Origin of the sequence: Ferrovibrio sp. (assembly GCF_964218355.1) — a bacterium.
Taxonomy (GTDB): Bacteria; Pseudomonadota; Alphaproteobacteria; order Ferrovibrionales; family Ferrovibrionaceae; genus Ferrovibrio.
Map to the genome: position 1 here is coordinate 1 of NZ_CAXPMC010000007.1, position 112840 is coordinate 112840.

Sequence of the window (112840 nt, forward strand, 5' to 3'; positions counted from 1 at the left end):
CCCGCGGCAATCGCCGCGGGCGTTTCTGATTCCGTATCCCGGGCCCGCGGCAATCGCCGCGGGCGTTTCTGATTCCGCATCCCGCGCGGCCCGTTTTGCGCCGCAAGAGAAAGGTCAGCAGGGTTGACGTAACGTCAATTCCCGCATGCAGCCCCGCGGTATCCGCGCTAGTGTTGCCCTGTAAAACAAAACAAACGGGGAGGTTCGCATGCGTAGGGTATCCGTAATCACGGCTGCTGCGGCGGCCGGGCTGGCCGTCACCGCCGGCAGCGTCCAGGCACAGAGCGTGCGCGGCGTCAGCAAGGACGAGATCGTCATCGGCATGCACACCGATCTCAGCGGTGTGGCGGCGTCGTATGGCGTGCATTCGTCCAACGCCATGCGCATGCGCATCGACGAGGTGAACGCCGCCGGCGGCGTACATGGCCGCAAGCTGCGGTTGATCGTCGAGGACAACCAGTACCAGGTGCCGCGTGCGGTGCAGGCCGCCAACAAGCTGATCAACCGCGACCGCATCTTCCTGATGGCCGGATCGCTCGGCACGCCGATGAACAATGCCGTGCTGCCTGACCAGCTGAAGGCCGGGGTGCCGAATTTCTTCCCGCTGACCGCGGCCCGGCAGATGTACCAGCCGTTCCACCGCCTGAAATTTGCCGGCGGTGCCAGCTATTACGACCAGATGCGGGCCGGGCTGAAATGGATGGTGGCCAACAAGGGCAAGAAGAAGATTTGCTCGCTGTACCAGGACACTGATTTCGGCAAGGAGATCTACGACGCCGCGGTCGACCAGACCAAGGCGATGAACATGCCGCTGATCGAGACCGCCACCAACAAGCCGGCGGATACCGATTTCACGGCGCAGATCACCAAGCTGCGCGGGGCCGGCTGCGACCTGATCGCCTCGGGCTCGATCGTCCGCGACGCCATCCTGCCCTATGCCACCGCACGCAAGATGGGCTGGAACGACGTCGATTTCATCGGCCAGTCGGCCAGCTATGACCAGATCGTCGCCGGTGCCAAGGGCAATGTGACGGAAGGCTTCTACACCATGGCCGGCACCATCCTGCCCTACCGCGACACCGCCGCGCCGCATCTGGCCGCCTGGATGGACCGCTACAAGGAGAAGTACAATACCGAGGTGAATATCGGCGCCATCTACGGCTATGCGCTGATGGACCAGGTGGTGATCGGTCTCGATCGCGCCGGCAAGAACCTGACCCTCGACAGCTTCATCAAGGGGATGGAATCGATCCAGGGCTATCGCGACATCTTCGGCGGTCCGGTGGTTTCCTACGGGCCGGACAAGCGGCAGGGCACCGACGAGAGTTTCCTGTTCGTGGTGAAGAACGGCCGCTTCGAGATGGTGGCCGGTCCGGTCAATTACGGCAGCTGACGGCCGCTGGCCGTCCGGCACGAATCCGGGCATGATCCGGAGGCCCGGCTGGCCCTGCCAGCCGGGCCTTTCCGTTTGCGCCGCCCCCGGAAGAAACACAACCATGTCCGCCGCCGTCCCGTACCGTCCCACCGCCAGCATTCCGCTCGGCATCACCTCCATGCTGATGGCTGTGGCCCTGTTCGGCGCCATGGATGCCCTGGTCAAATGGCTCACCGCCGGCTATCCCACCATCCAGATCATGTTTTTCCGCAGCGTCTTCGCGCTGCCGCCGGTGCTGCTGATGGTGGCGCGCGGCCCGCATGGCTTCGGCGCCCTGCGCACCCGCCAGCCGGTCGCCCATGCCACCCGGTCGCTGTTCGGGCTGGGCGCCATGCTGTGCTTCTTCTATTCCTACAGCTTCATGCCGCTGGCCGATGTCACCGCCATCGCCTTCTCGGCGCCGATCTTCATCGCCTTCCTGTCGGTCTGGCTGCTGGGCGAGACGGTCGGGCTGCATCGCTGGTCGGCCATCGTGGTCGGCTTCATCGGCATGCTGGTGATCGTGCGGCCAGGCATGGGCATGCTGCAGAGCGGCGCGCTGGTGGTGGTGGCCGCCACCGCGCTTTACGCACTGGCGATGATCCAGATCCGCAAGCTCGGCCGCACCGAGCCCTCGACCACCATCGCCTTTTATTTCACGCTGTTCTGCCTGGTCTTCACCGGGCTGGTCCTGCCCTGGTTCTGGGTGACGCCGACCCTGGCCGACCTGCCGCTGCTGGCGGGGGTCGGCCTGCTGGGTGGCTGCGCCCAGCTGCTGATGACCCGCGCCTATACCCTGGCGCCGGCCGCCGTGGTGGCGCCGTTCGACTACACCCACATGCTGTGGGCGGTGCTGCTGGGCTGGTATCTGTGGGGCGATTTCCCCGGCCTGCAGGTCTGGATCGGCTGCGCCATCGTGGTCGCCTCCGGCCTCTACATCCTGTACCGCGAGACGGTGCGCGGCGCCGCGGTGCCGAAGATCGCGACGGAATAGGGATCGCGACGGAATAGGGATCGCGGGGGCAGCGCCGCGACGGGGCATGGCCACGACGGGGCAGGGTGCAGATTGTCGGGAAGGGGATTTGGCGCTGGTCGGAGTGAGAGGATTCGAACCTCCGGCCCCTAGCTCCCGAAGCTAGTGCTCTACCAGGCTGAGCTACACTCCGAACCGGCGCGGGCGACTGTATACCCCCTGCAGGTCCGCCCCGCAAGGGCGGCCGGGGGGCGAAAATGGGCCCGGCGCGGGCCGGGCCAAAGGCAGGCCGATCAGGGAGTTACAGCGCGCGGTCGATGGCGAAATCGACCGCCTCGGCCAGCGCCGTGCGGGCCTCGCCGGCGGGGAAGACGGCCAGCGCCTGATGCGCCTTCTGGCCATAGGCCCGGGCCCGGGCCAGGGTCTCGGCGATGGTGCCGTGGCGCTCGATATGGCGCAGGGCCTGCGGCCAGTCGCTGTCGCTCTGGCTGGCCGGGTCCTCGATCACCCGGCGCCAGAACTGGCGCTCGGTCTCGCTGCCCTTGTTGAAGGCCAGCACCACCGGCAGGGTGACCTTGCCTTCGCGGAAATCGTCGCCGGTATTCTTGCCCAGCGTGCCGCCATCCGACGCATAGTCGAGCGCGTCGTCGACCAGCTGGAAGGCGATGCCGAGGAAGCGGCCGTAATCGTCCAGCGCCTGCACCTCCGCCTGCGGGCGGTCGGCGATCACCGCGCCGACCCGGCAGGCGGCGGCGAACAGCGCCGCCGTCTTCGATTCGATCACCTTCAGGTAATCCGCCTCGGTGGAATCCATGTCGTTGGCGGTCATCAGCTGCAGCACCTCGCCCTCGGCGATGATCGCCGAAGCCTCGGCCAGGATGCGCAGCACCTCCAGCGAGCGGGTTTCCACCATCAGCTGGAAGGCGCGGCTGAACAGGAAGTCGCCCACCAGCACCGAGGGCTGGTTGCCCCAGACCATGTTGGCGGTGGCGTTGCCGCGGCGGCGCTCGCTCTCGTCGACCACATCGTCATGCAGCAGGGTGGCGGTATGGATGAATTCGACGCAGGCGGCCAGCAGCACATGGCGGTCGCCGCCATAGCCGCACAGGCTGGCGGCGCCCAGCGTCAGCAGCGGCCGGATGCGCTTGCCGCCGGCGGCGATCAGGTGGCTGGCCAGTTCCGGGATCAGGGTCACGTCGCTGGCCATGCGGCGCAGGATTTCCTGGTTCACGGCCGCCATGTCGTCGGCGACCATGCGGCGCAGGCGTTCGATGCCCGGCTGGCGGCGGTCGGGACCGGCACCATCCCGTTCGTCGGTGGCCGGCTGCTGTTTCGGGGCGGTCTGCACCACGCGGTAAGCCCATCATTGTGTTCGCGGTTACGGCTGGAGCATAGTGGGATGACTAGGCCGGTCAAGCGCCGCCCCGGTTCGCCTGACCATCCTGTGACATGCAAACACCTGTAATTGCGTCCTGATCTCCATATCCCGATGACCGCCGCCGAACATACCCGCGACGCCCTGCTGGGCGGCCGCATCCGGATCGAACAGCCCCGCCGCGGCCAGCGGGCCTCGGCCGATGCGGTGATGCTGGCGGCTGCGGTGCCGGCCCGGCGCGGCCAGCGCGCGCTCGATCTCGGCTGCGGCAGCGGGGTCGGCATGCTCTGCCTGGCGGCGCGGGTGCCGGGCGTCGCCGTCGACGGCGCCGAGATCCAGCCCGACCTGGCCGCGCTCTGCGCCCGCAACATCGCGCTGAACGACATGGCCGACCGCCTGCAGGTGGTTGCGGGCGACATCCGCCGCCGCATCGCCGGCCTGACGCCGAACGGCTATGACCATGTTTTCGCCAACCCGCCCTATTTCGACAGCGCCCGCCACCGGGCCTCGCCCCATGTCGGCCGCGCCACCGCGCGCAGCGAAAGCGGCGCGGCCGACCTGGCCGAGTGGATCGCCGCCATGCTGCGCCATGCGAAGCCGGGCGGCCGGCTGACCCTGATCCACAAGGCCGAACGGCTGGGCGACATCCTGCAGGTGCTGGGAAAGAAGGCGGGCGGGGTGCGCGTCGTGCCGCTGTATTCGAAGGCCGGCCAGCCGGCCAAGCGGATGATCCTGTCGGCCGTGAAGGACAGCCGGGCGCCGCTGCAGCTGGATGCCGGCCTGGTGCTGCACCGGGAGGATGGCAGCTATTTCCCCGACGTGGACGCCATGCTGCGCGAGGGGGCGGCCTTCCCGCGCTGAGGGACCCGGGTCTTGCAGCGGGGACCCCGATCCGTCACCCTGCTGTCATCCACGGATACCCCACCAGCCAGCCCAGCCTGTCACGCCCCGGAATGCTCAAGTTTCTCCTGCTGATTCTCGCGATTCTCGCCGTCTGGTACGGCTATCGCTACGTCAATCGCCCGAAACCGCCGCCGCCGCCGGTGCCGCCGGCCGGAACGAAGCCGGGAACGCCGCCGGAGGCCGCCGCCGCGCCGCGGGCCGAGGACATGGCGGCCTGTGCCGTCTGCGGCACCTATGTGGCGGAATCGACGGCAAAATCCTGCGGCCGAAGCGACTGCCCGTATCCGCCGGCCTGATCCGCCGGCGCGCCGCCCGCCCGCCGCCCGCCAGGCCCCGCAACGGCCCGGAATACGCCGGCCACATGCCTTGACCCCATGGCGGGGGGTGGTTAAGGTCCGGCCCGGTTTTCGACCACCCAACCAACGCAAAGGCGAGAGCGCAGAGGACCTTACGATGGCGCCCACCGGAATCGCCGCGGCTTCGTCGTTTCAGGACCTGATCCTCACGCTTCAGTCCTACTGGTCGCGGCAGGGTTGCATCCTGCTGCAGCCCTATGACATGGAAGTCGGGGCCGGCACCTTCCACCCGGCCACCACGCTGCGCGCGCTGGGTCCGGAGCCGTGGAATGCGGCTTATGTGCAGCCCTCGCGCCGGCCGAAGGACGGCCGCTATGGCGACAACCCGAACCGGCTGCAGCATTACTACCAGTTCCAGGTGATCCTGAAGCCGAGCCCGGAAAACGTGCTCGACCTCTATCTCGGCTCGCTGGCCGCCATCGGCATCGATTCGAAGCGCCACGACATCCGCTTCGTCGAGGATGACTGGGAAAGCCCGACGCTGGGCGCCTGGGGGCTGGGCTGGGAAGTCTGGTGCGACGGCATGGAAGTGACGCAGTTCACGTACTTTCAGCAGGTCGGTGGCTTCGACTGCGATCCGGTCGCCGCCGAGATCACCTACGGCCTCGAACGCCTGGCCATGTATATCCAGGGCAGGAACAGCGTCTACGACCTCGATTTCAACGGCCGCGGCGTGAAATACGGCGAGGTGTTCCACCAGGCCGAACGCGAATTCTCCGCCTACAATTTCGAGCATGCGGATACCGAGCAGCTGTTCCGCCGTTTCGCCGATGTCGAGCGCGAATGCCAGCAGCTGGTTGCCGCCGGGCTGGCGCTGCCGGCCTATGACCAGTGCATGAAGGCCAGCCATACCTTCAACCTGCTGGATGCCCGCGGCGTCATCTCGGTCACCGAGCGCGCCGCCTATATCGGCCGCGTGCGCGCCATGGCCAAGGCCTGCTGCGCCCAGTGGCTGAAGGCGCGCGGCCATAACAGCATCGTCGAAGCGGCCGGGGGCGCCTGAGATGCTGGGCGAACTGCTGCTGGAACTGCATTCCGAAGAGATTCCCGCGCGCATGCAGCAGCGTGCGGCGGAAGACCTCGCGCGCCTGGTCGGCGAGGGGCTGAAGAAGGCCGGCCTGGCTTTCGAGGCCGCCGAGACCTATGTGACGCCGCGCCGGCTGGCGCTGGTGGTGAAGGGGCTGCCGCGCAGCCAGCCCGACCTGCGCGAGGAAAAGAAGGGACCGCGCGTCGGCGCGCCCGATGCCGCCGTGCAGGGCTTCCTGCGCGGTGCCGGCCTCTCCTCGCTCGAACAATGCGAGAAGCGCGATACCGGCAAGGGCGAATTCTGGTTCGCCGTGGTCGAGAAGCAGGGCGCCGCCACGGCCGCCGTGCTGCAGCAGATCCTGCCGGAAGCCCTGGCGGCGCTGCCCTGGCCGAAATCCATGCGCTGGGGCGGCAACGCCCTGCGCTGGGTGCGGCCGCTGCATGCGATCCTCTGCCTGTTCGAGGGGCAGACCGTGCCGTTCCGCTTCGGCCATCTCATCGCCGGCGACAGCACCTGCGGCCACCGCTTCATGGCGCCCGAGCGCTTTGCCGTGCGCGATGCCGCCGATTATCTGCGCCGCCTGCGCGCGGCTTATGTCGAGCCGGATTTCGCCGCCCGCCGCGCCACCGTGCTCAAGGATGCCGCCCATGCCGCCGCCAACGAGGGGCTGGCGCTGGTCGACGATCCCGGCCTGGCCGACGAGGTGACCGGCCTGGTGGAACAGCCGGTGGTGCTGCTGGGCGCGATCCCGCAGGAATACATGGCGGTGCCGCGCGAGGTGCTGACCACCACCATGCGCGCGCACCAGAAGTATTTCGCCCTGAACACGAAGGACGGTGCGCTGGCGCCGCGTTTCGTGATCGTCGCCAACACCCTGACCAACGACGGCGGCAAACAGGTGGTCGCCGGCAACGAGCGCGTGCTGAATGCCCGCCTGTCGGATGCCAAGTTCTTCTGGGACCAGGATCGCCGGGCGACGCTGGAAAGCCGCCTGCCGGCGCTGAAGGACATCGTCTTCCACGCGAAGCTGGGCACCGTGGCGCAGAAGGTGGAGCGCGTCGAGCGGCTGGCCTACGAGATCGCCACTGCCACCGGCGCCGATGCCAAACAGGCGCGCCGCGCCGCCCGGCTGGCCAAGGCCGACCTCGTCACCGGGCTGGTCGGCGAATTCCCGGAGCTGCAGGGCATCATGGGCCGCTATTACGCGCTGCATGACGGCGAGCCCGAGGCGGTCGCCGGCGCCATCGCCCAGCATTATGCGCCGCAGGGCCCGAACGAGGCCTGCCCGTCGGACCCGGTCGCCGTCGCCGTGGCGCTGGCCGACAAGATCGACACGCTGGCCGGCTTCTTCGCCATCGACGAGAAGCCGACCGGCTCGAAGGACCCCTATGCGCTGCGCCGCGCGGCTCTGGGCGTGATCCGGCTGGTGATCGAGAACCGGCTGACCCTGCCGCTGCGCGGGCTGTTCCGCTCGGCCCTGTCGCTGCAGATCGTGCAGGCGGCGGCGGAGCGCAGCCCGGTCGAGGAGCTGATGCAGTTCTTCGTCGACCGCCTGAAGGTGCATCTGCGCGAGCAGGGCGTGCGCCACGACCTGATCGCCGCCGTCTTCGCCAAGGGCGGCGACGACGATCTGGTGCGGGTGCTGGCCAAGGTGGATGCGCTGGCGCGTTTCCTGACCGAGGCCGATGGCGGCAACCTGCTGGTCGCCTACCGCCGCGCCAACAACATCGTGCGCGCCGAGATGAAAAAGACGCCGGACCTGACGCTCGGCGAGGTGGATGGCCACCTGATCGCCGCCGAGGAAGAGAAGGCGCTGGTCGCTGCCCTGGCCGAATTCGGCCGCGAGGCCACGGCCAAGATTCACGACGAGGCGGCCTTCCGTCATTATCTCGCCACGCTGGCGCGGCTGCGGCAGCCGGTTGACGCGTTCTTCGAACGTGTCACCGTGAATGCCGAGGATGCCGCCATCCGCCGCAACCGTCTCAGCCTGCTGTCGGCCGTCGCCGGCAGCATGGACCGCATCGCCGAATTTTCCCAGATCGAGGGGTAAGAAAGCCATGGCCAAGCCGAAGACGAAAGCCGCCAGGACCAAAAAGGCCGCGAAGGCCGCGAAGACGGCTGTCGCCAGGAAGGCCAAAGCCGTGAAGAAGACGGCGAAGGCGGCTGTGAAGAAGGTCGCGAAGAAGGCCGCGAAAAGGGTCGTGAAGAAAGCCGTGAAGGCGGCGGCCGCGAAGCTGCAGAAGGGCAAGCTGGTCTACACCTTCGGCGACGGCCGCGCGGAAGGCCGCGCCGGCATGCGCGAACTGCTGGGTGGCAAGGGTGCCAACCTCGCCGAGATGTCCAATCTCGGCCTGCCGGTGCCGCCGGGTTTCACCATCACCACCGAGGTCTGCACCGCCTATTACGACAACGGCCGCAAATATCCGAAGGATCTTGCCGGCCAGGTCGATGCGGCGCTGGCGAAGGTCGAGAAGCTGGTCGGTGCGAAATTCGGCGATGCGAAGATGCCGCTGCTGGTCTCGGTGCGCTCGGGCGCGCGTGCCTCGATGCCGGGCATGATGGATACCGTGCTCAATCTCGGCCTCAACGATGTCACCGTCGAGGCGCTGGCGCGGCAGTCGGGCAACGAGCGTTTCGCCTGGGACAGCTACCGCCGCTTCATCCAGATGTATTCCGATGTCGTGCTCGGCGTCGGCCACGAGCATTTCGAGGAACTGCTCGAGATGCACAAGGAAGAGCATGGCCTGGTGCTGGATACCGAGCTGAAGGCCGCCGACTGGAAGCACCTGGTTGCCGCCTACAAGAAGAAGGTGGCCGAGGAGCTGGGCCGGCCCTTCCCGCAGGATGTGCGCGACCAGCTGTGGGGCGCCATCGGCGCCGTCTTTTCCAGCTGGATGAACCAGCGCGCCATCACCTACCGCGCCCTGCATCACATCCCGGCCTCGTGGGGCACGGCGGTGAACGTGCAGGCGATGGTGTTCGGCAATATGGGCGAGACGTCGTGCACCGGCGTCGCCTTCACCCGCGATCCGTCCACCGGCGAGAAGACCTATTACGGCGAATACCTGATCAACGCCCAGGGCGAGGATGTCGTTGCCGGCATCCGCACCCCGCAGCAGCTGACCAAGGCCGCGCGGCTGGCGGTCGGCAACCAGCTGCCGTCGATGGAAGAATCGATGCCGCCGACATTCAGGCAGCTAGTCGCGGTGTTCCAGAAGCTGGAAAAGCATTACCGCGACATGCAGGACATCGAATTCACGGTCCAGCAGGGCAAGCTGTGGATGCTGCAGACCCGCTCGGGCAAGCGCACCGCCAAGGCGGCGATCAAGATCGCCGTCGACATGGTGAAGGAGAAGCTGATCGGCCAGGCCGAGGCCGTCTCGCGCATCGATCCGTCCTCACTGGACCAGCTGCTGCATCCGACGCCCGATCCGAAGGCGGAGCGCAAGGTGGTGGCCAAGGGCCTCGCCGCCTCGCCGGGTGCGGCATCCGGCAAGGTGGTGTTCCAGGCCGACGAGGCCGAGAAGATGGCGCAGAAGGGCGAGGCGGTGATTCTCTGCCGCGTCGAGACCTCGCCGGAAGACATCCACGGCATGCATGCCGCGAAAGGCATCCTCACCGCCCGCGGCGGCACCACCAGCCATGCGGCGGTGGTCGCCCGCGGCATGGGCCGGCCCTGCGTGTCCGGCGCCGGCAGCATCCGCATCGACTATGCCGCCAACCGCATGACCTCGGGCGATGTCGTCATCAGCAAGGGTGACGTGATCACCATCGACGGCTCCACCGGCGAGGTGATCCTCGGCCTGATGCCGATGATCGAGCCGCAGCTGTCGGGCGATTTCGGCCTGCTGATGGGCTGGGCCGACAAGCTGCGCAAGCTGAAGGTGCGCACCAATGCCGAAACCCCGGCCGATGCCGAGACGGCGGTGCGCTTCGGCTGCGAAGGCATCGGCCTGTGCCGCACCGAGCACATGTTCTTCGATGCCGACCGCATCACCGCGGTGCGCGAGATGATCCTGTCGCCGGCGGTCGAGGGCCGCCGCAAGGCACTGGCGAAGATCCTGCCGATGCAGCGCGACGACTTCGTCCAGCTGTTCAGGATCATGGCCGGCCGCCCGGTCACCATCCGCCTGCTCGACCCGCCGCTGCACGAATTCCTGCCCAAGACCGATGCCGATTTCGAGGCGGTCGCCCGCGGCACCGGCCTCAGCGTCGATGCCCTGCGCGAGCGCAAGAAGGCGCTGGAGGAGACCAACCCGATGCTGGGGCATCGCGGCTGCCGTCTCGGCATCAGCTATCCGGAAATCTACGAGATGCAGGCGCGCGCCATCTTCGAGGCGGCGGTGCTGGTCTCGAAGTCCGGCGGCAAGCCGGTCGAGCCGGAGGTGATGATCCCGCTGGTCGCCACCAAGGCCGAGATCGACATCCTGAAGGGCAAGGTCGATGCGGTTGCCGCCGCCGTGTTCAAGGAACAGGGCCGCAAGGTGAAATACCTGGTCGGCACCATGATCGAACTGCCGCGCGCCGCCCTGCGCGCCGCCGAGATCGCGCAGACCGCCGAGTTCTTCTCGTTCGGCACCAACGACCTGACCCAGACCACGCTGGGCATCAGCCGCGACGATTCGGCCCTGTTCATGGAAGACTATCTGAAGGCCGGCATCTTCGAGCGCGATCCCTTCGTCAGCATCGACCAGGCCGGCGTCGGCGAGCTGGTGCAGCTGGCCGCCCAGCGCGGCCGCGATGCCCGCAAGGGGATCAAGCTGGGCATCTGCGGCGAGCATGGCGGCGACCCGTCGTCGGTGCGCTTCTGCCACAATGCCGGCCTCGATTATGTCTCCTGCTCGCCCTACCGGGTGCCGATCGCCCGACTGGCCGCCGCGCAGGCGGCGATCAGCGAGGAGCAGGCCAGCGAGGCCTGAGCCCCGCCCGCGGTTCACGCAACAGTGAAGCGGCGCCGGATCATCCCGGCGCCGCTTTCGTTTTTGTTATTTGTCCGGCCGGGCCGGATCGGGCAGGGTGCCGCCATGCTGTCTCCCGCCATCCTGCCCTGGACCGAACGCAACGGCGCGGTCTCGCCGCTGCGGCTGCTCGGTTTCCTGCTGCTCTGCCTGCCCGCCGCCGGGATCGCCTGGCAGGCGGGTGCCGGCATGCTGGGGCCGCGCCCCTATGACGAGGCCCTGCACCAGGCCGGCCTGTGGGCGGTGCGGCTGCTGCTGGTGGTGCTGGCGGTCACGCCGCTGCGCCGGCTGCTGCGCTGGCCGCGGCTGCTGGTGCTGCGCCGGCAGATCGGCGTCGCCGTGATGGGCTATGCCCTGCTGCATCTGGCGCTCTATGCCGGCGATCAGGCCTGGAACCTGGCCAGGGTGGCCACCGAGATCGCCACCCGGATCTACCTGGTGATCGGTTTCGTCGCGCTCTGCGGCCTGGTCGCGCTCGGCGTCACCTCCGCCGATGGCATGATCCGCCGCCTCGGCGCCCGCCGCTGGCAGGCCCTGCACCGGATCGTCTATGTCATCGGCGTGCTGGCGCTGGTGCATTTCCTGCTGCAGAGCAAGCGCGACATGGCCACGCCGATTCTCTATCTCGGTCTGCTGGCCTGGCTGCTGGGCTATCGTGCCGCCCATGCGCTGAAGATGATGGAGCGGCCGTGGCAGCTGCTGCCGCTGGCCCTGCTGGCCGGGCTGGCGACGGCCGGGATCGAATATGGCTGGTATGCGCTGTTCACCCAGATTCCGGCCGGCCGGGTGCTGGCCGCCAATCTCGATTTCGCCTTCCGCATCGCGCCGGCCTGGTGGGTGGCCGCTGCCGGCCTTGTCATGGCGCTGCTGGCCTGGCTGCGCGGGCAGCGGGATGCACGCCGCCGGCTGGTGCCGGCCTGACGGCGGCCATTCCCTATTCGACGACGATGCGCGGTCCGGCCTGGGCCGGTGCCGCCGCCAGCTTTGCCGCCACCTTTTCCGCGATGGCCAGGTAGGCCTTCGCCTCGTCGCTGCCGGGCTGGCTGGCGACGATCGGCGTGCCGCCGTCGGAGGTTTCGCGGATCGCCATGTTCAGCGGCAGTTCGCCGAGGAAATCGACGCCCAGTTCGCCGGCAGTGCGCCGGGCGCCGCCATGGGAGAAGATGTCGCTGCGGTGGCCGCAATTCGGGCAGCAGAAATAGCTCATGTTCTCGATGATGCCGAAGACCGGCACATCGACGCGGCGGAACATGTTCAGGCCCTTGCGGGCATCCAGCAGGGCGATGTCCTGCGGCGTCGAGACGATCACCGCACCGGCCAGCGGCACGCGCTGGGCCATGGTCAGCTGGGCATCGCCGGTGCCCGGCGGCAGGTCGACCACCAGCACGTCCAGCTCGCCCCAGGCGACATCGCGCAGCATCTGTTCCAGCGCGCTCATCACCATCGGCCCGCGCCAGATCATCGGCGTGTCCTCGGCCACCATGTAGCCCATCGACATGGTGGGAATGCCCCAGCCGCGCATCGGCAGCAGCCGCTTGCCGTCGGGCGATTCAGGTTTGCCGCTGATCCCCATCATGCGCGGCACCGAGGGGCCGTAGATGTCGGCATCCAGCAGGCCGGCCTTCAGGCCCAGCGTCTGCAGGGCGAGGGCGAGGTTGACCGCCGTGGTCGACTTGCCGACGCCGCCCTTGCCCGAGGCGACCGCGATCACCGAGCGGATGCCCGGAATGGCCGGCTTCTGGCCGACCTGTGGCGGGCCCCCGGGCGTGCTGTCGGCAGCATTTCCGGCCGGCCGGCCATGGCCATGCCCGCCATGGCTGTGGGTATGCGCCGGAGACGGAGCATTCCGGGTGCCAGGTGCCCGCTCGGCGGTCATCACCACCGTGGCCGAGGTCACCCCGGGCAGGGCCGCCGCCGCCTGTTCGCAGGCCTTGCGCAGGGGTTCCAGGGCGGTGCCGGCCGCGGGATCGACCTCCAGAACGAAGCCGACATTGCTGCCTTTCACCACCAGACCGCTGATCATGCCCAGTTCGACCACATTCCGGCCATGATCTGTGGCCACAACTTTGCGCAATGCGTCGAGAACTTGCGCCTCAGTTACCCCGGTCATGCTTGAAATCCCTGTAAACGTTCCAATATTGTCGGCTGTTATCTGTTGAGAGGCAGGATCGGCCAGCTGCTGATATATCGCGGCGGGCCGGACCGGGCAATTCGCCGGACCGGCGGCAGGCATCCCGGGAACGGAATATCGGGGCGGCCAGGCGGCGCATCCCGGCAGCACACAAGCCCGTCAGAAAACGGGCGCCAGCGAAAGAGGACGGAAAAGGATGCCCTGGAGCAATCAAGGTGGGGGTTGGCAAGGCGGTGGCGGTGGCCGCGGTCCCTGGGGTCAGGGCCCGCGCGGCAACGGCCCGCAGGGCCCGGGCGGCGGCGGCTTCGGCGGCCCCAATCCCCCCAACCTGGAGGAACTCCTGCGCAAGAGCCAGGACCGCTTCCGTCAGATGATGCCCGGCGGCAGCGTTTCCGGCCGCGGCATCCTGCTGCTGGTCCTGGTTGCCATCGCCGTCTGGCTGGGCACCGGCGTCTACCGTGTCGATACCGACGAACAGGGCGTGGTGCTGCGTTTCGGCAAGGTGCATGCCGTCACCGAGCCGGGCCTGCGCTATCGCCTGCCCTGGCCGATCGAGGCGGTGCTGACGCCCAAGGTGACCACGGTGAACCGCGAGGAGATCGGCTTCCGCTCGATCGGCGAGCTGCCCGGCCGCGGCGGCCAGCAGCGCGACGTGCCCGAGGAAAGCCTGATGCTGACCGGCGACGAGAACATCGTCGACATCGACTTCACCGTGCTGTGGCAGGTGAAGGATGCCGGCCAGTACCTGTTCAACGTGGTCGACCCGTCGCGCACCATCAAGCAGGTCGCCGAAAGCGCCATGCGCGAGGTGGTCGGCAAGAACAACATCCAGTTCATCCTGACCGACGGCCGCACCAAGGTCGCCAATGACACCCGCGACCTGATCCAGCAGATCCTCGACGGCTACCGGGCCGGCGTGGTGGTGACCCAGGTGGCGCTGCAGCGCACCGAGCCGCCGTCGTCGGTGATCGACGCCTTCCGCGACGTGCAGGCCGCCCAGGCTGACCGCGAGCGCGCCCAGAACGAGGCCGAGGCCTACCGCAACGACATCGTGCCGCGCGCCCGCGGCGAGGCGCAGCGCATCCTGCAGCAGGCGGAAGCCTACAAGCAGGAGACCGTCGCCAATGCCCAGGGTGACGCCAGCCGCTTCACCCAGATCTACGAGCAGTACCGCCAGGCCAGGGAAGTGACCGCGAAGCGCATGTATCTCGAAACCATGGAACAGCTGCTGCAGGGCGCCAACAAGGTGATCATCGACCGCAACGGCGGCAGCGGCGTCGTGCCATACCTGCCGCTGCCCGAGCTGCAGAAGCAGCAGCAGAAGCGCTGAGGGAGGAGACCGCCATGAACCGTTCGCTCGTCATCCTCGCCGTCATCGTCGTGGCCGCCGCTTTCCTCGTGAAGAGCGCGCTGTTCACCGTGCAGCAGGCCCAGCAGGCCCTGGTCGTGCAGTTCGGCGATCCCCGCAAGGTGATCACCGAGCCGGGCCTGAACTTCAAGATCCCGTTCATCCAGGATGTCGTGATGTTCGACAAGCGTATCCTGGGCCTCGATGCGCAGCCCGAGGAAATCCTGACCACCGACCAGCGCCGCCTGCTGGTGGACAGCTTCGTGCGGTACCGCATCGTCAATCCGCTGCTGTTCTACCAGACCGTCCGCAACGAGTTCGGCCTGCGCGGCCGGCTTGCGCCGTCCGTCGCCAACGCCCTGCGCGGCGCCTTCGGCAAGCTGGACGCGGTGACCATCATCTCGGGCGACCGGCCGCGGGCGATGGAACAGGTCTACAACTCGCTGCAGGACGATGCCCGCCGGCTCGGCATCGAGGTGGTCGACGTGCGCATCAAGCGTGCCGACTTCCCCGAGACGATCAGTCAGGCGATCTTCCGCCGCATGCAGACCGAACGCCAGCGCGAGGCCAACGAGCAGCGTGCCACCGGCGCCGAGCTTGGCGAGAAGATCCGGGCCGAGGCCGAGCGCCAGCGCACCATCCTGCTGGCCGAGGCACGCCGCAAGTCGGAAATCCTGCGCGGCGAGGGCGATGCCGAACGCACCAAGATTTTTGCCGATGCCGCCGGCAAGGACCCGGAATTCTACGCTTTCTACCGCTCGCTGCAGGCTTACTCCAAGGCGCTGCAGCCGGGCGACACCACCATGGTGCTGTCGCCGGATTCGGAGTTCTTCCGCTATTTCGAGACGCCGCCGGGCGTGGCGCGTCCGCAGAAGTGAAGCCCGTTTGGTCCGCCGCCGGCAGGGCGGCGGGGAGGTAGGTGAGATGACGACCATCCTGCAGCGCGGAGCCATCCGCAAGTCCGGGCGCCTGCCGGCCATGGCGGTTGCCCTCGTGCTGGCGCTGGGCATCGGCTTCGGCCCGGCCGCCCAGGCGCGGCCGCCGGAAGGCGATTTCGCCGACCTGGCCGAAAAGCTGCTGCCGGCGGTGGTCAACATTTCGACCACCCAGACGGTGAAGGCCGGCAGCGTGCCCGACGGCATGCCGCAATTCCCGCCCGGCTCGCCCTTCGAGGAATTCTTCAAGGATTTCTTCGAGCGCCAGCAGCGCGAGGGCGGCGGCAAGGGCCCGCCGCGCCAGGTCTCGTCGCTGGGTTCGGGCTTCATCGTCGATGCCCGCGGCTATGTGGTGACCAACAACCACGTGATCGCCGAGGCCGACCAGGTGCGGGTCATCCTGCATGACAATACCGAGCTGGAGGCCAAGATCGTCGGCCGCGACCCGGAGATCGACCTTGCCGTGCTCAAGGTCGAACCGAAGAAGCCGCTGACCGCGGTTTCCTGGGGCGATTCCGACAAGCTGCGCGTCGGCGAATGGACGCTGGCGATCGGCAATCCCTTCGGGCTGGGCGGCACGGTCACCGCCGGCATCGTCTCGGCCCGCGGCCGCGACATCAATGCCGGCCGCTACGACGACTTCATCCAGACCGATGCCTCGATCAACAAGGGCAATTCCGGCGGCCCGCTGTTCAGCAAGGCCGGCGACGTGATCGGCATCAACACCGCGATCTTCTCGCAGTCGGGCGGCTCGATCGGCATCGGCTTCGCCGTGCCGGCCAACCTGGCGCGGCCGGTGGTGCAGCAGCTGATCGAGTTCGGCCGCACCCGGCGCGGCTGGCTCGGCGTGCAGATCCAGTCGGTCACCGACGAGATGGTCGAGGCGCTGGGCCTGAAGGAAGCCCGCGGTGCCCTGGTCGCCAAGGTGATCCCCGGCGGCCCGGCAGAGAAGGCCGGCATCGAATCCGGCGACGTGATCGTCGGCGTCGACGGCCGCCCGGTGCCCAGCACCAATGCGCTGACCCGCGCGGTGGCAGAAATCGCGGTCGGCCGCACCGTTGCCATCGAGATCATCCGCAAGGGCAAGCGCAACAGCGTGCGCGCCACCCTCGGCGAGCTGGAGGCGGCGCTGGCGACGGCGCGGGCCGAGACCCGCGGCAAGGACGACACCGCCCGCAGCAAGGCCGGCAAGAACGAGACCGATCTGGCCGATCTCGGCCTGCGGGTGGCGCCGCTGAGCAAGGAGCTGCGCAGGCAGTACGACATCAAGGACGACGTCAAGGGCGTGGTGATCACCGATGTCGACCCGGAAGGGCCGGCGGCCAAGCGCGATGTGCGCGCCGGCGACGTGATCATCGAGGTGTCGCAGTCGGAGGTGCGCAATCCCGACGATGTGGCCGAGATGCTGAAGGCCCTGAAGGACGCCAAGCGCAAGGTCGCCCTGCTGCAGATCCAGCGCTCGGGCGAGCCGCGCTTCGTGCCGGTTCCGCTGAAGTCGTAAGGGCCCCTGAAGTCATAGGTCCGCCGAAGTCGTAAGGGTTCTGTTGTCGCCCCCGGACTTGATCCCAGGGCCCCGTTTCAAAACGGGATGCCCGGGTCGGGCCCGGGCATGACAAGAAGAGAAGCAAAAAAGGCCGGCTTTGCAGCCGGCCTTTTTCATTTGATGTCCGGACGGTGCCGGTTATTCCAGTTCGGCGGCCGAGCTGACGATCCTGCCGACCAGGCCGTATTCCACGGCGGCCTCGGCGCTCATCCAGTGGTCGCGGTCGGTATCCTTCTCGATCCGCTCCACCGGCTGGCCGGTCTCGCGGGCGAAGATCTCGTTCAGCCGCTTGCGCATGCGGATGATTTCCTTGGCCTGGATCGCCACGTCCGACGCGGTGCCGCCGGCGCCGCCGGACGGCTGGTGCAGCAGGAAGCGGGTGTTCGGCAGGCTGAAGCGGTTTTCTTTCTTGGCCGCGGCATAGATCAGTGCGCCGGCGGAGGCGACCCAGCCGGTGCCGACCACCCGCACCGCCGGCTTCACGAACTTGATCATGTCGTAGATCGTGTCGCCGGATTCGACATGGCCGCCCTGGCTGTTGATGAAGATGGTGACCGGCTCGTCGCCGGCCGCCTGCAGGGCCAGCAGCTGGGCGGAGACCTTCTCGGCCAGCTTCTGGTCGATGCCGCCATAGATCAGGATGGTGCGGGCCTTGAACAGGCGCTCGCCGAGGACCGGGAACTTCTCCTTGTCCTTGGTCTCGCCGTTCTTTTCCGGCTCGTCGTCGTTCAGGATGATACGGTTCAGCATGTGGTGGAAAACTCCCTGAAGGCGGTCAAATCTGGGTATCCCATGGGGCCGGGGCTGGCAAGGCTCAGGCCCCGGGGGGGAGGCCCGGGGGCGGGCGGGAGACTGTCATATGGGGCCGGGCCAGCCCCTTTCCTAGATGGCCCGGTGCTAGGCAGGGGGGCGGATTTTCCGCTAGGCTCCGGCCGCTTCCCCATCTCGCGCCAGGAAAGGCCGTCTCATGCTGAAAGGCAAATCCGCCATCGTCACCGGCTCCACCAGCGGCATCGGGCTCGGCATCGCCACGGCGCTGGCCGGGCAGGGGGTCAGCGTGATGCTCAGCGGCTTCGGCGACCAGGCCGAGATCGAGAAGACCCGCGGCCGGCTCGCCGCCGAGGCCGGCGTGAAGGTGCTCTACGACAATGCCGACATGGCCGACGGCGCTGCGGTGGCTGCCCATGTGAAGAAGGCCGAGGATGCCTTCGGCGGCGTCGACATCCTGGTCAACAATGCCGGCATCCAGTTCGTCTCGGCGGTCGACGAATTCCCCGAGGCCAAGTGGCATGCGATCCAGAACATCATTCTGAATTCCAGCTTCCATGCCATCAAGGCGGCCCTGCCGGGCATGAAGCGGAAGAACTGGGGCCGCATCATCAACCTGGTTTCGGCCCATGGCCTCGTCGCCTCGCCGTTCAAGTCGGCTTACGTCTCGGCCAAGCACGGCCAGATCGGCCTGACCAAGAGCGTGGCGCTGGAAGTGGCCGAAACCGAGATCACCGTGAACGCGATCTGCCCGGGCTATGTGCGCACGCCGCTGGTGGAGGGCCAGATCGACGACCAGGCCAAGGCGCATAATCTGCCGCGCGACAGGGTGATCCGCGAGGTGATCCTCGCCTCGCAGCCGAACAAGCGCTTCATCGAGGTCGAGGAAGTCGCCGCGCTGGCGCTGTTCCTGTGCGGCGAGATGGCCAAGTCGATCACCGGCACGGCGATCGCCATCGATGGCGGCTGGACCGCCCGCTGAGGCGGCATTTCTCTTTTCGTCATGCCCGCGGAAGCGGGCGTCAGGATGGCGCCACGGCTGGGTTCCCGCTTTCGCGGGAACGACGGGCCGGAGGGCGTAACTTACCGTCCGACGATCTCGTCGCGGCGGTAGCCCTGCGCATAGAGCAAAGCCGTCAGGTCGCCGTGGCGGATGTTGAACTTCGCCGCTTCCTGCACCTTTGGCTTGGCGTGGAAGGCGACGCCCAGGCCCGCCTCGCCCAGCATGGCGAGGTCGTTGGCGCCGTCGCCCACCGCCAGGCAGTCGGCCGGCGTGATGCCCTTCTGCGTTGCCACGCGGCGCAGCGCTTCCAGCTTGGCCTCGCGGCCCAGGACCGGCTCGCGCACCGTGCCGGCAATGGTGCCATCGGCAATGTCGAGATGGTTGGCCTGGTGCTCGTCGAAGCCGAGCTGCTCGGCGATGCGGGCGGTGTAGATGTCGAAGCCGCCCGAGACCAGCGCGCAGTAGACGCCGGCTTCCTTCAGGCTGCGCACCAGCGAGGCGGCGCCCGGCATCAGCCGGATCTTCTCGGCCACCTTTTCCAGCAGGCTGGCCGGCTGGCCCTTCAGCAGGCCGACCCGCTCGCGGATCGCGTCGTGGAAATCGAGTTCGCCGTTCATGGCGCGGCGGGTGATTTCGGCCACCTGCTCGCCGATCTCCGCCTCGAAGGCCAGTTCGTCCAGCATCTCGTTGCGGATGATGGTCGATTCCATGTCGGCGACCAGCACCTGCTTGCGCCGGTTCTCCGGGTTCAGCACCAGGATGTCGACCGGCATGCCGCGCAGCGCCCCGGCGGCGGCCTTGACCGCTTCGGCGGGGGCCACATTGTCGAACGGGATGTCGCAGGCGATGCCCGGATCGAGCCAGTCGGCCGGGCCGACCTTGCCGCGGGCCAGCGCCAGCGCATCGCGCACGGCATTGGTCACGCGCGGCGTCAGCAGGGCGTTGCGGGGGTCGGTGATCAGGGTGAGAATGTTCTGCATCATTCTGTTCTAGGGCCGTAGCGGGGGCAGCGCAACAGCCGTTACCCTGCCGCCCATGTCTGCCGCCGCCATACCGGGCCTGCCCCCGGCTGCCCCGATCCTCGTCGTCGCCGGCCCCACCGCCAGCGGCAAGTCGGCGCTGGGCATCGCGCTGGCCGAGAGATTCAACGGCACGGTGATCAATGCCGACAGCATGCAGGTCTACCGCGACCTGCGCATCCTGACCGCCCGGCCGACCGCGGAGGAAGAGGGGCGGGTGCCGCATCGCCTGTATGGCGTGCTGGACGGCGCCGTGCACGGCACAGCCGCCCTGTGGCGGCAGCTGGCGCTGGCGGCGCTGGCGGAAACCGTGGCCGAAGGCCGGCTGCCGATCCTGCTGGGCGGCACCGGCATGTATCTGCGCGGCCTGTTCGAGGGGCTGGCCGACATCCCGCCGATCCCGGCGGCGGTCCGCGACGAGGCGCGGGCGAAACTCGCCCAGCTCGGCCCGGAGGGGCTGCATCTCGCCCTGTCGGCCATCGACCCGGAAACCGCCGCCCGCCTGATGCCGGGGGACAGCCAGCGGCTGGTGCGGGCGTATGAGGTGGTGCTGGGCACCGGCCGGGGACTGGCCGCCTGGCAGGCGGACAGCCCCAGCCCGCCTTTGCCCAATCCGGTCTTCCGCCTGCTGCTGCGGCCGCCGCGGGCCGCGCTCTATGCCCGGATCGACCGCCGCTTCGAGGCGATGATGGCCGCCGGGGCGCTGGACGAGGCCCGCGCGGTCATCGCCCGCGGCGACCTGCCGGCCGATGCCCCGATGCGCAAGGCGCATGGATTACCTGAGCTTGTTCAGTATCTTAACGGGGAAATCGGCCGCGACGAGGCGGTCCGCCGGGGCCAGCTCAACACCCGCCACTACGCGAAACGCCAGACCACCTGGTTCCGCCACCAGTTCGCGGCCGACCTGGTTGTGGAAAATGACCTTTCGGGGCAAGAAAATTTCAACCCTGAGGCAGAAATCTTTCCATTCATTGTGAGATACCTATTGACCGCCCCTTGACCGCCCGATTAGGTTGGCGCGCTTTTCGCGGCCGGGGACCCGTTTCCCGGCCGCTTGAGTCCCAGTCCGTCCCCGGAGCGCCTGTCTGCGGGGTCCGTCTCTTGCGCATATGAAGGTGGGTTATGTCCGCGAAACAGCCCGCACCGGCCCAGATGCCAAACCAGCAGATGAGCGGTGCCGAAATCATGATCAAGGCCCTTGTCGATCAGGGCGTCGAGGTCGTCTTCGGCTATCCGGGCGGCGCCGTGCTGCCGATCTACGATGCGCTGTTCAAGCAGAATGCCATCCGCCATGTGCTGGTGCGCCACGAGCAGGGGGCGGTTCACGCTGCGGAAGGCTATGCCCGCTCGACCGGCAAGCCCGGCGTGGTGCTGGTCACCTCCGGTCCCGGCGCGACCAATGCCGTCACCGGCCTGACCGACGCGCTGCTGGATTCGATCCCGATCGTCTGCCTGACCGGCCAGGTCGCCACCCACCTGATCGGCAGCGATGCCTTCCAGGAATGCGACACCACCGGCATCACCCGGCCCTGCACCAAGCATAATTACCTGGTGAAGTCGGCCGACGACCTCGCCCGCGTGGTGCACGAGGCCTTCTATGTCGCCACCAGCGGCCGGCCCGGCCCGGTGGTGATCGACCTGCCCAAGGACGTGCAGGTGGCGCAGGGCGCCTACACGCCGAAGGACAATGTGCGCCACAAGACCTACCGGCCGCGCCTCGAGGGCGATCCGGACAGCATCCGCGACGCCGTCGCGCTGATGGCGAAGGCGAAGCGGCCGATCTTCTATACCGGCGGCGGCATCATCAATGCCGGCCCGAAGGCGGCCGAGCTGCTGCAGGCGCTGGTCAGGCTGACCGGCTTTCCGGTCACCAACACGCTGATGGGGCTGGGCGGCTATCCCGCCACCGACCGGCAGTTCCTCGGCATGCTGGGCATGCACGGCACCTGGGAAGCCAACCACGCGATGCACGACTGCGACGTGATGATCGCAATCGGCGCCCGCTTCGACGACCGCATCACCGGCCGCCTGAATGCCTTCTCGCCGGATTCGATCAAGATCCATGTCGATATCGACCCGTCCTCGCACAACAAGACGGTGCATTGCGACCTCGCCATCGTCGGCGATGCCGGCCGCGTGCTGGAACAGCTGATCGAGGCGTGGAAGCAGGGCGGCCACAAGCCGCAGAAGAAGGCGCTGGATGCCTGGTGGGCGCAGATCGACCAGTGGCGCGCCCGCGACTGCCTGAAATACGTCCAGGGCGACAAGATCATCAAGCCGCAGCACGCCATCCAGCGGCTGTACGAGCTGACCCGGGACCAGGACACCTTCATCACCACCGAGGTGGGCCAGCACCAGATGTGGGCGGCGCAGTTCTACAAGTTCGACAAGCCGAACCGCTGGATGACCTCGGGCGGGCTGGGCACCATGGGCTACGGCCTGCCGGCCGCGGTCGGCGTGCAGCTCGGCCATCCCGGCAAGCTGGTGGTCGACATCGCCGGCGAGGCCTCGATCCTGATGAACATCCAGGAGCTGGGCACCGCGGCGCAGTACCGCCTGCCGGTCAAGGTGTTCATCCTCAACAACGAATATATGGGCATGGTGCGCCAGTGGCAGGAAATCCTGCATGGCGGCCGCTATTCGCAGAGCTATTCGGAATCGCTGCCCGATTTCGTCAAGCTGGCCGAGGCCTTCCACTGCAAGGGCCTGCGTGTCACCGATCCGGCCGATCTCGACGGCACCATCCGCGAGATGATTGCCCATGACGGGCCCGTCGTCGTCGATGTCGCCGTCGACAAGACCGAGAACTGCTTCCCGATGGTGCCCTCGGGTGCCGCCCATAACGAGATGATCCTGGCCGGCGACAAGCCCAAGGATGCGGGCAGCGCCAGTGTCAGCGAAGAGGGCATGGCCCTCGTCTGAGGCCGGTCCGCAAGATAGAAGAACCACATCCATGTCCGCGCCGCAGCAGCCGATCCAGTCCCATATCCTGTCCGTGCTCGTCGACAACGAGCCCGGCATCCTCGCCCGCGTGGTCGGCCTGTTTTCCGGCCGCGGCTACAATATCGAGAGCCTGACCGTCGCCGAGGTCTCGGATGCCGCGCATCTGTCGCGCATCACCGTGGTCACCTCCGGGCCGGCGGCCGTGATCGAGCAGATCAAGGCCCAGCTCGGCCGCCTGGTGCCGGTGCACGGGGTGCACGACCTCACGGTCGAGGGCCCGCATATCGCGAGGGAGCTGGCGCTGATCAAGGTGGCCGGCACCGGCGAGAAGCGTGTCGAAAGCCTGCGCATCGCCGACATCTTCCGCGCCCGCGCCGTCGACAGCACCATCCAGTCCTTCGTTTTCGAGCTGACCGGGGCGCCGGAGAAGATCAACGCCTTCGTCGAGCTGATGAAGCCGCTCGGCCTGGTCGATGTCTCGCGCACCGGCGTGGTGGCAATCAGCCGCGGCCCGAGCGCCCTCTGACCTTTTCTTCTATCCGATCACAACGACGCAGTTCCTGAGGAGATACGACAATGCGCGTTTACTACGACCGCGATGCGGACCTGAACCTGATCAAGGGCAAGAAGGTTGTCATCGTCGGCTATGGCAGCCAGGGCCATGCCCATGCGATGAACCTGAAGGACAGCGGCGTGAAGAACGTCGCCGTCGCGCTCCGCAAGGGTTCGGCCGGCGTGAAGAAGGCCGAAGAGGCCGGCTTCAAGGTGATGACCCCGGCCGAGGCCGCCAAATGGGCCGATGTCGTCATGGTGCTGACCCCCGACGAGGGCCAGTCCGACCTGTGGAACAACGACCTGCGCGACAACATGAAGGAAGGCGCCGCGCTGGCCTTCGCCCATGGCCTGAACATCCATTTCAACCTGATCGAGCCGCGCAAGGACCTCGACGTGTTCATGATCGCGCCGAAGGGCCCGGGCCATACCGTGCGCTCGGAATACCTGAAGGGCGGCGGCGTGCCGTCGCTGGTCGCGGTGCACCAGAACGCCTCGGGCAACGCGCTCGAGATCGCGCTCTCGTATGCCTCGGCCAATGGCGGCGGCAAGGCCGGCATCATCGAGACCACCTTCCAGGAGGAATGCGAGACCGACCTGTTCGGCGAACAGGTGGTGCTCTGCGGCGGCCTGGTCGAGCTGATCAAGGCCGGTTACGAGACCCTGGTCGAGGCCGGCTATGCGCCGGAAATGGCCTATTTCGAGTGCCTGCATGAAGTGAAGCTGATCGTCGACCTCATCTACGAGGGCGGCATCGCCAACATGAACTACTCGATCTCGAATACCGCCGAATACGGCGAATACGTCACCGGCCCGCGCATCGTGACGGCGGAAACCAAGGCCGAGATGAAGCGGGTGCTGGAAGACATCCAGTCCGGCCGCTTCACCCGCAACTGGATGCTGGAAAACAAGGTCAACCAGACCTCGTTCAAGGCGACCCGCGCCAAGCTGGCCCAGCACCCGATCGAGGAAGTGGGCGCCAAGCTGCGTGCCATGATGCCCTGGATCGCCAAGAACAAGCTGGTCGACAAGGGCCGCAGCAACTGAGCCTGCGCATACCGTAACGGCAGGCGGCCGCCGGAGCGATCCGGCGGCCGTTTCCGTTTGTGCTGCGGCGGTTTCGGGCTAGGATTTGCGCAAACCGGAGGAAACCGCATGGCCAAGGTCTTTGTCGCCGGCGTCGGCATGATCCCGTTCGCCAAGCCGGGCAGCAGCCAGTCCTATGACGCGATGGGCGCGGCGGCGGGCGCGCTCGCCCTGAAGGATGCGGGGCTCGGCTACGAGGCCGTGCAGCAGGCCTATGCCGGCTATGTCTACGGCGACAGCACCTGCGGCCAGAAGGCGCTGTACCGGCTGGGCATGACCGGCATCCCGGTGGTCAACGTCAACAACAACTGCTCGACCGGTTCGACCGCCCTGTTCCTTGCCCGCCAGGCGGTTCGCAGCGGCGCCGCCGACTGCGTGCTGGCGCTGGGCTTCGAGCAGATGAAGCCCGGTGCGCTCGGATCGGTCTATGCCGACCGGCCGAGCCCGTTCGAGGATTTCGACGCGGTCTGCGACGACATCGTCGGCATGCCCGACGTGCCGCTGGCCCTGCGCTATTTCGGCGGTGCCGGCCTCAGTCACATGCAGAAATACGGCACCCGGCTCGACACCTTCGCCCGCATCCGCGCCAAGGCCAGCCGGCATGCGAAGAACAATCCGCTGGCGCTGTTCCGCCAGGAGGTCAGCGTCGACGACGTGATGCAGGCGCCGGCGATCTGGCCCGGGGTGATGACCCGCCTGATGGCCTGCCCGCCCACCTGCGGCGCGGCCGCCGCTCTGCTGGTTTCGGAGGCCTTCGCGGCCCGGCACGGCCTGCGCCGCGATGTCGAGATCGCCGCCCAGGCGATGACCACGGATTATCCTTCCACCTTTGCGGCGCGCGACATGATGCAGCTGGTCGGTGCCGACATGAGCCGGGCGGCGGCCGACCAGGCCTACGAACAGGCCGGCATCGGTGCGCGGGACGTGGATGTGGTCGAGCTGCATGACTGCTTCGCCCATAACGAGCTGATCACCTACGAGGCGCTCGGGCTGTGCCCCGAGGGCGGCGCCGAGGCCTTCGTCGTCGATGGCGACAACACCTATGGCGGTCGCGTGGTGACCAATCCCTCCGGCGGGCTGCTCTCCAAGGGCCATCCGCTCGGCGCCACCGGCCTTGCCCAGTGCTACGAGCTGACCCACCAGCTGCGCGGCACCGCCGAGGCCCGCCAGGTCGATGGCGCCCGCGTCGCACTGCAGCATAATCTCGGCCTCGGCGGCGCCTGCGTGGTGACGCTGTATCGCCAGGCATGAGCGGCCCGGTGCCGCGGCAGAAGCCACTGGCCGGTGGCTGTCGGCTGGCGTAGGCTTGGCCGGATTTCCTGACTGCACTGCCCATGACCGAGACCGCCCTCCCGTCAGCCGGCCGCCCGGCGCCGGACCTCGCCCGCAATCTGGCGCGCGAGGATTTCTGGCGCGGGATGTTTCCGGAGCTCACCATCCGCGGCCGCCTGGCCGGCACCTTCCGGGTGCGGGCGCTGCGCAACGAGCCGGCGATGCGGGCGGCGCAGCGGATGCGGCTGGAAGGCTATTTCCAGGAGCATGACGAGGAGCTGGCCGACCTGGCGGGCCGCCTGTCGCGCGCCATCGAACGCTGCGTGGCGCGGAAGATTCCGCCGGTCTTCGTCTTCCTGTTCGACGAGGCCTGGGCCGTCTTCTACCGCCAGCATCCTTTGCTGGAGATGTTCCTGGGCGCTGGCTATCAGGTGCTGCCGGATTTCTGGGCCTGGCATGTCGATCCCGGCGCCGGCGAGGCCGGCTGGCGGCCGCACCGGGACAAGGGCCGCCGGGCCCTGGCGGCGGACGGTTCGCCGCTGTCGCTGACCATGTGGGTGCCGCTGACCGAGGCCTCGCCGCTCAATGGCTGCATGTATATCCTGCCGGCCAACCGCGACCCGGTCTACGGGACGGCGGACGAGGCGGTCCAGCGGATCGATTTCCCGGCAGTGCGCGCCCTGCCGGGCCTGCCCGGCGATTTCTTCATCTGGAACCAGGCGGTGCTGCACTGGGGGGCGCAGTCCAGCCCGTTTGCCGAGCGGCCGCGCATGAGCATGGCGCTGGAATTCCAGCGCGGCGACATCGCGCCGTTCAACGAGCCGCTGCTGGGCACCATGCCGCTGCTGAGCTTCGAGAACCGCCTCAGGCTGGTCGCCAAGCAGATCCTGCAATATGCCCATATGTACCCGCTGTCGCCGGAAATGCAGGCCCTGGCCGGGCAGGTGCTGGGCGGGGAGCCGCCGGCGGTCGGGGCGGATGCTGCGCCGGCCTGACCGGGCCGCCCGGATATTGCCGTTTTTTCAACCTATTGGACATATTCCCCCGGATTGGCGGGGAATTCACCGACTGTTAAGCATGACGGCGCAAAGTGACGGCGTAAGTCCATGTCCCGGCGAAGCTTTTCGCCCTTTGATCGAATTGGGCCGAAGCGTGTACACTATGGTTAAAGCACGGAAACTGCGGCAGAATCGGCCGGCCCGGCGGACCCTTCCGGCGGGCGGGCCGGGAAAGGGCGTGTGACATGGCCAGCACCAACCAGCCGGCGCGCGAGCGCGTGATCATTTTCGATACCACCCTGCGCGACGGCGAACAGTCGCCGGGTGCCTCGATGAATCTGGAAGAAAAACTGAAAATCGCCGCCGTGCTCGAAGGCATGGGCGTCGATGTGATCGAGGCCGGTTTTCCGATCGCGTCGAACGGCGATTTCGAGGCGGTCAACGAGATCGCCAAGCGCGTGAAGAATTCCACCGTCTGCGGCCTCAGCCGCGCCGGCAGGAAAGATATCGACCGCGCCTGGGAAGCGCTGAAGCCGGCGAAGCGCGCGCGCATCCACACCTTCATCTCGACCTCGCCGCTGCACATGAAGTTCAAGCTGCAGATGGAGCCCGACGCGGTGCACCAGGCGGTGATCGACAGCGTCACCCATGCCCGCAACCTGTGCGACGATGTCGAATGGAGCTGCGAGGACGGCACCCGCTCGGATGTCGATTTCCTCTGCCGCCTGATCGAGAGCGCGATCAAGGCCGGCGCCACCACCATCAACGTGCCCGATACCGTCGGCTACACGGTGCCGGAGGAATACACGGCGCTGATGCGTACCCTGATCGAGCGCATCCCGAACAGCGATAAAGCCAGGTTTTCCGCGCATTGCCACAACGATCTCGGCCTGGCGGTCGCCAATTCGCTGGCCGCCGTGCAGGGCGGCGCGCGGCAGGTGGAATGCACCATCAACGGCCTTGGCGAGCGTGCCGGCAATGCCGCGCTGGAAGAGATCGTGATGGCCCTGCGCACGCGGCCCGATGCGATGGCCTTCGAGACCGGGATCAAGACCACCGACATCATGAAGGCCTCGCGGCTGGTTTCCGCCGTCACCGGCTTCGTCGTGCAGCCGAACAAGGCGATCGTCGGCGCCAATGCCTTCGCCCATGAAAGCGGCATCCACCAGGACGGCATGCTGAAACATGCCGGCACCTACGAGATCATGACGCCGGAATCGGTCGGCCTGAACCGCTCGACCCTGGTGATGGGCAAGCATTCCGGCCGCCATGCCTTCCGCAAGAAGCTGGAGGAACTCGGCTTCCAGCTTGCCGACAACCAGGTCAACGATGCCTTCGTGCGCTTCAAGGACCTGGCCGACCGCAAGAAGGAGGTCTTCGACGAGGACCTCGTCGCCCTGGTCGACGACACCGTGGCCCAGGGCAACGACCGCATCCGCTTCGTCAGCCTGCAGGTGATCGCCGGCTCGAAGGGGCCGCAATCGGCCGAACTGGAGCTGGAGATCGACGGCACGGCGAAATCGGTCAAGGCCACCGGCAACGGCCCGGTGGATGCCACCTTCAACGCCATCAAGGCCCTGGTGCCGCACCAGGCCGGGCTGCAGCTCTACCAGGTCCATGCCGTCACCCAGGGCACCGATGCCCAGGCCGAGGTCACCGTCCGGCTGGAGGAGGCCGGCAAGACCGTCAACGGCCAGGCCGCCGATGCCGATACCCTGGTGGCCAGCGCCCGGGCCTATATCCACGCGCTGAACAAGCTGCTGGTGAAGCGGGAAAAGACCGCGCCGGCGGCGCTGAGTGCCTGAATGGGGCGGACAGCAGGAAACATGCGGAAAATATGGGGTCCGGGCCTTGCGCTGGTCCGGGGCCGAGGCGATAACGGCGCGATATCCCGGTTGGTGAGGTGACTGTTCGATGTTCTCGCGTTTGATGGGTTTCATGTCGGCCGATATGGCCATCGACCTCGGCACGGCCAATACCCTGGTCTACGTGAAGGGCCGCGGCATCGTGCTCAACGAGCCGTCCGTCGTCGCCATCACCAATAACCGCGGAAAAAAGCAGGTTCTGGCCGTCGGCGACGAGGCCAAGCAGATGCTGGGCCGCACCCCGGGCAACATCGAGGCCATCCGGCCGCTGCGCGACGGCGTCATCGCCGATTTCGAGGTGGCGGAGGAGATGATCAAGCACTTCATCCGCAAGGTGCATAACCGCCGCAGCTTCGCCTCGCCGCAGGTGATCATCTGTGTGCCCTCGGGTTCCACCGCGGTCGAGCGCCGCGCCATCATGGATTCGGCCGAATCGGCCGGCGCCCGCCGGGTCTTCCTGATCGAGGAACCGATGGCCGCCGCGATCGGCGCCGGCCTGCCGGTGACCGAGCCGACCGGCTCGATGGTGGTCGATATCGGCGGCGGCACCACCGAGGTGGCCGTCCTCTCGCTCGGCGGCATCGTCTATTCGCGCAGCGTGCGCGTCGGCGGCGACAAGATGGACGAGGCGATCATCGCCTATATCCGCCGCAACCATAACCTGCTGGTGGGCGAGGCCTCGGCCGAGCGCATCAAGAAGCAGATCGGCTCGGCGGCGCCGCCGGAAGACGGCAACGGCCTGTCGATGGAGATCAAGGGCCGCGACCTGATGAACGGCGTGCCGAAGGAGCTGGTGATCAACCAGCGCCAGATCGCCGAAAGCCTGGCTGAACCGGTCGGCGCCATCGTCGAGGCGGTGAAGGTCGCACTGGAACACACGGCGCCGGAACTGGCCGCCGACATCGTCGACAAGGGCATCGTGCTCACCGGCGGCGGCGCACTGCTGGGCAATCTCGATCTCGTGCTGCGGCACGCCACCGGCCTGCCGGTGTCGATCGCCGACGAGCCGCTCTCCTGTGTGGCGCTGGGCACCGGCCGCGCGCTCGAGGAGATGAAGACGCTCAAGCACGTTCTGTACAACCCGCCGTACTGATCCGGAGGGATACCGGGCGGCACGGCATCACGGAGTAGCCTAGGCGAGGGGCGGAATGCGGGGACGGACAGGCAGAAGCGCGTGGGTCGCGGCACCGTTGCGGGCGCTGCTGCAGCGCTTCGCGTTCCTGCTGCTGCTCGGCGCTGCCATCGGCCTGGTGGTGATCACCCGCACCGACCGGCCGCTGGTCGAGCGCACCCGCGCCGTGCTGGCCGACATCGTCGAGCCGGTGCTCAGCGTCATCGCCCAGCCGGTGGCCGCGGTCAATGCCGTGATCGGCTGGGTCGACGACATCCTCTATGTCCATGACGAGAATTTCCGCCTGCGCACCGAGAATGCCCGGCTGCTGCAGTGGCAGGATGTCGCCCGCCGGCTGGAGCAGGACAATGCCGCCCTGCGCCGCCTGCTGGCCGCCGGCCCCGATGTCAGCCAGACCTATGTCACCGGCCGGGTGATCGCCGATGGCGGCGGCGGCTTCGTGCGCACCGCGCTGATCAATGTCGGCGCCCGCGACGGCCTGAAGAAGGGCCAGGCGGCGCTCGGCGAGGGCGGCTATGTCGGCCGCGTTACCGAGGTCGGCCAGCGCGCCGCCCGCATCCTGCTGCTGACCGACCTGAATTCGCGCCTGCCGGTGATGCTGCAGGAGGGCGGCCACCGCGCCGTCCTGACCGGCGACAATTCCGCCGAGCCGCGGCTGGAATACCTGTCCGGCGCCGCCAAGCCGGCGGTCGGCCAGCGCGTGGTGACGTCCGGCGACGGCGGCCAGTTCCCGGCCGGGATTCCGGTCGGCGAGGTTGTCGCCGTCAGCGATGCCGGCGTGCGGGTGCGGCCCTTCGTCGACCTGGCGCGGCTGGAATTCCTGCGCGTCATGCAGTTCGACGAGACCCGGCTGGAGGCGACCGAGACCTACAGCTTCCCCGCGGGCCAGCCGCGGCTGCCGTGAGCGGGCGGCGCCATGCATAACCTGCTCGCCCAGATCAACCGCCGCCTGCGCGCCTTCCTGCCGCTGCTGTCCAGCCTGGCACTCGGCCTGATCGGCCTCACCCCGCTCGGCATGCCCTATCTCGAACTGGCGGCACCGTCGCTGGCCCTGATGGCGGTGTTCTACTGGAGCATCTTCCGCGCCGACCTGATGACCATGCTGGGCGCCTTCCTGATCGGCCTCGCCATCGACCTGCTGAGCGGCGGTCCGGTCGGGCTGAATGCCATGATGCTGCTGCTGGCCCATGAACTCGGCGTGTCGCAGCGCCGGGTCTTCCTCGGCTCGTCCTTCCTGGTCAACTGGTCGGCCTTCGCGCTGGTCGCCTCGGCGGCGATCCTTGCCGGCTGGCTGCTGATCAGCCTGCTGTACTGGACCCTGCTGCCGGTGGCGCCGCGCATCGCGCAATGGGCGCTGTCGCTGGCGGTCTACCCGGCGGTCTACTGGCTGCTCAGCCGCATCGAGCGGCGCTGGCTGCGCCGCATGCAGCCGGCCTGACGATGGCGGCCTGACCATGGCGATCAACCGCCGCGACAACGACCTGCAGCGCGTTTTCACCCGGCGCGCGCTGCTGCTGGGCACCGCGCAGCTCGGGCTGTTCGGCCTGCTGGCCGGCCGGCTGTATTACCTGCAGGTGCTGGAATCCGACAAATACGCGCTGCTGGCCGAGGAAAACCGCATCAACATGCGGCTGCTGTCGCCGCGCCGGGGCCGCATCCTCGACCGCTTCGGCACCGAGCTGGCCAGCAACCGCCGCAATTACCGGGTGATGATCGTCGCCGAGCAGAGCCGCAACGTCGATGCCACGCTGGATGCGCTCGGCAACCTGATCCAGATCGACGAGGGCCAGCGCAGCCGCGTCAAGCGCGAGATCGAGCGGCACCGCAAATTCGTGCCGGTGGTGGTGGCCGAGAACCTGTCCTGGGAGGATTTCGCCAAGATCAACCTGCACAGTCCGGACCTGCCCGGCGTGCAGCTGGATGTCGGCGAGACCCGCGACTATCCCTACGGCGCCGCCTTCAGCCATGTGGTCGGCTATGTCGGCGCGGTTTCCGAGGCCGAGATCGGCAACGACCCGCTGCTGGAACTGCCGGGCTTCCGGGTCGGCAAGAGCGGCGTGGAGAAGGTGTTCGACGAACGCCTGCGCGGCCGTGCCGGCCACAGCCAGCTTGAGGTCAATGCCTATGGCCGCGCCATCCGCGAGCTGGAACGCACCGACGGCCAGCCCGGCGACGACGTGGTGCTGACCATCGATGCCGAACTGCAGCGCTTTGCCGTCGACCGCCTGGCCGGCGAGAGCGCCGCGGCGGCGGTGATGGACATCCATACCGGCGAGGTGCTCTGCCTGGTGTCCAATCCCGGCTTCGATCCGAACTGGTTCAATGTCGGCATCACCCAGGCGCAGTGGAAATCGCTGTCCACCGACAAGTACAAGCCGCTGATCAACAAGACGATCCAGGGGCAGTATCCGCCCGGTTCCACCTTCAAGATGCTGGTCGGCCTGGCGGCACTGGAAGCCGGCGCCATCGATGCCAACACCCATGTCTTCTGCCCCGGCCACATGGAATTCGGCAATGCCACCTTCCATTGCTGGAAGAAGGGCGGCCACGGCACCATGAACATGATCTCGGCGCTGGAAGAGAGCTGCGACGTCTTCTTCTACGAGGCGGCGCGGCGGATCGGCGTCGACAAGATCGCCGAGATCGCGCAGAAGCTCGGCCTCGGCACCGCCACCGGAATCAGCCTGACCGCCGAGCGCAAGGGCCTGATCCCCACCCGGGCCTGGAAGCGCGGCGCGCTGGGCCAGCCCTGGCATCCGGGCGAAAACCTGATCACCGGCATCGGCCAGGGCTATGTGCTGACCACGCCGCTGCAGCTGGCGGTGATGACGGCGCGCATCGCCAATGGCGGCTATGCCGTCGAACCGCATATCATCCGGCCCGGCGACGGCCTCGGCCCGCTGGAGGACCAGCGGCCGGCCAGCCAGCGCTATCCGTCGCTGAACATCAAGCGCGAATTCATGGACATGGTGCGCGAAGGCATGGTGCGGGTGACCAGCCCGCCGCGCGGGACCGCGGCGCGGGCGCGCATCATGGAGGCGCAGTATGCCATGGCCGGCAAGACCGGCTCGGCCCAGGTGCGCCGCATCACCAAGCTGGAACGCGAAACCCGCGTGCGCAAGAACGAGGAGAAGCCGTGGGAGGAGCGCGACCACGCGCTGTTCGTCGCCTATGCGCCGATCCAGTCGCCGCGCTATGCCTGCGCGGTGATCATCGAGCATGGCGGCGGCGGCTCGACGGCCGCCGCGCCGGTGGCCCGCGACCTGCTGCTGGAAACCCAGCGGCTGGACCCGTCGCGCCGCAACCGCGCCGCGCCGGGGCCGACCACGGCACGGAATCCGCAGCCGCCGCGTGGCACCGGCGCCGTGTCGGGCGCCGTGTCGGGCGCCGCGGCGGGGCCCGGGTCCGGCCCGGAACAGGGAGGCTGAGGCGATGCCGCACTGGTCCGCCCGTGGCAACGACCTCACCTTCGGCAGGAAGCTGCGCGAGGTGAACTGGGGTCTGGTGCTGCTGATCACGGCAATTGCCGGGATCGGCTTCGCCACGCTGTATTCGGCCGGCGGCGGCAGCATCGATCCCTGGGCCGACCGCCAGATGCTGCGCTTCGCCGTCGGCGCCTGCATCATGGTCGCCATCGCGGTGACCGACATCCGGCTGTGGATGCGGCTGTCCTACCTGGTCTATGCCGTCGGCCTGGTCATGCTGGTGGCGGTGGAGCTGTTCGGCCGCATCGGCATGGGCGCGCAGCGCTGGCTGGATCTCGGCCTCTTCCACGTGCAGCCCTCCGAGATCATGAAGATCGCCCTGATCCTGTCGCTGGCCCGCTATTTCCACGGCCTCAGCTACGACGAGGTCGGCCGCATCCGCTGGCTGGTGGTGCCGCTGCTGATGGCCCTGCTGCCGGTCGGGCTGGTGATCAAGCAGCCCGATCTCGGCACGGCGATGCTGCTGCTGGCCGGGGCCGGGGCGGTGTTCTTCTTCGCCGGGGTGCGCTGGTGGAAATTCGCGCTGGTGATCCTGGGCGGGCTGGCCGTGCTGCCGGTGGCGTGGAATTTCCTGCACGATTACCAGAAGAAGCGGGTGCTGACCTTCATGAACCCGGAGGCCGACCCGCTCGGCTCGGGCTACCATATCCTGCAGTCGAAGATCGCGCTGGGCTCCGGCGGCTTCACCGGCAAGGGCTTCCTGCAGGGCAGCCAGAGCCACCTGAGCTTCCTGCCCGAGAAGCAGACCGACTTCATCTTCACCATGCTGGCCGAGGAACACGGCCTGATCGGCGCCCTGGTGCTGCTGGCGCTGTATATCCTGCTGATCGCCTATGGCTACATGATCGCGCTGCGCGCCCGCAGCCAGTTCGGCCGCCTGGTGGCCGGCGGGGTGACGACGCTGATGTTCCTCTATGTCTTCATCAATGTCGCCATGGTGTCCGGGCTGGTGCCGGTGGTGGGCGTGCCGCTGCCGCTGGTCTCTTACGGCGGCACCGCGATGATGACGCTGCTGGTGGGCATGGGGCTGCTGATCGGCGTCTATGTGCACCGGGATGTCGAAATCCCCCGCCATATGTCGGGCCTCTGACCGCCCGCGCCGCGCCTGCCTAAGCCGCTGGCGCGAAAAAGCAATTTCCCGGCACCGAAGGGCTTGCATTTCCGGCGAATCCGGATATTTTCACGCGGCTTTCGGCGGCCCCCGGCCGCCCGGGCGACACCTGCGGCAGCCATGGCCGCCGCAAGGGAAAAATGGGCGCATAGCTCAGTTGGTAGAGCAGCTGACTCTTAATCAGCGGGTCCCAGGTTCGAGCCCTGGTGCGCCCACCATTTTTCCAAAATACTGCAATGACTTCCGCCGCCCCGTAGAAATGCGATGGGCGGCGCAGTCGTTTCTGGAAGCACTATGGAAGCAGCGACTGTCGGCGCCGGTCTGGCTGGACAGCGCTTTACTCGCCGAAAAGTAGTGTCAAGCAGCGAGGGCCAGTTCTCGCTAACAGAAGAATTTGCGCTTGCCTACATTGGTGCAGGCTCAAGCTTATTCGTTTGACTCAAATCTTGTCAGCTTGTCGCTTGCTCTAGTCGCCTTGTAAATCGAGTCGCGGAAGCGATCTCACGATTTTCATTGTTTCGAGGCTTACCGTAATAACCCGCTGGAACAGCTTTAGCGGATAGGTTGGATCACCCATGGTTTCGTTGGCATATGCATTTGCATCCCACGTGATGCCACTGTCCTTGTCCGTCTTTACGCTTTGGCGCTCCATGACCCACTCTAAGGCTGGCTTGCCATTTACAATATACTCGTAGGCGTCTAACGGAATTCCTGTGAGCGTTATATTGGCGTTGTACATCACCGTTGATTTGTCGAGATTTGGGCGCTTACCACCAAACCGCATCTTCTCGACTCGGAAATAGCTTGCCGGATTGGGGATGTTCGCCAGTCTCAGGTCCCCTTGTGCGATCGTGACGGGGTAGAGTTCGGCGTCGTCATAATCACAGTGAAGGTCTCCCAACCGCTGTCCGGCGTCGACAAAGGCGCGGAAATCGTCATAGCGCTTCACAGCAGGAATGCGGGGAAGCTGCTTTGAGAGGTTGTCGGCATAGCGGATGCGATATTCTGACGAATGCATTAGGCCATAAACATAGTAGAACAAATCGTCCTTGGTAATCTCTTCTCCGGGGTAGGCCGCCCGAAAGTGTGCGATTCCGACGTCAGTAATCGCGTCGCGGCGTACCGGGCTATCTCCCGATAATTGGTCTTCCAAGGCTAGATCGTCACCAGCCAATACCGCGCGCTCATCATAAACCCATCGAGGGAAGCATTGAGTCCCGCCATCCGTTTGCAGTTCCGGTATGACGTTTGTCATTAATGCGAACTGGCTTCCGGCAGGAGGCCTTTGCTTAAGCATAATGACTCTGTTTTCCAACTTGGCATGGCCCATTGGGAAAAGGCGCGGCATCTGATAGATGCTGTTGTTGAGCTGCCTGTCAAAATACAGCCATTGCCGTGTGAATGGGCGATAGAGACTCGGGGCTATTGCTTCAGCCCGGAATCGAGCCTTTTTCCCCTTTACCAACTCGTCCTTAAGGTCGCCGGACCAACTAATCTTGGCGGGATCGCTTTCAACAAAGTCATCCACCGCCGCCATTCGTGCCTTACGGTCGACACTGCCATATATGGTGCCAAATCGCTTAACCTCGGCGTTATAAGTGTCAATCATCCGGCGCATATTGGCCTCCAAGTCATTGCGGCTCGGATTGAAGGCCCAGTTATCTCGATTTGTTTTAACGCCCCCGGAATACAGGGAGAATACCGTCTTTAATCCTTTTACTTTGTTTTCCCCGATCAGAATAAAACGATCAAATCCTTTGTCTCTTTGGCCAAGCCAGTCCCCATGCTTGTCGGGAGTGATAGGCTTCCATCCCTGCGCCTTGGAGACGCCATTGAGGCTCTTGAATTGATGAACAATCGCTAGCTTCTCGTCCTTGGTCTTGTAGTTTCCAATATCATGAAAAAGAATTTTTCCATGCTCATGGGCATTTGGATTTTTCACCAGAAACGTTATCGCAATGGGTGCTCGGCTACCCGATCCAAAAACTTTGCCTCCTTCTTGTCTTGAGCGTTCTCCCGAGGTCCTTTGATTTCCCCGCAGATGGAATACGTAGATATTGGAGAATTCTGTGATAAGTGACTTCCGGAGTCCGTCTGCAGCCTTGCCGTCTACCCACCCAGCATTAGTGACAAAGCCGATCACGCCGGCTTCGCCGATTCTGTCGCTTGCCCAACGAATGGCACGGATGTAGCTGTTGTAGAGAGCAGTCCTGAGCTTTGCGGATGACCTTGCTTCATAGGTCTGTGCAATTCGATCATCCAGCTTTGGGTAGTCTATGTTCTTTGCATTATCATTCTCGCTCTCCTGACCATCGGAGTAGGGGGGGTTTCCGACAATCACGCGGACAGGCAAGCGTCTTTGGCGCTCGCGCCGATTGGAGTTGTCTACCATAAGGTCGGCGATGAGGTCCCGTTCTTGCTCATACAGTTGAAAGGTGTCTGTTAGGCAGATGCCTTCAAATGGGCGATAGTCGCCTCCCATCTGATCGTGATAGGCCGCTTCGATGTTTATCGCCGCAATGTAGTAGGCCAGAAGAATTATGTCGTTGGCATGAATCTCAGTTGCGTACTTACGTGCCAGGTCCGCATGGGAGATCAGTCCAGACTGAATGAGGCGGGTAATGAAAGTACCTGTCCCGGTAAATGGGTCCAGAATATGGACGCCCTCACTGCCAAGAGTTTGCCCAAATTCACTCTGAAGTAACTCGTTTACAGAATGAAGGATGAAGTCAACGATCTCAACTGGTGTATACACAATGCCAAGGCGATCTGTCATTTTTGGGAAGGCATTGCGGAAGAACTTGTCATATAGCTCAACCACAATCCTTTGCTTGGCTGCATCGTTATCAATTCCAGCAGCTCGGCGTTTAACGCTGGCGTAGAATCCTTCTAGCTTCTCGGCTTCTTTTTCAATTCGGTGCGCGCGCAGTGTTTCCAATACATTTTGCATCGCCCTTGAAACGGGATTGGCTTCCGCGAAGCTGTAGCCTTCAAACAGAGCCTCAAACACAGGCTGTGTGATGAGGTGCTGGGCCAGCATCTCTATGGCTTCGTCTTCTGTGACTTTCTCATTTAAGTCATCGCGAATCTCGCTTAGGAATCTTCCAAATGCTTCACGCTCAGGCGTATTTGGTTTTTCCACTAGTCCTTTGATGCGGCTAATGTGAGCTTGCGCGATCTTAGCAATGTCGCTGGCCCAATCCTCCCAGTAGGTTCGACGCCCACATTTCTTGACGATCTTCGCCATGATCGCCCTTGTGAATTCGTCAAAGGCAAATGCCGTCTGGAAAGGGGTGCTCTGGCGTGGCGTGCTATCGCCGTCTGTGGAGTCATCGTCTTCGGTCTGACTTCCTTGGCCAATACCAATGCCCATTTTGGCCTGCTTCGAATGAGAAGGCAGGCGATTGCTGACTGCTATCACTTCAATATGATCGCTAATGTCGACCCCAAGGTCGGCCTTGTTAATCATGGCGTCGAATCGCTCGTCGTGCGAGCGTAGAGCATTCAGGATTTGCCACACCACCCGGTAGCGCTCATTGTCGTTGAGTGCCTCCTCAGGCGTTTTGTTCGCCGGTACACCAATCGGTAGGATTACATATCCCATGCGCTTCCCGTCAGCGCGTCGCATGACGCGGCCAACGGACTGCACCACGTCGACTTGGCTCTTGCGCGGGTGCATAAAAAGAACGGCGTCGAGTGCTGGAACGTCAACGCCTTCTGAAAGGCAGCGCGCATTGGTTAGAATGCGGCAAGCATCATCATTCTCAGCTTTCAGCCAATCCAGAAGAGAAGTTCTTTCTTTGGCGCCCATGGTGCCGTCTACATGGCGCAGTTCGCATGCAAGGGGTGGAGCGCTGCCGAGAGCCTCTTTTCCTTCGTCAGAGGCAATGTACTCCCTAACTACCGCTGCGAATTCATCTTGAATTAGCTTTGAGCTCTTGATGTCTTTTGCAAAGGCCAATGCGCGGCGCATTGGGCCGCTGTCATCGGTCAATTCTTCCGTTAACCCGGATTTTACTAGCGCCTTATAACAACCAATAATCTTGGTTGCGTCGTCAAGTTTCAGCTCTGAGCCTTCGGCGAGGCGATTCTGTACGCTCGCGCTTACCATGGCCTCGTCAACCGCCAAAACCAGAACCTTATAGTCTGTCAGAAGACGGTTCTCGACAGCCCAGCCAAAGCCTCGTGTGAATAGGGTCTGGCCGTAGAGTGCTTCGTCATCCATAGAGGCCAACACGGCGGATACTTCATTGGCTTTGGCCTTAATGGCGTCGCCAAAGACCCGGGGGGTGGCGGTCATATAGAGGCGCTTCTTGCCCGCTATGAAATCTTGGTTGTGAACCTTCACAAACGCGCTCTCATTGTCACCCGCAAGAGTTGCGCCTGTGGTGCGGTGTGCTTCGTCGCAAATTATTAGGTCAAATGCATTCAGGCCATGCTGCTTTTGAGCATCGCTGATGACTTGAATCGACTGGTAAGTAGCAAACACTACTGTCATGCGCTCGGGCGCTGGCCGGTGAGCCCGACTTGCAAGTTTTACCGCACTCGTTGTCGCTGGGTAGTCGAGATCGTGGACATCTACTTCAGCTAGATCATCTTTGCTCTTTCGACGCTTGCCGACCTGAGTATCTGAGCAGACGGCAAAAGACCGGAGAGGCGTTGAACTGTCGATGGTCCATTCCCTGATGGTTTGGCTCATTAATGCCAGTGAGGGGACCAGCACCAGAACGTACCCGCCTGTGCCAACTTGATCTTCGGCAATCTTTAAACCGGTGTATGTCTTTCCCGTGCCGCAGGCCATAATCAGCTTGCCGCGGTCTTGCTCTGCCAGCCCAGCTCGAACCGCATTTAGCGCATCAATTTGATGAGGCTTAATTGTCTTCCGCGGTGTGACGCGGGCTTCACCGGTCTCGAACCAGATTGCCCAGTCGATTGGGCTTTCTTCCAGACGATCAAGGCCTATACGCTGGATGTCCAGCGGACCCAGCATAGCCTCCGCATGCTCACTCCATGGCGCGCCGGTGGTGTCGATAATCAGGCCGCGCGTGAAAGGCCGAATTCGCGAGCTGCTAAGGAAACTGTTTATATCGCCTTTCTGAATGCGATAACCTTCCCGATAAAATTTGCACTGAATTGCACAGAAGCCATCCTCGTCTCGTATCTTTGCGACGGCGTCGATCCCGGTGTCTCGCCCGTCAAGGCCAAACTGCTTACCATGCTCCTTGGCCCAATCGGAAAACAGCCATGCGTCTTCGTATTCTTGGGTCATGCCGGGGTCATGCTTAATGAAATGAACCGCCAGCCGCTCGAAGTAGGTCCCTTTCTCGCGTTCAGTGACAGCAGCCTTCCGGAACGAATCGAGCAGCTTGGACAGGTCAGACACCGGCAATCCCCCCAATAAACCCCAGCAAAAACCTGAAAACGGCAGTTTGCGGCTAAATACAAGGGCTTATGATACCTCCGGGGCGGGGGTGGTCAATTGCCACTACCGGCTGGTGTGCCGCATAAAATGGTAGTTGGCCGGCGGAGGCGCTGGCCCTGCTCGTCCGACAAGAGGATGTATTTTTTGCGGGAGCGGGCAATGGCGGCATGAAACCGTTCCGGCTCGTTTTCCAAGTGATCGCGGACCAAGTGGGAGACGATGCTCGTGACGCTCTCGGCATCCGTCGGCGCCCCCTTCGCTTCGATTAGGGTCGGAACCTGTCCCAGCAGCTGCCGTTCCATAACTGCCAGCAGCTGCTGTCGGTGAATTTCCTTCACCACCCCGGGCTTCGCCCCGGAGGTCATTTCCGCTAGGTCGGCCGCTATGGTGGCTTGAACGGCATCCCAAAGGGGGTGATTCGGCCAGCGGAACCTCTGGGTATCGCTGGGGCTGGGGCGGGTGTACCGGATTTGCTCGGCGGCACAGGACAGAACATCTCCCAGCTTGTTATCCAGCTCAGCCCATGTGGTTATTCCCCAGCGGTCTTTCAGATGCCGCTTGCCGGCCCGGAGTTCGACTCGCCATATACGCTCATTGCCAACGAGCGGAGTCCCGCCATTGGCTTCTATGGCCGCGTTCCAATGCTTCCACCATTCCGGCTTTTGGCGCTCCTGAACCTCTTTGGACTTGTCATAGACAATGACCTGCCGGCCCGGCATCTTGCCGCAGGTTACAGACGTATAGCGGCCAGATATGCCATGAGATTGTTTGGTCTCAACCTCGTGATCCGCCCGGCTGGTATGGGAGTGCATGACAAAGGCTGTTGGATTGAGGGCGAATGGCTCTCCCGATGCGGCTTCGATCTCCGACGCCACAAGGTCCATACAATAGTCGACGCGGGAAATTGCCTCGCTAAATACTTTTGCTCCAATGGCGTCAAGATACCGGTAGATTTCTGCCCGGACGCGGCCGAGCCCCATAGAGGCGAGTGCATTGGATTTGACCGAGACGCGTATATTCCAGCCTGATACGGATTGATTTCGGCTGAAGAACCATTTGGCCCCTACGGGGCCGGTATCGCAGAGATAGGCATAGCCGCCGGGGGCCCCGTGCCCCGCTACATGCATCTTCTCCCCGCGCCATTCCAGAGCCTCCTGAGACCGACTGGCTTGTGCCTGCAATCGCGCCTGTTCCAGAGCGTCCAGCATTGCCTGCTGCACGATGCCCTGAAAAGCCACGTCGAGTTTGTCGAAGTTCCAGTAGATCGGTTTCAGCGTCGTCATATGTCTGCTTTCTGTGGTTCTAGAGGGGGGTGCTACAAAGACCCCCCTCTATGGTTATTCCGTTGGTAAGTGCCGCTCCGCTTGTGCGGCGCGGCAGGTTCCGGCGCTGCGCGCCGGGGCTGCTTTGCGTTTTGGGGCCGGAGAGAGTTGCAAAGAACGGGGGAGCTGGCAGAGCCAGCTCCCCCTAGGAGCCTTGCGGCCCCAAAACACCTGACGGTGCAGCCAGCCCCGCCAGGCCAAAACTGGAGATGTTGGGCTGCGCATAGACACAGCCGTTAGGCCGTGTCCGGTTGAGACGTGCTCGACCTTGTCCGCGCGGAATACCACGCGATCAAGTCGCGCCGGCAGTATCGAACCGAACGCGTGGATACTTTCACGAAGTCAGGCCCACCACCCCGCACACGCCAGTTCTGCAAGGCACGAACGGAGTAGCCGAGGAAGCCTGCGGCTTCCTGTTCGTTTATCAGCCGATCCAGATGATCAGGGTCTAACTCGCCAATGACAGCGCCGGTTTGCATTACACTCACTCCACGTTCGTCCAACGGGAGTAAGCGTCGCTCAACGCGGATTCCACAAAAACGTCTATAAAGCCGGAGCTGATTTATAGATTGTGGAACGAGAGGCGTTGACTTACTGGCTTGAATTAATCGCGGCTCTAATCATTGACGGCAGCCATTTGTAGAGAACTTTATCGCTCAGATTATTGGCGTCCGATTCCGGATACAGCTCGCCAATCTTTTTCCGGATGATGGAAAAATGCGTGGCAGTCGGGGCGGAAAGGTCAATCAGGCCGGCATTTAACAAAGCAGAGAAGGCGCCTTGGATATATGGCTCTGCCGTTGGACGGCCGGGTTTGCGCCGTTTGCCAGAAGGTTCAATGGAGGTGCTTTCGTCAAACAGGCTGCAATGGACGATATGAACCCCGACAAAATGCAATCCGCTGCCGGCCAAGGTGGAGTCGTCGTCATATAGGTCCAGTCCAGCAATGACGGTCTTGGGAATAACCATCAATGATGACGTCATGGTGCGGGGTGCCTTGAAGCCTATGGCAACCCAATTGCCTGATACCAGTTGTCTGAGGGCATAGGCTCCGCCTTGGCCATAGCCATCGTAATATTCTTTTGCGCTTAGCAGGCCCCAGTCGGGGGCATTTTTGGCATCATTCAGGCTGGCGGACTTGGACGTCGGCGGAGACGTATGTCCCCAAAGCTCGGCGACCGAATAGCCACGGTTCCAGATGTCGAGAAGGTCGGTCATTGAATGGATGGGCGCTCACAGACTCGGTTTTGCCTACGTAACGTAACGTGGGGGGAGCTCTGTCGGAACCCGTATACGTAACGTAAGGGCAGAGTTGCGGGCTGCTGCAATTCCCCCATAGGCCAATTCGCGCTTAAGGACGGTCTTAAGGGTGTTTCCAACATGGAGGGCATGCCGACCTCTTAAGAGGAAAGCCCCTTAAGGGGCTGTATCTGATTCTCCAATGAGGCATGCGGTAAGCGGGGCCAGCTCAACTCGACCCCTTAAGGTTATTTCCCTTGTCGGCGTTGCGTTCTGTCCATGCGATGAGGTCGAGTTCACACCGGAAACAGCCTTCCCGACGGGCCACGGCTGCGGCGAACTCCTGTATCCGGTCGCTCAGCGGCTTGGTCAGCGTTCTTATGGCCGTCCAGTCGTCGAGTGCGGTCTTTTCATTGGCGGAGCGTGCCTTGTTGCGCAGGTATTTAATGGCATAGCTGTCCAATGGCATTTCAAGGTACGTCTTTAGACGGTCCAAGCCATAGGCCCGTGAAAACACCAGCTCGCGGCAGCAGGCAAAGAGGAAGATGTTTGTGGCCTTGCGGGCGGCGCCCCAGTTGCCTTGGCCTCCATCCGGAAACCGGTTCGCCAGCTCGTCGGTCATTTGGTCGAGCACTGCCATATATTGGTCCTGATTGCAGTCAGCGAGGGCCTTCAGGTCGACCGTCTCCAGATAGCCTCTGGCCGTTTTGACCATATCCGGCGCCCCCTGATTCCGGAGGGCCGATCCGCCGACCGCACGGGCGAGATAGCGCTGATATGACCTCAGCAGCTCGCCATCCTTTGGCGTTTCCTGCGGCGTCATATTCCTGCCCTCGGATGCCGATTAGCCCGCTGCTTTGGCGGGCGGCTGTTTCGGGCGCTCCGGGAAGCGGACCACATTGCCGCCGGCCTCTACGGTCTCGGGCGCGATCGATACAGAGGCCACCGGCCCGGCAGGCGAGGGCGGCTCTGCCGGCGCTAGGCCGATCATCCCGCCAAGCCGTGTCGCGCCGAGAGTTGCCGCCTCCCGGACTGTGGCGTCATCCAGATGGGCGTAACGCATGGTCGTCTGGATTTGCGTGTGGCCGAGTAGCTTTTGCAGCGTGGTAATCGCCATGCCGCCTTGGAGCATCAGCGAGGCATAGGTATGGCGCAGGTCATGGATACGGACCTCTGGCAGCTTGGCCCGCTTGCGGATATGGCGCCACGATTTCTCCAGATTGACGGCGTGTTGGCCTTCGACTTCGCCGGCTATGACATACGGATTGCCATCAAGCTTTCGTATGGCATTGATGACGGCTTGGGCCTCTGGCGTCAGCGGGATGCGCCGCGCGCCCGTCTTGCTGTCTGGCAGGTTCAGATAGCCGCCCCGGATGAAGGACCATTGCAGGGTCAGGATTTCGCCTAGGCGGCAGCCGGTGAGGATCAGCAGCCGGAAGGCGGCGATATGGTAGGGCGATAGGTCTTTGGCCGTCTCAGCGTCCCTGAGGGCCGTGCTGACCCGTTCCAGCTCGTCGGGGGTCAGATAGCGCTCGCGGCGCTCCTCGCGGTATTTCTGGACATGGCGGCAGGGATTGGCGCCGTCGGGCCGCAGGCCCCAGACTTCGCAGAGGTTAAACATCTTCGATAGCAGAGCTAACACGCGGTTTGCCCGGTATGGCGTCTTGCGCAAGGTGTGATGCAGGTCGGCTATGTCGGGGCGGCTCACATCGACAATCTTGAAGCTACCAAGCTTGGGCAGAATATGCTGGTCGAGCATGGAGCGGCAGTCGCGTTCGGTCGACGGCTTGCAGCGCTTGGCGACATGCTCCTCCATGAAGCGCTCTGAGACGGATTTGACGGTGGGGGCGCGGCGGTGGGTGTCGATGGCCTCGGCCGGGTTGTCGCCCTTGGCAACGGCCCCTAAGAGCTCTTTTGCGCGTTTGCGGGCCTCGTCGGCCGTCAGTACGCCATGCTGGCCGATCTTGACCCGCCGTGTGCGGCCGCCGGCGCGATACTGGACCATGTAGGTGCGCTTGCCGCTTGGCATGATGCGCACGCCAAAGCCGCTCACCTCGTCATCCCAGACGAAGTAGTCACGCGCTTTGATCTCGAAGGCTTCAACGCGGGTCTTGGACAGGGCCGCCATGGTGCTTCACTCCGGTACAACCGAATTTCTGGAAGCACTATGGAAGCAGCAAAAATGAAAAATCAAGCAAAAGTAGAGTGGTTAAGCGTAGCGAAGAGTCGTCTATGTCACTGAAAATATTGATGGTGAGTATCGCCGGGGGTTGTGAGCGTAATTGAGCGTAAAGCCCCAGCCGCACTCTTAATCAGCGGGTCCCAGGTTCGAGCCCTGGTGCGCCCACCATTTTTCCCTCTCTCCGCTTTCATCCCGATCAGTAGTCCCTGGCCGCCAGTAGTCTCTGGCCGCCAGTAGTCTCTGCCCGCGCGCCCTGAAGCGAAGCGGCGGCGGCGATCCCCGCGCCGCGGCCTCAGCGCCAGCCACGCCTGCGCTTGTACAGGAACTGCGCGACGCAGCCTTCATAGGCGGCTTCACTGCCGGCATAGCGCACATCCGCCGCCGTCTCGTCGTTGCAGACCTGCCGCGCCTCGGCCTCGTCGGCGCTCATGACCGTCTGCGGCGGCGTCTGCGACGGTGCCTGCGTCTGGCAGGCGGCGAGCAGGAGCAGGGCAAGTGCCGCGGCGGATGTCGGTCGGAGAGGGAGTATCATCGTATGCCTCGGGCCGGGCGCGTCTGCCGCCCGTTGCGGCGAGCCTAGCATGGCGCCCCGGCCTCGGGCAGAGGCCATGCGTGCAGCCGCCCGCCACAGCCGGGCCGGCCTTTCCGTTTTCCGCATCCGCCGCCCACCGGCATCCGGGTTCAGGCCGGCCGCGCGCGCAGCCTGACCTGGGTGACGGCGACGCCAGAAACCGCGAGCAGCCCGCCGGCAACCAGTTTCGGGGTCACCGGCTCGCCGAGGACCAGCACGCTGGAAATCACGGCGAATACCGGCAGCAGCAGGCCGAATGGCGCGACGCGGCCCATCGAACAGCGGGCGATCAGCCAGAACCAGAGGCCGAAGCCGAGGATGCCGCCGATGAAGACCGTGTAGGCGAGGGCCAGCCAGCCATGGATATCCGCCATGGCCAGGCTCGCCAGCTGGCCCTGTTCCAGCAGCAGCGACATCAGCATGACCTGCGGCACGGTCAGCAGCGACGACCATCCCATCAGCATCAGGGGGTCGAAAGGGCCGTGGCGCTTCGTCAGGATATTCGACATCGCAAACGCGAAGGCGGCCCCGACCACAAGCAGCAGCGGTACCGCGCCGGCGGTCAGGCCGGGATCTGCCGCCAGTACGACCACCCCGGCGAATGCCATCGCCACGCCGGCAGCCGTGGTCAGGGAAGGCCGCTCCGCCAGCAGCGGCCAGGCCAGCAGGATGGTGAAGGGCGTGGCAAGCTGATAGGCGATTGCCGACAGGCTGCCGGAGCCGAGCCCGAGGCCGATGTAGAAGAGCCCGAAATTCAGCCCGCCAAGGAAAACCGAAATCGCCGCAACCGGGCCGAACTGCCGGGCCGTGGGCCGCCGGACGAACGGGATCAGCAGCAGCGCGATGGCCAGGAAGCGCAGGGCAAGGAAGAACAGCGGCGGAAACTGCAGAAGCCCCATCTTGATGACCACGAACTGATAGCCCCAGAGCAGGGGGACGGTCACGGCGCAGACGATCTGGAGGGCAGACATTGCAATCTTCCTTTAAAGACCGATCAGTCCAGATATGGGCGCGTTCCTGCTGGCGGTGCCGGTAGTCATCGAACGGCCTATCCGAGGAAACGGTCGAGAAGGGCGTCGGCGGTTGCCTGCGATGCCAGCCGCGACGGCCCCGTCTTGCCGGTCACGCGCAGCCCCTCGACGAAGCAGACGAGAATGCGGGCGGCACTCGCGGGCTCGACGCCGGCGGCTAGCCGCCCCGCCGCCTTCGCCCGGGAAAGGGTGTCTGCCAGCCGGCTTTCCATGGCCCTGAAAAAATGCCCGACGCGGCGGTCGACCTCGGCATCGCGGCCTGCCAGTTCCATGGCCGTGGCCACCAGCAGGCAGCCGCGGCGGCCGCGGGCACCGCTCGTGCGGTCGACATAGCCGGCAAGATAGGCCCGCAGGCCGTCCACCGGCTCTCTGCCGGCGGCGAGTTCGCTGTCCATGCGCGCCAGGGCGTCGGCGATATAGCGGTCGAGTGCAAGCAGGAAGAGCGCATGCTTGTCGCCGAAAGCGGCGTACAGGCTGCCACGCGACAGCTTCGTCGCATGCAGCAGGTCAGGCAGGGCCGTGGCGTGATAGCCGCGCGACCAGAACACGGCCATCGCGCGTTCGACGGCAATGTCCATGTCGAAACTTCTGGGGCGGCCACGGGGCGCCCGGGCTGCAGTCTGGCGGCTCATCAGCTATATATAGACCAATTGGTCTTTAAATGGCAAGGCGCCCCCCTACAGCCACCCGCTTTTCCGGAAGCGCCAGTAGAGCAGGCCGCACACGCCGGCCATCAGCAGCAGGGCGACGGGATAGCCCCACTGCCATTTCAGTTCCGGCATCACCTCGAAATTCATGCCCCAGATGCCGGCAAAGGCGGTGGCCACGGCGAAGATGCCGGCCCAGGCGGCCAGCCGCTTGTTCACTTCGCTTTCCTCGATCGCCACCATCGAGAAATTCACCTGGATCGCCGTGGTGATGGTTTCGCGCATGGTGTCGATCCAGGCATTCAGCCGGGTCAGGTGGTCGTAGACGTCGCGGTAATATTCGCTGAGGCCCATGCAGGGCCGCGGCACCCGGCCGCCATAGAGCCGGCCCACCGCCTCCATCAGCGGCGAGACGGCATGTTTCAGCATCGCCGTCTTGCGCTTCAGCGCATAGAGCCGGCGGATCGTCTCGCGCGCCGCGCCGGCCGGCCGCGCCGCGCCGTCGCCGGCGAAGATCTGCTCCTCGATCTCCTCCAGCTCGTCTTCCAGCCGCTCCATGATCGGCAGATAGCGGTCCACCACCGCATCCAGCAGCGCATAGAGCACGAAGCCCGAGCCCTGTTTCAGCAATTCGGGTTCGGCCTCGCAGCGTCGCCGCACGCCGAGGAAATCGGCATGGCTGCCGCTGCGCACGCTGAGCACGAAGTCGCGGCCGACGAACACGTCCACCTCGCCGCGATGCAGCTCGCCCTCGCGGTCGAGTTCCAGCAGATGCATCACGGCAAACATCTGGTCGCCGTATTCCTCCAGCTTCGGCCGCTGGTGGCCCATCCGCGCGTCTTCCACCGCCAGGTCGTGCAGGCCGAATTCCGCCTGCAGCTCCTCCAGCTCGGCCAGCACCGGGTCCTTCAGCGCCACCCAGACGAAGGTGTCGGGCTGGCCGACGAAGCGGTCGATCTCGGCCACCGGCGGCTCGGCCAGCTTCTCGCCCCCGCGATAGGCGACGCAGTTGATCAGCATCGGCGGCTCCCCCTCATCACACCCGGCATCACAATCACACCCGGCATCACACCGGCACACAGTCCGGCGGCGAATCAGCCGCCGCCCGGCCAGTCTAGCCGGCAGTCTAGCCGCGCCGGGTTGCAATCGGGCAGCCCCTTGATGTTTCCTGAATGTTCCCTATATCGGGGGCATCCGCCCGGCGCCGGCTCTGCATGCACAAGCATGCTGCTCTGGTGGCGGGTGTCGGTGGTGCCGTCATGCGCGCAGGCGTGGCAATAAGGGCAAACGGTCCGCAGCGGTCACCAGCGGTCCGGAACGGTCACCAGCGGTCCGCAGCGGTCCGCAGCGGTCACCAACGGTCCGCAGCGGTCACCAGCGGCCAGGGGGCGGCCGCGGGTGGTTTTGCTGGTCAGCAGCCCGGAAATCTGCTTCATTTCCGGGCACATAGCCAATCTCTGCCGGAGTGTCCCATGGCCGATGCCGCTTCATCCGTCTCCCCGGCTGCTCCCCTGGCGGCGGCGGCCCCGCATCGCTGGCGCTTCTTCCGGGCCGGCGGCTTCGACCAGCTGCGCATCGAGACCGGGGCCGACCTCAGGGCGCTGGCCGGACTGCCCGCCGCCGGCGGGGGCGAGGGCGGCGGCCTCGACCAGAAGCTCTGGCTGGCCCTGGCCTGCCCGGTGCATTCGGTCGAGTTCGACCGCCGCACCCTGGCCCTGATCGATGCCGACGGCGATGGCCGCATCCGCGCGCCGGAACTGCTGGCCGCCCTGCGCTGGACCCTCGGCCTGGTGAAAGACCCCGATGCGCTGTTTGCCGGCCATGCGGTGCTGCCGCTGGCGCTGATCGACGACAGCAGCGCCGAGGGTGCCGCCATCCTCGCCTCGGCCCGGCGCATCCTGTGCAATCTGGGGCAGGAGGATGCCGGCTCGATCAGTCCCGACCAGGCCGGCAATCTCGCCGCCATCTATGCCCAGAGCTACCTGAACGGCGACGGCATCGTGCCGCCCGACTGCGCCCCCGATGCCGAAACGGCGGCGGTGATGCGGCTGATCATGGAACGCGCCGGCAGCCGGCCCGACCGCGGCGGCCCGGCCGGGCTCGGCCAGGCCGAATGCGACGCCTTTTTCGCCGCCATCGACGCCTATGCCGCCTGGATGGACGAGGCCGTCGGCGATCCCGACAGCCTGCAGCCGCTCGGCCCCGCCACCGGCGGCGCCGTCACCGCCCTGCAGGCCGTGCAGGCCAGGGTCGACGACTATTTCTTCCGCTGCCGGCTGGCCGCCTATGATCCGCCGGCCGCCGCCGCGCTGAATGCCGATGCCGCCGTCTTCGCCGCGCTGGCCACGGTCGACCTTGCCGGCGATCCCGCGCCGGTCGCCGGCCTGCCGCTGGCCCGCATCGAGGCCGGCCGCGCCCTGCCGCTGGACGAGACGGTCAATCCGGCCTGGGCCGAGGCGGTGGCGCGCTTCCGCGATGCGGTGGTGCAGCCGCTGCTGGGCGCCCGCAATGCGCTGAGCGAGGCCGACTGGCGGGCCCTGCGCGAAAGGCTGGCCCCCTGCATCGCCTGGCAGGGCCGCAAGGCCGGTGCCATGGTCGAACCGCTGGGCATCGACCGGGTGCGCGAAATCCGCGCCGGGCAGACACGCGCCCGCATCGTGCAGCTGATCGCCGAGGATGCGGCGCTGGCCCCCGAATTCGAGGCCGTCGCCGCGGTCGAGAAGCTGGCCCGCTTCCTGCGCGACCTGGTGCCGCTGCTGAACAACTTCATTTCGTTCCGCGATTTCTACACCCGCCGCGCGCGGGCGATCTTCCAGATCGGCACGCTGTATATCGACGGGCGGTCCTGCGACCTCTGCGTCCAGGTCGACGATGCCGCCCGGCATGCGGCGATGGCCACCAACAGCCGCATCTTCCTGCTCTACTGCGACTGCACCCGCAAGGGCAGCAACGAGAAGATGACGATCGCCGCCGGCATCACGGCGGGCGATTCCGACCTGCTGGCGGTGGGCCGCAACGGCGTGTTCTACGACCGCCGCGGCCGCGACTGGGATGCCGTGGTCACCCGCGTGGTCAGCCACCCGATCTCGATCCGCGAGGCCTTCTGGATGCCGTTCAGGAAGGTCGGCAAGCTGATCGGCGACCAGATCGAGAAATTCGCCGCCGCCCGCAGCAAGGCGGCAGAGACGCAGATGACCGCGCAGCTGGTCGCCACCGGCACCGCCGCCGCCACCGGCGCGCCGCCGCCGCCACCCAAGCCGGCACCGGCCTTCGATGCCGGCAAGTTCGCCGGGATTTTCGCCGCCATCGGCCTGGCCATCGGCGCCATCGGCACGGCGCTGGCCTCGGTGGTGACCGGGCTGCTGAACCTGGCCTGGTGGCAGATCCCGCTGGCCGTGCTGGGCGTCATCCTCGTGGTCTCGGGTCCCTCGATGGTGATCGCGGCGATGAAGCTGCGCCAGCGCAACCTCGGCCCGATCCTCGATGCCAATGGCTGGGCGGTGAATGCGCGGGCGCGCATCAACATCCCCTTCGGCGGCAGCCTGACCCAGGTGGCGAAGCTGCCGCCCGGTGCCGAGCGCGCCCTGCAGGACCCCTATGCCGAACGGCGCCAGCCCTGGCTGCTCTATGCGGCGCTGGGTCTGGCCGTGCTGCTGCTGTGGCTGGCCTGGCATTTCGGGCTGGTGGCCGCCCTCTGGCTCCGCTTCGGCTGGCATTAACCATGGGGGATGTGCCGGGGGATTTCCCCGGGGTTACCGGGAAATACGGTCGCGCCGGCGGGCCGGGACGGGCTAGGATGGGGGCATGAGGCTGGAACCGCGCTTCTTCACGCCGATCGGCACCCTGCGCCATGCCGCACGCCTGGGTTTCCTGACCCAGGATGTGCGCCGGGCCGGCACGGTCATGGGCTTCGTCGGCGCGGCGGCCGCGCTCGGCGCCCAGCCGGCCGACCTCGCGCTGGTGGTGATCCGCCGGCAGAGCCCGGCCGACCTGCACCGGCAGGTGGTGATCGTGTTCCAGAAGGACCCGGCCTTCGCCGACGGCCTCGGCCGGCTCTACCGGGCGCGGCGGCGACCGATCGGCTTCGAGGGCGAACAGCGCTGGTGCGCCATCCCCGAACCCTCCTTCCTGGCCGACGAGACCTTCGCCCTGCTGGCGGCACGCTTTCCGCATCTGCTGCTGATCGAGGAACAGCCCGCCGGCACCGCGCCGCGCATCGAGGTGCTGGCCTCGTCGGGCTTCCGCGACCTGCCGCAGCTGAAACTGGCGCCACTGCCCGGCCGCGCCGCCGCACCGGCAAGGCCGGCGCCGCGTCCGCCGGCCACCGTCACGCCGCTGCCGGCCGCCGCCGCGCGTCCGGCCGCGATCCGGCTGCCGCAGCCGGCGCCGGCCCGCGTGCTGCCGCTGCGTCCGCGGCGGCTGAAAAGCACGGTGGCCCTAAACGAACGGGTCGAGCGCCAGGTGGTCGACGAATTCCGCCGCCTGCTGAAGGCGGTCTCGCTGTATTCCTGATCAGCCGTTCCGGCCGGGACCGGGGCCGCAATCCCCGACCGGGCCGGTGCCCATGTAGCAGCCGTCCTGGTAGACCAGCGGATCGACATCGGCGCGGCTGATCGCGCCGGTCACCCGGCCGATGCAGATCGAATGGGTGCCATAGGCATGCACCGCCTCGATCTCGCAGAAGATGTTGGCCTGGGCATCGGCCAGGTAGGGCAGGCCGGCGGCATCGGCCTGCCAGTCGCCCTCGGCAAAGCGCGCCTCGCCCTCGATGGCGCCGCTGAACACTTCCGACAGGCGCTGCTGGCTGCGATGCAGCAGGTTGATGCAGAAACGCTGGCCCAGACCGAGCTGGGCATGCAGGGCGGCCGAACGGTTCACGCAGGCCAGCACCGCCGGCGGGCTGGCGGAAACCGAGGTGACGGCGGTGGCGGTCATGCCGTGGCGGATGCCGCTGTCATTGCGGGTGGTGATCACGGTGACGGTCGCCGCCAGCCGCCGCATCGCGGTGCGGAAAGCCTCGTCGAGCGGAACCGGATCGGAGGGAGTCGCTGCAGCCATGATGCTGCTGTCATAGCGGAAACCGCCGCCCCGCCGCAACCGGCCGCCCGGCCGGCGCCGGGTTCAGCCGGCCGCCGGCAGCCGCCAGGACAGCTGTTCGGCGACCCGCCGGGCAACTTCGGCCCAGTCGCCGGGCCCGGTCTGCCGCAGCAGCGTCAGGCTGCGGTACCAGGGCGTGGTATTGCCGTCGAGGCCCCAGTACCAGTGCGGCGAGATGCCCTTGTGCAGCATCACGATCGCCGGCTTGCCCAGCGCACCGGCCATATGGGCGGTGGTGTTGCTGGTGGTCACCACCATGTCCATCGCCTCGATCTGGGCGGCGAAGCCGTCGAGATCCTTCATCTGGTCGATCTCCGGATCGACCAGCAGGTCGACGCCGGCGGCCTGTTTCAGCGCGGCGCGGTCGGCCTCGCGGTTGCCGTATTGCAGGTCGACGAACCGCAGGCCTGGCAGGCCGAGGAAGGCGGCGAAATCGGTCAGCTGCGCGCTCTTGGGGGCGCCGATCTGTGGGTTGGCGCTGTACCAGGCGACGCCGACCAGCGGCCGGCCATCCCCCTGCTGATAGCGCGCGCGCAGGGCGGCGGCGCGTTCGGCATCGGCCTTCAGCGGCAGGGCACCGGTGCAGTCGGCGGGGCTGCGGCGGAACACCGCGGCGACATCGAACAGGCTGCCCTGGATGACGAGGTCGGGGGCGAACAGCCGCGGCTGCGCGGGGTTGGTGCGCGGCAGCACCTCGAGCCCGGGAAAGCTGCGCTGCAGCAGCGGGATCATGCGCGGATCGCATTCGATCACCGGCCGGATGCCGGTGGCCAGCAGTTCCGGCATCACGCTGAGCAGGGCCAGCGTCTCGCCGACCCCCTGTTCGGTGAACAGCAGCATCTTGCCGCCGTCCGGCAGCGGCTGGCCCTGCCAGAACGGCAGCGTGAAGGGCCGCATGTCGACCTTCATCGATTCCACGGTCCAGCGGGCGCCGAAATGCGGCCAGGCCTGCTTGTAGTCGCCCTTCACCATCAGCGCGGTGCCATAGCGCATATGGGCGGCGCCATGGCCGGGCTGCAGGCGGATCGCCTGCTCGTACCAGCGCATGGTGCCGGCGAAGTCGCCCTGGCTGCGGGCGAGGTCGCCGAGCGCGATCTGGGTGTCGATCAGGCCGGGATCGAGGCGGACGGCCTCGGCAAAGGCGCGCAGGGCCTCGTCGGGCCGGTCGAGGCTCGACAGCGTCAGGCCGAGATTCTGGTGGAACATGGCAATGCCGGGATTGAGCGCGATCGCCTTGCGCAGCGCCTCGGCGGCGCCGGTGAAATCGCGGCTGTCCATCAGGGCGGCGCCCATGTTGTTCAGCGCCTCGGCATAATCCGGCTGGATCGCCAGCGCCACCTGGTAGCAGGCCACGGCCTCCGCCGGCTGTTTCAGGTCGCGCAGGGCATTGCCGCGGTTGTTATGCGCCTGGGCATAGCGCGGCTGCAGCCGGATCGCCTGGTCGAAGCAGGGCAGGGCGGTGGCGGCATCGCCGGACATGCGCAGCAGCTCGCCGAGATTGTTGTGATAGATGGCATTGGCCGGATAGGCCGCGATGGCCTCGCGCAGCAGCGCGATCGCCTCCGCGCTGCGGCCGGCCCGGTGTTCGTCGAGTGCGCGGTCATTCAGCCGGTTGGCCGTGGCCAGGGCGGCAGATGGTCCGGCCGGGCGGCCGCTGGCCGCCATCTTTTCCTGGGCCCGGCGCTGCTTGCGGTTCATCACGCGATCCGTTTCCTCTTTGGCAGCCTCCTGCTTAGTCTGCCGGGTCTTAAGGGGTTGTAAACCACCGGTCCATTTGCCGGGACCGGGCGAAAAAATCCGCCCGGAAGGCTGGCCGGCGAAAAACCCGCGGGCCTATGCTGGGCGCTGCGGCGGCTGCCGTCCCTCCCTGCAGGTCCTTCCCAATCAACGGGTTTTCCGATGACCGAGATCACCGCGCTGTCGGCGCCAGAACTTGTCGAGTCCTATCGCAACCGCAGCCTGAGCCCGGTCGAGGCGACCGAGGCGGTGCTGGCCCATATCGCGGCCTGGGAGCCGAAGCTGGGCGCGCTCTATGCCTTCGATCCGGACGGCGCCCGCGCCGCCGCGCGGGAATCCGAGGCGCGCTGGCTGAAAGGCGCCCCCTGCGGTCCGCTCGACGGCGTGCCCGGCACCATCAAGGAGAATATCGCCACCAAAGGCGTGCCGGTGCCGGCCGGCACGGCGGCCACCAAACTGGTGCCGGCCGCCGAAGACGCACCGCCGGCGGCCCGCCTGCGCGAGGCCGGCATGGTGATCCTCGCCAAGACCACCATGCCCGATTACGGCATGCTGTCGTCGGGCCTGTCGAGCTTCCATCAGCTGGCCCGCAATCCCTGGGACCTGCGGATGAATCCGGGCGGCTCCAGCGCCGGCGCCGGTTCGGCCGGCGCCGCCGGCTACGGCCCGCTGCATATCGGCACCGATATCGGCGGTTCGGTGCGCCTGCCGGCCGGCTGGTGCGGCCTGGTCGGCCTGAAGCCGAGCCTGGGCCGCATTCCGATCAACCCGCCCTATGTCGGCCGCGTCGCCGGGCCGATGACCCGCACCGTGGCCGATACCGCGCTGATGATGAGCGTGCTGGCGAAACCCGACTGGCGCGACGGCATGAGCCTGCCGCCGGCCGAGATCGACTGGCTGGCCATCGACGGGCAGAAGCTGAAAGGCCTGCGGATCGGCCTGATGATGGAGATCGGTGCCGGCATGGTGCTGGCCGGCGACGTGCGCGATGCGGTGCAGGCGGCGGCGAAGCTGTTCGAGGCCGAGGGTGCCATCGTCGAGCCGGTGCCGGCGATCCTCACCCGCGAGATGCTGGACGGGCTGGACGATTTCTGGCGCGCCCGCCAGTGGGACGATGTCGAGAAACTGGCACCGGAGGATCGCGCGAAGATCCTGCCCTATATCCGCGCCTGGGCGGAATCCGGCGCAGAGCGCAGCGGCCTGCAGGTGGTGCGCGGCTTCAACCAGACCATGGTGATGCGCAGGGCTGCGGCCGAACTGTTCCGCGGGCTGGATTTCGTGCTGTCGCCGACGGCGCCGACCGCCAGCTATCCGGCCGACTGGGCCTCGCCGGTGAACGATCCGGAGAAGCCCTTCGAGCATATCGGCTATACCGTCGTGTGGAACATGTCGGAGCAGCCGGCCGTCTCGGTCAATTGCGGCTTCACGGCGGCGGGCCTGCCGATCGGCCTGCAGATCGTCGGCCGCCGCTTCGACGATCTCGGCGTGCTGCGCATGGCGAAAGCCTACGAGGACCGCCGCGGGGCACAGCGGCCCTGGCCGCAGCCGCCGGCCTGACCGCCTACAGCGTCAGGCGCAGCTGCGGCGCCGGTGCGTCATCGGCCGCCGTTTCCCCCTCGGCCTGCGGATTGTCGAGGCCGGAAAGGGTGACGCCCAGCAGCCGGATGCCCTTCGCAACCGGGAAGACGCCGTCCAGCAGCTCCTGCACGGCGGCAACGATGTCGTCGATGCCGGCGATGGGCGCAGGCGCCGTGCGGCTGCGGGTGATCTGCTGGAAATCGGCGAACTTCACCTTCAGGGTGACGGTGCGGCCGCGGATGCCGGCCTTCTGGCAGTAGGACCATACCTTGCCGATGATCGGCTGCAGGGCGGCCTCGGCTTCGGGCAGGCTGTGCAGGTCGGTGAAGAAGGTGTTCTCGGCGCCGACCGATTTGCGGATGCGGTCGGGCCGCACCGGCCGTTCGTCGATGCCGCGCGAAATCCAGTAGTAGAACGTGCCCGACTTGCCGAAATGCTGGCGCAGGAAGGGCAGGGCCTGCCCGCGCAGGTCGGCGCCGGTGCGGATGCCCAGCCGTTCCATCTTCGCCGCCGTGGCCGGGCCGATGCCGTGGAACTTGCCCACCGGCAGGCCGGCGACGAAAGCGGCGCCTGCCTGCGGGCGGATCACGAACAGGCCGTCGGGCTTGTTTTCGTCCGAGGCCAGCTTGGCCAGGAACTTGTTGTAGGAGACGCCGGCCGAGGCGGTCAGGCCGGTGGTCTCGCGGATCCTGGTGCGGATTTCCTCGGCCACCGCGGTGGCGGTGGGCAGGCCCTTCAGGTTCTCGGTGACGTCGAGATAGGCCTCGTCCAGCGACAGCGGCTCGATCAGCGGCGTGTAGTCGGCGAAGATGTCGCGGATCTGCCGCGACACCGCCTTGTAGACATCGAAGCGCGGTTTCACGAAGACCAGGGCCGGGCATTTGCGCCGGGCGGTGACCGAGGGCATGGCGGACCGCACGCCGAAGGCGCGCGCCTCGTAGCTGGCCGCCGCCACCACGCCGCGTTCCCGCGACCCGCCGACGGCCACCGGCCTGCCGCGCAGCTCCGGATTGTCGCGCTGCTCGACCGAGGCATAGAAGGCATCCATGTCGATATGGATGATCTTGCGCTGCGGCGCCGGGGCGGCAGCGTCGGGGGCGGCATCCGGGCTTTCGGGCGATGGTGCCGCGGCAGGCAGGGATATGTCGGCGGTGTCGGTCATGGCGCGAACAGGGGTTACCTGTTTACTAGCATATTCCTGTTTTGTTCGGAACCAGCCAGACCGGTTGACTTCCGCCGCCGGGAAATCATCTTGCAATCCGGACCAGATTGGTCTTATTTGCCGGCGCTGGGTGCAGACTCGCTGCCGGCCCGGAAATTGCGAAGGATTTGCAGGATGTTGCGCCTCAGTCGCCTGGCCGATTACGGCGTCATGGTGATGGCCCATGTGGCGGCCGACCCCGATGCCGCCTACAACGCCGCCGATACCGCGGCCGCCACCGGCCTGCCCGGGCCGACGGTGGCCAAGATCATGGCGCGGCTGGGCAAGGCCGGGCTGCTGACCTCGCAGCGCGGCGCCCATGGCGGTTATCGCCTGGCGCAGCCGGCCGAGGTGCTGTCGGTGGCCGACATCGTCACCGCGCTGGACGGCCCGATCGCCCTGACCCAGTGCTCGACCAGCGGCCCCAGCGCCTGCGACCGCGAGAATCTCTGCGTATCCCGGCGCGGCATCAACCGCATCAACAATGCCATCCGCGGCGCGCTGGAAGGCGTGACCCTGGCCGAACTGGCCCGCCCCTACGATTTCTTCGCCGCTCCGCCGCCCCGCCGCGGCGCGGCTGCCACCCCTGCCGAGTAAAGGACAGGTCGCCCCATGCCTGCCAATGCCGAAACCATCGAAACCGTCAAGAATCTCGGCGGCGAATACAAATACGGCTTCGTCACCGACATCGAATCCGAACTCCTGCCCAAGGGCCTGAGCGAGGACACCGTCCGCTTCATCTCGGCCAAGAAGCAGGAACCGGAGTGGATGCTGGAGTGGCGGCTGAAGGCCTATCGCACCTGGCTGAAGATGGAACGCGAGAAGGGTGAGCCGGGCTGGGCCAAGATCAGCCATCCGCCGATCGACTTCCAGGACATCCATTACTATTCGGCGCCGAAGAAGAAGACGCTGAAGAGCCTCGACGAGGTCGATCCGGATCTGCTGGCGACCTACGAGAAGCTCGGCATTCCGCTGAAGGAACGCGAAATCCTCGCCGGCGTGGCGGTGGATGCGGTGTTCGACAGCGTCTCGGTGGCCACCACCTTCAAGGACAAACTGAAGGATCTCGGCATCATCTTCTGCTCGATGTCGGAAGCGGTGCGCGAGCATCCGGAGCTGGTGCGGAAATATCTCGGCTCGGTCGTGCCGGTCAGCGACAATTTCTACGCCACGCTCAATTCGGCGGTCTTCTCCGACGGCTCCTTCGTCTATGTGCCGCCGGGCGTGCGCTGCCCGATGGAGCTGTCCACCTATTTCCGCATCAACGAGGCCAAGACCGGCCAGTTCGAGCGCACCCTGATCGTGGTCGACAAGGGTGCCTATGTCTCATATCTCGAAGGCTGCACCGCGCCGATGCGCGACGACAACCAGCTGCATGCCGCGGTGGTCGAGCTGGTGGCCATGGAAGACGCCGAGATCCGTTATGCCACCGTGCAGAACTGGTATCCCGGCGACAAGAACGGCAAGGGCGGCATCTACAATTTCGTCACCAAGCGCGGTGCCTGCCGCGGCGCCCGGGCGAAGATCAGCTGGACCCAGGTCGAGACCGGCTCGGCGATCACCTGGAAATATCCGTCGGTGATCCTGCAGGGCGACGACTCTGTGGGCGAGTTCTATTCGGTGGCGGTGGCCAACAATGCCCAGCAGGCCGATACCGGCACCAAGATGATCCATCTGGGCAGGAACACCAAGTCGACCATCATTTCCAAGGGCATCTCGGCCGGCCGCGCGCAGAACACCTATCGCGGCCTGGTGCGGGTGATGCCGGCGGCAGCCGGCGCCCGCAACTATTCGCAGTGCGACAGCCTGCTCATCGGCGACCGCTGCGGCGGCCATACCGTGCCCTATATCGAGGTGAAGAACCGCTCGGCCAAGGTCGAGCACGAGGCGACCACCTCGCGCATCTCCGATGACCAGCTGTTCTACTGCCGGCAGCGCGGCCTGTCCGGCGAGGATGCGGTCTCGACCATCGTCAACGGCTTCTGCAAGGAAGTGCTGCAGAAGCTGCCCATGGAATTCGCCGTCGAGGCCCAGAAACTGCTGGGCGTCAGCCTTGAAGGCTCCGTCGGCTGAGCGGAACAGGAACCAGGACCAGCCCCATGCTTGAGATCAAGAACCTTCACGCCAAAGTCGACGGCAGGGAAATCCTGCGCGGCATCGACCTTGCCATCAACCCGGGCGAGGTGCATGCCATCATGGGTCCGAACGGCTCGGGCAAGTCGACCCTGTCCTATGTGCTGTCGGGCCGTGACGGCTACGAGGTCACGGAAGGCTCGATCCGCTTCAACGGCCAGGACCTGCTGGCGCTGGAAACCGAAGAGCGCGCCCGCGAGGGCATCTTCCTGGCTTTCCAGTATCCGGTCGAGATTCCGGGCGTCGCCAATGCCACCTTCCTGCGCTCGGCTGTGAATGCCGTGCGCAAGCATCGCGGCCTGCCGGACATGGATGCGATGACTTTCCTCAAGACCGCCAAGGCGAAGATGAAGCAGCTGCAGATGGACGAGAAGTTCCTGCAGCGCGCCGTCAATGTCGGCTTTTCCGGCGGCGAGAAGAAGCGCAACGAGGTGTTCCAGATGCTGATGCTGGAACCGGCGCTGGCGATCCTCGACGAAACCGATTCCGGCCTCGACATCGATGCGCTGAAGATCGTGGCGGAAGGCGTCAATGCCCTGCGCAGCCCCGAGCGTTCGGCCCTGGTGATCACCCATTACCAGCGCCTGCTGGATTACATCGTGCCCGATGTGGTGCATGTGCTGGCCGGTGGCCGCATCATCAAGACCGGCGGCAAGGACCTGGCCCTCGAACTCGAGGCCAAGGGCTATGCCGACATCGTGGCGGCCGCGGCCTGAGGCGACCGGCATGTCCGCACAACCGCTTGCCGATACGCTCGCGACCGCCTGGGAGGCGGCCGCCGGCCGCCTGCCCGGCGCCGACCGGCCCGAGATTGCCGGCCGCCGCCGCGCCGCCTTCGATGCCTTCCGCCGCCACGGCCTGCCGAGCCAGAAGCTGGAAGCCTGGAAATTCACCGGCCTGAACGCGCTGGAGCGCCAGAGCTGGGCGCTGCCTGCTGATCCGGGCCCTGCCAATGACGGTGCCGCCGATGCCGCCCGGCTGGCGGCCGCCGCGCTGCCGGAGGGCAGCAGCCATCGCCTCGTTTTCGTCGGCGGCCGCTTCGATGCCGCCGCCTCGCGGCTGGACGGTCTGCCGGACGGCGTGCGGCTGCTGCCGCTCAGCCAGGCCGGCGAGGCCCTGGCGGCGGCGCTGGCCGCGGCCGGCGAAGGGCGGGCGGAAAGCCTGGCCGAACTGAATGCGGCACTGGCCAGCGACGGCCTGCTGCTGGATGTGGCCGAGGGTGTGACGCTGGCGAAGCCGGTGGAAATCATCGCCTTCGGGGCGCCGGCACTGGTCAACCTGCGCCATGTCGTGCGGCTCGGCCGCGGCGCGCGGGCGACGATCCTCGAAAGCTACCGCGACGGCGGCGGGACCGGCTGGACCAACGTGTTCAGCCACATCGCCGTCGATGCCGGCGCGCAGCTCGATCATGTCCGGCTGCAGGACGAGGCGATTACTGCCTATCATGCGGCGCTCGGCCGGGTGGATGTGGCCGGGGATGCCCGCTATGCCCATGTCTCGGTGCAGGGCGGCGCTGCCGTGGCCCGCCACGAACTGCACCTGGAAACCACCGGCGCGCGCGCGGTGCTCGACCTGCAGGGCCTGGCGCTGGCCCGCGGCGCCAGCCATATCGATCATACCCTGCGGCTGCATCATGCCCTGCCCGACTGCAGCAGCAACCAGCTGTTCAAGCATGTGGTGGACGATCGCGGCCATGCCGTCTTCCAGGGCGGCATCCGGGTGGCGCCGCATGCGCAGAAAACCGATGCGCAGCAGCTCAGCCGCACCCTGCTGCTGGCCGACCGGGCCCAGATCGACACCAAGCCGGAGCTGGAAATCCTGGCCGACGACGTGAAATGCAGCCACGGTGCCTCGATCGGCGATCTCGATGCCCAGCAGCTTTTCTACATGGAGGCGCGCGGCGTCGGTGCCGACGAGGCCCGCCGCCTGCTGCTGGCCGGCTTTGCCGCCGAGATCGTCGATGCGGTGCCGGACGGCGTCCTGCGCGAACATGTCGCGGCTTACGTGGCCGGCTGGCTGGAAGGCGGGGCCGCATGACCGCACAGCCGAAAAGCCTGGCGCCCGCAGCCTTCGATATCGACCGCATCCGCGGCGATTTTCCGATCCTGGCGCAGAAGATGCACGGCAGGCCGCTGGCCTTTCTCGACAGCGGCGCCAGCGCCCAGAAGCCGCGCGTGGTGATCGACACCATGACGCGGATGTACGAGCAGAGCTATGCCAACGTGCATCGCGGCCTGTACCAGCTGAGCCAGGCGGCCACCGACATCTACGAGAAGGCGCGCGAGACCGTGGCGCGGTTCATCGGCACGCCGGACAGCCGCGAGATCGTGTTCACCCGCAATGCCACCGAGGCGATCAACCTGGTGGCCTACAGCTGGGGCGATGCCTTCCTGCAGCCGGGCGACGAGGTGGTGATCTCGCATATGGAGCATCACGCCAATATCGTGCCCTGGCAGATGCTGCGCGACCGCCGTGGCATCGTCCTCAGGGTGGCGCCGGTCGATGATGCCGGCGAACTGGTCTGGGACGACTTCGCCGCCCTGATCGGGCCGAAGACCAAACTGGTGGCGATCACCCATGTTTCCAACACGCTGGGCACCATCGTGCCCATCGCCGAGGTGGTGCGGCTGGCCCATGCGAAGGGCGCAAAGGTGCTGGTCGACGGCAGCCAGGCGGTGCAGCACATGCCGGTCGACGTGAAGGCGCTGGATGTCGATTTCTATGCCTTCACCGGCCACAAGCTGTATGGCCCGACCGGCATCGGGGTGCTGTATGCCAGGGCGGCCCTGCTGGAGGCGATGCCGCCCTGGCAGGGCGGCGGCGACATGATCCTGTCGGTCACCTTCGAGAAGACGGAATGGAACGACATCCCGCACAAATTCGAGGCCGGCACCCCGGCCTTCGTGGAGGCCGCCGGGCTGGCGGCGGCCATCGACTACGTGCAGGGAATCGGCCTCGACGCGATTGCCGCCCACGAGCATGACCTGCTGCTCTATGCGACGGAAAAACTCAAGGCCATCAACAGCCTGCGGATCATCGGCGAGGCCCGGCACAAGGCCGGCGTGATCTCTTTCGTGCTGGGCGATATTCACCCGCACGATATCGGCACTATTCTGGACCGCGAGGGCGTCGCGGTGCGGGTCGGCCAGCATTGCGCCCATCCGCTGATGGAGCGGTTCGGCGTGCCGGCCACGGTGCGCGCCTCTTTCGGTCTGTACAACACCCGGGCGGATGTCGATGCCCTCTGTGCCGGGCTGCAGCGTGTCAGGGAGATTTTCGGCTGATGTCGGCGACTGGCGCAGAGAAGCAACCGGCAGCCCTGCCGGACCCGGAGGTCCTGCGGGACGAGGTGGTCGAGCAGCTGAAGACCGTCTTCGACCCGGAAATACCGGTTAACATTTACGAACTCGGCCTTATATACAAGGTAGAGGTAAACGAGGCGCGCGATGTGCGGGTCGAGATGACCCTGACCTCGCCGAACTGCCCCGCCGCCCAGTCGATGCCGGCCGAGGTCGAGTACAAGACCAAGATGCTGGACGGGGTGGGCGAGGTTACGGTCGAGGTGGTGTGGGATCCGCCATGGTCGCCGGAGCATATGTCCGAAGCCGCCAGGCTCGAACTGGGAATGATGTAAGGAGCCGCCACAATGGCTGCAACCGAAACTGCCGCGGCACCGCGGCCCGCCTTCAAGCCGGTGACGCTGACCGACGCAGCGGCGGCGCGCATCCGCGAACTGATCGCCCGGGCCGACCGGCCGATTGTCGGCCTGCGCATCGGCATCAAGACCAAGGGCTGCTCGGGCATGTCCTACGACATCGACTATGCCGAGGAGAAGGGCAAGTTCGACGAGCTGGTCGAGGACAAGGGCGTCACCGTGCTGATCGAGCCGAAGGCGCAGATGTACATCTTCGGCACCGAGATCGACTGGGTGGAAGACAAGCTGCAATCCGGCTTCGTGTTCCGCAATCCCAACGAGAAGGGCCGCTGCGGCTGCGGCGAGAGCTTCCACGTCTGAGGCCGCGGCGCGCTATTTCTTCTGGTCGGGAATGCGCCGGCGCCAGATGGTGTAGCGCTCGAAATCGAGCAGCTTGTCGTAATCCTCGAACCGCTTGGCAAACAGCGGGTTGCGCGAGAAATATTCCAGATAGTCGAAGGTCTCGCCCTGGCAGCGGGGAATTCCGGGCACGTTGTCGACGATCAGCAGCGACGGCTTCTTCCTGTTGAAATCCTCGGCCACCGAGCGGAACACGAAGCTTTCCGCCGGGCTCATGCTTTCCGGCGGGGTGTACAGCGGCGCCAGTTCGCGGCATTCGGCATAGGCGCCCTGGATCAGCCACATGCTCTCGAACCGCATGGTCATCTGCAGCCTGAGGTAATTGATCATCGGAAAATGCGGATAGATGCCGGGCGACAGGATCAGGATGCGGTCGTTGCGCTTTTCCTGCTTCACGATCTGCATCAGTCGCCGCAATTCCGATCCGCGGTATTCGAGCTGCTTGAAGAAGGGGCGGCTGTGCAGGCCCTCCTGGTAGAAGACCAGCAGCATCAGGGCGGCGGCGAACAGGCGGGCGGGGCGGGCATCGCCGCGCCGGGGCCAGACCACATGGTCCATCACATGGGCGATCACCACGCCGGCCAGCAGCAGGGTGAAGGCCTGGGCCGGCAGGGCGTGATAGGGCCAGCCCTTGTGCTGGGCATAGGCCGAAGCAAGGCCGCCGAGGCCGGCCATGAAGATCACCCGCGCCAGATGCGAGCGGATGGCGAAGAAGGCGGCGATGCCCAGCAGCGGCAGGATCAGGGTGGGCGGGCCGAGATTGGCGCTGAGCATGAGGTCCAGCGTGCTCCAGTTGCTGACCTCGCTGTAGAAGGCGCTGGCGATCGGCCAGACCACGGTGAAATATTCCGGGGTCACGATGACGGCGAACAGGGCATGGGCGATGCAGACGCCCAGCACCGACCACGGCACCGGGTCGGCCAGGCTGCGCCGCAGGCCGCGCTGCGACAGCAGGTAGAGTTCAACCAGCAGCGGGATGCCGAGGAAATACGGCTTCATGGCGAAACCCAGCCCGGCCAGCAGGGCCGTGGCGACGCGCAGCTGCGGGCTGAGCGGCGCCCCGTCGGCGCGCCCGCTGGCCACCAGCAGGTAAGGCATCGCCATCACCAGCAGGATGTGTTCGCGCTGGGTGAACATGTTGTTCGGGAAGACGATCAGCAGGAACAGCAGCAGCAGCGGCAGCAGGGCATCCGCCGTGGCATGGGCCGGGTCGAGGCTGGCGGCCAGCACCCAGCGGCAGGTGGCAAACGAGCCGGCGATGCCGAGGCCGAGCAGGCCGACCAGCATGACGGTGCCCGGCAGGCCGGTCAGCTTCGCCAGGGCCTCGGGCAGCAGATGCAGCACGAAGACCAGCGGCGTGTTGATGTCGATGGCATCGACATAGAGCCGGCCGCCATTCAGCCACAGCTTGGAAATGTAGAGCAGGACCGCCGTGTCGTGATTGATCGGCGGAAAGAAGTAGCCGGCGATCCAGGCGGCGCAGACGGCCAGCACGAACCAGTACAGCAGGCGCGACCAGTCGGCATGCCGGCCGGAGGCCGCGGATTCGACGGGGCGGGACTGGTTCATGCGGACGGTGCCGGCTGCGGGACTTTGCGGTGCGGGCCCCCGATGGGGCTGGCGGAGAACGGGTCTGCCTTGGTAAATCATTGGTTGGCACGGAAATCAATCGGAAACCGGTCGGGGCGGATGGCAGGGCAGGATGGAGCGGTCTGAATATCTCCGCATGGCGGCCCAGGAAGGAAGCATGTGGTGGTATCGCGCCCTGCATGCCCGGCTGCTGGATCTCTGTGCCCCGGACCGGCTGGCGGCTGGCCGGACATTGCTGGATGCCGGTTGCGGAACCGGCGGTCTGCTCGCCCGTCTGGTTGCGCAGCGGCCGGACCTGGTGCTGGCCGGCCTGGAATATGACGGGGAAGCGGCGGCCATCGCCCGCAGCAAGACCGGCCGGCCGGTGACGGCCGGCTCGGTGCACGCCATGCCGTTTGCCGATGCGCAGTTCGATGCCATCGTCAGTGCCGATGTGCTGTGCCATGCCGGCGTCGATCCGGGCCTGGCGCTGGCCGAGTTCCACCGTTGCCTGCGGCCGGGCGGCCTGCTGGTTCTCAACCTGCCTGCCTATCAGTGGATGGCTTCGGCCCATGACGCCCATGTCGGCAATGTCCGGCGCTTCACGGCCGGGGAATGCCGGCGGCTGGCCGCCGCGGCCGGCTTCGGCCCGGTGGAGACCGGCTATTGGAACTCGCTGCTGTTTCCGCTAATGCTGCTGCATCGGCTGGCTGCCGGCCGGAGTGACGCGCACAGCGATGTGCGGGCCTTTCCGGCCTGGCAGGACCGGCTGTTCTTCACGGCAACCGCCGTCGAGCGCCGCCTTGCCCGGACCGGGCTGGCGCTGCCCTTCGGCGGGTCGGTCTGGGTACGGGCCAGGAAAGCATGAAACAGCAGGACGACCACGTGCCGGCCTTTGCCCTTTCGATCGTTGTGCCCGTCTATAACGGCGCCACCAGCCTGCCGGCCCTGGTCGATGCCCTGGCGCGGCTGGAAGTGCCGGGCGGGCACGAGATCGTGCTGGTTAATGACTGCAGCCCGGACAATTCGCTGGAAGTCTGCCGCGATCTGTGCCGGCAGAATGCCGTGGCCCTGACCGTGGTCAATCTGGCGCGCAATTTCGGCGAGCACAACGCGGTGATGGCGGGTCTCGCACAGGCGCGCGGCGCCTATATCATCACCATGGACGACGACCTGCAGAACCCGCCCGAGGAAGTGGTCCGTCTGTGGCGCTATGCCAGCGAACATGCCTTCGACGTGGTCTACACCTACTACGCCGAGAAGAAGCATGCCGTCTGGCGCAATCTCGGCAGCCGCTTCACCAACTGGTGTGCCGATTTCCTGCTCGACAAGCCGAAGGGCCTGTACCTGTCCAGCTTCCGCTGCATGAGCGCCTTCGCCGCGCAGGCGATCCTCGCCCATGCCGGGCCGTTTCCCTATGTCGACGGCCTGCTGATGCAGGTGACGCAGAAGATCGGCCGTCTGCAGGTCGACCACCTGCCGCGCGCCGAGGGGCGCAGCAACTACACCCTGCGCCGGCTGGTCCGGCTGTTCCTGTCGATGTTCCTGAATTTCTCGGTGATGCCGCTGCGCATCGGCACGCTGACCGGTTTCGTGATGGCCGGCCTCGGCATCCTGGTCTTCCTGATCATCCTGATCGAGGCGCTGAGCGGCGGCACGCCGCAGGGTTATGCCTCGGTGATGGCGGCCATCCTGCTGCTGGCCGGGGTGCAGCTGATCATGCTGGGCCTGATGGGGGAATATCTCGGCCGGCTGTTCCTCACGGTCAACCGCAAGCCGCAATTCGTCATCCGCGGGATCGAACGCAATCCGCGCGCCCGGCAGGCCGGCGCCGGGCGGGAGGAGGCCTGATGACCATCTACTACACGATGCTCGGGATCGGCATCCTGATCGGGGTTGCCGGCCAGGTGCTGCTGAAGGCCGGGGCCAATGGCGAAACCCTGCTGCAGCAGATCCTCAATCCGCAGTCGATTGCCGGGCTGCTGCTCTATGGTGCGGCGGCATTCTGCTACATGTATGCGCTGCGCCGGATTCCGGTTTCGGTGGCATTTCCCAGCGTTTCGCTGTCCTACGTGGTGGTGGCGCTGCTCGGTTTCTGGCTGTTCGGCGAAAGCCTGACGGCAGCCAAGCTCGGCGGGATCGTGCTGATCTGTGCCGGCGTATTCCTGGTCGCCCGCCCGGCCTGATCTGTTTGGCCTGATCTGTTCGGCCTGACCTGTCCGGCCCGGCACCTCAGCCCCAGGCCTTCCGCACCTCCGCAACCACCGTGCCGATTTCGTCATCGGTCAGCTGGGGAAACATCGGCAGACTGAGAACGGCCCCGGCCGCCTGCTCGGTGCGCGGCAGGCCGCCGGGGCCGGTGGCGATGCGCCCGCGATAGGCCGGCTGCAGATGCACCGGTACCGGATAATGCACCAGGGTGCCGATGCCGGCGTCGCGCAGGGCCGCCTGCAGGCTGTCGCGCCGCGGACCGGCATCCAGCACATACTGATGCCAGACCGGACCGGCACCGGCGCGGATCGCCGGCAGGCGCAGGCCGCCGAGACCGGCCAGCCCCGCCATGTAACGGCCGGCGACGGCCTGGCGCAGCGCCACATCCTCATCCAGCCGGCCGAGCTTGACGCGCAGGATGGCCGCCTGCAGCGGGTCGAGACGGCTGTTCATGCCCGGTATGTCGCTGACATAGCGCTGACGCCAGCCGTATTCGCGGATCGCCCGCATGGTTTCGGCCAGTGCGGCGTCGTCGGTGGCGATGATGCCGCCATCGCCGATGGCGCCGAGATTCTTGGTCGGATAGAGGCTGTAGGCGGAGGCGCGTCCCCAGCTGCCGACCATCCGGCCATCCAGCCGGGCGCCATGGGCCTGGCTGTTGTCTTCCAGCACGGCAAGGCCATGGCGGTCGGCGATGGCCTGCAGCTCCGGCATTGCTGCCGGCTGGCCGTAGATATGCACCGGGATCACCGCCTTCGGCTGCGGCACGCCGGCCGGCCAGGCCGCCAGCAGGGCCTCCAGCGCCACCGGATCCAGCGTCCAGCATTCGTCGATATCGGCCAGAACCGGGGCGGCGCCGGCCAGTTCGATGGCGGCGACTGTGGCCACCGCCGTATGCGATACCGTGATCACCGCATCACCCGGCCCGATGCCGAGGCCGCGCAGTGCCACGATCAGGGCATCGGTACCGCTGGCCACGGCGACGGCATGGGCGCGGCCGGCCCAGGCGGCGAATTCACGCTCGAAAGCCGCGACTTCCTCACCCTGGATATACCAGCCGCTGTCCAGCACGCGCCGGATGGCGGCGTCGATGGCATCGCGCTGGGCGAGATAGGCGGCTTTCGGATTGGTCTGGGGGATCATGGCGGAACGCACCTGTCAGAGGTAGTGGGCGGCATGCTGGCGGTAGAAGGCGACACTGCGGGCCAGGCCCTCGGCCAGGGAGGTGGCCGGCTGCCAGCCGGTCGCCTCGCGGAAGGCGCGATCGTCGCTGTAGAAATCGCCGATATCGATCTTCCTGCGCTCGGCCGGGAATTCACGCAGCTCGAAGCGGCCGCTGCCGGCGGTTTCGACCAGCAGGCGGGCGACTTCCAGCAGGGTTGCAGGCGGCCCGCCGCCGACATTGTACACGCGGCCGATCGTGGCATCGCAGCCCGCGGTCAGCAGCAGGGCATCGACCAGGTCCTCGACATAGGTGAAGTCGCGGCGCTGTGTACCGCCCCACACCTCGAAGGCGGTATCCTCGACCGCATGGCGCAGCCAGATGCCAAGGAAGCCCTGCCGGGCATCGCGGATGCGCATGCGTGGGCCGAACACGTTGGTCAGCCGCAGCGCCGTGGCCGGCAGGCCATGCACCCGGGCATACAGCAGGTGATAGGCCTCGGCGGCAAATTTGTGGATGCCGTTGATATCGGGCGGCGCGACCGGATGGTCCTCGGCCACCGGCAGATGCTGCGGCGGGCCGTAGAGCTGGCGGGTCGAGGTGAAGATCACGCGCACCCGCGGATTGGCCCGGCGCAGATGCTCGAGGAAGCGCAGGTTGGCTTCCTGGTTGAGCTGCAGGTCTTCCAGGGGGCGCTGCATCGAATCCATATGCGAGGTCTGGCCGGCAAGGTTGAAGACCGTTGCCGCCTCGCCGATGGCGGCCGCGGTCGGTGCTGCATCGCCGATATCCGCCTCGATCAGGCGGATGCGGCCGCCCAGGCCGTCCAGATTGAAGGGATTGGCACCGTATTCCGCCAGCATCCGGTCGATCACCGTGACCCGGGCGCCCAGCCCGGCAAGACGGCGGACGAGGCTGGCGCCGATGAATCCGGCGCCGCCGGTGACCACGACCGGCCGGTCCTGCCATGCGGTATCTGTCATGCCTGCTTGCTCCGGCGGCCGTCTGTTGCTGTCCCGGGCTCGAATCCGGTGCTCCGATTATGCTGTGTCGGTCCGGTTTTGTCAGGGGGCGGGCTTGCCGCGACAAGGCGTCCGGGGCAGATTACGGGCATGTCGCATCCTGCCGGTTTCCGCCATCCCGTGCTTGCCGCCCTGGCGCTGTCCCTGCTGGCCGCCTGCAGCAGTCCGGAACCGTATTATCTCGGCCGGATCACGCCGGGTGTGACGGGTTACGACACGAACAGCGCTGTGCCGCTGAAGGACCCGAAGACCGGCCTGCCGTATTTCTCGATCTGTTATAACAGGCTGCTGCATGATGCGGCGGATATCCGCCGGCTGGTGCGCGAGCATTGCAGCGATCCGCAGCTGGTCCGCAACCAGCCCGATCTTTACGCCTGCTCCCTCGGTGCGCCGGTGCAGGCCACCTATCTCTGTTCGTCACTCAGCCGCGCGGCCGCCGAAGCAAGGCCGAATCTCCAGCAGAGCGGCACCTATACCGGCACGATCAATCTCTACTGAAGCCTGCGCGCGGGTCAGACGGCGATGCGCAGGCCGCTTTCGCGGTCGAACAGGTGCAGGCGGGCCGGATCGATGACCAGTCCCGGCCGGGAGCGGTCGTGGAAGCCCGCCTGGCTGGGCACGCGCACCACCAGCTCCTGGTCGGCAAGCCGGCCATGCAGCAGGGTATCGGCGCCCAGTTCCTCGGCGACATCGACATCAAGCTGCAGGGTGGCGGCTTCGCCGGGCTGGGCCAGGCGGATGTCTTCCGGGCGGATGCCGAGGCTGTATTCGCCATCGGGAACCGACCAGCCGGCCGGCAGCGCGAGGGTGGAACCGTCGGCCAGCCGGGCCTGCGGGCCGGCAATGCGGCCGGTGACGAAATTCATGGCCGGCGAGCCGATGAAGCCGCCGACATAGGTGGTGGCCGGCCGGTTGTAGACATCCTGCGGCGTGCCGATCTGGTCGGCGCGGCCGAGATTCATCACCACCAGCCGGTCGGCCAGCGTCATCGCCTCGACCTGGTCGTGGGTCACGTAAATCGAGGTGACGCCCAGCTGGGCATGCAGCCGCTTGATTTCGAGGCGCATCTGCACGCGCAGCTTGGCATCGAGATTCGACAGCGGTTCATCGAACAGGAACACGCTCGGTTCGCGCACGATGGCGCGGCCCATGGCGACGCGCTGGCGCTGGCCGCCGGAAAGCTCCCTGGGCTTGCGCTGCAGGTAGGGCTGCAGCTGCAGGATTTCGGCCGCGCGCTGCACCCGTGTAGCGATGCCGGCCTTGTCCATGCCGCGGATGCGCAGGCCATAGGACATGTTCTCGTAGACGCTCATATGCGGATAGAGCGCATAATTCTGGAACACCATGGCGATGTCGCGCTCGGCCGGCTCGACCTGGTTGACCACGCGGTCGCCGATCGAAATGGTGCCTTCGGTGATCGCCTCGAGGCCGGCTACCATGCGCAGCAGGGTCGACTTGCCGCAGCCGCTGGGGCCGACGATGACGATGAATTCGCCGTCGGCGATCTCCATGTCGATGCCGTGGATGGCGCGCACCGCGCCGTAATTCTTCTTCACGCCTTGCAGCGTCACCTTCGCCATGGGGGCGCTCACTTTTCCGTTTCGACGAGACCTTTGACGAACCAGCGCTGCATCAGCACCACCACGACAACGGGCGGCAGCAGCGCCAGCACGGCCGTGGCCATGATCAGCGGCCATTCGTAGATGGCTTCCGGTGCCCGCATCATGCGACCCAGCGCCAGCACGATGGTCTGGTAATCCGCCTCGGTGGAGACCATCAGCGGCCACAGATACTGGTTCCAGCCGTAGATGAACAGGATCACGAACAGCGCCGCGATATTGGTGCGGCTGAGCGGGATCACCACATCCCAGAAGAAGCGCAGCGGGCCGGCGCCGTCCATGCGGGCGGCCTCGGTCAGCTCGTCGGGAATGGTCAGGAAGAACTGGCGGAACAGGAAGGTGGCGGTGGCCGAGGCGATCAGCGGCAGCACCAGGCCCGGATAGGTGTCCAGCATGCCGAGATCGGCGACGATCTTGTAGGTCGGCAGGATGCGCACCTCGACCGGCAGCATCAGGGTGATGAAGATCAGCCAGAAGAAGGTCATCCGCAGCGGAAAGCGGAAATAGACGATCGCGAAGGCCGACATCAGCGAGATGGCGATCTTGCCCACCGCGATGGCCAGCGCCATGATCAGGCTGTTCAGCATCAGCAGCAGGGCGGGGGTGTTGCCGCCGGCCGCCACCTGCTCGGGGCCGCTGAACAATGCCTGTCCCATATTGTGCCAGAAGCGGCTGCCGGGCAGCAGCGCCATCGGCGCCTGCACGATTTCCTGGATGTCGTGGGAGGCGGCGATGATGGCGAGGTAGATCGGGAAGGCGACCAGGGCCACTGCGGCCAGCAGGACCACATGGCTGAAGGCATCGGTAAGGGGGCGACGCTCGATCATCAGTAGTGCACCCGGCGTTCGATATAGCGGAACTGCACCACCGTCAGTGCGATCACGATCACCATCAGGATCACCGACTGGGCGGCCGAGCCGCCGAGATCCTGTGCCTCCATGCCGTCATACCAGACCTTGTAGACGAGAATCTCGGTCGCCTTGGCCGGGCCGCCGCGGGTGGTGGCATGGACGATGCCGAACGTATCGAAGAAGGCATACACGACATTGACGACGATCAGGTAGAAGACCGTCGGCGACAGCAGCGGGAAAACGATGCTCCAGAAGCGGCGGACCGGCCCGGCGCCGTCGATGGCGGCCGCCTCGACCAGCGATTTCGGGATCGCCTGCAGGCCGGCGAGGAAGAACAGGAAATTGTAGGAAATCTGCTTCCAGGTCGCCGCCAGCACCACCACCGTCATCGCCTGGCCGCTGTTCAGCAGGAAGTTCCAGTCGATGCCGAAGAATTCGCGCAGATAGTAGGTGGCGATGCCGGGGCCGGGCAGGAAGATGAAGCCCCACAGCGCGCCGGCCACGGCGGGGGCAACCGCATAGGGCCAGATGATCAGGGTCTTGTAGGCGGTGGCGCCGCGGATGACGCGGTCGGCCATCACCGCCAGCAGCAGCGACAGGCCGAGACCGAGCGCCGTGACGATCACGCTGAAGAAAGCCGTTACCTGCAGGGAATGCAGGTAGTATTCGTCGCTGAGGACGATTTCGAAATTCTCGAGGCCGACGAAGAAGCTGCGGGTGCCGAAGGCATCCTCGCGCAGCACAGACTGCATGATCGCCTGGCTGGCCGGCCAGATGAAGAAGACCAGCGTGATGGCGATCTGCGGCGCTACCAGCAGGTAGGGCAGGAATTTGTTATGGAAGACGACTCGTTTTTCCATGGTGCGCCATAGAAGAAGCCCGCGCCTGATGAGTCAAGGCGCGGGCTTCCCCGTAAGGTTGGGTCTTACGACCGCTTGTTGTCGCGCTCGAACTGGCGCAGCAGCTTGTTGCCGCGCTCGACGGCGGTGTCCAGGGCCTCCTTGGCCGACTTCTTGCCGGACCAGACGCCTTCCAGCTCCTCGTCGATCACGTCGCGGATCTGCACGAAGTTGCCCAGCCGCAGACCCTTGGAGTTTTCGGTCGGCGGGTTCAGGTTCATCTGCTGCACGGAAATATCCGTGCCCGGATTGGCGTTGTAGAAACCCTGCAGCTTGGTGGTTTCATAGGCCATCGGGGTGATCGGCAGATAGCCGGTGCCGGTGTGCCAGCGGACCTGGTTTTCGGTGGCCGAGAGGAAGTCCATGAATTCCGCCACGCCCTTGTATTCGGCCGGCTTGTGCTTGGCCAGCACCCACAGCGAGGCGCCACCGATGATCGAGTTCTGCGGCGCACCCTTCACGTCGGCGTAATAGGGCTGCATCGAGATGCCCCAGTCGAACTTGGCGCCGCGCTTGACGTTGGCGTAGCCGGCCGAGCTTTCCATCAGGATGGCGCATTCGCCGGCGATGAACTTACCGCCCGGCTCGTTCTTGCGGCCGGCATAGATGAACAGGCCGTCCTTGGCCCATTTGCCGAGATTCTCGATATGGCGCACCTGCAGCGGGCCGTTGAATTTCAGCTCGGCATCCAGGCCGCCGAAACCGTTCGCCTTGCTGGCAAACGGCACGTTGTGCATGGCCGAGAAATTCTCCAGCTGCACCCAGCTCTGCCACGAGGTGGTGAACGGGCAGGAATAGCCCGCAGCCTTCAGCTTCGGCAGGGCGGCGTCGACCTCCTGCCAGGTCTTCGGCGGCTTGGCCGGGTCAAGGCCGGCCTTCTTGAAGGCGTCCTTGTTGTAATAGAAGACCGGGGTGGAGGAATTGAACGGGAAGGACAGCATCTTGCCGTCGGTGGTGGTGTAATAGCCGGTCACCGCCGCCAGGTAGGTCTTGGGGTCGAAGCTGTAGCCGTTTTCGGCCATCAGCTGGTAGACCGGCTTGATCGCGCCGCGGGCGGCCATCATGGTGCCGGTGCCGACCTCGAAGACCTGCACGATATGCGGCCCCTTGCCGGCGCGGAACGCGGCCATGGCGGCGGTCAGGGTTTCGGCATAGTTGCCCTTGTTGACGGCAACCACGGTATACTTGTCCTGGCCCTTGTTGAAATTCTCGGCCATTTCGTTGACGCGCTCGCCCAGGGCGCCGCCCATGGCATGCCACCACTGGATTTCGATGCGGTTGCCCTGGGCCTGCGCCGGAAGGGCGCCGGCGACAAAGGCCGCGCCGGCCAGCAGCGCGAGCGCCGTGCGCGCGAAGTTCCCTGTCGATTTCATTATGCTGTCTCCGATGTTAAAGAATCCACCCGAGTCGGGGAGAACGACTCTTTTATGGTTTGTATGACGACATTCGCGCGTCAGTTATGTTACGGTTATATGACGGGGACCCGCCTTTGACCAAGCAGATTTCCGCACCGGTCGAAATCAATGCCGACAGCGTTTCCTTCGGCGGCAGGCATTTCCCCTTCCATATCAAGCGCGATTCGCGGGCCCGCCGCATGCTGCTGCGCGTCATGCCGCGGGATGGCGCCGTGGTGCTGGTGCTGCCGGTGCGGGCCAGCCTGCGCTCCGGCCAGCGGTTCGTGGCCGAGCAGGCGGACTGGATTCTCGCCCGGCAGGCCGAGCGCCAGCCGGTCCAGCTGTGGGAAAACGGCGCCGAACTGCCCCTGCAGGGCATCCCGCACCGGATTCGCCACCGGCCGGATACCCGTGGCGGCGTCTGGGTGGAAAACGGCGAAATCCATGTCAGCGGCCAGGCCGAGCACCTGCCGCGCCGCCTGCGCGACTGGCTGAAGCGGCGGGCGCGGGACGAATTCGGTGCCGCGGCCCGGGACATGGCCCAGGGGCTGGGCGTGGTGGTGCGCCGGGTGACCGTGCGCGACACCCAGAGCCGCTGGGGCAGCTGTTCGGCCCATGGCAACCTGTCTTTCTCCTGGCGGCTGCTGCTGGCGCCGCCGCTGGTGGCCCGCTATCTGGTGGCCCACGAGGTGGCGCATCTGCGCCATATGGACCACAGCATCGCCTTCTGGCGGCTCTGCGGCCAGCTGGTGGGCGGCGAGGCGGACCTGCGGGCGGCCCGGGCCTGGCTGCGCCGCCACGGCGCCGCGCTGCATCTGCACGGCTGAGGCGCGGCATGCGCCCGCTGGCCCGCGATTCGACGGCGCTGATCGTCCTGCTGGGCTTTGTTACGGCGCTGGGGCCGCTCAGCACCGACATGTATCTTGCCTCGCTGCCCGGCCTGGCGGCGATTTTCCGGACCGATGCGGCCTCCGTGCAACTGACGCTCAGCGCCTTCCTGGCCGGCTTCGCAGTGACGCAGCTGATCTATGGTCCGGTTTCGGACCGTTTCGGCCGCCGGCCGGCATTGCTGTTCGGCATCGGCCTGTTCACCGTGGCCTCGGTGGGCTGCGCCCTGTCGGACAGCATCGAGGCGCTGATCGCCTGGCGGTTCGTGCAGGCGCTGGGCGCCTGTTCCGGCGTGGTGCTCGGCCGGGCGATGGCGCGCGACCTGTTCGAGGGGGCCGCCGCCGCCCGCGCGCTGTCGATGATGGCGATGGTGCTGGGCATCACCCCGTCGGTGGCGCCGATCATCGGCGGCTATCTCTACAGCTGGCTCGGCTGGCAGAGCAATTTTCTGGTCATGGCGGGGCTCGGCCTGCTGCTGGGGGGCTGCGTGCTGCTGCTGCTGACCGAAAGCAACACGCGGCTCAACCCCGCGGCCACCCGGATCGGTCCGATGCTGCGCAACTTCGCGACGCTGGCCCGGCATCCGCGCTATCGCGGCTACGTTCTCTGCGTGGCGTTTTCCTATGCCGGTCTGTTCTGTTTCATTTCCGGTTCGGCCTTCACGCTGGAGCGGGTGTTCCAGATCGGCCCGCTGGATTACGGCTACTGCTTCGCCCTGGTGGTGGTCGGCTATGTCGGCGGCGGCTTTCTCGGCACCCGGCTGACGCACCGGCTGGGTGTGCGCCGCATGCTGGGCACCGGTGCGGCCTTCTGCGCCGGCGGCGGTGTGGCCATGGCCGGGCTGCAGATCTGGATGTGGGCGGCCGGCCAGTCCTGGCACTGGATCAGCCTGGTGGCGCCGATGATGCTGTTCTCGGCCGGCGTGGGACTGACCATGCCGCAGGGCCAGGCCGGGGCGCTGCAGCCGTTTCCGCATATGGCCGGCAGCGCCGCCTCGCTGATGGGGTTCGTGCAGATGACGGTGGGTGCCGCCATCGGCATCCTGGTCGGCCATGCCCTGAACGAGACGGCCCTGCCGCTCAGCTGCAGCATCGCCGCCATGGGCCTGCTGACCCTGCTGTCCTTCCTGCTGATCGTCAATCGCGGCGCCGACGCCGCATGAGGCGGCGGCCCCGACCCGGCTAGGGTCGCAGCCGCACCGCCAGCCAGTCCGCCAGCTGGGCGGCAATGGCGGCATTCAGCGGACCTTCAAGGCCCGGTTCGGTCTCGTCGCGCACATCCTTCAGATTGTGGCTTACCTGCGGCGCGATCAGCAGGCGGTGGTCGTCATGGCCGCGTTTCAGCAGGGCCGCATCGAGGGCAAGCGCATCGGCCGTGGCCGAAACCTGGACATCGGCGGCGCCCTGCAGCAGCAGCACCGGCCCGGCATAGAAGCGCGCCGCCGCCGCCGGATCGAAGGCCATGACCGCTTTCATGTAGGGGCCGGCATAGGGAGGATAGAAGACCGCCAGCCCGGGGGGCACCGTATCCGGCACGCGGCCGGTGGCCTGGATCTCGGTGATGATCCGGCTGTTGGCGCTGAGGACGAATCGTTCCTGCTCCGGCGTGGCATTCTGCATTTGCAGGATGCGGCGGATCTGGTCCTCGATGATGCCGCCCAGCGGCCGGCCCGGTGTTGCCGCCAGCACCAGTGCGGCCGGCGTCAGGCCCTGCCGCTGCAGGCTGGTGGCGGCGGCCAGCGCGATCAGGCCGCCTTCCGAATGTCCGAGCAGGGCGACACGGCCGGGGGCAATGCCCGGCTGGCCGGCGAGGAAGGCGCGGGCGGCCAGCGCATCGCCGACAAAGCCCTGCCAGCTGAAAAACACCGGATACTGCCGGCGGTCGGCCGGCAGCGTGGCGCCATTGGCATGCAGGCCGCGCTTGTCGTAGCGCAGCGAGGCGATGCCGGTTCCGGCAAGCAGGTCGGCGATCCGCCGCAGCAGATCGGTACGCAGGCCGTTTTCCGGCTGGTTGCCGTCACGGTCGGTCGGGCCGCTGCCCTGCAGCAGCAGGACGGCGGGAACCGGGGCCGGGAAGGCGGCCGCATCGGGCAGGGTCAGGGTCCCGGCCAGCGGGATGCCGCCGCTGCCGGCGAAACGGACCTGCATGCCGGTCGGCACCGGCGCGGCGGCAGGCGGCGTGTCTGCCGCCAGCACGCCAGCCGGCAGCAGCGCCGGCATCAGAGCCAGGGCCAAAGTCGGCAGGAGGATTCGCAGCCGTCGCATCAGCGTGCCTACCGGACCGGCTGCGGACCGGTCTGCCAGATCATGCGCGGCTCGCTGTTCTGGCCGGGAGCCAGCAGGTCCTCGCGTTCGACCGGGGCGGCCTGCGGTTCGGCGCGCTGGGTGCTGCCGCTGCCGAACTGGCTGACGATGCTGTCCCACAGCGACGACAGGCTGAAACTACGCGCCGCCGGTGCGGGCAGGGCGCTGACCGGTTTGCCTTTCAGAGCTTCGCCCATGAAGCTGCGCCAGATCTGTGCCGGCAGGCCGCTGCCGGTAACCTTCTTCGTCGGCGTGTTGTCGTCATTGCCGACCCAGACGGCGGCAACGAGGTCGGGCGTGTAACCGACATACCAGGCGTCGCGGTAGTCCGAGGTCGTGCCGGTCTTGCCGGCGGCCGGCCGGCCGATCCGGGCGGCGCGACCGGTGCCGGTTTCGGTGACGGCGCGCAGCAGGTCGTTGATGTCGCCCAGGGCATCGTCGTCGATCATGCGGGCGGTCATGCCGCCGGTGCTGCGCTCGTACAGCAGGTTGCCGCGGCCGTCGCTGATCCGCAGCACGCCATAGGGCTGCACGGCATAGCCACCATTGGCGAAGGCGGCATAGGCGGCGGTCAGTTCCAGCACGCCGACCTCGAAAGAGCCCAGCGCCAGCGAGGGATGCGGTTTCAGGTCGCTGGTGATGCCAAGCCGGCGGGCGGTCTCGATCACCCTGTCGCGGCCGACTTTCTCGTCGAGCTGCACGGCGATGGTATTGATCGAATGGGCGGCTGCTTCGCGCAGGGTCATGCTGCCGTGATACTGGCCGTCATAGTTGCGCGGCCGCCAGTTGCCGATGCTGATCGGGCCATCGACGAATTCATCATCCGGGCGGATGCCGTTTTCCAGCGCGGTCAGATACACCAGCGGCTTGAAGGCCGAGCCGGGCTGGCGGCGCGCCAGGGTGGCGCGGTTGAAGGAGCTTTCCAGATAGTCGCGGCCGCCGATCATCGCGCGGACGGCGCCGTTGGGGGCCAGCGCCACCAGCGCCGCCTGTCCGACATCCTGCCGCTCGGCCTCGCGATCCATCAGCGCCTCGACCGCATGTTCGGCGCCGCCCTGCAGATGCGGGTCCATGGTGGTCACCACGCGCAGATCGGCATGGCCGCGGCCGACCAGCTGGTAAACCTCCTCGACCACCCAGTCGGCGAAGTAACGCGCATTGGGCAGCGGGATGCGCGACCGGGCCAGCCGGGCCGGGCTGGCAATGGCGGCCCTGGCCGTCGCGTCGCTGATGAAGCCGGCATCGGCCATATTCAGCAGCACCTGGGCGGCGCGGCTCTGGGCCGATTTGATGTTGCCGGTGGGGGCCAGCCGTGAGGGAGCCTTCAGCAGGCCGACCAGCATCGCGCATTCGGTCAGCGACAGCCGGCTGGCCGGCTTGTCGAAATAGCGCTGCGCGGCCGCCTCGACGCCATGGGCGCCGGCCCCGAAATAGACCCGGTTCAGGTACATCTCAAGAATCTGGTCCTTGGTGAAGTTGCGCTCCAGCCAGAAGGCCAGCAGCAGTTCCTGCACCTTGCGCTTCAGCGTGCGGTCGCGGTCGAGAAAGACATTCTTGGCCAGCTGCTGGGTCAGGGTGGAGCCGCCCTGCACGACGCGGCCGGCCTTCAGATTGGCCAGGCTGGCGCGGGCGAGCCCGACCGGATCGATGCCGAAATGGCTGTAGAAGCGCCGGTCCTCGGTGGCGATCAGGGCCTGCGGCAGGGCAGCGGGCAGCGCCTTCAGCGGCTGATGCTCGCCGTAGAGGTCGCCATAGGTGGCCAGCACGGTGCCGTCGGCGGCTTCGAGGGTCAGGGAATTGCGCCGCTCGATGATATACAGGTCGTCCAGTTCCGGCAGGTCATAGGCATACCAGGCCACCATGCCGCCCAGCGCCACGATGCCCCAGATTCCGGCCAGCAGTCCGAGGCGTGCGAGCCGGCCGAACCAGCTGCGGCTGCCGCTCCGGCTGCCCCGGCCGCGCCTGCGGCCCGCCGCCCGCCCGGCCGACGGGCGGCCGTCGGCGGCAGGGGATTTCGAGGGCTTCTGGCGGGGTCGTGTGGCCATGGTGACTCGGATTGCAGGGGCCGGCTGCCCGGATGGCCGGCGCGAACGGAAAACGGAAATCCGGCCCGGGTGTCCCGGGCGAATCCCCCTGACGGCCGCCGGATCATCTGGCAGCGGAATGTGTTGGGTTTAGGGCAATCAGGGTTGACGGGAGGTGAAGAGAATATGTTATATGATAACAATCTCATTCATTGCCCGGTATCCTGCATGCACCGCCATCGGCCAGAATCTGGTTTCGATTTCCCGGTGGCCGTTCTGGCCGCCGGCCTGTGGCTGCGCGTTGCCGTGCTGCTGCCGCTGGTCTTCGCCCTCTGGGCGGCGATCGCCTGGGCGCTGCAGGGCTAGCGGAGATGGCTGTGACCGCCAGCACCGCGCCGGCCATCCGGCTGGAGAATGTCACGGTCACCTATGACCGGCATCCGGCCGTGCATCATGTCAGCGGCCATTTCGCGCCGGGTTCGCTGACCGCGGTGGTCGGGCCGAACGGTGCCGGCAAGTCCACCCTGCTGAAGGCCATGGTGGGCCGCCTGCCGGTGGCGGATGGCCGCATCGACCGTGGCGGCCTCGATATGCGCGATATCGCCTTTCTGCCGCAGCAGGCCGCGATCGACCGCAGCTATCCGATCTCGGTGATCGAGACGGTGCTGCTCGGGCACTGGCAGCGGGCCGGTGCCTTCGGCCATATCGGCCGTGCCGGAATCGCCGCGGCCAGCAATGCGCTGGCGGCGGTCGGGCTGGAGGGCTTCGAGCGCCGGCCGCTGTCGACCCTCTCGGTTGGCCAGGCGCAGCGGGCCCTGTTTGCCCGGGTGCTGGTGCAGGATGCCCGTGTCATCCTGCTCGACGAACCCTTCAATGCCCTCGACGCCCGCACCATCACCGACCTGCTGGCGCTGCTGCAGCGCTGGCATGGCGAGCAGCGCACGGTGATCGCGGTGCTGCATGATTTCGACATGGTACGGCGGCATTTTCCCGAGGCCGTCTACCTGGCCCGGCGGCTGGTCGACTGGGGCCCGGTCGATGCCGTGCTGACCGCCGAGAACCAGCTGGCGGCCCGTCGCATGGCCGAATCGTGGGACGAGCATGCGGATCTCTGCCATGCCGGCGATGTCGGCAATGCCGCCTGACGCACCCCGCCGCTGACCGGATACGCCCGTGACCTTTCTCGAAACCGCCTGGCATTTCCTGTTCGGCCCGTTTGCCGAATTCGCCTTCATGCGCCGGGCCCTGGTGGCCTGCCTGGCGATGGCGCTGGGCAGCGCGCCGATCGGCGTGGTCCTGATGCTGCGGCGGATGAGCCTGTTCGGCGAGGCGATGAGCCACGCCATCCTGCCCGGCGCCGCGGCCGGCTTTCTGGTGGCCGGTTTCTCGCTGCCGGCGATCAGCATCGGCGGCGTTATCGCCGGCCTGGTCGTGGCACTGGCGGCTGGCGCCGCCACCCGGGCCACCGACCAGCGCGAGGATGCCAGCTTCGCCGCCTTTTACCTGATGGCGCTGGCGCTCGGCGTGACGCTGATCTCGACCCGCGGTTCGGCGGTCGACGTGATGCAGCTGCTGTTCGGTTCCGTGCTGGCGGTGGATGAGCCGGCGCTGCTGCTGATGGGCGGCGTCTCGACCGTCAGCCTGCTCGCCTTCGCCGCCATCTACCGGCCGCTGCTGGTCGACGGCTTCGATCCGGATTTCCTGCGCGATGCCCGCGGCGGTGGCACGCTGTACCATTTCGTGTTTCTGGGTCTGGTCGTGGTCAACCTGGTGGCGGCTTTCCAGGCGCTGGGCAGCCTGATGGCGGTCGGCCTGATGATGCTGCCTGCGCTGGCGGCCCGCTACTGGACGCGGTCGCTGATCGGTGCGCTTGCGGCAGCTTCGGGTATTGCGCTGCTGTCGGGCTATTGCGGGTTGCTGGTGTCATTCCATGCCGACCTGCCGTCCGGTCCCGCCATCGTGCTGTTTGCCGGTTTCGCCTATCTGGTCTCGCTGGTGGCGGGCCGGCAGGGGTTGGTCCGGCTGTGGCAGGAGCGCCGGCATCTCGAGGCCTGAAGGCCGGTGGGGCTGCCACGTTTGACCTAGGTCAAACGCCGCCCGGCACAGCCACATAATAATGCCGCCGCGGATGCTTACTCTGGAGGCGGGTCCGGCATGACAAAATATGCAGCCCGGCCGACCGGCAGGGAGATTTTTTTCGGCGAGGACGAGATCATCGTCAGCAAGACCGACCTGAAGGGCCGGATCACCTATGCCAACGATGTCTTCTGCCGCGTTGCCGGGTATGCCGAGCATGAACTGCGCGCGGCACCGCACAGCATCGTGCGACATCCGGACATGCCGCGCTGCGTGTTCTGGCTGCTGTGGGAAACCATCTCGAAAGGCAGCGAGATTTTTGCCTATGTGAAGAACATGGCGAAGAACGGCGACTTCTACTGGGTCTTCGCCCATGTCACCCCGAGCTATGACGAGAGCGGCCAGATCGCCGGCTATCATTCCAGCCGGCGCCGGCCGGACCCGGCCGCCGTGGATAAGGCCGCCGCGCTGTATGCGCAGCTGCTGGCGGTCGAGAACAGCCATGCCGATCGCAGGCAGGGCCTGCAGGCCGGCATCGATGCGATGCTGGCGCGGCTGTCGGCGGCGGATCTGACCTACGAGGCCTTCGTCTTTTCGCTGTGATCGGCGCCGCGGCCGCGCACCGCCCCGGCAACAAAAAAACCGGCCGCCAGCGGGATGACGGCTGGCGGCCGGATTGGTCTGCCCGGAACGGCGTTCGGAAAATTCAGAGCGCGTCGTCGTCGGTCTCGCCCGTGCGGATGCGCAGGGCCTTGTTGATGTCCATCACGAAAATCTTGCCGTCACCGATCTGGCCGGTCTTGGCGGCATTCTGGATCGCCTCCACGACGCGGTCGGCCAGCGAGGATTTCACCGCCACCTCGATCTTCACCTTCGGCAGGAAGCTGACGGCATATTCGGCGCCGCGGTAAATCTCGGTATGGCCTTTCTGGCGGCCGAAGCCCTTCACTTCCGTGACGGTCAGGCCCTCGACGCCGAGGCTTGTCAGGGCCTCCCGCACCTCGTCGAGCTTGAACGGCTTGATCACTGCCATGACCAGTTTCATGTGTCGCACTCCTCAACGTTGTTGGCCGTTTTCCGGGCCTTTGCCCTTCCGGCGCGTCGTCACCCTGTCCACCTTTCAAGAAGCGTGCCGGGTCCTGCGGCGCGAGTCGCAGGCCACTTTAGCCTGCCGGAGGCGGCAACCGGAAGGCGCTTCGGGCAGGGGGCTGCCCGAAACGCAGTCCATAAGCCTAAAAATTAGGCGATCCGGATGCTCAACCAGCCGCCAGCAGACGGTTCGCCGCCGAGGTCACGGCCTTGAGCGAGGCGGCGACGATATTCCGGTCACGGCCGACCCCGAACAGGGTGGTGCCGTCCGGACGCCGCACCTCGACATAGGCCACGGCTTCCGAGGCGGCGCCGCCGCTGACCGCGGCCGGGCTGATCGCATGCTCGCGGTAATCGATGAGGTCGATCTTCACCCCGGCATGGCGCCCCAGCGCGTCGATATAGGCATCGATCGGCCCGGTGCCGGTACCCTGCAGCTCGATCTCGCGGCCGCCGTCCCGGATGGTGGCGGTCAGGCTGCGCTGCTCGCTCTTGTGCGGATCCGGCAGGGTGCGGTGCCCGGCAAAGTCGAAGCGGTGACCCGGCTGGCTGAGATACTCGCCATCGAAGGCCTCCCAGATCAGCTGCGGGCTGATCTCCTTGCCGGTGCCGTCGGCGATCTTCTGGATCACCTGGCTGAACTCGATCTGCAGGCGGCGCGGCAGCTCCAGGCCGTAGTCGTTTTCCAGCACATAGGAGACGCCACCCTTGCCGGACTGGCTGTTGATGCGGATCACCGGCTCGTAGGCACGGCCGACATCGGCCGGGTCGATCGGCAGGTAGGGCACTTCCCAGACGCCGTCGTTGCGCTGGGCCTGAGCGGTCATGCCCTTCTTGATCGCATCCTGGTGCGAGCCGGAAAACGCCGTGAAGGCCAGCTCGCCCACGTAAGGGTGGCGCGGATGCACCGGCAGCTGGTTGCAGTATTCCGCCGTGCGGGCGACCGCAGTGATGTCGCTGAAATCCAGCTCGGGATCGACACCCTGGCTGAACAGGTTCATCGCCAGCGTCACCACGTCGACATTGCCGGTACGTTCGCCGTTGCCGAACAGCGTGCCCTCGACCCGGTCGGCGCCGGCCATCACGCCCAGCTCCGCCGCCGCCACGCCGGTGCCGCGGTCGTTATGCGGATGCAGGCTGAGGATGATGCAGTCGCGGTTCTTCACCTTGCGCAGGAAATACTCGATCTGGTCGGCATAGATGTTGGCCGTCGACATCTCCACCGTGGCCGGCAGGTTGAAGATCACCTTTTTCTGCGGCGTCGGCTGCCAGACATCCATCACCGCCTCGCAGATCTCGATGGCATAATCCAGTTCGGTGCCGGTGAAGCTTTCCGGCGAATACTGGAAGACCCAGTCGGTCTCCGGCGCCGCATCGGCCAGCTGCTTCACCAGCCTGGCACCATCGGTGGCGATTTTCGTGATGCCGGCCTGGTCGAGGCCGAACACCACCCGCCGCTGCAGGGTCGAGGTCGAGTTGTACAGATGCACGATGGCGCGATGCACGCCCTTCAGAGCCGCGAAGGTGCGGGTGATCAGCTCCGGCCGTGCCTGGGTCAGCACCTGGATGGTGACATCGGCCGGGATCGCCCCTTCCTCGATGATCTGGCGCACGAAGGCGAAATCGGTATCGGAGGCGGCCGGAAAGCCGACCTCGATCTCCTTGAAGCCGAGCTGCACCAGGGTGTCGAACATGCGGCGCTTGCGCTCGGGGCCCATCGGCTCGATCAGGGCCTGGTTGCCGTCGCGCAGGTCGACGCTGCACCAGACCGGCGCCCGGGTGATGGTGCGGTTCGGCCAGGTGCGGTCGGGCAGGGGGACCGGCTGGAACGGTCGGTATTTGTGGAAGGGCATCTTGGCCGGGCTGGCGGCCGGGATTTTGGACTGGGCGGTCATGGCTTCGCTCCTGAAGCGGAAAGGTGGATCGACGACTTGGATGGGGCCGGATACGGCCGCCGAGAGGCCCGCGGGCTCAGCGGCCGCAGGTAAGTCGAAGTGCCAGAAGCGAAACGGCAGGCGACAGCCGCGCCGGACGGACGGCGCAGCGGGAAATCACGGCAATGGATGAAATCTGGGCAGACATGGAAACCAACCGACTGGATTGACAGCGCACACGCTCGAAACCGTCCCGACCCTGCTTACAGGATCGGGCCGCTAAGGAGGAGGGTGAGCAGTCGGCGGTTTTTGTTCATATCCCTAACAAAATGACAGCCGGCGGGCCTGCCGTCAAGCAGACCGTTGCCGCTGGCCGGCCGCGCCGCTAATGTCCCCGCGTTTCTAGGGACTTGATCCCGGCACCCACCGATCCAGGAAGCAGGGGCATGAAGAAAGTTTATCCAGACGCAAAGGCGGCGCTCGAGGGCGTCACGCGTGACGGCATGATGGTGATGTGCGGCGGTTTCGGCCTCTGCGGCGTGCCGGAACGGCTGATCGACGCCCTGATGGACAGCGGCGCCAAGGACCTGACCTGCGTGTCGAACAATGCCGGCGTCGACGGCGCCGGGCTGGGCAAGCTGCTGGAGACCCGGCAGATCAGGAAGATGATCTCGTCCTATGTGGGCGAGAACAAGATCTTCGCCAAGCAGTATCTGGCCGGCGAGCTGGAACTGGAATTCAACCCGCAGGGCACCATGGCCGAGCGCATCCGCGCCGGCGGCGCCGGTATTCCGGCCTTCTTCACCAAGACCGGTGTCGGCACCCTGATTGCCGAGGGCAAGGAAGAGCGCGAATTCAACGGCGAGCGCTACATCATGGAAACCGGTCTTGTGGCCGACCTGTCGCTGGTCAAGGCCTGGAAGGCCGATACCGAAGGCAACCTGATCTACCGCAAGACCGCGCGCAACTTCAATCCGATGATGGCCACGGCCGGCCGCGTCACCGTGGCCGAGGTCGAGGAGATCGTCGAGCCCGGCCAGCTGAACCCGGACATGATCCATACGCCTGGCATCTATGTGCAGCGCCTGATCTGCGGCGCGCCGTACAACAAGATCATCGAGAACCGCACCGTGCGGAAGCGCGCCTGAGAAGAGGGAGGGACAGCACCATGGCTTGGACCCGCGATGAAATGGCCGCCCGCGCAGCGAAAGAGCTGAAGGACGGCTTCTACGTCAATCTCGGCATTGGCATCCCGACGCTGGTGTCGAACTACATTCCCGACGGCGTGAAGGTCGTGCTGCAGTCGGAAAACGGTATGCTCGGCATGGGCCCCTTCCCCTACGAGGGCGAGGAGGATCCGGACCTGATTAATGCTGGCAAGCAGACCATCACCGAACTGCCGATCTCGAGCTACTTCTCGTCGGCCGACAGCTTCGCGATGATCCGCGGCGGCCATATCGACCTCTCCATTCTCGGCGCTATGCAGGTGGCCGAGAATGGCGATCTCGCCAACTGGATGATCCCCGGCAAGATGGTCAAGGGCATGGGTGGCGCCATGGATCTGGTCGCCGGCGTCAAGAAGGTGGTGGTCGTGATGGACCACACCGCCAAGGACGGTGAGAAGAAGCTGCTGAAGAGCTGCAACCTGCCGCTGACCGGCGCCGGCGTGGTCGATATGGTGATCACCGATCTGGCGGTCTTCGAGATCGACAAGAAGAAGGGCGGCATGACCCTGATCGAGCGCGCTCCCGGCGTTTCGCTCGAGGAAATCCGTGACAAGACCGAGCCGGATTTCAAGCTGGGTGCCGGCGCCAAGTAGGCGCGGACACACGGCTCCGACCGACAGCCCCGGCCGCAAGGCCGGGGCTTTTTTGTGCGCCGCAGCGTCCCGGGCTTGCGCAGCGTCAACTTGCCGGCGGCACGGCCGGGCCATAGCCTGCGATCTTTCCATACGGGAGTCGCGCCATGATCCGGAAACTGCTGCTTGCCCTGCTGGCCGTCATCGTCGTGGTGGCCGGCATCGTGGTCTACCGCGCCATCACCTTCGTGCCGGCCGAGACGACGGCCGTGCAGCCGGCCGATTACCCGATCGACGCCGATGCGGTCGCCGGCCGGCTGTCGGAGGCCGTGCGTTTCCAGACCATTTCGCGGCAGCCCCCCGAGCCGGCCGATCCGGTCCCCTTTGCGGCCTATATCGCCTGGCTGGAGACCGCCTATCCCGACCTGCATGCGGCGCTGAAGCGCGAGCGTCTGGGCAGCCATGCCCTCCTTTACACATGGCCGGGCCGCGATCCGGCGGCGAAACCGGTGATGCTGACCGCCCATTATGACGTGGTGCCTGTGATTCCGGGTACCGAGGGCAAATGGACCCATCCGCCCTTCGCCGGTGTCATCGCCGACGGCCATGTCTGGGGGCGCGGCACCCTGGACGACAAGGGCGCGATGATCACCATGCTGGAAGCGGTGAGCCATCTGCTGCGCGAGGGGTTCGTGCCGAAGCAGACCGTTTATCTTGCCTTCGGCGACGACGAAGAAGTGGGCGGCGAGCGCGGTGCCGGTGCCATCGTTGCGCATCTGCAGGCGCAGAAGGTGCGGCTGGACTGGTCGCTGGACGAGGGATCCTTCGTGCTGGACGGCATCGTCCCCGGCGTGGCGCGGCCGCTGGCCAGCATCAATATCGCCGAGAAGGGCTACCTGACCCTGCAACTGACCGCCCAGGCTGCCGGCGGGCATTCCTCGATGCCGCCGCGCGAGACCGCGGTCGGCCTGATCGCCGAGGCCATCGTCAGGTTGCAGCGGGCACCGCTGCCCGGCGGCCTCGATGGCGTCAGCGGACAGGCCTTCGGCGCCATGGCGCGAAACATGTCGTTCGACAAGCGCATCCTGTTTGCCAACCAGTGGCTGTTCGGCGGTCTGCTGGATCATGTGCTGTCGCAGGCGCCGACCACCAATGCGATGCTGCGCACCACCACGGCGCCGACCATGCTGTCGGGCAGCGTGAAGGAGAATGTGCTGCCGATCGAGGCGACCGGAACGGTGAATTTCCGCCTGCATCCGCGCGATACCGTCGACGGCGTGATCGCCTACGTGAAGCAGACAATCGCCGACGAGCGGATCACGGTTTCGGTTGTCGGCCGTGCGTCGGAGCCTTCCGCAGTGGCGGGCACCGCCACGGCAGGCTTCCGCGCCATGGCTGCTGCCGTGCGGCGCAGTTACGGCGATGCGGTGGTGCTGCCCGGCCTGACCATCGCGGCGACCGACAGCGCCCATTACGGGGCGATATCCGATAATGCCTATCGCTTCAATCCGATGATGATCACGGCACAGGACCTGACCGGCTTCCATGGCACCAACGAGCGCCTGTCGCTGGAAAACCTGGCGCGGGCGACTGCCTTTTATATTGACCTGCTGAAAACAACCGGCGGCTGAAGCCCGGCGGCACCATTCTGGCATTGCTGCCGGCCGGCGGCGCCCTATTGTCGGAGCCTGTGGCCAGCCAGCACAGGAGGACACCGTCATGCAGCGCCGCCATCTGACAATCGCCCTTGCCGGCCTTGGTATCCTGGGGCTGGCCGGTCTCGCCCTGCCGGGTCCGGCAGAGGCCCATCATGGCTGGGGTTCGTATGACGCCAGCCGCACCCTGACCCTCGACGGTGTTGTCGAGAAGGTGGTTCCCGACAATCCGCATGCCGAACTGGTGCTGCGGGCCGATGGCAGATCCTGGCAGGTGATCCTTTCGCCACCTTACCGGATGGCCAATCGCGGCAAGGCCATCGCCGAGATCAAGGCCGGCGACCGGTTGATCGCGGTCGGCTATGCCAGCAAGCAGCACGAGAACGAGATGCGGGCCGAACGGATCACCCATAACGGGGTGACGGTCGAACTGCGCTGACGGGGCCCGCGATGGAGCATGCGCCGCTGGATCATCCGCTATTGGTTGGCCTTGAGCAGTCGGCACTGGGGGCGGCCATGCGGCAGTCGCTGGTGCTGTATCCCGGTGCCGAGGTGCTGCATATCCTGGGCTTTGCCCTGCTGGTTGGCAGCATCGTCGGCTTCGATCTGCGGGTGCTGGGGCTGAGCCGGCACCTGCCGGTGGCGGCCTTCGCCCGTCACAGCGTGCCGCTGGCCATGCTGGGTTTCGCCATGGCCCTGCCGACCGGGCTGATGCTGTTCTCGACCGAGGCGACCAGCATCGCCGCCAACCCGGCATTCCAGTTCAAGCTTGTCTGCATCTTCGCGGGCCTCGCCAATGCGGCGCTGTTCCATCTCGGCCCGTGGCGTCGCATGCGGGACTGGGACAGTGGCATCCCGGCGCCGCGGGCGGCACGGATCGGCGCCGGAATCTCGCTCTGCGCCTGGATCGGCGCCATCTGCGGCGGGCGGCTGATCGCCTATTTCTGAGCTATCCGCGGGGCATGGCCGGCGCCGGAATCCGGCCATATTGGCGCCCCGCTGCCGCCATCTTCCGGCAGTCAGATCGCTGGTGCCGCGTTGCGGGGCCGGACATTCATCCGGCAGGCAGGCTGTAGCGACGGCAGGTGGAAACGGGATGCGGCCATGGTTTGCCATGGCGGTTCCCACCGTAACCCCTGTTGCATGGTCAACACCACAAGGAGACAACCATGATCCTCCGTCGCAGCTTTCTCACTGCCGCCGCCGCCCTGGCGGTTTCGTCCTTCGCTGCCTGCGCGTCGCGGGCCAGTTCCGTCGATGGCACCGTTTCCTATCGCGAACGGCTGATCCTGCCGGCGGATTCCCGGGTCGTCGTCCGGCTGGAGGACATCACCAGGGGCCAGGCCTATCCGGTCGTCGTTGCCGAGCAGTATATCCTGCCGCAGAGCGCGGCCGTCACCCGCTTCTCTCTGCCCTACAGCCTGAACGACATCGACCCGGGCGCCACTTACGTGGTAACCGCCTGGATCGAGCAGGGCGGCCGTGTCCTGTTCCGCAATGCGCAACTCCACCAGGTGCTGACCAAGACGGCGCCGAAAACCGGCATCCATGTCGAACTCGAACAGGTAACGGCGATGTTCGTGCCGGCGCCGACGGGCACCGTGGTGCAGCCGGCCGCCGGCACGGTGATCGTGCAGCCGAGCCCGCAGGCCGGCACCATGGTGATCGCTCCGGCGCCGGCCCAGGCGCCGGCCGGCAGCGTCATCCTGCAGCCGGCCCGCTGACCAGAGCCCTCTCGGCAGCGTCTCAGGGGCAGGGCACCTCGCGGAAGGCATAGACACGGTCGTCGACCGGTCGGAAGCCGCCGCCATTCCGAGTGTCCTGCCCCTGCAGCAGCCAGTCGGGCGACAGGTAGGTCTGGTAAGCCAGGCAGATGCTGCGGCCGTCGCGTTCGCTGCGGGTGTATTCGGCCCGTGCCGCCCAGCGGCCATCGGCCTGCAGCAGTTCGGTGATGCCGCCACTGATGCGGATGCGCCACTGCAGCGGTGGTCCCTCGCGGACAGCGAGGCGCACCGGTCCGGCCTGCGGCGGCAGGATCACCGTTTCGGTCAGCACATGGCCGCCGGCCAGCACCGTACCGGCCTCGAAAAACAGTGGCGGCGCCCGCTCGGCGGCAGGGCTGCCGGCCACCGGGAAAGCGAGGCCGGCCAGCAGCAGAGGCAGCGCGGATCGCATCATGGCCGCAGCCTAGCACGGCCGCCGCACCGGATCATGGCCGGTCTCAACCCGGCCGGCGCATCCGCTCCAGCCAGGCGCGGGCCTTCTCGCGATGGGTTTCGGTGATGCTGCTGTCCACCGCGCGGATCGCCGCCAGCAGCACGGCAAGGTCGTCGGTGTAGCCCATGGCGCCGAGGATGTCGGGGATCATGTCGACCGGCACCACGAAATAGGCGATGGCCCCCAGCAGGATCGCCTTGGCGCCGGCCGGGGTTTGCGGGTCGATGGCGGCGTGGAAGGCCGCAAGGAACGTCTCGGCAAAGGGCAGATGTCCCAGCACTGCGGAAATCTTGCGCCAGAAACGGCGCTGCAGGCGCGGCTCTTCCTGCGCCAGCCGGGCCGGATCGGCCGGCAGCTGATAGGCCGTGGGGTTCGGATCGACAGTCACCTGCCAGATATTGGGGGTGGCGAGGCCAACCGCAAGGTCACCCGGCTCTCGTCAGCCGGCGCCTGATCTGTTAGAACCCGGCGACTTCGTTGTATGAGCAAACAATCAGGAGGAATGTCATGCAGTTACAGGGCGTAGGCGCGATTGTCACCGGCGGCGCCTCGGGTCTGGGCGCAGCCACCGCGCGCGAACTGGCCAAGGGCGGTGCCAAGGTCGCCATTTTCGACATGAACCTGGAGCTTGCCGAGCAGACCGCAAAGGAAATCGGCGGCGTGGCGGTCAAATGCGATGTCGCCGACGGCCCCGGCGGCGAGGCGGCCGTCAAGGACGCCATTGCCAAGGTCGGCCCAGTGCGCGTGCTGGTCAACTGCGCCGGCGTTGGCACGCCGATGAAGGCGGTCGGCAAGGATGGTCCGGTGGCGCTGGAGAAATTCATCAAGGTGGTGCAGATCAACCTGATCGGCACCTTCAACATGATCCGTCTGGTGGCGCATCACATGCAGCAGCAGCCGGAAATGGCCGACAAGGAACGCGGCTGCATCATCAACACCGCCTCGGTCGCCGCTTTCGACGGCCAGATCGGCCAGCCGGCCTATGGCGCCTCGAAGGCGGGCGTGCACGGCATGACCCTGCCGCTGGCGCGCGAATTCGCCCAGTTCGGCATCCGCGTCTGCACCATCGCGCCGGGCCTGTTCGGCACGCCGATGATGTTCGCCCTGCCGCCGGAAGCGCAGGAAAGCTTGGGCAAGTCGGTGCCGTATCCCTCGCGGCTGGGCCGTCCGGAGGAATACGCCACGCTCGCCCGCCATATCTGCGAGAACACCATGCTGAACGGCGAGACCATCCGTCTCGACGGTGCCCTGCGCATGGCGCCGCGGTAACGCGGGGCCATCGCAAAGGGAAGCCTGCGGATGGCGCCCCACTGACGCGCCAGGGCATGGCCCTGCTGAGGCGCCGTTAACATACCGAACGGCAACGGCCGCCGGAGCGATCCGGCGGCCGTCTTCATGGCGCAGAAATAGTAAGCCGAACAGGTAACTGTTATTGACAGCTTCCGGTTCGTCCATATAGTTAGCTATATGGCTAAGTATGATCCCGATCTCTCGCTGCTCTTCCACGCGCTGGCCGACCCGACCCGCCGGTCGATCCTGACCCGGCTGGCCGAAGAACCGACGCGGGTCACTGATCTGGCCGGTCCCACCGGACTGCGGCTGCCCACGGTGATGCGCCACCTGTCGGTGCTGGAAGAGGCGGGCTTGATCTCGACCTCCAAAGACGGGCGGACGCGAACCTGCGCCATCGTGCCGGAAGCCCTCAATCCGGCGCGGACATGGCTGGATGAACAGCGGGACATCTGGGAAGCCCGGCTCGATCGGCTGGATGCCTTTGTGATGACTGTGATGAAGGAGCGTAGCGAATGACACGGAAGTCGGCTTCCACCAGCATGGCGCGCACGGCACCGACCGACCGACAGGGCCGTTTTGCGACGCTGACCTTCGAGCGGGATGTGGCTGCGCCGGTATCGGTGCTGTGGCAGGCCTGGACGGCGCCGGCCGCGCGCAGCATTTGGGCCGCGCCCATGCCCTCGGTCACCGTGGAGTTTCTGGAGGCCGACAGCAGGGTGGGCGGGCGCGAGGTCTCGCTCTGCAAGATGGCGGGACAGCCGGATATCCGTTGCGAGATTGGCTGGCTGGACTTGCAGCCAGCCCGGCGCAGCGTGAATTACGAGGTGGTGTCATGCGGGGGCGTGAGGCAATCGGCCGCCTTGGTGACGGCGGATGTCTCCGGCACGGAGTCTTCGGATGCGGGCGAGCACAGCCGGCTGGTCGTGACGGTACAACTGTCCTCACTGGCTGCGGATATGGAGACGGGATACCGGCAGGGCTTCGGTGCGGGGCTGGACAATCTTGCAGGCGTAGCTGAACGAACCATGGTGCTGGAGCGCGTGATCGGGGCGCCGCGGCACCTGGTCTGGGGAGCATGGATGAACCCCGAGACACTGCCGCAATGGTGGGGGCCGGACGGCTATTCCTGCCGGACGACGCGGATCGATCTGCGGGCCGGCGGCGAATGGGTCTTCGACATGATTGCGCCAGATGGCACGGTCTTCCCGAACCACCATCGTTATGGCGAGGTCCGGGCCGGGGAAAGGATCGGCTACACGCTTCACTGGGGCGAGAATGGGCCCAAGCATGCCGATGCCTGGGCCTTGTTCGAGGATATGGATGGGGCAACGAAGGTTACGCTGGGCATGGTGTTCAGCACGGCTGCGGAATACCAGACGGCCAAGGGCTTCGGTGCCGTGGAGCTGGGGCTGCAGACGCTGGGCAAACTGGACCGTTTCGTCGCATCCCGCTGAGACCCCCACCCTTGACGGCAATCTTCTTTGCCGGAAACTTGGCCGCTTTCGGCCTTCGGAGGGTCCCCGGAGCCTTGCCCGCCCGGGCGATTCCCGGTACCCCTTGGGCCGACCGTTTCCACCCCTGACTATCAGCCATTTCCGGAGGTTTTTCCCATGGCGCGCAACAAAATCGCCCTGATCGGCGGCGGCAATATCGGTGGCACCCTGGCCCTGCTGGCCGGCCTGAAGGAACTCGGCGACATCACCATCTTCGACGTGGTCGAAGGCCTGCCGCAGGGCAAGGCGCTCGACATGGCGCAGGCCGGCGCCGTCGAGGGCTTCGATGCCAAGCTGCGCGGCACCCAGGATTACAAGGACATCGCCGGTTCGGATGTCATCATCGTCACCGCCGGTGTCGCCCGCAAGCCGGGCATGAGCCGCGACGACCTGCTGGGCATCAACATCAAGGTGATGCAGGCGGTCGGCGCCGGCATCAAGGCCCATGCGCCGAACGCCTTCGTCATCTGCATCACCAACCCGCTCGATGCCATGGTCTGGGTGCTGCGCGAAGTCTGCGGCCTGCCGCATAACAAGGTGATCGGCATGGCCGGCGTGCTCGACAGTGCCCGCTTCCGCCATTTCCTGGCCGAGGAATTCAACGTCTCGGTCAACGACGTGAACGCTTTCGTGCTGGGCGGCCACGGCGACACCATGGTGCCGCTGATCCGCTATTCCACCGTGGCCGGCATCCCGGTGCCCGACCTGATCAAGATGGGCTGGTCGACCCAGGAGAAGATCGACAAGATCGTGCAGCGCACCCGCGACGGCGGCGCCGAGATCGTTGGTCTGCTGAAGACCGGTTCGGCCTTCTACGCGCCCGCGTCGTCGGCCATCGAGATGGCCGAGAGCTACCTGAAGGACAAGCGCCGCGTGCTGCCCTGCGCCGCCTGGCTCGATGGTGGCAAGTATGGGCAGTCCGGCATGTATGTCGGCGTGCCGGTGGTGATCGGCGCCAACGGCGTCGAGAAGATCGTCGAGATCGAGCTGAATGCCGAAGAGAAGAAGATGTTCGAGCATTCGGCCAATGCCGTGAAGGGCCTGGTCGACGCCTGCAAGCAGATCGATCCGAGCCTGGGCAAGTAAGGCGCCCGGCAGGGAGGCCGTATCTCTGCCATGAACGATGCGGCGCGCCGGAATCCCTCCGGCGCGCCGCTGTCGTTTCTGCTGCCCGTCAGTGCCGCGCTCGTGCTGGCGGCGGTCTATCTCGCGCAGCCCTGGCTGCTGCTGCCGGTCTGGCTGGCGGCGGCAGTGAAGGGGGCGGTCTGCCCGCTGCTGGCGCTGGCGCTGTGGCGGTCCCGCGATGGCGATGCCGATGCGCGGCGCCTGGGGCTGGCGCTGCTGCTGTCGGCCGCCGGCGATGTGTTTCTCGCAGTCGATCCCGCCGGCCTGTTCGTGGCCGGGCTGGGCAGCTTCCTGCTGGCGCATCTGATCTATCTCTGGCAGTTCCTGCGCCACCGGCCGCGGCCCCTTGCGCTGCCCGGTCCGCGGCTGCTGGCAATGGCGGCGATTGTCGTGGCGGTGGCCGGGATGCTGGCGGTGCTGCTGCCCGGCCTCGGCGCCCTGGCCGGGCCGGTCGTTGCCTATATCGGGGCGATCACCGCGATGGCGCTGGCGGCCGCGCTGCTGCCCGGCCGCGGCCTCGTCCTTTCGGGAGCCGTGCTGTTCATGCTGTCGGACTCCCTGATTGCCCTGAACAAGTTCGTCGCCCCGGTGCCGGCGGCCGGCGCCGCGATCTGGATCAGCTATGTGGCGGCCCAGCTGCTGATCGTTCTGGGCTGGCGCGGAGAGCGCCGAATCGCCTAGGCTCGCAGCAGTGATGACAATCCGGAGCCGACGGCCATGCGCCTGCTGATCGCGATCTTCCTGCCCTTCCTGCTGTTCTTCACCATCGGCCGGCCGATTGCCGGCATCATCTGCCTGATCCTGCAGATCACCCTGATCGGCTGGATTCCGGCAGCCCTTTGGGCGGTCTACGCGCTCAGCCAGTACAGCACAGCGAAGCAGATCGAGGCGGCGACCGGGCGGCAGGGCTAGGGCGGCAGGGCTAGCTGCCGGTCCCCCTGTCCCGTTTGCCGTGAGAATTCTTCCGGTCCGCACCACTGGGCTGTTGCCCGCCAGAACAGTTCCCGTATAAATAGTCGTGGGGACATATTGGGGGGGTGCCATGGTGCGCAGAATTGTTGTTGCCATTGGCCTTATGCTGGCGCTTGCGGCCTGCAACACCAGAACACACCAGCTGACAACCACGCTCAACAGAACCGACGGCGAGCAGCCTAAAATCATCCTGATGCCTCTGGACGTCGAGCTGTCGCTGCTGTCGGCCGGCGGCCTGCCGGAACCCCGGGCGGACTGGACCGAGACGGCGAACAAGCTGCTGCTGGAGGCGATCCGCACCGAGAACCAGTCGCGGAATGTGCGGCTGGCGATTTTTGACGACAATGATGCTGGTGTGGAGAAGGATCTCTCCAACCAGCTGATCAAGCTGCACGGGGCAGTCGGCAGGTCAATCCTGTTGCACCAGTATACGCCGGAAAACGGGCTGCCGACCAAGGCGGACCGGTTCGAGTGGAGTCTCGGACCCGAGGCGCGGGCGCTGAAAGAGAGCCACAAGGCGGATTACGCGCTATTCGTCTGGATGCGTGACAGCTACACCAGCGGCGGCCGTGCGGTGATGATGTTCCTGGCCGCGGCAGCCTTCGGCGTGGCGCTGCCGGGCGGCCAGCAGGTCGGCTTCGCCTCGCTGGTCGATCTCGAGACCGGCAACGTCGTCTGGTTCAACCTGCTGGCGCGGGGCAACGGCGACCTCCGCAACGCTGAAGGTGCGCAGAATACCGCGCAGGCCCTGCTGTCGCAGCTGCCGCAATGATCGCACCGCACCGCCGCAGTGTTCTCGGCGGGCTCTGCTCCTGCGGGCTGCTGGGCCTCGGCGGCTGCGTCACCAACATGGCGAATGAAGCGCCGATGACGGCGGGCTACCGGCCGCAGTCGGATACCGACGAAGGGGGATTGTGGTACATCGTCGACCGGGTCGAACGTAATGTCGAGCGGTCGCGCTATCGCGTCCGCGACCCTGACTGGAATACCTATCTGACGGATATCGTCCGGCGGCTCAGCCCCGACCTGCATGCGGATATGCGCGTGTATCTGCTGCGGGCGCCGTATTTCAATGCCTCGATGGCTCCCAACGGCATGATGCAGGTGAATAGCGGGCTGCTGCTGAGGGCGAAGGACGAGGCGCAGCTCGCCGCCGTCATCGGGCATGAGATCGGACATTACACCCAGAAGCATGGACTGGCGCGGATGCGGGATGCCAAGGCGCGCGCAGATGTCGGCATCTTTCTCAGCATGGGTCTGGCGCTGGCCGGGGTGGGGGCGGCCGGCGATCTTGCCAACCTGCTGTTGATCGCCGGGCAGTATTCCTACAGCCGCGAGCATGAGCGCGAAGCCGACGAAATCGGTCTGCAGCGGATGGCTGCGGCCGGTTACCGGCCGATGGCGGCCTCCGAGGTCTGGCAGCAGCTGATCGAGGAGGATGAGGCCGATCCCAACCGCCAATCGCCCAGCGTGCTGTTTGCCACTCATCCGGCGCAGCAGGAACGGATGGAGACGCTGAAGGGTAGGGCACAGCAGATAAGCGGCGGCGACAGGCATGCGGACCGCTACCGGACGCATATCAGCAAGATCAGGGCCCTGCTGCTGGAAGACGAACTTCGCCTGCGCCAGTACGACCGCTCGCTGGTGCTGCTGCGCCGCCTGCAGGCCGAGACGCCGGAGGATGGCGAGTTGATCTATTTCGAGGGTGAAGTCTACCGTCTTCGGGACGGCGACGGCGACCGCAGGCTTGCCCGTGAGACCTACGAAAAGGCGCTTGCCGCTGGCGGCTGTCCGCCCGAGGCCTGGCGCGCCCTGGGGCAGATTCAGCGCAAGGACAGCCAGCACGATGCCGCCCGTGGGTCTTTCCGCCGGTATCTGGAGCTGAAACCGGAAGCCGACGACCGCATGATCATCAAGAGCTACTTGGAAAGAAGCGTGTGATGCAGACCAGAAAGATATTTCGCCTGATTGCGGTGACCCTGCTGCTTGGGGTGGCTGCCGCCTGTGCGCCATACAGCCTCGTGCCGCCGGCGAAAACGGAAGTGGCCGGTTTCACGGTGGAGAATGACATCGCCTGGAACAAGATTAACCAGCTGCGCCTCGAAAGCAGTGCTCCGGTCGGCTACTGGACGGCAGACGGCCCGGCGCTGAACGGCATCCTTTTCATTGGTGGGGTCAGGAGTGGGGAGCCGATCCTGAAATTGTCCGGCACCGAAAAGGATGCGACCTTCGTGTTTCGCGACAGCATGACCCCGGTAGAGGTTGTCGAGCTGTGGGAAGCGACACTGGCGAAGCTCTACAGCACTTCGCTGGCCGATGCGAAGAACATTCAGCCCGGCCGCTTTGCCGGCCTCGACGGATTCAGCTTCGACCTCGACTATGTCACCAAGGACGAAGTGGATCGCCGGGGGCGCGGCCATGCTGCGGTCAAGGACGGCCGACTGTACCTGATCTTCTATTCAGGCACGCGGCTTCACCATTATGGCCTGCGCCTGCCGGCGGCGGAGCGAATCGCCCAGACTGCGAAAATCGGCAGCTGATCCCTATTCCGCCGCGGCCGGGCTGTCCAGTTCGGCGGTGGCATAGGGCATCGGCGTGATACCCAGCTTTCCGAACAGCGCGCCGTCGCGGTCCTGGCCGGGGTTCTTCGTGGTCAGCAGCCGGTCGCCGAGAAAGATCGAATTGGCGCCGGCGAGGAAGGCCAGCGCCTGCAGTTCGTCGCTCATCTCCTCGCGGCCGGCCGACAGCCGCACCACCGATTCCGGCATGACGATGCGGGCCACGGCGATGGTGCGCACGAAGTCGATGCCATCGGGCTTTGCCTGACCGGCAAGCGGCGTGCCTTCCACCTGCACCAGCATGTTGACCGGAACGCTTTCCGGATGTGCCGGCAGGGTGGCCAGGCTGTGCAGCAGGCCGATGCGGTCATCGCTGCTTTCGCCGAGGCCGACGATACCGCCGCAGCAGACCTTCATCCCCGCCGCCCGCACATGGGCGAGCGTGTCCAGCCGGTCCTGGTAGGTGCGGGTGGTGATGATGGCGCCGTAATGTTCGGGCGAGGTGTCGAGGTTGTGGTTGTAGTAATCGAGGCCGGCAGCCCGCAAACGTTGCGCCTGATCGGGGGTCAGCATGCCCAGCGTGGCGCAGGTTTCCATGCCCAGCGCCTTCACTTCGGCAATCATGCGGCCGACCTTCTCGATATCGCGGTCCTTGGGGTTGCGCCAGGCGGCGCCCATGCAGAAGCGGCTGGCCCCGTCTTTCTTGGCGGCGCGGGCGGCCTGCAGGGTTGCCTCGAGATCCATCAGCTTGCCGGCTTCGACCCCGGTCTCGAAGGCGGCGCTCTGCGGGCAGTAGGCGCAGTCTTCCGGGCAGCCCCCCGTCTTGATGCTGAGCAGGCTGCTCATCTGCACCGCGTTGGCATCGAAATGCCGCCGGTGCACCTGCTGGGCGAGGAAGATCAGGTCGGAAAACGGCAGGGCGAACAGGGCCGCAATTTCTGCCCGCGTCCAGTTGTGCCGGGGCTGGCCGCTGCTGCATTGCCGCGCCAGGGCGGTGACATCGACAGGCATGGCATCGACAGGCGGGGCGCTGGCGGGCCGGGGCTGGCTGGCGGCTGGCTGGCTGGCGGCGGGCTGGGGCATGGCGGATCTCCCTGTCGGACCGGACGGCAGCGCCTGCACTAGCCCGCCAGCCCCCTGCTGTCCAGTGCCGGCCGGATCGGGTCTTCGCCTTGCTGCCCGGCGGAGGCTGGTCTACCCTGACGGCATGACGGGGACGGGCAAGGCCGGCGCAGAAGCGGCGCTCACAATCATCATCGCAGACGACCATCCGCTGGTGCGCGAGGCATTGAGCCAGGCGCTGCGCCAGGCGCTGGCCGGGGTATCGGTGATCGGCACCGGCGACCTTGCCGGGGCGCGGGCCGCGCTGGATGGCCAGGACAATGTCGATCTGCTGATCCTCGATCTCGACATGCCGGGTATGGACGGTTTTGCCGGCCTGGCCGCGGTGCGGGCCAGCCATCCCGCCGTGCCGGTGGCGATGGTGTCGTCGACCCGCGATCCGGCCGTAATGCGGCGGGCCATCGAATTCGGCGCCGCCGCCTTTGTGCCGAAATCGGCGCCGCTGGAAACCATCGCCAGCGCATTGCAGGCGGTGCTGGATGGCGAGGTCTGGCTGCCCCCCGAGGCCGATGGCGCCGATGGTGCCGGTGCCGCGGATGCGGTGCCGGGCGATTTCGCCCGCCGGGTCAGCGAGCTGACCCCGCAGCAGTTCCGTGTGCTCACCCTGCTCAGCAAGGGCAAGCTGAACAAGCAGATCGCGCATGAACTCTCGGTCGGCGAGGCCACCGTGAAGGCGCATGTGACCGCGATCCTGAAAAAGCTCGGCGTCCGCAGCCGCACCCAGGCGGTGATCGCCGCCCGGCATTTCGCCATCGACGGCCCCTGAGGGCGGCGGCCGGCCTCAATCCTCGCCGGTCGCCGCCAGCGCACCGTCATCGGCGGCACGCCCCGGCCGGCGCCGCTGGCTGATCAGGGCGCGCAGCGCAGCCGGCTTCACCGGCTTGTGCAGGATGTCGACCTGCATGGCGGCGGCACGGCGGCGCATGTCCTGGTCGCGGTCGGCGGTGATCAGGATGGCCGGCAGATGCAGGCCCCAGTCCTGGCGCAGCCGTTCGATCGCTTCCAGGCCGTCGGGCTCGCCGTCATCCAGGTGGAAATCGGCCAGAATGATGTCCGGTGCCCGGCCTGCAGCCGCCAGTGCCTGGCGGGCATCGGCCAGTGAAGCCACCGCCGCGACGTTGCAGGACCAGCCTTCCAGCAGGGTCACCATGGCCTCGCGCACGCCGGCCTCGTTGTCGAGGCACAGGATGAAGCTGCCGGCCAGCGAACCGGCGATCGCCGGCTCGGCAATGCCGGCCGGGGCGGGCCGGGCCGGCTCGACGACGGCCTTCGGCAGGCTGACCGAGAATGCCGAGCCATGCCCGTACACCGATTGCAGGGTGACCGGCGTATCCAGCATGCGGGCGATGCGGTCGACGATGGCAAGGCCGAGGCCGAGGCCGCGTTCGCTGTCGTCGCCGCTGGCACTGCCGCGGTCGAGGCGGGCGAATTCCTGGAAGATGGTGCTGCGCTTGTCTTCCGGAATGCCGGGGCCGTTGTCGCAGACATCGACGCGGATGCGGTCGCCGTTGCGGCGGCAGCCGACCACCACGCGCCGGTCGCTGCGGTCGGTTCGCGCATAGCGGATGGCATTGGCGACCAGGTTCTGCAGTACGCGGCGCAGCAGGGCGGCATCGGTGCTGACGGTGGCCTCGGTATGCACCAGGCGCAGGGTCACGCCGCGTTTCGCCGCCAGCGGCGCGAAACCGGCGACGATCGAGTCCAGCAGGGGCCCGAGTGCAACCGGGCGGATCTCCGGTTTGACGGCGCCGGCATCCAGCTTCGAGATGTCGAGCAGGGCATCCAGCAGCAGTTCGACCGAACCGAGGCCATGGTCGATCTTGGCCACCAGCGGATTGTCCGGCTCGCGTTCGGACAGGGCCGCCGTGAACAGGCGCGCCGCATGCAGGGGCTGCAGCAGGTCGTGGCTGGCAGCGGCAAGGAAGCGGGTCTTGCCCAGGTTGGCCGCTTCGGCTTCGGCACGGGAATGTTCGAGCTCCTGGATGGCGAGCTGCAGTTCTGCCGTGCGCTCGGCCACCCGGCGTTCCAGTCCTTCATAGGCGGCGCGGAGTGCCGCATCGGCGCGCCGCCGCTCGGTGATGTCCTGGTACAGCAGGAAGAAGCCGAGCACCTTGCCGCGTTCGTCGATATGCGGAATGTACGTGCCGTGCGCCACTTCGATCTTGGCGTCGTTGGTGGGGAATTCGGTTTCGAAACTCTGCCGGTTGCCGGCCAGTGCGGCATCGATGAAAGGCTTCAGGCGGCTGTAGCGTTCTTCCGACAGCATTTCCCGCACGCTGCGGCCGTCGATCTGCTGCTGCGTCAGGTTCAGTGCGCGGCGGAACAGCATGTTGGAGAAGCGGTAGCGTTCCTCGTGATCGACATAGGCGATCAGCACCGGCACGTTGTCGGTGTAGACCCGCATGGCCCGCTCGGAATCGCGCAATGCCTCGGCTGCGCGCACCCGCTCGCTGATATCGGTGCAGGTGGCGACCTGGCCGCCATCCGGCATCGGGTCGGTGCGGATTTCGATCACCCGGCCATCGGGCTGGCGCTTTTCGTAGATGCGCAGGCCATCGGCATTCGAGCCCAGCAGTTCGATCAGGTCGGGAGCGGTGTCGCCGGCCAGGGCATCCAGAGGGATGCCGTTTTCGGCGCGCCCCGGCGGCAGGCCCAGCAGGTCGAAGAACCGCTCGTTCCAGGCAACCAGGCGGCGGCCGCCGTCGAACACGCCGATCCCCTGGCTGATATGGTCCAGCGTGGTGCGCAGCAGGTCGAGATTGTGGCGGATCGCTTCGGAAGCTTCGCCCAGCATCGCGCGGGCCGCTTTCGGACTGAGCGGACTGCGCCCCTGCACCGAAGCCATGACGATGCGTGCCGAGGCGGCGCCGATGGCACCGCTGAGCAGGTGCTCGGTAAAGGCCACCGCCTCGGCCGCGCTCATCTGCCGGCCGGCAAAGGCGCGCGCGGCGCGGTCAAGGCCGATGAAGCGGGCAGCCAGGGCCCGGTATTCGTCGATGCGCGGGTCATGGGCCGTATCGGCCGCCGCCGGGACAATGGGGCGGCCGCTGCCGGAAACGAAGATCTCCGCCTGCTGGATGTCGCGGCGGCGGGCGCGGGCCAGAAGCGAAACCAGAACCAGCAGGGCGGTGTTGGCCAGCAGGCTGGCGACAAAACCCTGCAGGATGGGGTCGAAACCGCTGACCGGTGGCGGCATCATGCTGGTCAGCGGTGCCCGCATCGCCCCGCCGCCCGCGGCACCTTCGATGGATGGCAGCAGCAGGGAATGCAGCCAGACGGCAAAGCCCGCCCCCAGGCCGGCGATGACGCCGTGGCGATGGGCCCGCCGCCAGTAGAGGCCGAACAGCAGCGGCGGCGCAAAATTCGCCACGGCGCAGAACGAGATCATGCCGATCGAGGCCAGCGGCAGATAACCGGCGATCCAGCTGTGGTAGATATAGGCGGCAATCAGGATCAGAACGACCGCGGCCCGCCGCACGTTCAGCACGATCTGGCCGACCTCGCCCGAGCCGCCTGCCCGCGAGCGCAGCAGCAGGGGGGTGACCAGTTCGTTCGACACCATGGTCGACAATGCCATGCAGGCGACGATCACCATCGATGTCGCCGCCGACAGGCCGCCGATGAAGGCGAAGACCGACAGCGACAGCTGGTCGAACAGCATCGGCACGGTGATGACGAAGACATCCGGGTTGGAGCCGGTCTGCATGATCAGCAGGCCGGCGGCGGCAATCGGCACCACGAAAAGATTGATCGCCACCAGGTAGCCGGGAAACAGCCAGCGTGCCGCCTTCAGGCTTTTCTCCTCGGCATTCTCCACCACGGCAACATGGAACTGGCGCGGCAGGCACAGGAAGGCAAAAGCCGACAGCAGGGTCATCACCAGCCAGTTGCTGCCGATGCTGCCGCTCAGCCGCTCGGCCAGCTCCGGCTCGGCGCGCACCCGGTCGAACAGGGTGTTGCCGCTGTCGAACAGGCCGAACACCACGTAGATGCCGACGGCACAGAAGGCCGCCAGCTTGACCAGCGACTCGAAGGCAATGGCCAGCATCATGCCGCGATGCTGTTCGGTTGCCTGCACATGGCGCACGCCGAACAGGATGGTGAACAGGGCCATGATGCCGGCGACGAAGATGGCGGTATCGCGCCAGGGCGGTGGCAGGTTGGCATCCAGCAGATGCGCCATGTCGCTGCCGACCATCACCTCGAAGGTGATGCTGACCGCCTGCATCTGCAAGGCGATATAAGGCAGCACGCCGATCACGGCGATCAGGGTCACCAGCACCGCCACCGCGCGGCTCTTGCCATAGCGCGAGCCGATGAAGTCGGCGATCGATGTGACATTCTGCCGCTTGGCAACGGCAATCATCTTTGCCATCACCGGATAGCCGGCGGTGATCGCCAGGATCGGGCCGACATAGATCAGGATGAAATCGGTGCCCGACGAGGCGGCACGCCCGACCGAGCCGTAGAAGGTCCAGGATGTGCAGTAGATCGCCAGCGACAGGGCATAGATCACCGCACCGCTGCGGCCCTGGTACCAGCGTCCGGCAAGGCGGTCTCCCAGATGGGCGATCGCGAACAGCAGTCCGAGATAGCCCAGGGACAGAAGCAGGATGGCGCTGCCCTGCAGCATCGGATTGTTTTCTCCCCGTTCCGGAAGAGTTAAGCCTGTCCACCGGCCCGTGTCCACAGGACTCGGTGGCGGCACCCGGTTGAGTTTCCGGCCGCTTCGGGGTCTGCTGCGGTCATGAGACGGCTGCTGATTCGCCTCGCCAAGGCCGCCCTGCTGGCCGTGCTCGGCTTCTGGCTGGGCGGCCTGCTGCTGTACCGTTTCGTCGATCCGCCAGCGACCCCGCTGATGGTGATCCGCAGCCTCGAGCGCGGAGCGCTGGTCGCCTACCGGCCGGTCGGGCTGGAGGCCGTCGCCGCCAGCCTGCCGCGTGCCGTGGTGGCGGCCGAGGATGGCCGCTTCTGCCTGCATCATGGCATCGACTTTGCCGCCGTGCAGGACGCCATCGAGGATTACGGCGAGAGCGGCCGCCTGCGGGGTGCCAGCACCATCACCATGCAGGTTGCCCGCAACCTGTTCCTGTGGCCCGGCGGCGGCTTCCTGCGCAAGGCGATCGAGGCGCCGCTGGCTTTGCTGCTGGATGCCCTGTGGCCGAAGCGGCGCATCCTCGAGGTCTATCTCAATATCGCCGAGATGGGGGACGGGCTGTTCGGCGCCGAAGCGGCCGCGCAGGCGCATTTCGGCCATCCGGCCGCCCGGCTGGACCGCAACGAGGCCAGCCGCCTGGCCGCCATCCTGCCCAGTCCGCGGCACTGGGATGCCGGCCGGCCCGACAGCTATGTGCTGCGCCGCGCCAGCATTCTGCGGGCGCGGATGGCACAGACTAGCCGCGAGCAGCTGGCCTGCTTCGAGCGCTGACCGGGTCCGGACCCTTGCGCTGGCCGGCCCGGTCCCGGTTAATAGGCGGCAGAAATCCAGACCGAGGAAACGTCTCCGCCGCCATGTCCGACAGCCTCTACACCCTGATCCGTTCCCGTATCGCCGATCCCGGCCGCCGTTTCATCGAGACCGGCGAGGGGCGCGTCTTCACCTATGGCGATGCCTTCGCTCTGGCCGGGCGGTTTGCCAACACCCTGCAGGCCCTAGGGGTACAGCCGGGCGACCGTGTCGCCGTGCAGGTCGACAAATCGGCCGAGGCCCTGATCCTCTATCTTGGCGTGATCGCCGCCGGTGCTGTCTACCTGCCGCTGAATGCCGGCTACACGCTGACGGAGCTGGAATATTTCATCGGCGATGCCGAACCGCGCGTGGTGGTCTGCCGTCCCGCGGCCGAGAAGGAGCTGGCGCCGGTGGCGGCGAAGCTTGGCGTTGCCCACTGCCTGACGCTCGGCGGCAAGGGCGACGGCACGCTGATGGAGAAGGCTGCCGCGGCGGCGCCGGATTTCACCGCCGTGCCACGGGCGGCCACCGATCTGGCCGCCATTCTGTATACCTCGGGCACCACCGGCCGGTCCAAGGGCGCCATGCTCAGCCATGGCAATCTCGCCTCGAACGCGCTGACGCTGGTGGATTACTGGCGTTTCACGCGGGAGGACGTGCTGCTGCACGCGCTGCCGATCTTCCATACCCACGGGCTGTTCGTCGCCAGCAACATCGTGCTGCTGACCGGTGCCGCGATGATCTTTCTCAGCAAGTTCGATGCCGACGAGGTGATCCGCCAGCTGCCGCGCGCCACCAGCATGATGGGCGTGCCGACCTTCTATGTGCGGCTGCTGCAGCATCCGGCACTGACGAAGGACCTGGTGAAGCATATCCGCCTGTTCGTTTCCGGCTCGGCGCCCCTGCTGGCCGATACGCACCGGGACTGGGAGGCCCGCACCGGCCACCGCATCCTCGAGCGCTACGGCATGACCGAGACCAACATGAACACCTCCAATCCCTATGACGGCGAGCGCATCGCCGGCACGGTCGGATTCCCGCTGCCGGGAGTCAGCCTCAGGGTTACCGATCCCGAGACCGGCGCGGCGCTGCCGCAGGGCGAGATCGGCATGATCGAGGTGAAGGGGCCGAATGTCTTCGGCGGCTACTGGCGGATGCCGGAGAAGACGGCGGCCGAATTCCGCGCCGACGGCTTTTTCATCACCGGCGATCTCGGCAAGGTCGACGAGGGCGGCTATGTCCATATCGTCGGTCGCGGCAAGGACCTGATCATCTCCGGCGGCTACAATGTCTATCCGAAGGAGATCGAGACGGAGATCGATGGACTGCCCGGCGTGGTGGAATCCGCCGTGATCGGCGTGGCGCATCCGGATTTCGGCGAGGGCGTCACCGCCGTGGTGGTGCTGGGCAAGGGGGCCTCGCTCGACGAGGCCGGCGTGCTGAAGGCGCTGGATGGCCGCCTGGCCAAGTTCAAGCTGCCCAAGCGGGTCTTCTTCGTCGAGGACCTGCCGCGCAACACCATGGGCAAGGTGCAGAAGAACCTGCTGCGCGACCAGTACAAGGACCTCTATACCGCCTGACGCGCGATGAAGTGACCGCGGACGCCACCGGCGGGTGATTGCCCCGGGCGGGAAAAAGCGGCAAATACCCCGTATCAGCCTGGAGGGCGAGGTACACCTGATGCGGATGGACCGGATTTCCGTCTCTGACCGATTGTCGCTGCGCGCGCAGATCGCCCTTGCCACCATGATTCTCTGCGTGCTGCTGGTGGCGGCCGGTTCGCTGGCGGCGGCGCTGATCGGGCAGCGCAAGACCGGCGAGCTGATCGGCCGCGAGCTGGCCGAACTGGCCGCCTCCATGGCCGACCGGCTCGACCGCGGCATGTTCGAGCGCTACCGCGAGATCGGCATCATCGCCGATCTGGAAACCCTGCAGCCGGTCTGGCAGACCGAGCCGGCGGTGCTGCGGCGGACCCTCGAGCATCTGCAGGCGAGCTTTCCCGACTATGCCTGGATCGGCTTTGCCGATGCCGACGGCACCGTGCGCGCCGCCACCCGCGGCATGCTGGACGGCGCCTCGGTGGCAAAGCGGCCGTGGTTCGCCTCGGGCCTGGCCGGCCCCTTCATCGGCGACGTGCACGAGGCTGTGCTGCTGGCCGGCCTGCTGGGGCCGCGCACCGGCCGCGAGCCGTTCCGCTTCGTCGATGTCGCCTATCCGGTGCATGGCGCGGACGGGGCGGTGATCGGCGTGCTGGGCGCGCATCTCAGCTGGGACTGGGCGGAGGAAACCCGCCGCGCGGTGCTGGCGGTGAACGAGCATTTCACCGGCGCCGAGATCCTGGTGCTGGACAGCGAGGGCCGCGTGCTGCTCGGCCCCAATACCGGCGCGCGCCTGCTGGATGCCGCGCAGCTGGCGCGGGTGCAGGCGCAGCCGGGCGGCATGGGGCTGCTGGAGGGACAGCAGGCGGGCTGGCTGACCGGCTATGCCGTTGCCGGCGGGTACCGCAGCTATCCCGGCCTCGGCTGGATCGTGCTGGCGCGCCAGCCGGCCGCCATCGCCAGCCAGCCAGTGCGCGATCTGGCGCAGGCGATCCTGCTGGTCGGCTTCGGCCTCAGCCTGCTCGGCGGCCTGGCGGCCTGGATCCTCGCCGGCCGCCTGACCCGGCCGGTGCGGCAGCTGACCGCCGAGGCCGAGCGGATCGGCCGCGACGACCATGTGCATACCCTGCCGCGGCTGGGCGGCGCGCGCGAGGTGGTGCTGCTGTCGCGGGCCCTGCGCTCGCTGCTGCGTCGCCTCGGCCTGGCCGAGGAGAAGCTGCAGGAGGCGGAACGCGAGATCGACCACCAGGCCGAGGAAACCCGCGAATTGTCGGCCGATCTCGAACGGCTGCGCCGCCTGGCCGAGACCGATCCGCTGACCGGGCTGCTCAACCGCCGTGCCTTCCTCGATGCCGCCGCCCGCCAAGTTGCCTATGCCCGGCGCTATGACCGGGCGCTGGCGGTGGTGGTGGCCGATATCGACCATTTCAAGGCGGTCAACGATCGCCATGGGCACGCCGCCGGCGACGTGGCGATCCGCGCGGTGGCCGGCCGGCTGCAGCAGGCGGCACGCGACAGCGACCTGGTGGCGCGGTTCGGCGGCGAGGAATTCGTCGTGCTGCTGATGGAAAGCGACATCGCCGCCGCGGTTTCCTACGCCGAGCGGGTGCGCGGCGCGATCGGCGCCAGCCCGGTCGATCTCGGCACGGATGGCAACGGCCGGGCGGCGGCGGTGACGCTGACCGTCAGCCTCGGCTGCACCGTGCTGGGCCAGGACGACCGCGACGTGCAGGATGCCATCGACCGGGCCGACGGCGCGCTCTATGCCGCCAAGGCGGCCGGCCGCAACCGGGTGCGGATCTCGGTCGCCGAACGCAACGCGGCGGAATAGGACGGCCCCGGAGGGTTTCCTGTGGCCCGGTCCGGTTCATCTGGGGCCGGTTCATCTGGGGCCGGCTCATCTGGGTCCGGTCCGGTTCGTCGCGGTTCGCGACGGTTCATTTCGGTTCGTCGCGGTTCGTCTCGGCTCCTTTCCGGTTCGTGGCGGTTCGTTTCAGCCTGTGGCGGGCTCGCGGGCCCCGGTTCGCGGGGGTGGCCCGGGCCCGGAGCCGGATGAATACATGGGTACCCATCTGTCTGCTGACGACAGGGCATTCATCAATACGGATGAACATATATAGAATTCAGAGGTAAAAAATCAAGGTGCCGCCGTCTCTCAGCCGGCCCGCTTTCAGCCGGCCTGTTTTCAGCCAGCCAGCCCGGCCTGTTCGATGGCCTCGCCGAGCAGCCCGGCGGAAATGCGCAGGCGCTGGCGGAACAGGGCGGCATTCTGCCGGCTGTAGCGCACGGTGGGCACGGCCAGGTTCACCGTGCCGGCCAGCCGGCCGCCGGCCAGCACCGCGGTGGCGATGCCGATGATGCCCGGCGTGAATTCCTCCCGCGCATAGGCAAAGCCTTCCTCGCGGGCGGTGCGCACCTGCTCCCAGACCTGCTTCGCCGAAGACAGGGTCTGCGGCGTGATTTTCTCGAAACTGGTGCGGGCGAGATAGGCGCGCACCTCGGCATCGGGCATATGCGCCAGCACGATCTTGCCCGACGAGATCGCATAGAGCGGCGCCTTCTCGCCGACCCGCATGGTATAGGCCAGTGCCTGGCCGCCGGTGCGGGTGGCAATCGCGGTGACGAAATCGCCGTCGCGCAGGTAGAAGCCGGCGGTCTCGTTGGTCTCCTGGCTCAGTTTCTCCACCAGCGGCAGCACCACGGCCGGCAGCTGCGGTGCCGGCCGGCCGCGTGCCAGGTCGGCGATGCGCGGGCCGGGCAGATAGCGCTGCGTGGCCGCGTCCTGTTCGAGATAGCCGCGGGCCATCAGGTTGCCGAGCAGCTGGAACAGGCTGCTGCGCGGAATGTCGAGATCGTCCATCAGCTGCGAGAAGGATATCCGTCCCGGTGCCATGCTGACCGCCTCGAGAATATCGAGCACGCGGTCTGCCGATTTGACGGTGGCGGCCGATCGGGCGGCGGCCGGCTTGACAGGCGTCGGGTTCTTCTGTCTCATATTATGAACCAGTTTACATATGTGAACTGCCCGAGTCAAGAGCGGCTCACGTCAAATCATACGTGCCGGGAGGGCAAAAATGAATCCGGATCGGGAAGACCAGCTGGCCATCCGCGAGCTGCTGCAGAACTGGGTGGTCTGGCGCGATGCCGGCGACTGGGAGCGTTTCCGCGGCGTCTGGCACGATGACGGCTGGATGATGGCCACCTGGTTCCAGGGGCCGGCGCCCGATTTCATCCGCGTCAGCCAGGAGGGCTGGGCCAAGGGGGTCAGCATCCTGCATTTCCTCGGCGGCATCGCCGTCGACATTGCCGGCAACCGTGCGATCAGCCAGACCAAGATGACCATCTCGCAGCGCGCCAGCGTGCATGGCGTGGCCTGCGACGTGGTCTGTACTGGCCGTTTCTACGATTTCCTGGAGAAGCGCGACGGCCGCTGGGGCATCGTCGTGCGCCAGCCGATCTACGAAAAGGACCGGATCGATCCGATCGATCCGCGCGAGGCACCGGCGCTGGACCGGGCCAAGCTGGCCGTGCTGCCGGAAGGCTACCGCCATCTGGCCTATATCCAGGAAGAGATCGGCTACAAGGTGAAGCGCGACATGCCGGGGCTGAAGGGCCGCGAGGTCGAGGCGCTGTATCGCCGCGGGGCCGGCTGGCTGAAGGGCGAGGCGGTCACGCCGCAGATGTTCCTCGCGCCGCTGGCCGCCTGAGGCGGCCGGCTGCCGCCATGGCCGCGTGATGGCCGCGATGCAGGATTTCATCTATGCCAGCCTGCCGCAGCGCGTGCGCTTCGGTCGCGGCACGCTGGCCGGGCTGGGCGACGAGCTGGAGCGGATCGGCAGCCGCCGTGCACTGCTGCTGACCACGCCGGAGCAGGCGGGGCTGGCTGCTGCCGTGCGCGACGCGGCCGGCGGCCGCATCGCCGGGCATTTCGCCGGCGCCGCCATGCATACGCCGGTGGCGGTGAGCGCGGCGGCGCTGGCCGAGCTGCGCCGGCTGGACGCCGATGCGCTGGTTTCGGCCGGCGGCGGTTCCACCACCGGGCTGGGCAAGGCGCTGGCCCTGCGCAGCGGCCTGCCACAGGTGGCGGTTCCCACCACCTATGCCGGTTCGGAGATGACGCCGATCCTGGGCGAGACGGCGGAGGGCCGCAAGACGACGCAGCGCGATCCCCGGCTGCTGCCCGGCACGGTGATCTACGATGTCGATCTCACGCTCAGCCTGCCGCCCGGCCTGTCGGCGGTCAGCGGCATGAATGCCATGGCCCATGCGGTGGAGGCATTGTATGCCGCCGATACCAATCCGGTGATCGACCTGATGGCGGAGGAATCCGTGCGCGCACTGGCGGCCGGCCTACCGGCGGTTATTGCCGATCCGCAGGATGGCGCCGCGCGCTGGCAGGCGCTGCACGGCGCCTGGCTGGCCGGCATCTGTCTCGGCAATGTCGGCATGGCGCTGCATCACAAGCTGTGCCATGTGCTGGGCGGCAGTTTCGACCTGCCCCATGCCGAAACCCATTGCGTGGTGCTGCCCTATGCGCTGGCCTGCAACGCGCCGGCCGTGCCGCAGGCGATGCAGCGGCTGGGCCGGGCGCTCGATGCGGCGGATGCCGCGCAGGCGCTGTGGCAGCTGGGCAGCCGGCTCGGCGCGCCGCGCGGCCTGGCCGCACTCGGCCTGCCGGAAAGCGCGCTGGAACGCGCGGCCGACATCGCCGCGGAGAATCCCTACCGGAATCCGCGGCCGCTGGACCGGCCGCTGCTGCTGGCCCTGCTGCGGCAGGCCCATGCCGGCGACCCGCCGCGGCCCATGTGACATGCGAGGAAGACGATGACCATCGAGAACAGCATCACCGAAGCCGCGCGTGCGCGCGTGGCGCAGGCCGCCGACGACCGCATCCGCCAGATCAGCGATGCCCTGGTGCGGCATCTGCATGCCTTCATCCGCGAGGTCGAGCCGAGCCAGGCCGAATGGAAGGCGGGCATCGATTTCCTGACCCGCACCGGACATATGTGCGACAATCTCCGCCAGGAATTCATCCTGCTGTCGGACGTGCTCGGCGTGTCGATGCTGGTCGATGCGATCAATCACCGGCAGGATCGCGGGGCCACCCAGTCGACGGTGCTGGGGCCTTTCTATGTCGACAATCCGCCGGAAATGCCGGCCGGTGCCGATATTGCCGCCGGCCTGCCCGGGGCGCCGCTGCTGGTCGAGGGGCGGGTGACCGATGCGGCCGGCAATGCCCTGGCCGGCGCCATCGTCGATACCTGGCAGGCCGATGAAGCCGGCTTCTACGACGTGCAGCAGCTCGACAGGCTCGGCGGTCTCAGCGGCCGGGCGCGGTTCCGCACCGATGCCGAGGGCCGTTTCCATTTCTGGACGGTGAAGCCGTCTTCCTATCCGATTCCCGATGACGGCCCGGTCGGCGACCTGCTGAAGGCGCAGGGCCGGCATCCGTGGCGGCCGGCGCATGTGCATTTCATGATCGCGGCACCCGGTCATGCGACGCTGGTCACCCATGTCTTCGAGGCCGGCGACCGCTATCTCGACAGCGACGTGGTGTTCGGCGTGAAGCCGCAGCTGATCGCACGGATCGAGCATTGCCCGGCCGGAGATGCACCGGACGGTCGTGCGATGGCACAGCCCTATCACCGCCTGCGCTACGACTTCGCGCTGGCACCGGAGAAAGGTGATTGACAGGCCGCAGGCCATCGGCGAAAGTTCATCTATAAGAACAAGTTCACATATATGAACCAAGCGGGCAGCCAGTCCGCAGGTCCGGGAGGAGGACATCATGAGCAAGCAGGCTTTCGCATCTCTGGCCATCGGCATGGCCGTTTCCGCCGCCACCGTGCTGGCGGCGCAGCCGGCCGTTGCCGACGAATGGCCGTCGCGGCCGGTCCGCATGGTGGTCGGCTTCGGCGCCGGCGGCGGCACCGACATCATCGCCCGCATCGTCGCCCAGCCGCTGTCGGAAGCGCTGGGCCAGCCGGTGGTGGTCGAGAACAAGCCGGGCGCCGGCGGCACCATCGGTGCCGACACCGTCGCCAAGGCCGAAAAGGACGGTTATTCGATCTTCATGATGAATAACGGCCATGCCGTTTCGGCCAACCTCTACAAGAAGCTGCCCTTCGATGCCGAGAAGGATTTCGCGCCGGTTTCGCTGGTGGCCACCATGCCGCTGGTGATCGCCGTCAACAACGACCTGAAGGCAGGCAACCTGAAGGAACTGGTCGCGCTGGCCAAGGCTGAGCCCAACAAGGTGCGCTTCGCCAGCGTCGGCGTCGGCAGCACCCAGCATTTCGTCGGCACCGTGTTCCGCATGATGGCCGGCATCCAGCTGCGCCATGTGCCCTACAAGGGTACGCCGGCGGCGGTGGCGGCGACCCGCAGCGGCGAGGTCGAGATGCTGGTCGAGGTCGCCTCGCCGGTGATCGGCCAGATCAGGGGCGGCGAGCTGAAGGCGCTGGCGGTCACCTCGGCCGAGCGCTATCCGGTGCTGCCCGATGTGCCGACCGTGGCCGAGGCCGGCCTCAAGGGCTTCGACATCTCCACCTGGTATGGCCTGGCTTTCCCGGCCGGCACGCCGGCGGCCATCGTCACCAAGATGAACCAGGCCATTCACAAGGCGCTGGCGCAGGACAGCGTGCGCAAGCAGATCCTCGATGCCGCCTTCATCCCGGCGACCAACACGCCGCAGGCCTTCACCGCCCATCTTGCCTCCGAAATCAAGCGCTGGGGCGGCGTGATGAAGGATGCCGAGGTCCAGCAGCAGTAAGCGGACCGGGAGAGGGATGATGACGCGGGATGCCTGCGCCGGCCTGTTTGTTGCCTGTTTCGGCGCGGGCATCCTTGCCCTGACCTGGTCCTATCCCTCCGGCAACCCGTCGGAGATCGGGCCGGGCCTGGTGATGCAGGCGGGCGGCGGCGCCATGCTGCTGCTCGGGCTGCTGCAGGCCGGCCTTGCCCGCCGGCGGCAGAGCCTGTCCGCCGCGCCGGATGGGCGGGTGCCGCCTGCCGCGCAGGAAGCGCGGGTGCCACCTGCCGCGCAGGAAGCGCGGGTGCCGGATGCACCGCTGCCGGCCTTCCGCAGCTGGCGGCCCTTCGTGATCCCGGCATCGATGGCGCTGTTCGCCCTGCTGCTGCAGGCGGGCGGGCTGGCCCTCACCGCTGCCGTCGCCACCTTCACCGCCACCTACGGCCTGCGCAGCCTGACCCTGCGCAGCCGCATCCTCTGCGCCATCGGGCTGTCCGCCTTCGTCACCCTGCTGTTCGGCTACGGGCTGCGTATCCAGATGCCCATCTGGCCGGGATTGTTCATGCCATGATCCAGTCGCTGGAGTATTTCCTGTCCGGCCTCGGCGTCGCGCTGGAGCCGACCAACCTGCTGTTCTGTTTCTTCGGCGTGCTGTGCGGCACGCTGATCGGTGTTCTGCCCGGCATCGGCCCGGTGGCGACCATCGCCATGCTGCTGCCGGTGACCTTCTACCTGACCCCGGTGGCTGCCCTGATCATGCTGGCCGGCATCTATTACGGCTCGCAGTATGGCGGCTCGACCACCTCGATCCTGATGCGGGTGCCGGGCGAATCCGCCTCGGTGGTCACCTGCCTCGATGGCTACGAGATGGCGCGCCGCGGCCGGGCCGGCTCGGCGCTGGCCATCGCCGCGCTGGGCAGTTTCTTCGCCGGCATCGTCGGCACCATGCTGAACGTGCTGTTCGGGCCGGAATTCGCCAGGATCGCGCTGTCCTTCGGCTCGGCCGAGTATTTCGGCCTGATGGTGCTGGGCCTGTCGGTGTCGATCGTGATGTCGCATGGCTCGATGATCGGCGCGCTGGGCATGGTCTGCCTCGGCCTGCTGCTGGGCAGCGTCGGCCGCGACATCAATACCGGTTTCCCGCGCCTGACCTTCGACCTGCCGGAACTGTCGGACGGCATCGGCTTCGTGCCGCTGGCGGTCGGCCTGTTCGGCATCGCGGAAGTCATGCGCAACCTCGATGCCGGCGAGGCCTTCACCGGCATGGTGCAGAAGGTCGGCCGCCTGTGGCCCTCGCGCGAGGAGGGTCGCCGTGCGACGCCGGCGGTGCTGCGCGGCACGCTGCTGGGCACGCTGCTCGGCATCCTGCCCGGCGGCGGCTCGATCCTGGCCTCCTTCACGTCCTACGGCCTCGAGA

The 112840-nt window shown here is 66.6% G+C and carries 100 protein-coding genes and 2 tRNA genes (1 of these 102 cut by a window edge); 69 read left to right on the forward strand and 33 right to left on the reverse strand.

Translation table 11 applies throughout. From position 1 onward, the window contains the following. Positions 1-208 precede the first annotated feature (208 nt). Together ACEQZY_RS02635 and ACEQZY_RS02640 are read left to right on the forward strand one after the other, a co-directional pair. A complete protein-coding gene (locus tag ACEQZY_RS02635; RefSeq protein WP_341704104.1) occupies positions 209-1393 on the forward strand; it encodes an ABC transporter substrate-binding protein in 1185 nt (394 codons plus the stop codon). Between the two features lie 103 nt (positions 1394-1496). Continuing rightward, the gene (locus tag ACEQZY_RS02640; protein WP_370152065.1) at positions 1497-2408 is read left to right on the forward strand and encodes a DMT family transporter; all 912 of its coding nucleotides are present in this window, start codon (positions 1497-1499) and stop codon (positions 2406-2408) included. A gap of 95 nt (positions 2409-2503) precedes the next feature. On the opposite strand, the gene ACEQZY_RS02645 is transcribed toward ACEQZY_RS02640, so the two are convergent. Together ACEQZY_RS02645 and ACEQZY_RS02650 are read right to left on the reverse strand one after the other, a co-directional pair. Then, positions 2504-2580: transfer RNA gene (locus ACEQZY_RS02645), tRNA-Pro, on the reverse strand. A 108-nt stretch (positions 2581-2688) separates the two neighbouring features. After that, a complete protein-coding gene (locus ACEQZY_RS02650; protein ID WP_370152249.1) occupies positions 2689-3735 on the reverse strand; it encodes a polyprenyl synthetase family protein in 1047 nt (348 codons plus the stop codon). A 141-nt stretch (positions 3736-3876) separates the two neighbouring features. Here ACEQZY_RS02650 and ACEQZY_RS02655 point away from each other — a divergent pair, with 141 nt between their 5' ends. From ACEQZY_RS02655 to ACEQZY_RS02680, 6 genes are all read left to right on the forward strand, one after another. Then, entirely contained in the window at positions 3877-4623 is a 747-nt protein-coding gene (locus ACEQZY_RS02655) for a tRNA1(Val) (adenine(37)-N6)-methyltransferase (RefSeq protein WP_370152068.1), read from the forward strand. A 92-nt stretch (positions 4624-4715) separates the two neighbouring features. Next, positions 4716-4961: a hypothetical protein gene (locus tag ACEQZY_RS02660; protein WP_341703406.1), complete on the forward strand. Its 246-nt coding sequence runs from the start codon at positions 4716-4718 to the stop codon at positions 4959-4961. Positions 4962-5133: 172 nt separating this feature from the next. Next, positions 5134-6024 (forward strand): glycine--tRNA ligase subunit alpha, encoded by an 891-nt coding sequence (locus ACEQZY_RS02665; RefSeq protein WP_341703410.1) that lies wholly within the window; start codon positions 5134-5136, stop codon positions 6022-6024. A gap of 4 nt (positions 6025-6028) precedes the next feature. Then, the gene (gene glyS, locus ACEQZY_RS02670; protein WP_341703409.1) at positions 6029-8098 is read left to right on the forward strand and encodes a glycine--tRNA ligase subunit beta; all 2070 of its coding nucleotides are present in this window, start codon (positions 6029-6031) and stop codon (positions 8096-8098) included. A gap of 7 nt (positions 8099-8105) precedes the next feature. Next, positions 8106-10967 carry a pyruvate, phosphate dikinase gene (ppdK, locus tag ACEQZY_RS02675; protein WP_370152071.1) on the forward strand — a complete coding sequence of 954 codons (2862 nt, stop codon included), beginning with the start codon at positions 8106-8108 and terminating at the stop codon, positions 10965-10967. A gap of 105 nt (positions 10968-11072) precedes the next feature. Then, positions 11073-11927, forward strand: a complete 855-nt coding sequence (locus tag ACEQZY_RS02680; protein ID WP_370152073.1) for a sulfite oxidase heme-binding subunit YedZ — start codon at positions 11073-11075, stop codon at positions 11925-11927. Positions 11928-11940: 13 nt separating this feature from the next. Here the strand turns inward: ACEQZY_RS02680 and apbC are convergent, their stop codons facing one another. Beyond that, positions 11941-13116 (reverse strand): iron-sulfur cluster carrier protein ApbC, encoded by a 1176-nt coding sequence (gene apbC, locus ACEQZY_RS02685; RefSeq protein WP_370152076.1) that lies wholly within the window; start codon positions 13114-13116, stop codon positions 11941-11943. A gap of 217 nt (positions 13117-13333) precedes the next feature. On the opposite strand from apbC, the gene hflK reads away from it, so the two are divergent. Genes hflK through ACEQZY_RS02700 form a run of 3 tightly spaced genes read left to right on the forward strand, consistent with a single transcriptional unit; the run spans position 13334 to position 16921 of the window. Further along, the gene (gene hflK / locus ACEQZY_RS02690) at positions 13334-14467 is read left to right on the forward strand and encodes an FtsH protease activity modulator HflK (protein WP_341703402.1); all 1134 of its coding nucleotides are present in this window, start codon (positions 13334-13336) and stop codon (positions 14465-14467) included. Positions 14468-14481: 14 nt separating this feature from the next. Then, positions 14482-15363, forward strand: a complete 882-nt coding sequence (gene hflC, locus ACEQZY_RS02695) for a protease modulator HflC (RefSeq protein WP_341703401.1) — start codon at positions 14482-14484, stop codon at positions 15361-15363. A 46-nt stretch (positions 15364-15409) separates the two neighbouring features. Continuing rightward, positions 15410-16921 (forward strand): DegQ family serine endoprotease, encoded by a 1512-nt coding sequence (locus ACEQZY_RS02700; RefSeq protein ID WP_341703400.1) that lies wholly within the window; start codon positions 15410-15412, stop codon positions 16919-16921. A gap of 180 nt (positions 16922-17101) precedes the next feature. Here the strand turns inward: ACEQZY_RS02700 and ACEQZY_RS02705 are convergent, their stop codons facing one another. Continuing rightward, positions 17102-17713, reverse strand: coding sequence for an ATP-dependent Clp protease proteolytic subunit (locus ACEQZY_RS02705; RefSeq protein WP_341703399.1), 612 nt, complete (start codon positions 17711-17713; stop codon positions 17102-17104). A gap of 217 nt (positions 17714-17930) precedes the next feature. Between ACEQZY_RS02705 and ACEQZY_RS02710 the strand changes: the two genes are divergently transcribed. Continuing rightward, positions 17931-18713, forward strand: a complete 783-nt coding sequence (locus ACEQZY_RS02710; protein ID WP_341703398.1) for a 3-hydroxybutyrate dehydrogenase — start codon at positions 17931-17933, stop codon at positions 18711-18713. A gap of 101 nt (positions 18714-18814) precedes the next feature. On the opposite strand, the gene serB is transcribed toward ACEQZY_RS02710, so the two are convergent. After that, on the reverse strand, positions 18815-19717 hold the full coding sequence (serB, locus tag ACEQZY_RS02715; protein ID WP_341703397.1) for a phosphoserine phosphatase SerB: 903 nt from the start codon (positions 19715-19717) through the stop codon (positions 18815-18817). A gap of 52 nt (positions 19718-19769) precedes the next feature. On the opposite strand from serB, the gene miaA reads away from it, so the two are divergent. The 13 genes from miaA (at position 19770) to ACEQZY_RS02780 (ending at position 34415) form a co-directional block, all read left to right on the forward strand. After that, positions 19770-20753 (forward strand): tRNA (adenosine(37)-N6)-dimethylallyltransferase MiaA, encoded by a 984-nt coding sequence (gene miaA / locus ACEQZY_RS02720; protein WP_341703396.1) that lies wholly within the window; start codon positions 19770-19772, stop codon positions 20751-20753. Positions 20754-20875: 122 nt separating this feature from the next. After that, complete coding sequence (locus ACEQZY_RS02725; RefSeq protein WP_370152080.1) at positions 20876-22675, forward strand: acetolactate synthase 3 large subunit; 1800 nt, start codon at positions 20876-20878, stop codon at positions 22673-22675. Between the two features lie 31 nt (positions 22676-22706). Next, on the forward strand, positions 22707-23222 hold the full coding sequence (gene ilvN / locus ACEQZY_RS02730) for an acetolactate synthase small subunit (protein ID WP_341703395.1): 516 nt from the start codon (positions 22707-22709) through the stop codon (positions 23220-23222). A gap of 50 nt (positions 23223-23272) precedes the next feature. Further along, on the forward strand, positions 23273-24295 hold the full coding sequence (gene ilvC, locus ACEQZY_RS02735; protein WP_341703394.1) for a ketol-acid reductoisomerase: 1023 nt from the start codon (positions 23273-23275) through the stop codon (positions 24293-24295). 108 nt (positions 24296-24403) lie between these two features. Further along, entirely contained in the window at positions 24404-25585 is a 1182-nt protein-coding gene (locus tag ACEQZY_RS02740) for a lipid-transfer protein (RefSeq protein ID WP_341703393.1), read from the forward strand. An 83-nt stretch (positions 25586-25668) separates the two neighbouring features. After that, on the forward strand, positions 25669-26601 hold the full coding sequence (locus tag ACEQZY_RS02745; RefSeq protein ID WP_370152083.1) for a phytanoyl-CoA dioxygenase family protein: 933 nt from the start codon (positions 25669-25671) through the stop codon (positions 26599-26601). 248 nt (positions 26602-26849) lie between these two features. Further along, positions 26850-28409 carry a 2-isopropylmalate synthase gene (locus ACEQZY_RS02750; protein ID WP_341703391.1) on the forward strand — a complete coding sequence of 520 codons (1560 nt, stop codon included), beginning with the start codon at positions 26850-26852 and terminating at the stop codon, positions 28407-28409. A 109-nt stretch (positions 28410-28518) separates the two neighbouring features. Next, on the forward strand, positions 28519-29562 hold the full coding sequence (locus tag ACEQZY_RS02755; protein ID WP_298725991.1) for a rod shape-determining protein: 1044 nt from the start codon (positions 28519-28521) through the stop codon (positions 29560-29562). Between the two features lie 55 nt (positions 29563-29617). Further along, a complete protein-coding gene (gene mreC / locus ACEQZY_RS02760; RefSeq protein ID WP_341703390.1) occupies positions 29618-30505 on the forward strand; it encodes a rod shape-determining protein MreC in 888 nt (295 codons plus the stop codon). 12 nt (positions 30506-30517) lie between these two features. After that, complete coding sequence (gene mreD / locus ACEQZY_RS02765; protein ID WP_341703389.1) at positions 30518-31039, forward strand: rod shape-determining protein MreD; 522 nt, start codon at positions 30518-30520, stop codon at positions 31037-31039. A gap of 16 nt (positions 31040-31055) precedes the next feature. Next, a complete protein-coding gene (mrdA, locus tag ACEQZY_RS02770) occupies positions 31056-33029 on the forward strand; it encodes a penicillin-binding protein 2 (RefSeq protein WP_370152086.1) in 1974 nt (657 codons plus the stop codon). Between the two features lie 4 nt (positions 33030-33033). Beyond that, entirely contained in the window at positions 33034-34176 is a 1143-nt protein-coding gene (gene rodA, locus ACEQZY_RS02775) for a rod shape-determining protein RodA (RefSeq protein ID WP_370152088.1), read from the forward strand. Positions 34177-34339: 163 nt separating this feature from the next. Beyond that, positions 34340-34415: transfer RNA gene (locus ACEQZY_RS02780), tRNA-Lys, on the forward strand. A gap of 248 nt (positions 34416-34663) precedes the next feature. Here ACEQZY_RS02780 and ACEQZY_RS02785 read toward each other — a convergent pair. The 9 genes from ACEQZY_RS02785 to corA all read right to left on the reverse strand — a co-directional run bounded on the left by ACEQZY_RS02785 (position 34664) and on the right by corA (position 47631). Further along, positions 34664-39580, reverse strand: coding sequence for a DEAD/DEAH box helicase (locus ACEQZY_RS02785; protein WP_370152091.1), 4917 nt, complete (start codon positions 39578-39580; stop codon positions 34664-34666). A gap of 92 nt (positions 39581-39672) precedes the next feature. Further along, positions 39673-40902 carry a hypothetical protein gene (locus ACEQZY_RS02790; protein ID WP_370152093.1) on the reverse strand — a complete coding sequence of 410 codons (1230 nt, stop codon included), beginning with the start codon at positions 40900-40902 and terminating at the stop codon, positions 39673-39675. 630 nt (positions 40903-41532) lie between these two features. Then, the gene (locus ACEQZY_RS02795) at positions 41533-42159 is read right to left on the reverse strand and encodes a hypothetical protein (protein ID WP_370152096.1); all 627 of its coding nucleotides are present in this window, start codon (positions 42157-42159) and stop codon (positions 41533-41535) included. Between the two features lie 250 nt (positions 42160-42409). Beyond that, positions 42410-43003, reverse strand: coding sequence for a hypothetical protein (locus ACEQZY_RS02800; protein ID WP_370152099.1), 594 nt, complete (start codon positions 43001-43003; stop codon positions 42410-42412). A gap of 21 nt (positions 43004-43024) precedes the next feature. Continuing rightward, entirely contained in the window at positions 43025-44308 is a 1284-nt protein-coding gene (locus ACEQZY_RS02805; RefSeq protein ID WP_370152101.1) for a tyrosine-type recombinase/integrase, read from the reverse strand. Between the two features lie 346 nt (positions 44309-44654). Continuing rightward, positions 44655-44792, reverse strand: coding sequence for a hypothetical protein (locus ACEQZY_RS02810; RefSeq protein WP_370152103.1), 138 nt, complete (start codon positions 44790-44792; stop codon positions 44655-44657). Positions 44793-45043: 251 nt separating this feature from the next. Beyond that, positions 45044-45904, reverse strand: coding sequence for a DMT family transporter (locus tag ACEQZY_RS02815; RefSeq protein WP_370152106.1), 861 nt, complete (start codon positions 45902-45904; stop codon positions 45044-45046). 77 nt (positions 45905-45981) lie between these two features. Then, entirely contained in the window at positions 45982-46542 is a 561-nt protein-coding gene (locus ACEQZY_RS02820; protein WP_370152108.1) for a TetR/AcrR family transcriptional regulator, read from the reverse strand. Between the two features lie 99 nt (positions 46543-46641). Beyond that, positions 46642-47631, reverse strand: a complete 990-nt coding sequence (corA, locus tag ACEQZY_RS02825; RefSeq protein WP_341705256.1) for a magnesium/cobalt transporter CorA — start codon at positions 47629-47631, stop codon at positions 46642-46644. Between the two features lie 452 nt (positions 47632-48083). On the opposite strand from corA, the gene ACEQZY_RS02830 reads away from it, so the two are divergent. Beyond that, the gene (locus ACEQZY_RS02830; RefSeq protein WP_370152111.1) at positions 48084-50330 is read left to right on the forward strand and encodes a hypothetical protein; all 2247 of its coding nucleotides are present in this window, start codon (positions 48084-48086) and stop codon (positions 50328-50330) included. An 85-nt stretch (positions 50331-50415) separates the two neighbouring features. After that, positions 50416-51123, forward strand: coding sequence for a hypothetical protein (locus ACEQZY_RS02835; RefSeq protein ID WP_370152113.1), 708 nt, complete (start codon positions 50416-50418; stop codon positions 51121-51123). On the opposite strand, the gene ACEQZY_RS02840 is transcribed toward ACEQZY_RS02835, so the two are convergent. Together ACEQZY_RS02840 and ACEQZY_RS02845 are read right to left on the reverse strand one after the other, a co-directional pair. Continuing rightward, complete coding sequence (locus ACEQZY_RS02840; protein WP_370152115.1) at positions 51124-51669, reverse strand: flavin reductase family protein; 546 nt, start codon at positions 51667-51669, stop codon at positions 51124-51126. A gap of 63 nt (positions 51670-51732) precedes the next feature. Beyond that, positions 51733-53406: a tetratricopeptide repeat protein gene (locus ACEQZY_RS02845; protein WP_370152254.1), complete on the reverse strand. Its 1674-nt coding sequence runs from the start codon at positions 53404-53406 to the stop codon at positions 51733-51735. Positions 53407-53607: 201 nt separating this feature from the next. Between ACEQZY_RS02845 and ACEQZY_RS02850 the strand changes: the two genes are divergently transcribed. After that, complete coding sequence (locus tag ACEQZY_RS02850; protein WP_370152117.1) at positions 53608-55002, forward strand: amidase; 1395 nt, start codon at positions 53608-53610, stop codon at positions 55000-55002. A 4-nt stretch (positions 55003-55006) separates the two neighbouring features. Here the strand turns inward: ACEQZY_RS02850 and dinB are convergent, their stop codons facing one another. Continuing rightward, complete coding sequence (dinB, locus tag ACEQZY_RS02855; RefSeq protein WP_370152120.1) at positions 55007-56185, reverse strand: DNA polymerase IV; 1179 nt, start codon at positions 56183-56185, stop codon at positions 55007-55009. A 174-nt stretch (positions 56186-56359) separates the two neighbouring features. Between dinB and ACEQZY_RS02860 the strand changes: the two genes are divergently transcribed. The 7 genes from ACEQZY_RS02860 to ACEQZY_RS02890 are packed head-to-tail and all read left to right on the forward strand — an operon-like array spanning position 56360 to position 62372. Further along, positions 56360-56821 carry an SUF system Fe-S cluster assembly regulator gene (locus tag ACEQZY_RS02860; RefSeq protein WP_370152122.1) on the forward strand — a complete coding sequence of 154 codons (462 nt, stop codon included), beginning with the start codon at positions 56360-56362 and terminating at the stop codon, positions 56819-56821. A gap of 15 nt (positions 56822-56836) precedes the next feature. Next, a complete protein-coding gene (gene sufB / locus ACEQZY_RS02865) occupies positions 56837-58297 on the forward strand; it encodes a Fe-S cluster assembly protein SufB (protein ID WP_341705010.1) in 1461 nt (486 codons plus the stop codon). A 26-nt stretch (positions 58298-58323) separates the two neighbouring features. Continuing rightward, positions 58324-59073 carry a Fe-S cluster assembly ATPase SufC gene (sufC, locus tag ACEQZY_RS02870; RefSeq protein ID WP_341705009.1) on the forward strand — a complete coding sequence of 250 codons (750 nt, stop codon included), beginning with the start codon at positions 58324-58326 and terminating at the stop codon, positions 59071-59073. A 10-nt stretch (positions 59074-59083) separates the two neighbouring features. Further along, positions 59084-60394 (forward strand): Fe-S cluster assembly protein SufD, encoded by a 1311-nt coding sequence (gene sufD, locus ACEQZY_RS02875; RefSeq protein WP_370152126.1) that lies wholly within the window; start codon positions 59084-59086, stop codon positions 60392-60394. Next, positions 60391-61641: a cysteine desulfurase gene (locus ACEQZY_RS02880; protein ID WP_341703948.1), complete on the forward strand. Its 1251-nt coding sequence runs from the start codon at positions 60391-60393 to the stop codon at positions 61639-61641. Before sufD ends, ACEQZY_RS02880 begins: the two co-directional genes overlap by 4 nt. Next, positions 61641-61991 (forward strand): SUF system Fe-S cluster assembly protein, encoded by a 351-nt coding sequence (locus ACEQZY_RS02885; RefSeq protein WP_341703949.1) that lies wholly within the window; start codon positions 61641-61643, stop codon positions 61989-61991. The genes ACEQZY_RS02880 and ACEQZY_RS02885 overlap by 1 nt, the downstream gene beginning before the upstream one ends. Positions 61992-62003: 12 nt before the next feature. Continuing rightward, entirely contained in the window at positions 62004-62372 is a 369-nt protein-coding gene (locus tag ACEQZY_RS02890; protein ID WP_341703951.1) for an iron-sulfur cluster assembly accessory protein, read from the forward strand. A gap of 12 nt (positions 62373-62384) precedes the next feature. Here the strand turns inward: ACEQZY_RS02890 and ACEQZY_RS02895 are convergent, their stop codons facing one another. Continuing rightward, complete coding sequence (locus tag ACEQZY_RS02895; protein WP_341703952.1) at positions 62385-63980, reverse strand: hypothetical protein; 1596 nt, start codon at positions 63978-63980, stop codon at positions 62385-62387. 133 nt (positions 63981-64113) lie between these two features. Between ACEQZY_RS02895 and ACEQZY_RS02900 the strand changes: the two genes are divergently transcribed. From ACEQZY_RS02900 to ACEQZY_RS02910, 3 genes are read left to right on the forward strand one after another with little or no spacing between them, the layout of a single operon-like run. Continuing rightward, a complete protein-coding gene (locus ACEQZY_RS02900) occupies positions 64114-64848 on the forward strand; it encodes a methyltransferase domain-containing protein (protein ID WP_370152131.1) in 735 nt (244 codons plus the stop codon). After that, on the forward strand, positions 64845-65831 hold the full coding sequence (locus ACEQZY_RS02905; protein ID WP_341703954.1) for a glycosyltransferase family 2 protein: 987 nt from the start codon (positions 64845-64847) through the stop codon (positions 65829-65831). Before ACEQZY_RS02900 ends, ACEQZY_RS02905 begins: the two co-directional genes overlap by 4 nt. Continuing rightward, positions 65831-66166, forward strand: coding sequence for an SMR family transporter (locus ACEQZY_RS02910; protein ID WP_341703955.1), 336 nt, complete (start codon positions 65831-65833; stop codon positions 66164-66166). Before ACEQZY_RS02905 ends, ACEQZY_RS02910 begins: the two co-directional genes overlap by 1 nt. A gap of 46 nt (positions 66167-66212) precedes the next feature. Here the strand turns inward: ACEQZY_RS02910 and ACEQZY_RS02915 are convergent, their stop codons facing one another. Together ACEQZY_RS02915 and ACEQZY_RS02920 are read right to left on the reverse strand one after the other, a co-directional pair. Next, a complete protein-coding gene (locus tag ACEQZY_RS02915) occupies positions 66213-67334 on the reverse strand; it encodes a DegT/DnrJ/EryC1/StrS family aminotransferase (RefSeq protein ID WP_370152135.1) in 1122 nt (373 codons plus the stop codon). A gap of 15 nt (positions 67335-67349) precedes the next feature. After that, on the reverse strand, positions 67350-68336 hold the full coding sequence (locus tag ACEQZY_RS02920; RefSeq protein WP_341703956.1) for an SDR family NAD(P)-dependent oxidoreductase: 987 nt from the start codon (positions 68334-68336) through the stop codon (positions 67350-67352). A gap of 129 nt (positions 68337-68465) precedes the next feature. Between ACEQZY_RS02920 and ACEQZY_RS02925 the strand changes: the two genes are divergently transcribed. Beyond that, positions 68466-68873, forward strand: a complete 408-nt coding sequence (locus ACEQZY_RS02925) for a hypothetical protein (RefSeq protein ID WP_341703957.1) — start codon at positions 68466-68468, stop codon at positions 68871-68873. A 14-nt stretch (positions 68874-68887) separates the two neighbouring features. Here ACEQZY_RS02925 and ACEQZY_RS02930 read toward each other — a convergent pair whose 3' ends face one another. From ACEQZY_RS02930 to ugpB, 4 genes are all read right to left on the reverse strand, one after another. After that, the gene (locus tag ACEQZY_RS02930; RefSeq protein ID WP_341703958.1) at positions 68888-69955 is read right to left on the reverse strand and encodes a sn-glycerol-3-phosphate import ATP-binding protein UgpC; all 1068 of its coding nucleotides are present in this window, start codon (positions 69953-69955) and stop codon (positions 68888-68890) included. An 8-nt stretch (positions 69956-69963) separates the two neighbouring features. Next, a complete protein-coding gene (gene ugpE, locus ACEQZY_RS02935; RefSeq protein WP_341703959.1) occupies positions 69964-70821 on the reverse strand; it encodes a sn-glycerol-3-phosphate ABC transporter permease UgpE in 858 nt (285 codons plus the stop codon). Further along, positions 70821-71705, reverse strand: coding sequence for a sn-glycerol-3-phosphate ABC transporter permease UgpA (ugpA, locus tag ACEQZY_RS02940; protein WP_341703960.1), 885 nt, complete (start codon positions 71703-71705; stop codon positions 70821-70823). The genes ugpE and ugpA overlap by 1 nt, the downstream gene beginning before the upstream one ends. A gap of 65 nt (positions 71706-71770) precedes the next feature. Then, positions 71771-73117 (reverse strand): sn-glycerol-3-phosphate ABC transporter substrate-binding protein UgpB, encoded by a 1347-nt coding sequence (gene ugpB / locus ACEQZY_RS02945; RefSeq protein ID WP_341703961.1) that lies wholly within the window; start codon positions 73115-73117, stop codon positions 71771-71773. Positions 73118-73233: 116 nt separating this feature from the next. On the opposite strand from ugpB, the gene ACEQZY_RS02950 reads away from it, so the two are divergent. Together ACEQZY_RS02950 and ACEQZY_RS02955 are read left to right on the forward strand one after the other, a co-directional pair. Continuing rightward, positions 73234-73965 (forward strand): SprT family zinc-dependent metalloprotease, encoded by a 732-nt coding sequence (locus ACEQZY_RS02950; protein WP_341703962.1) that lies wholly within the window; start codon positions 73234-73236, stop codon positions 73963-73965. An 8-nt stretch (positions 73966-73973) separates the two neighbouring features. Then, entirely contained in the window at positions 73974-75188 is a 1215-nt protein-coding gene (locus ACEQZY_RS02955; RefSeq protein WP_341703964.1) for a multidrug effflux MFS transporter, read from the forward strand. 19 nt (positions 75189-75207) lie between these two features. Here the strand turns inward: ACEQZY_RS02955 and ACEQZY_RS02960 are convergent, their stop codons facing one another. Continuing rightward, positions 75208-76290 (reverse strand): thioesterase domain-containing protein, encoded by a 1083-nt coding sequence (locus ACEQZY_RS02960; protein ID WP_341703965.1) that lies wholly within the window; start codon positions 76288-76290, stop codon positions 75208-75210. A gap of 8 nt (positions 76291-76298) precedes the next feature. Then, complete coding sequence (locus ACEQZY_RS02965) at positions 76299-78374, reverse strand: transglycosylase domain-containing protein (RefSeq protein ID WP_370152144.1); 2076 nt, start codon at positions 78372-78374, stop codon at positions 76299-76301. Positions 78375-78724: 350 nt separating this feature from the next. Between ACEQZY_RS02965 and ACEQZY_RS02970 the strand changes: the two genes are divergently transcribed. The 3 genes from ACEQZY_RS02970 to ACEQZY_RS02980 all read left to right on the forward strand — a co-directional run bounded on the left by ACEQZY_RS02970 (position 78725) and on the right by ACEQZY_RS02980 (position 81032). Then, positions 78725-79498, forward strand: coding sequence for a metal ABC transporter ATP-binding protein (locus tag ACEQZY_RS02970; RefSeq protein WP_370152146.1), 774 nt, complete (start codon positions 78725-78727; stop codon positions 79496-79498). 88 nt (positions 79499-79586) lie between these two features. Then, positions 79587-80408 (forward strand): metal ABC transporter permease, encoded by an 822-nt coding sequence (locus ACEQZY_RS02975; RefSeq protein ID WP_341703496.1) that lies wholly within the window; start codon positions 79587-79589, stop codon positions 80406-80408. A gap of 99 nt (positions 80409-80507) precedes the next feature. Next, positions 80508-81032, forward strand: coding sequence for a PAS domain-containing protein (locus ACEQZY_RS02980; protein WP_341703491.1), 525 nt, complete (start codon positions 80508-80510; stop codon positions 81030-81032). Between the two features lie 103 nt (positions 81033-81135). On the opposite strand, the gene ACEQZY_RS02985 is transcribed toward ACEQZY_RS02980, so the two are convergent. Both ACEQZY_RS02985 and leuA read right to left on the reverse strand, forming a co-directional pair. Then, on the reverse strand, positions 81136-81474 hold the full coding sequence (locus ACEQZY_RS02985) for a P-II family nitrogen regulator (RefSeq protein ID WP_341703490.1): 339 nt from the start codon (positions 81472-81474) through the stop codon (positions 81136-81138). A 211-nt stretch (positions 81475-81685) separates the two neighbouring features. Beyond that, complete coding sequence (gene leuA, locus ACEQZY_RS02990; RefSeq protein WP_370152150.1) at positions 81686-83413, reverse strand: 2-isopropylmalate synthase; 1728 nt, start codon at positions 83411-83413, stop codon at positions 81686-81688. Positions 83414-83838: 425 nt separating this feature from the next. Between leuA and ACEQZY_RS02995 the strand changes: the two genes are divergently transcribed. The 6 genes from ACEQZY_RS02995 to ACEQZY_RS03020 all read left to right on the forward strand — a co-directional run bounded on the left by ACEQZY_RS02995 (position 83839) and on the right by ACEQZY_RS03020 (position 88569). Then, complete coding sequence (locus ACEQZY_RS02995) at positions 83839-84540, forward strand: CoA transferase subunit A (RefSeq protein ID WP_341703489.1); 702 nt, start codon at positions 83839-83841, stop codon at positions 84538-84540. Between the two features lie 20 nt (positions 84541-84560). Continuing rightward, positions 84561-85211 (forward strand): CoA transferase subunit B, encoded by a 651-nt coding sequence (locus tag ACEQZY_RS03000; protein WP_341703488.1) that lies wholly within the window; start codon positions 84561-84563, stop codon positions 85209-85211. Positions 85212-85357: 146 nt separating this feature from the next. Further along, on the forward strand, positions 85358-86821 hold the full coding sequence (locus ACEQZY_RS03005) for a M20 family peptidase (RefSeq protein ID WP_370152154.1): 1464 nt from the start codon (positions 85358-85360) through the stop codon (positions 86819-86821). An 88-nt stretch (positions 86822-86909) separates the two neighbouring features. After that, positions 86910-87284: a DUF6152 family protein gene (locus tag ACEQZY_RS03010; RefSeq protein ID WP_341703486.1), complete on the forward strand. Its 375-nt coding sequence runs from the start codon at positions 86910-86912 to the stop codon at positions 87282-87284. Positions 87285-87295: 11 nt separating this feature from the next. Further along, positions 87296-87793 carry a hypothetical protein gene (locus tag ACEQZY_RS03015; RefSeq protein WP_341703485.1) on the forward strand — a complete coding sequence of 166 codons (498 nt, stop codon included), beginning with the start codon at positions 87296-87298 and terminating at the stop codon, positions 87791-87793. Positions 87794-88014: 221 nt separating this feature from the next. Continuing rightward, a complete protein-coding gene (locus tag ACEQZY_RS03020) occupies positions 88015-88569 on the forward strand; it encodes a YbaY family lipoprotein (protein ID WP_370152158.1) in 555 nt (184 codons plus the stop codon). A gap of 22 nt (positions 88570-88591) precedes the next feature. On the opposite strand, the gene ACEQZY_RS03025 is transcribed toward ACEQZY_RS03020, so the two are convergent. Beyond that, a complete protein-coding gene (locus ACEQZY_RS03025) occupies positions 88592-89023 on the reverse strand; it encodes a hypothetical protein (protein ID WP_341703483.1) in 432 nt (143 codons plus the stop codon). Between the two features lie 43 nt (positions 89024-89066). Further along, a complete protein-coding gene (locus tag ACEQZY_RS03030; protein WP_370152161.1) occupies positions 89067-89450 on the reverse strand; it encodes a YkvA family protein in 384 nt (127 codons plus the stop codon). Between the two features lie 119 nt (positions 89451-89569). Between ACEQZY_RS03030 and ACEQZY_RS03035 the strand changes: the two genes are divergently transcribed. The 9 genes from ACEQZY_RS03035 to ACEQZY_RS03075 all read left to right on the forward strand — a co-directional run bounded on the left by ACEQZY_RS03035 (position 89570) and on the right by ACEQZY_RS03075 (position 96485). Continuing rightward, positions 89570-90331, forward strand: a complete 762-nt coding sequence (locus tag ACEQZY_RS03035) for an SDR family NAD(P)-dependent oxidoreductase (protein WP_341703481.1) — start codon at positions 89570-89572, stop codon at positions 90329-90331. 198 nt (positions 90332-90529) lie between these two features. Further along, a complete protein-coding gene (locus ACEQZY_RS03040; protein WP_341703480.1) occupies positions 90530-90871 on the forward strand; it encodes a metalloregulator ArsR/SmtB family transcription factor in 342 nt (113 codons plus the stop codon). After that, the gene (locus ACEQZY_RS03045; RefSeq protein WP_370152166.1) at positions 90868-91809 is read left to right on the forward strand and encodes an SRPBCC family protein; all 942 of its coding nucleotides are present in this window, start codon (positions 90868-90870) and stop codon (positions 91807-91809) included. Before ACEQZY_RS03040 ends, ACEQZY_RS03045 begins: the two co-directional genes overlap by 4 nt. 156 nt (positions 91810-91965) lie before the next feature. Then, positions 91966-92934: a malate dehydrogenase gene (gene mdh / locus ACEQZY_RS03050; RefSeq protein WP_341703478.1), complete on the forward strand. Its 969-nt coding sequence runs from the start codon at positions 91966-91968 to the stop codon at positions 92932-92934. Positions 92935-92964: 30 nt separating this feature from the next. Further along, a complete protein-coding gene (locus ACEQZY_RS03055) occupies positions 92965-93654 on the forward strand; it encodes a lysoplasmalogenase (protein WP_370152169.1) in 690 nt (229 codons plus the stop codon). Between the two features lie 36 nt (positions 93655-93690). Further along, positions 93691-93885, forward strand: coding sequence for a YqaE/Pmp3 family membrane protein (locus ACEQZY_RS03060; protein ID WP_341703476.1), 195 nt, complete (start codon positions 93691-93693; stop codon positions 93883-93885). A gap of 130 nt (positions 93886-94015) precedes the next feature. Next, a complete protein-coding gene (locus tag ACEQZY_RS03065) occupies positions 94016-94717 on the forward strand; it encodes a hypothetical protein (protein ID WP_341703475.1) in 702 nt (233 codons plus the stop codon). After that, positions 94714-95886, forward strand: a complete 1173-nt coding sequence (locus ACEQZY_RS03070) for a M48 family metalloprotease (protein WP_341703474.1) — start codon at positions 94714-94716, stop codon at positions 95884-95886. Before ACEQZY_RS03065 ends, ACEQZY_RS03070 begins: the two co-directional genes overlap by 4 nt. Further along, complete coding sequence (locus ACEQZY_RS03075; RefSeq protein ID WP_370152174.1) at positions 95886-96485, forward strand: hypothetical protein; 600 nt, start codon at positions 95886-95888, stop codon at positions 96483-96485. The genes ACEQZY_RS03070 and ACEQZY_RS03075 overlap by 1 nt, the downstream gene beginning before the upstream one ends. A 3-nt stretch (positions 96486-96488) precedes the next feature. Here the strand turns inward: ACEQZY_RS03075 and bioB are convergent, their stop codons facing one another. Next, the gene (bioB, locus tag ACEQZY_RS03080; RefSeq protein WP_341703494.1) at positions 96489-97514 is read right to left on the reverse strand and encodes a biotin synthase BioB; all 1026 of its coding nucleotides are present in this window, start codon (positions 97512-97514) and stop codon (positions 96489-96491) included. 196 nt (positions 97515-97710) lie between these two features. Between bioB and ACEQZY_RS03085 the strand changes: the two genes are divergently transcribed. Beyond that, positions 97711-98391: a response regulator transcription factor gene (locus ACEQZY_RS03085; RefSeq protein WP_341703471.1), complete on the forward strand. Its 681-nt coding sequence runs from the start codon at positions 97711-97713 to the stop codon at positions 98389-98391. A gap of 15 nt (positions 98392-98406) precedes the next feature. On the opposite strand, the gene ACEQZY_RS03090 is transcribed toward ACEQZY_RS03085, so the two are convergent. Beyond that, entirely contained in the window at positions 98407-102258 is a 3852-nt protein-coding gene (locus tag ACEQZY_RS03090; RefSeq protein WP_341703470.1) for a NahK/ErcS family hybrid sensor histidine kinase/response regulator, read from the reverse strand. A gap of 114 nt (positions 102259-102372) precedes the next feature. On the opposite strand from ACEQZY_RS03090, the gene mtgA reads away from it, so the two are divergent. From mtgA to ACEQZY_RS03105, 3 genes are all read left to right on the forward strand, one after another. Then, positions 102373-103053 (forward strand): monofunctional biosynthetic peptidoglycan transglycosylase, encoded by a 681-nt coding sequence (mtgA, locus tag ACEQZY_RS03095; protein ID WP_370152178.1) that lies wholly within the window; start codon positions 102373-102375, stop codon positions 103051-103053. Positions 103054-103136: 83 nt separating this feature from the next. Next, positions 103137-104654, forward strand: coding sequence for a malonyl-CoA synthase (locus ACEQZY_RS03100; protein WP_341703468.1), 1518 nt, complete (start codon positions 103137-103139; stop codon positions 104652-104654). Positions 104655-104760: 106 nt separating this feature from the next. After that, positions 104761-106503: a diguanylate cyclase gene (locus ACEQZY_RS03105; RefSeq protein ID WP_372530173.1), complete on the forward strand. Its 1743-nt coding sequence runs from the start codon at positions 104761-104763 to the stop codon at positions 106501-106503. Between the two features lie 354 nt (positions 106504-106857). Here the strand turns inward: ACEQZY_RS03105 and ACEQZY_RS03110 are convergent, their stop codons facing one another. Next, a complete protein-coding gene (locus ACEQZY_RS03110) occupies positions 106858-107667 on the reverse strand; it encodes an IclR family transcriptional regulator (protein ID WP_370152184.1) in 810 nt (269 codons plus the stop codon). A 79-nt stretch (positions 107668-107746) separates the two neighbouring features. Between ACEQZY_RS03110 and ACEQZY_RS03115 the strand changes: the two genes are divergently transcribed. From ACEQZY_RS03115 to ACEQZY_RS03140, 6 genes are all read left to right on the forward strand, one after another. Then, the gene (locus tag ACEQZY_RS03115; protein WP_341705704.1) at positions 107747-108379 is read left to right on the forward strand and encodes a nuclear transport factor 2 family protein; all 633 of its coding nucleotides are present in this window, start codon (positions 107747-107749) and stop codon (positions 108377-108379) included. Between the two features lie 37 nt (positions 108380-108416). Then, positions 108417-109481, forward strand: a complete 1065-nt coding sequence (locus ACEQZY_RS03120; protein WP_370152187.1) for a maleylacetate reductase — start codon at positions 108417-108419, stop codon at positions 109479-109481. A gap of 15 nt (positions 109482-109496) precedes the next feature. Next, positions 109497-110363, forward strand: a complete 867-nt coding sequence (locus tag ACEQZY_RS03125) for an intradiol ring-cleavage dioxygenase (RefSeq protein WP_370152190.1) — start codon at positions 109497-109499, stop codon at positions 110361-110363. A 97-nt stretch (positions 110364-110460) separates the two neighbouring features. Next, positions 110461-111444 carry a tripartite tricarboxylate transporter substrate binding protein gene (locus ACEQZY_RS03130; RefSeq protein ID WP_341705771.1) on the forward strand — a complete coding sequence of 328 codons (984 nt, stop codon included), beginning with the start codon at positions 110461-110463 and terminating at the stop codon, positions 111442-111444. Positions 111445-111463: 19 nt separating this feature from the next. Continuing rightward, a complete protein-coding gene (locus ACEQZY_RS03135) occupies positions 111464-111994 on the forward strand; it encodes a tripartite tricarboxylate transporter TctB family protein (protein WP_370152193.1) in 531 nt (176 codons plus the stop codon). Continuing rightward, positions 111991-112840, forward strand: partial view of a tripartite tricarboxylate transporter permease gene (locus ACEQZY_RS03140; RefSeq protein WP_370152196.1) — the 5' portion only. It continues 659 nt past the right edge of the window; the window shows 850 of its 1509 coding nt (coding positions 1-850); the start codon lies at positions 111991-111993; its stop codon lies off the right edge, out of view. The genes ACEQZY_RS03135 and ACEQZY_RS03140 overlap by 4 nt, the downstream gene beginning before the upstream one ends.

What these genes read in the sequence shown, in the direction of transcription:
- ACEQZY_RS03130 (WP_341705771.1), top strand. Translation starts at nt 110,461, where the DNA reads ATGAGCAAGCAGGCTTTCGCATCTCTGGCCATCGGCATGGCCGTTTCC.
- ACEQZY_RS03015 (WP_341703485.1), top strand. Translation starts at nt 87,296, where the DNA reads ATGGAGCATGCGCCGCTGGATCATCCGCTATTGGTTGGCCTTGAGCAG.
- ACEQZY_RS03005 (WP_370152154.1), top strand. Translation starts at nt 85,358, where the DNA reads ATGATCCGGAAACTGCTGCTTGCCCTGCTGGCCGTCATCGTCGTGGTG.
- ACEQZY_RS02710 (WP_341703398.1), top strand. Translation starts at nt 17,931, where the DNA reads ATGCTGAAAGGCAAATCCGCCATCGTCACCGGCTCCACCAGCGGCATC.
- sufB (WP_341705010.1), top strand. Translation starts at nt 56,837, where the DNA reads ATGCCTGCCAATGCCGAAACCATCGAAACCGTCAAGAATCTCGGCGGC.
- hflK (WP_341703402.1), top strand. Translation starts at nt 13,334, where the DNA reads ATGCCCTGGAGCAATCAAGGTGGGGGTTGGCAAGGCGGTGGCGGTGGC.
- ACEQZY_RS03085 (WP_341703471.1), top strand. Translation starts at nt 97,711, where the DNA reads ATGACGGGGACGGGCAAGGCCGGCGCAGAAGCGGCGCTCACAATCATC.
- ACEQZY_RS02975 (WP_341703496.1), top strand. Translation starts at nt 79,587, where the DNA reads ATGCGCCGGGCCCTGGTGGCCTGCCTGGCGATGGCGCTGGGCAGCGCG.
- mtgA (WP_370152178.1), top strand. Translation starts at nt 102,373, where the DNA reads ATGAGACGGCTGCTGATTCGCCTCGCCAAGGCCGCCCTGCTGGCCGTG.
- ACEQZY_RS02925 (WP_341703957.1), top strand. Translation starts at nt 68,466, where the DNA reads ATGTCGCATCCTGCCGGTTTCCGCCATCCCGTGCTTGCCGCCCTGGCG.
- hflC (WP_341703401.1), top strand. Translation starts at nt 14,482, where the DNA reads ATGAACCGTTCGCTCGTCATCCTCGCCGTCATCGTCGTGGCCGCCGCT.
- ACEQZY_RS02680 (WP_370152073.1), top strand. Translation starts at nt 11,073, where the DNA reads ATGCTGTCTCCCGCCATCCTGCCCTGGACCGAACGCAACGGCGCGGTC.
- miaA (WP_341703396.1), top strand. Translation starts at nt 19,770, where the DNA reads ATGTCTGCCGCCGCCATACCGGGCCTGCCCCCGGCTGCCCCGATCCTC.
- ACEQZY_RS02795 (WP_370152096.1), bottom strand. Translation starts at nt 42,159, where the DNA reads ATGACCGACCTTCTCGACATCTGGAACCGTGGCTATTCGGTCGCCGAG.
- ACEQZY_RS02920 (WP_341703956.1), bottom strand. Translation starts at nt 68,336, where the DNA reads ATGACAGATACCGCATGGCAGGACCGGCCGGTCGTGGTCACCGGCGGC.
- ACEQZY_RS03075 (WP_370152174.1), top strand. Translation starts at nt 95,886, where the DNA reads ATGCAGACCAGAAAGATATTTCGCCTGATTGCGGTGACCCTGCTGCTT.
- ACEQZY_RS02705 (WP_341703399.1), bottom strand. Translation starts at nt 17,713, where the DNA reads ATGCTGAACCGTATCATCCTGAACGACGACGAGCCGGAAAAGAACGGC.
- ACEQZY_RS02955 (WP_341703964.1), top strand. Translation starts at nt 73,974, where the DNA reads ATGCGCCCGCTGGCCCGCGATTCGACGGCGCTGATCGTCCTGCTGGGC.
- ppdK (WP_370152071.1), top strand. Translation starts at nt 8,106, where the DNA reads ATGGCCAAGCCGAAGACGAAAGCCGCCAGGACCAAAAAGGCCGCGAAG.
- ACEQZY_RS03055 (WP_370152169.1), top strand. Translation starts at nt 92,965, where the DNA reads ATGAACGATGCGGCGCGCCGGAATCCCTCCGGCGCGCCGCTGTCGTTT.
- ACEQZY_RS03020 (WP_370152158.1), top strand. Translation starts at nt 88,015, where the DNA reads ATGATCCTCCGTCGCAGCTTTCTCACTGCCGCCGCCGCCCTGGCGGTT.
- ACEQZY_RS02820 (WP_370152108.1), bottom strand. Translation starts at nt 46,542, where the DNA reads ATGGACATTGCCGTCGAACGCGCGATGGCCGTGTTCTGGTCGCGCGGC.
- ACEQZY_RS02980 (WP_341703491.1), top strand. Translation starts at nt 80,508, where the DNA reads ATGACAAAATATGCAGCCCGGCCGACCGGCAGGGAGATTTTTTTCGGC.
- sufC (WP_341705009.1), top strand. Translation starts at nt 58,324, where the DNA reads ATGCTTGAGATCAAGAACCTTCACGCCAAAGTCGACGGCAGGGAAATC.
- ACEQZY_RS03060 (WP_341703476.1), top strand. Translation starts at nt 93,691, where the DNA reads ATGCGCCTGCTGATCGCGATCTTCCTGCCCTTCCTGCTGTTCTTCACC.
- ACEQZY_RS03010 (WP_341703486.1), top strand. Translation starts at nt 86,910, where the DNA reads ATGCAGCGCCGCCATCTGACAATCGCCCTTGCCGGCCTTGGTATCCTG.
- mreD (WP_341703389.1), top strand. Translation starts at nt 30,518, where the DNA reads ATGCATAACCTGCTCGCCCAGATCAACCGCCGCCTGCGCGCCTTCCTG.
- ACEQZY_RS02960 (WP_341703965.1), bottom strand. Translation starts at nt 76,290, where the DNA reads ATGCGACGGCTGCGAATCCTCCTGCCGACTTTGGCCCTGGCTCTGATG.
- ACEQZY_RS03000 (WP_341703488.1), top strand. Translation starts at nt 84,561, where the DNA reads ATGGCTTGGACCCGCGATGAAATGGCCGCCCGCGCAGCGAAAGAGCTG.
- ACEQZY_RS02635 (WP_341704104.1), top strand. Translation starts at nt 209, where the DNA reads ATGCGTAGGGTATCCGTAATCACGGCTGCTGCGGCGGCCGGGCTGGCC.
- ilvC (WP_341703394.1), top strand. Translation starts at nt 23,273, where the DNA reads ATGCGCGTTTACTACGACCGCGATGCGGACCTGAACCTGATCAAGGGC.
- sufD (WP_370152126.1), top strand. Translation starts at nt 59,084, where the DNA reads ATGTCCGCACAACCGCTTGCCGATACGCTCGCGACCGCCTGGGAGGCG.
- ACEQZY_RS02745 (WP_370152083.1), top strand. Translation starts at nt 25,669, where the DNA reads ATGACCGAGACCGCCCTCCCGTCAGCCGGCCGCCCGGCGCCGGACCTC.
- ACEQZY_RS02810 (WP_370152103.1), bottom strand. Translation starts at nt 44,792, where the DNA reads ATGAGCGCCGACGAGGCCGAGGCGCGGCAGGTCTGCAACGACGAGACG.
- ACEQZY_RS02840 (WP_370152115.1), bottom strand. Translation starts at nt 51,669, where the DNA reads ATGGCTGCAGCGACTCCCTCCGATCCGGTTCCGCTCGACGAGGCTTTC.
- mreC (WP_341703390.1), top strand. Translation starts at nt 29,618, where the DNA reads ATGCGGGGACGGACAGGCAGAAGCGCGTGGGTCGCGGCACCGTTGCGG.
- ACEQZY_RS03025 (WP_341703483.1), bottom strand. Translation starts at nt 89,023, where the DNA reads ATGATGCGATCCGCGCTGCCTCTGCTGCTGGCCGGCCTCGCTTTCCCG.
- ACEQZY_RS02755 (WP_298725991.1), top strand. Translation starts at nt 28,519, where the DNA reads ATGTTCTCGCGTTTGATGGGTTTCATGTCGGCCGATATGGCCATCGAC.
- ACEQZY_RS03105 (WP_372530173.1), top strand. Translation starts at nt 104,761, where the DNA reads ATGGACCGGATTTCCGTCTCTGACCGATTGTCGCTGCGCGCGCAGATC.
- corA (WP_341705256.1), bottom strand. Translation starts at nt 47,631, where the DNA reads ATGCTGATCAACTGCGTCGCCTATCGCGGGGGCGAGAAGCTGGCCGAG.
- ACEQZY_RS02725 (WP_370152080.1), top strand. Translation starts at nt 20,876, where the DNA reads ATGTCCGCGAAACAGCCCGCACCGGCCCAGATGCCAAACCAGCAGATG.
- ACEQZY_RS02655 (WP_370152068.1), top strand. Translation starts at nt 3,877, where the DNA reads ATGACCGCCGCCGAACATACCCGCGACGCCCTGCTGGGCGGCCGCATC.
- ACEQZY_RS02815 (WP_370152106.1), bottom strand. Translation starts at nt 45,904, where the DNA reads ATGTCTGCCCTCCAGATCGTCTGCGCCGTGACCGTCCCCCTGCTCTGG.
- dinB (WP_370152120.1), bottom strand. Translation starts at nt 56,185, where the DNA reads ATGACCGACACCGCCGACATATCCCTGCCTGCCGCGGCACCATCGCCC.
- ACEQZY_RS03035 (WP_341703481.1), top strand. Translation starts at nt 89,570, where the DNA reads ATGCAGTTACAGGGCGTAGGCGCGATTGTCACCGGCGGCGCCTCGGGT.
- ACEQZY_RS02850 (WP_370152117.1), top strand. Translation starts at nt 53,608, where the DNA reads ATGACCGAGATCACCGCGCTGTCGGCGCCAGAACTTGTCGAGTCCTAT.
- ACEQZY_RS02915 (WP_370152135.1), bottom strand. Translation starts at nt 67,334, where the DNA reads ATGATCCCCCAGACCAATCCGAAAGCCGCCTATCTCGCCCAGCGCGAT.
- ACEQZY_RS02905 (WP_341703954.1), top strand. Translation starts at nt 64,845, where the DNA reads ATGAAACAGCAGGACGACCACGTGCCGGCCTTTGCCCTTTCGATCGTT.
- ACEQZY_RS02880 (WP_341703948.1), top strand. Translation starts at nt 60,391, where the DNA reads ATGACCGCACAGCCGAAAAGCCTGGCGCCCGCAGCCTTCGATATCGAC.
- ACEQZY_RS02885 (WP_341703949.1), top strand. Translation starts at nt 61,641, where the DNA reads ATGTCGGCGACTGGCGCAGAGAAGCAACCGGCAGCCCTGCCGGACCCG.
- ACEQZY_RS03110 (WP_370152184.1), bottom strand. Translation starts at nt 107,667, where the DNA reads ATGAGACAGAAGAACCCGACGCCTGTCAAGCCGGCCGCCGCCCGATCG.
- serB (WP_341703397.1), bottom strand. Translation starts at nt 19,717, where the DNA reads ATGATGCAGAACATTCTCACCCTGATCACCGACCCCCGCAACGCCCTG.
- ACEQZY_RS02860 (WP_370152122.1), top strand. Translation starts at nt 56,360, where the DNA reads ATGTTGCGCCTCAGTCGCCTGGCCGATTACGGCGTCATGGTGATGGCC.
- ACEQZY_RS02740 (WP_341703393.1), top strand. Translation starts at nt 24,404, where the DNA reads ATGGCCAAGGTCTTTGTCGCCGGCGTCGGCATGATCCCGTTCGCCAAG.
- ACEQZY_RS02700 (WP_341703400.1), top strand. Translation starts at nt 15,410, where the DNA reads ATGACGACCATCCTGCAGCGCGGAGCCATCCGCAAGTCCGGGCGCCTG.
- ACEQZY_RS02890 (WP_341703951.1), top strand. Translation starts at nt 62,004, where the DNA reads ATGGCTGCAACCGAAACTGCCGCGGCACCGCGGCCCGCCTTCAAGCCG.
- ACEQZY_RS02985 (WP_341703490.1), bottom strand. Translation starts at nt 81,474, where the DNA reads ATGAAACTGGTCATGGCAGTGATCAAGCCGTTCAAGCTCGACGAGGTG.
- ACEQZY_RS02750 (WP_341703391.1), top strand. Translation starts at nt 26,850, where the DNA reads ATGGCCAGCACCAACCAGCCGGCGCGCGAGCGCGTGATCATTTTCGAT.
- rodA (WP_370152088.1), top strand. Translation starts at nt 33,034, where the DNA reads ATGCCGCACTGGTCCGCCCGTGGCAACGACCTCACCTTCGGCAGGAAG.
- ugpE (WP_341703959.1), bottom strand. Translation starts at nt 70,821, where the DNA reads ATGATCGAGCGTCGCCCCCTTACCGATGCCTTCAGCCATGTGGTCCTG.
- ACEQZY_RS02835 (WP_370152113.1), top strand. Translation starts at nt 50,416, where the DNA reads ATGAGGCTGGAACCGCGCTTCTTCACGCCGATCGGCACCCTGCGCCAT.
- ACEQZY_RS02805 (WP_370152101.1), bottom strand. Translation starts at nt 44,308, where the DNA reads ATGGCGGCCCTGTCCAAGACCCGCGTTGAAGCCTTCGAGATCAAAGCG.
- mrdA (WP_370152086.1), top strand. Translation starts at nt 31,056, where the DNA reads ATGGCGATCAACCGCCGCGACAACGACCTGCAGCGCGTTTTCACCCGG.
- ACEQZY_RS02845 (WP_370152254.1), bottom strand. Translation starts at nt 53,406, where the DNA reads ATGAACCGCAAGCAGCGCCGGGCCCAGGAAAAGATGGCGGCCAGCGGC.
- ACEQZY_RS02800 (WP_370152099.1), bottom strand. Translation starts at nt 43,003, where the DNA reads ATGACGCCGCAGGAAACGCCAAAGGATGGCGAGCTGCTGAGGTCATAT.
- ACEQZY_RS02970 (WP_370152146.1), top strand. Translation starts at nt 78,725, where the DNA reads ATGGCTGTGACCGCCAGCACCGCGCCGGCCATCCGGCTGGAGAATGTC.
- ACEQZY_RS02910 (WP_341703955.1), top strand. Translation starts at nt 65,831, where the DNA reads ATGACCATCTACTACACGATGCTCGGGATCGGCATCCTGATCGGGGTT.
- ugpA (WP_341703960.1), bottom strand. Translation starts at nt 71,705, where the DNA reads ATGGAAAAACGAGTCGTCTTCCATAACAAATTCCTGCCCTACCTGCTG.
- ugpB (WP_341703961.1), bottom strand. Translation starts at nt 73,117, where the DNA reads ATGAAATCGACAGGGAACTTCGCGCGCACGGCGCTCGCGCTGCTGGCC.
- ACEQZY_RS03040 (WP_341703480.1), top strand. Translation starts at nt 90,530, where the DNA reads ATGGCTAAGTATGATCCCGATCTCTCGCTGCTCTTCCACGCGCTGGCC.
- ACEQZY_RS02790 (WP_370152093.1), bottom strand. Translation starts at nt 40,902, where the DNA reads ATGACGACGCTGAAACCGATCTACTGGAACTTCGACAAACTCGACGTG.
- ilvN (WP_341703395.1), top strand. Translation starts at nt 22,707, where the DNA reads ATGTCCGCGCCGCAGCAGCCGATCCAGTCCCATATCCTGTCCGTGCTC.
- ACEQZY_RS02965 (WP_370152144.1), bottom strand. Translation starts at nt 78,374, where the DNA reads ATGGCCACACGACCCCGCCAGAAGCCCTCGAAATCCCCTGCCGCCGAC.
- ACEQZY_RS03070 (WP_341703474.1), top strand. Translation starts at nt 94,714, where the DNA reads ATGATCGCACCGCACCGCCGCAGTGTTCTCGGCGGGCTCTGCTCCTGC.
- ACEQZY_RS02895 (WP_341703952.1), bottom strand. Translation starts at nt 63,980, where the DNA reads ATGAACCAGTCCCGCCCCGTCGAATCCGCGGCCTCCGGCCGGCATGCC.
- ACEQZY_RS03135 (WP_370152193.1), top strand. Translation starts at nt 111,464, where the DNA reads ATGACGCGGGATGCCTGCGCCGGCCTGTTTGTTGCCTGTTTCGGCGCG.
- ACEQZY_RS02995 (WP_341703489.1), top strand. Translation starts at nt 83,839, where the DNA reads ATGAAGAAAGTTTATCCAGACGCAAAGGCGGCGCTCGAGGGCGTCACG.
- mdh (WP_341703478.1), top strand. Translation starts at nt 91,966, where the DNA reads ATGGCGCGCAACAAAATCGCCCTGATCGGCGGCGGCAATATCGGTGGC.
- ACEQZY_RS03115 (WP_341705704.1), top strand. Translation starts at nt 107,747, where the DNA reads ATGAATCCGGATCGGGAAGACCAGCTGGCCATCCGCGAGCTGCTGCAG.
- ACEQZY_RS03090 (WP_341703470.1), bottom strand. Translation starts at nt 102,258, where the DNA reads ATGCTGCAGGGCAGCGCCATCCTGCTTCTGTCCCTGGGCTATCTCGGA.
- apbC (WP_370152076.1), bottom strand. Translation starts at nt 13,116, where the DNA reads ATGACCGGGGTAACTGAGGCGCAAGTTCTCGACGCATTGCGCAAAGTT.
- ACEQZY_RS02930 (WP_341703958.1), bottom strand. Translation starts at nt 69,955, where the DNA reads ATGGCGAAGGTGACGCTGCAAGGCGTGAAGAAGAATTACGGCGCGGTG.
- ACEQZY_RS02640 (WP_370152065.1), top strand. Translation starts at nt 1,497, where the DNA reads ATGTCCGCCGCCGTCCCGTACCGTCCCACCGCCAGCATTCCGCTCGGC.
- leuA (WP_370152150.1), bottom strand. Translation starts at nt 83,413, where the DNA reads ATGACCGCCCAGTCCAAAATCCCGGCCGCCAGCCCGGCCAAGATGCCC.
- ACEQZY_RS02900 (WP_370152131.1), top strand. Translation starts at nt 64,114, where the DNA reads ATGGAGCGGTCTGAATATCTCCGCATGGCGGCCCAGGAAGGAAGCATG.
- bioB (WP_341703494.1), bottom strand. Translation starts at nt 97,514, where the DNA reads ATGCCTGTCGATGTCACCGCCCTGGCGCGGCAATGCAGCAGCGGCCAG.
- ACEQZY_RS03125 (WP_370152190.1), top strand. Translation starts at nt 109,497, where the DNA reads ATGACCATCGAGAACAGCATCACCGAAGCCGCGCGTGCGCGCGTGGCG.
- ACEQZY_RS02830 (WP_370152111.1), top strand. Translation starts at nt 48,084, where the DNA reads ATGGCCGATGCCGCTTCATCCGTCTCCCCGGCTGCTCCCCTGGCGGCG.
- ACEQZY_RS03045 (WP_370152166.1), top strand. Translation starts at nt 90,868, where the DNA reads ATGACACGGAAGTCGGCTTCCACCAGCATGGCGCGCACGGCACCGACC.
- ACEQZY_RS03120 (WP_370152187.1), top strand. Translation starts at nt 108,417, where the DNA reads ATGCAGGATTTCATCTATGCCAGCCTGCCGCAGCGCGTGCGCTTCGGT.
- ACEQZY_RS03100 (WP_341703468.1), top strand. Translation starts at nt 103,137, where the DNA reads ATGTCCGACAGCCTCTACACCCTGATCCGTTCCCGTATCGCCGATCCC.
- ACEQZY_RS03065 (WP_341703475.1), top strand. Translation starts at nt 94,016, where the DNA reads ATGGTGCGCAGAATTGTTGTTGCCATTGGCCTTATGCTGGCGCTTGCG.
- ACEQZY_RS02660 (WP_341703406.1), top strand. Translation starts at nt 4,716, where the DNA reads ATGCTCAAGTTTCTCCTGCTGATTCTCGCGATTCTCGCCGTCTGGTAC.